This window comes from Nostoc cf. commune SO-36 (assembly GCF_023734775.1).
Lineage (GTDB): Bacteria > Cyanobacteriota > Cyanobacteriia > Cyanobacteriales > Nostocaceae > Nostoc > Nostoc commune_A.
The window spans coordinates 5,786,868-5,902,210 of record NZ_AP025732.1 but is presented as its reverse complement, the minus strand read 5'-3'; the positions used below and the strand labels follow the sequence as shown (position 1 = coordinate 5,902,210).

The window sequence follows — 115,343 nt, the reverse complement described above, 5'->3', positions numbered from 1 at the left end:
TTTGTTTTATTTCAGGATGCTTTTGGCGAATGTTTGCTTCTAAACTTTCTACAGTTAAAGCTATTTCTTCACCTGTAAGATTGTGAAAAAATTGAAGTTCCAAGTTGAGCAATACTTCTTTAGGAGCAAGCTGCATTGTTAGCACTCGGATAACTTCTTTCACTCCTGGTTCTGTTTTTGACAAAGAACGGATATTAGCTATGGTTTGAGGATCGGCACTTTCACCAACTAATAGTCCTTTACTTTCTCTTGCTAGTACCACTGCTACTATAGCTAAGATAATGCCAATGATAATTGAGGCGATTCCGTCAAAATAAACATTATTAAATAGATGACCTAAAAATATTCCGATTAAGGCAACGAGTAAACCTGAAATGGCAGCAGTATCCTCAAATAAGATTGTAATTACTGTAGGATCTTTACTATTTTTGATAGCTTGCCAAAAATTTTGTTTGCCCTTGGTCGGCAAAAACTCTTTTAAAGCTACAGTCCAAGAATAACCCTCCAATAGTATTGCCATACCTAACACAATATAATTCCACATTGGGTTTTCTAAAGGACTGGGGTTAATTAAATGAGTAATTCCCTCATAAATTGACATTCCGCCACCGATAGCAAAGATGAGGATAGCAACGATAAAAGTCCAGAAATAAAGTTCTTGGCCGTAACCAAAAGGATGACTATCATCTGCTGGTTTTTGGCTCCTGCTAATTCCCAGCAAAAGTAATAGTTGATCGCCAGTATCTACGACTGAATGAATACCTTCAGATATCATAGCCGAACTGCCGGTAATAGAGGCGGCGATAAATTTAGTAATAGCGATCGCTAAATTCGACCCCATCGCCACAAAGATTGTTTTTTTAGATGAATCAGTTGCCATGAATTTTAACCATTCTCTGTAAACCCTGGATACAAGGTCATACCACCATCTACAAACAGTGTTGTACCGTTAACATAATCAGAGTCATCAGAAGCCAACCAAACTGCTGCTTTGGCGATATCTTCTACATCACCTACTCGTTTTGCTGGAATCAATTTTAGTAACTTTGCCTCTGCTTCTGGAGTATCCCAAGCTGATTTATTAATTGGAGTTTTGATTGCACCAGGGGCAATGCTATTAACACGAATTTTGTGAGGGGCAAGTTCTTGAGCAATACTTTGCATCATCATATTGATACCGCCTTTACTAGCAGCATAATTGACATGGCCTGCCCAAGGAATTACCTGATGCACAGAACTCATACAAATAATCTTACCTGCCGCACAAGAAATATCAGGCTTCACACCTCGACGCAAGAATTCCTTTGCGGCTTCTCTAGCACACAAAAATTGTCCCGTTAGATTTATCCCAATCACTGCATTCCATTGATCGAGGGTCATATCTATAAATGCTGAGTCTTTTTGAATGCCTGCATTACTTACTAAAATATCAATAGTGCCAAATTCTTGAAGTGTTTTGCTGAACATTGCCTTTACTTGGTCTTCTTTGCTGACATCAGCTTGAATAGCGAATGCTTCTCCATTAGCAGCTTTGATATCATCAACAATTTTGTGGGCTTCTTCAGCTTCCGAATGGTAATTAATAGCTACTGCTGCACCTGATGCAGCCAAATAGCGAGCTATAGCTTCACCAATCCCAGAACTAGCACCTGTCACAAGTGCTTTTTGACCTTTAAGCAGGTAAGGGGAATAACTCATAATACTTTTTCAGAATTTTTGCTACGTATTTTCATTTGCAAAGTTTGAGGATAGCTGATATGGAAAACTTATGATTGAATCCAAATTGAAGCAAGCTGTCCTACGTTGAAATTTTTATACTAATTACACATTTTGCTTATGTGTTTAATTTTTGACAGCTATTTTTGTAATTCTGGCATTACTTTAGAGGTTTGCAAGAATTAATGCTTCTAGCCATTGGGATAATAAATATCTCTACCGAAAGAACTATAAAAATTTCATCACGATTTCATTATTGGATGAAATCTTTAAAGGATCAAGTCAATGAAGAGGAAAAGGAGCAGGGGGCAGGGGGAAAACCCCATAAATAAATTTATTAAAATTGGAAACTGGAGGAATTTAGCTAACAGTAAATCATAATTTATTTTTGTTGGATAAGTCATCCCTAAGATAGTAGATTTTTGCTCTATCTTTTAGGTATTGATTGTTAGGAATTCTAAATCTTGTCAGCATCTGCAAAATTAGAAATCCCCAAACAGTCAATACTGAATCCTATTTTTTACAAAATATCTAAGTAATCATAACGACTAATACACCAAGGAAAAAGCGATGTCTGCCTTACCTCTCAATAGCCAGAATCTACCTTACCCCGATCCTTTGCACCCGATCGTTGTTCACTTTGTGATTGCGATGGTGTTTTTTTCTTTCTTCTGTGATGTGGTGGGGTATTTTACTCGCAACGTGCGTTTATTTGAGGTGAGTTTTTGGAATATGTTTGTTGCTGCGATCGCAATTTTCATCGCAATTATCTTCGGTCAATTTGAAGCAGGGCTAGCCCAAGCCCAGGAAGCAGCCCAATCAACACTGAATTATCATACCGTCTTGGGTTGGTCACTGGCGGCGATTGTTGCAGCGATCGCAGCTTGGCGTTTTGTGATTCGCAACCGCAGCCCCCGAAGAGTACCGCCTGCTTATTTGGGGGCTGCAACATTGTTAGTGTGTCTAGTATTTGTACAAGTGTATTTGGGGAGTAAACTGTTTTGGGTATATGGGTTGCACGTCGAACCTGTAGTTCAAGCCATGAAACAGGGAGTTTCACCATGAACCCACAACTGATTGAGCAGTTGAGATTACGGTTGGGCGCTAACGGATTACCTTATGAGATTCCTTTACATCCTCAATTCGTGCATCTAACGCTGGGTTTGTTTATCATTGCCATCATTTTTGATATAGCAGGAGTGCTGTTTTCTTTAGAAAAACCTATTTTCAGATTTTTGGGATTGGCCACCATCCGTTCCAGCTTTTTTGATGTCGGCTGGTACAACCTGATAGCAGCAGCAGCAATCACGTTTTTCACGGTTGCAGCTGGTTTTTTTGAGCTACTTTTGGCAAATCCACCACTCGATCAAAAGAGTGCTTGGGGGTTGAGTGCTGGTTTGACGATGCTTTTACATGGTTTGGGTGGCGTTTTGTTGTTGGGGATTATTGTCGCCATGACTGTATGGAGAGGTTTGCAACGCTATCGCTGGCGGAAGGATGCTTCCAGACAGGTGCAGTGGGCTTACTTGTTAGCAGGGATTGCAATGCTGGGGATATTATTCGTTCACGGAACATTGGGGGCGCAATTGGGAGAGGAATTTGGGATTCATGTTACTGCTGCTAATACAATTTCTAAAAATGTTTACAGCAAATAATTAAACGAGAATTTATTGAATTTTATGTTTAGTGTTTTTGAATATGTATTAATAGCGGTTTATATAGCAGTGCTGCTCGTCGTCAGTCGGTGGATTGGACAGCAGGCGTTTTCTTGGATGCCTCCCCAAGCTACAGTAGAAGCACAACGGGTAGATGATTTATTTAGCTTCTTAGTCTCAATTGGAGCATTTACCTTGCTTGGGCTAATTGGCGTTATGGTGTATGCGATCGCATTCCATCGCGCCCCACCAGAAGACTATAGTGAGGGACACCCTTCTAGAGGTGATGCAAGGCTAGAAATATTGTGGACAGCAACCCCAACTTTATTAGTAGTGTGGATTGCTTTGCAAAGCTTCAATATTTATCAGCAGTTAGATATTTTAGGTTTAAAGCAAATCGTCCATTTGCACACACCCATAGAATCTGCCTCCGCCGCAACCGTTAGCGATGTCCCTAAACCTGCATCTGAGACTATTGATGTTTTCGTTAAGCAGTGGGATTGGTCTTTTCGTTATCCAAATAATGTTACTAGCAATCAACTGCATCTGCCGATCAATCTCAGCACTCGCTTAAATCTGCAAGCGCAAGATGTAATCCACGGTTTCTATGTCCCTGAGTTTCGCTTAAAACAGGATATTGTTCCAGGGCGCGACATTGATATTGTGCTAACACCGATTCGCAAAGGCAAATATCGGTTGAAAGATTCTCAATTTAGCGGTACTTACTTTGCCTTAATGGAAACAGATGTATACGTTGAATCCCTAGATCAATATAATCAGTGGCTCACGCAAACTGCTAATAGCGAACAAACCCCTGTAAATCAAGCAGTTGCCGAAAATATCCAACCACCAAAAACATTGTTTAATAGCGGCTGGTATACCGTAACACCTGCTCAACCTGGTATTGCCAATAAAAGGAAGCAAAATAATGACACATGACTTTAGTCAAGAGATTACTGGGGATCGAGAATCGCAGAACCAGCAGGGTAATACTTGGCGGGAATACTTCAGCTTTAACACCGATCATAAGGTGATTGGAATTCAGTACATGGTGATGGCCTTCATTTTCTTCCTGATTGGCGGGTTATTGGCGATGCTGATTCGGGCTGAGTTACTTACCCCAGAATCAAATCTGGTCGATCGCCCGCTTTATAACGGTTTGTTCACCATGCACGGGACAATCATGATTTTCCTGTGGATTATTCCCTTCAATGCAGGGCTTTCTAACTACTTAGTGCCGCTAATGATTGGTGCGCGGGATATGGCTTTTCCCTTGCTTAACGCCATCTCTTTTTGGATGTTGCCACCCGCAGGTCTTTTACTACTATCTAGCTTTTTCCTGCCAAACGGGACTGCACAAGCTGGATGGTGGTCTTATCCGCCAGTTAGTCTGCAAGTACCAGGGGATCAGTTTATCAACGGTGAATTTATTTGGATAGTCAGCCTAGTTTTGATAGGCATCTCTTCCATCATGGGGGCTGTCAATTTTGTGACAACCATCTTTTGGATGCGCGCCCCAGGGATGACATTTTTTCGGATGCCTGTGTTTGTTTGGTCGGTTTTCAGCGCTCAGTTATTGCAACTGATTAATTTACCTGCCTTGACAGCTGCATTGGTACTATTGTTGCTTGACCTATCCGTTGGTACACAATTCTTTAAACCAGATGGGAATGGCGATCCGATCATTTACCAGCATCTATTTTGGTTTTACTCTCACCCAGCAGTTTATATTATGGCACTACCAGCCTTCGGTATTTTTGCTGAGGTTTTGCCTGCATTTTCTCGCAATCCCCTATTTGGTTATCGGTCAGTTGCGATCGCCACATTAGGTATTGCTGCGATTAGCATCTTCGTTTGGGCACATCACATGTTCACCAGTGCTACCCCCGGTTGGATGCGGATGACCTTCATGGCTACCTCAATGTTAGTTGCCATACCCACTGGTATTAAAGCATTCGCTTGGACAGCCACCATCTGGAGAAGCAAACTACATCTAGAGACACCAATGCTGTTTGCAATGGGAGGTGCAGCAATGTTTATTTTTGGTGGTGTTACTGGTGTAATGCTTGCTGCCACGCCATTTGATATCCACGTTAATAATACTTACTTTGTTGTGGGACACTTCCACTACATCGTTTTTAACACGATTACAATGGCAATCTTCGCGGCAATTTACTACTGGTTTCCCAAAATAACTGGAAGAATGTATGCTGAAGGTTGGGGCAAGTTACATTTTTGGCTGACCTTTATACCTGCCAATATTACCTTCTTCTCCATGCACCCATTAGGTTTACAAGGGATGCTACGCCGAGTTTCTTCCTACGATCCACAGTATCAAGGATGGAACGTCATCGCTAGCCTAGCATCATTCTTATTAGGAGCATCCACGCTGCCTTTTATTGCTAACATAGTAGGCTCTTGGCTCTACGGGCCCAGAGCAGTTGATAATCCCTGGCACGCTACTGGATTAGAATGGACAACCTCTTCACCACCTCCGCGAGATAACTTTGAGGAAATTCCAACCGTGACAAGACCTCCTTACGACTACGGCAATCCAAAGTATTCAGTAATGGTAAATTCCGATAACAGGGAGTGAAGACACTAGGGACTGGGGACAAGAGGACAAGGGGGAATATTGAATAAGTCTCTCCCTCTTCCTTGTCTACCTTGTCTCTTCTTCATGCCCAATACCCAATACCCAATTCCCAATGCCCCAATTGAATTATGCAACGTCGTCATATAGATGAAAGTCCAATCCGTTTTGATTTGTGGCGGCGACGCTTGCCAAATTGGTTACAGCGCTTCCTACCAACTGGTGGCGGTAGTCATGAAGATCATCATGGTAAAGGAATGTTCGGATTTACCGTTTTCCTACTCTCAGAAAGCATCATATTTCTGAGTTTTATCTTTACTTATGTAGCTCTGCGACTGACTACTAAAAATTGGCTGCCACCCGGTGTATCGGGGCCAGAATTGTCCACACTCGTGATTATTAATACGGTAGTATTACTTTCTAGCAGCTTTGTTATTCAACCAGCAGAAAATGCCCTCAAACATAATCAACTGAATAAATTTCGTTGGCTATGGTTAATAACGATCGCAATGGGAAGTTACTTCTTAGTTGGTCTATTAATTGAGTGGAAAAATCTCGATTTCAAGATTACTACAGGGTTAGTTGGTTCGACATTTTACTTACTAACAGGTTTTCACGGTCTACACGTCCTGGCTGGTGTCGTACTTCAGATAATTATGCTGATTCGCTCATTCATTCCAGGCAACTATAATAAAACTCACTTCGGGACAAGTGCGACTACTTTATTTTGGCACTTTGTTGATGTAGTTTGGGTCTTTCTTTTCTCGCTTCTCTACCTTTGGCGGGCATAAAAACATTTAGAAACCACAGTTCTTTAAGGAGTAATTTGATGAATTTATACTTGCAAGATATACCAGCTTCAGAACTCGCTCCAAAAGCAATTCAAGAAACTCCGGCACCAGGTCAAGACCCACTAATTGCACGCGGATTACAAAAAGAGCAATACGCTGGCATTATTGGGCTAGCGATCGCTCTCATTGCTGCTGTCGGATTTTTTAGTCAGAGAGTTGAATATGCTATTGCATTTGCTGTGTTCCTCAGCGCTATTTTGATAGCTTTGTTTTTATTCATCTAATAAAGCTTTCATTATCTGATTTAACAAGAATTGCGAGGAATTTTATGAACAGCCCAGTTTATCAAACTGTGATTATAGGTGGTGGTTTTGCGGGACTATTTACAGCTTTACATTTAGCTCACGAACATTATCCTCGCTCTGTCATCTTGATTGATAAAGATGAGCGATTTTGCTTTAAGCCATTACTTTATGAGTATTTCGATGGCGAAATGGATAGCTTTCAAGTCGTACCACGTTTTTCGGAATTGCTTAAAGGTAGTGGTGTTATTTTTGTGCAAGATGCAGTGCAATCGATAGACTTGCATCAACGGGAAGTTAAATTAGCTTCGGGAAACTCCTACAATTACAGCAATTTAGTATTAGCTTTGGGCAGTGTTACTGGCTATCATCAAGTTGAAGGTGCTAAAGAATACGCCTTTCCTTTCTGGACGCAAGCAGATGCGATCGCTCTTGATCGGCATTTACGTGACTGTTTACACAAAGCTGTCCAAACGGCAGATGTAGAACAACGCCGAAAACTATTAACAGTAGTCATCGTTGGTGGTGGTGCAAGTGGTGTGGAAATGGCAGCAACTCTAGCTGATCTCCTCCCACATTGGTATAGCGCTTTAGGAGGCAATTCGAGTGAAATTCGCGTGGTATTGCTCAATCATGGTCAAAAAATCCTTGATGGTGATATTAACGATCCACTACGCCCAATTGCTGAGAAAGAATTACAAAAACGCACTATACCAATTGAAATTCTCATGGGAGCAGAAGCCACTGCTATTCACCCTAACACAATTGAATATAAGAGCAATAATCAACTTAACACACTCCCAACATACACCACAATTTGGACTGCTGGTACTTCCACTCATCCACTAATTCAAGACTTACCAATTCCCAAAGAGCATCGGGATCATCATAACCGTCCCCTAGTCACTCCTACTATGCAACTGCTCGACTTTCCAGAAGTTTTTGCCGGCGGTGATTGTGCAGCAGTTCAGGATGGTTCACTACCACCTACAGCCCAAGTTGCTTATCAACAAGGAGCTAATATTGCTCACAATTTGAAAGAGATCGCTCTAGAAGAAGAACTCAAGCCAGCAAAGGTAAATATACGCGGAACTCTCTTAAAATTGGGGTTAAATGATGCTGCTGCTAACCTTTTCAATGTTTTTGAAGTTGCAGGAGAACCTGGGCATTTAATCCGTCAAGGCACTTATTTAACGCTATTGCCAACACCAATTCATGACTTTAAAGCAACAACGGAATGGGTAGATGAAGAGATTTTCCATCTCCACCTTGATCCTCATGATGTAGGTAAAAAAGTCGTGCAAGCAGTGGAAGTAGTTGGTGCAGGATTTTTAGGTGTTTTAGCTGCCAGAAAATTATTAAAAATGTTGGGAGACGAGGAGAAAAGTAAATAAGGAGTGAGGAGTGCTAAAAAGCTTTTTCCCTTAACATAATCTCCTTTAACAGACGTTAATTATAAGTACAGAGAGCTGTTGAATATGTCTAGTAAAACCGATGTACAAGTACAAAGAATTACAGCTATTGGCTTAACGGTGACAAATTGCGTAGGCGTAACCCGTCGTAGACATCGCTCTTTAGATTTCTATACACAAGCACTCTTGTTTGAACTTGTTTCTGACATTACTGTTGAAGGACAGGATTATAGCGACTTAGAAGGCGTACCTGGGGCAAAAATTCGCATTGTCACTTTGCGACTAGGTGACGAACTTATTAAGTTGATGGAGTATCTCAACATTCAGGGTAAACCCATCCCCAACGATTCACAAAGTAACGATCTGTGGTTTCAACATCTGGCAATTGTGGTGAGTGATATGGATCGCGCTTATGCTCACTTGCGTTCATTTCACATTGAACCTATTTCCGTTTCGCCGCAGACAATACCACCTGAAAATGAAGCATCTGGTGGTGTCCGCGCTTTCAAGTTTAAAGATCCTGATGGTCATGATTTAGAGTTAATTTGGTTTCCGCCTGATAAAGGAAAAGATAAATGGCATCAGAAAAACCATCACTTGTTTCTGGGAATCGATCATAGTGCGATCGCTATTTCCGATACCGAGCAAAGTCTACACTTTTACCGCGACCTTCTGGGAATGCAAATTGATAGCCGCAGTCTCAACTGGCGTGCAACTCAATCTCGCTTGGATAATTTAGCAGGAGCCGAAGTCAAAATTACAGCCTTGCGACCTGTTCAAGATGGTGTGGGAATTGAACTCTTAGACTACATTTTGCCTGGAAAAGGTCGCCCTATACCGAGTGACTGGAAAATTTGCGATATTGCACATATCCAAATTGAGCTAGTTGTAAATAATCTTGAGCAGTTAGTGGATAAGCTACGGCGTAACGGAGTTCAGTTTGTACCGTCGCGGATTGTACAGTTTAGCGATCGCTCTTTTCCTTATCAGCAAGGTTGTCTAGTTAAAGATCCTGACGGACACGCAATATTGCTAATTGCAGAATGGGCGTTGCTGAATTAAAGTATGAATCTGGATGTAGAGACGTAGCAGTGCTACGTCTCTACAAGGGTTTTGGTATTATGCAAAATCATTTTCATTAAAAGCGGCGGGAAACTCCATCCCCAGGTGTCTGTAGAGGGATAGCTGCCCCGCCACTTGGGGCACTGGGCATTGGGCATTAGAGACTCTTCCCCATGCCCCATGCCCCATGCCCCATGCCCCATTCCCCATGCCCAAAAACTCCATCCCGCAAGTGGCGTGGAGTTTTTCATACATGGAATCAGCAAAGCCGCAGAATGATGTGAGCAAAATTATCGCTGTCCCTATTACAGCAGTTTTCGATCAAACCCACTACAAAATAAATCCTAAAACAAACCCCAGTATTGCTTTCAGTACTTTTATCTGTGGCACGTTTGATTGCAATTTGCTGTAAATTCTGGGAAATTCCAGCCGATGACGATTATGCATACATAGATGAAATTATTATGAAATGCTGATCTTTCATAAGTAATAAATACTATCCATTCCTATTGGTAGACGCATTTGTATCTTTACATTTATAAGGTAAGGCTAAAGGCAATTATGTCTGCAATGTAACAAATAGAGAGGTAAAAATCTTGGCTATACAACAACTGACCTTGAATCAAGTTAACCAAGAAATGCAGCAGTGCATTCAGAACTGCTTGGATTGCCATAGCATCTGCTTGAATACTGTGGGTTACTGCTTACAAAAAGGCGGTAATCATGCAGAACAAGCCCATATTCGGCTACTGCTTGATTGCACTGAAATTTGTGAAACCAGTGCTAATTTTATGCTCCGAACTTCTGAACTGCACACCCGTACCTGCGGTGTTTGTGCAGAAATATGTGAGCGGTGCGCTCAAGAGTGCGATCGCATGGGTGACGATGCTCAGATGAAAGCTTGCGCTGATATGTGCCGTCGCTGTGCTGAATCTTGTCGGCAAATGTCAATGGCCAGAGCGTAAGTCATTCAAATAACTTTTCTGACTTATGTCAAGTTCAAACTGACAATTTTCCCTTATTAAGAAAGGCAGAGGATAGGAGGCAGAAGGCTTTTATGGAATTCTGATTCCAGTACTGAAGCCCATACCCGTAGGAAACAAGGGTTTAAGACCCCTACCAAATTAAAAATTTGGTGGCTCCTATTCAAGAGGGGTCTGAATCTAGGCTGTTGACTCTGTGCCTTTTTGGAGAGTAAAAGTTAATGCTGTTTCTGTGTCATTAATTTGGGTTGAAAATAAAGTTTTTCTCTTTGAGAGCCGTGCTAATCTAGGAACTGGGCTTTTAAACTCTTGCATTTACTTTGACTTCTCTCCACTTTAACAACATCATTATTGCATGAAATAATTTTGCCTTAAAACCAACAAAGTCAACAGCCTAGGTCAGAAGTCCACCGATTACGCCGAAAATAGTCAGATAATAGTCCAAGAAATAGAACGATCGCACCGATCGCTGTGATTAAAATATTGAGTTCATCCAAGGGTCACTAACCTATTTTGAGACTGAGTTTCTCAGTAAATTGTCAATTTATAATAAATATATGTAGCTGGTAACTATCCCACGCAGCATCCATCTATAGGAGAAGATTATATTTATCTCCTTAGTTGCAATCCAGTTTTTATAATTACCGATTTACCGTCCAAAAATCAAAGCATCTAGCGAATAAGCACCAGGGCCTAAAACTGCGATCGCAATCAGCATAACGCAATACATAAACGCCTTTTCCCAACTTGGGGGTTCACCTTGTCCTAAAGCACCCTGATACTGTTCTTGAGGAATTAAGTATGGATCTTGGGCTACAAAAGGCTTACTTCCAGTGATGTGTAAATATATCGCAAAAATCATTGAGCAGAGAATGGGCAAAGTTGCTAAAAGTGTGAGGAATCCAATAATCAGAAAAATTCCCCCACCTAACATCGATGCAGCTGATAAAAAGCAAAGAAAGACAGGCGTTTTTAGAGACTCAGCCCACTGTCGAAGATGCGTTATCTTGGGATAGCCATGTAGTATAAACAACCAGCCAAGGCTAACTCTGAGCAGTAAAAGTGCCAATCCTGAAAATCCGTCAGGATACACAGGAGAAAGTGAACTTAACAAGTGTGGACTTAACTGTGGGAAATTAAATGCAGCTAGGAAAAAAGCGATCGCTACACCCAACCCAAATTGATAAATCATAGTTGTACACCACGGGTATTAAGGTCGATAACATATAACGAATGACCGGCTGTGATAAATAGGCGTTCACGAAGTGTCCCTGAAAGGGAATCGCTTTCCTTACCACCGAAAGTCAGGTTAGCGGATGTCTCCGGTACAAAAATTTTTCCTAAGCGAGTTCCATCGGGGGCGTATATCTGCACGCTGTCTTGAGAACTAGTAAAAACATTGCCATATTCGTCAACCCGCAGTCCATCCGGTTGTCCTGGTTCAATGACTGCAAATACACGCCCATTCTTTACATAGCCATCGCCCACAACCTCATAGACACGAATATGATGAGGCCCCCCTGGAATATTAAACGCAGCCGTATCTGAAACATATAAAAGGCTTTCGTCTGGACTGAAAGCCAACCCATTAGGGCGCACCATGTCTGTTACTACAGGATAAATCTCACCTGTTGCCGAGTCAAAGCGATAGACGTAACTTCCGGGTTGTTCCTGTTCGCCGCCGTAACCTTGGTTTGGCTCGGTAATCCCATAAGGCGGATCGGTGAACCAAATCATGCCGTCACTTTTGACTACTAAATCATTTGGACTGTTCAGGCGTTTGCCTTGGTAGCGATCGACTAAAACCTTCCATTCACCATCATGTTCGCGTCGGATAATAGCACGCAGACCAGAGGAACACGCAACTAAACGACCTTCTAAATCGCGGTAATTGCCGCTTTGATAATCAGATGGATCTCGTAGGACAGTCACATTGTCAGTGAGACTCCACCGCAACAGGCGGTTGCCGTGAGCGTCACTCCACACAACACTGTTATCTTCATGGAAGTAAACAGGCCCCTCGCTATGGACTGCACCGTTGGCAAGCTTTTGAAGTGAGGCTCCTGGGCGTAGAATAGCACGCAGGCGATCGTCATAAATCTCAATGGCTTCAGGCATAGAAATCTCCTGTTATTTAACTTGGCTACTGACGATAAATAGCAGGTCTAAATTAATACTAAAATACTGTAGATGTATATTTAATATCGTCCAACAAACTGAGTGTAAAATTTATAGCTATTTTCATCAGTTACTAAATACAATATTGAAGCTAATTCTTACTTTATTCATTTCCATTAACATTGAACCATAGATATAGATTGCACAAAAAGACTATTTATGTTCAAGATTAAATATTTTTTAACAGAATCGAATTAATAGCTCTATCAAAAATGCAACGCAAAATTTATTTACTGTTTTTATAAAGAGATTACATGGCTAATTCAGACAATAGAAATCAAAAATGAAATTAAAATGAAATACTAACCTGTCTTTAGGCATAAATAAATATTAATCCATTAGAGAGAAGCAATATTGTAATGAAAGCTTTAGTCTAAGCATAAGAATCTGTCTTTAGAGCTATTTAAATTTTGATAAAACTTTTGAAGAAGAATTCAGAAGTCAGAATTCAGGAGTCAGAATCACTTTCGTTGGGGATTCAGACCCCAACCAATTGTAGACACCGTGCAGACGATAGCGAAGCGTTAGCGAGTCAGACGCTCCTGCGTCGCTAACGCTGCGCTATCGAGCGTCTGGGGTTTTAAACCCGTTTATTCATCCACCAGTCGCACAGAATTCAATTCTGTTAGCGATAGCGGGGCGTTTAGCCCATTCTGGCTCCTGACTCCTGAATTCTGTTTGATAAAGTAACTTAAGCTATTGCCGAATTAATTTGTGGCATCAAAGAAATTAAGCCGTAATTAATATGAAATTACCAATTATGCATTATGACTAGCATCAAAGAACATTACGACATCATTATTATCGGTACAGGAGCAGGTGGAGGTACATTAGCCCACCGCCTTGCACCCACAGGTAAAAAAATTCTAGTACTCGAAAGAGGCGACTTTTTACCGAGAGAGAAAGCTAACTGGAATCCAGAGGAAGTTTATCAAAAACACCGCTACCATACAGATGAGCAATGGTATAACAAAGAAGGTAAAGCCTTTCAACCTCAGACAGGCTACTGGGTTGGTGGCAATACCAAACTCTACGGTGCAGCCTTAATTCGATTCCGGGAGCGAGATTTTGAAAGGGTAATTCATAAAGTAGGAATTTCTCCAGAATGGCCGTTGAAGTATCAAGACTTTGAGCCATACTACACCCAAGCAGAAAAGCTATATGACGTGCATGGACAGGAAGGAGAAGACCCCACTGAACCACCTCGCAGCGAACCATATCCTTATCCGCCAGTGAGTCATGAGCCAGATATGCAGTCTCTTGCTGATGGCATTCGGGAACTGGGTTATTATCCATTTCACCTACCACTAGGATTAAAGCTTAATGAAAGCGATCGCACCAAAAGTCCCTGCATTCGCTGCGATACTTTTGATGGATACCCCTGTTTAGTACAAGCAAAAGCCGATGCTGATGTCAACGCCATTCGTCCGGCTCGTGAAAAGTATACCAATGTTACTCTTTTAACTAATGTCAAAGTCTTGCGGCTGCATACCAGTGAGTCGGGGCGAGAAGTGACGAAGGTAGAAACTGAAATTGCAGGAGAGAAACACTGGTTCACAAGCGATATTGTGGTTGTTGCCTGTGGTTCTGTTAACTCAGCTGCTTTGCTATTGCGCTCTGCAAATGACAAACATCCTAATGGATTAGCAAATAGTTCCGATCAGGTGGGGCGGAATTTTATGAAGCAACTGGAAACAGCTATAGTTTCCATACATTTAGAAGTGAATCGCGCCAACTTTCAAAAAACAATTGCTGTCAATGATTTTTACTGGGGAGAGCCAGATTTTCCTTATCCGATGGGTATGGTGCAGAATACAGGTAATGTACTTGCCGATATGATTCCTGGAGAAGCACCGCCACTGATGGCTCCATTTGTCAAGCTGATTCCTCATTTTGAGCGCCATTTACTTGCCGAGCGATCGGTTGGCTGGTGGTTGCAAACAGAGGATTTACCAGACCCCAATAATCGGATTCGGGTTGTGGGCGACAAGATTCATGTTGACTATACACTGAATAATATTGAAGCAAGCGATCGCTTAATTCACCGATGGACATCTGTACTCAAGTCAATCCCTCACTCTGCTAAACACGTCTTGCCATTTAGCATTTATCCTCGCACTCATATACCTGAACAAGCAGTTGCCCATCAATGCGGTAGTTGTCGATTTGGCACAGATCCCAAAAGCTCAGTTCTGGATCTCAATTGCCGTACCCATGATGTCAAGAATCTTTATGTTGTAGATAGTAGTTTTTTCCCTTCAAATTCCGGTGCTAACCCAACGCTGACAATTATGGCAAATGCTTTGCGCGTTGGCAGTTATCTAGCTGAACGATTGAAGTAGAAAGCTATGAGAAAAGAGCCATCACAAGATTCATTGATTAATTTAATATTGCCCCTAGCCCTCATATTCGGGCTAGTTCTGCTTTTGAGTTTGAATGTGGAAGCCAGAGGGCAGGTCAGGGAAACTACTCCTTTAGAGATATGGCTAAAAGTTATTGTTGGTTATTTAGCAGCAGGGACAGAAATTGCCGCAGCAATTGTGATTGGCGCAGCAGTGATCCGAGGCATTGCTGCTTATTTGCGATTGTTATTCTCTCGCTCCAAGCAACATTTTGATGCCACAGAAGGAATTCGTCTGCAATTGGGGCGAGTGCTGGCATTAGGGTTGGAATTTACTGTCGCCAGCGATATTTTGCGGACGGCAGTAGCACCAACCCGCCAGGATATTTTGAATTTAGGAGCGATCGTTTTGCTGCGAACCTTGCTGAATTATTTCTTAGAGCGAGAGATTCAGCAAGGAGAACAACGCCGTTCATCAGAGCCGGAACTAGATAGGAGTATACGATGAAATCCCATCGTTCCAGCTTAAAACCTTTGGGAAGTAAGAATCGATCGCTGCGTAGCCGCCTCAGTTGGAAGGGTGAGTTGGTATTAGCCACTGCCCCAACAGTAGTTATATTAAGTATGTTTGCCTTAGTGGAGGTACTAACCCGCCAGCGTTTGTTGTTTGCGTCCCTCGCTTCTAGTGCCTTTCTCATTTATCTCGATCCCCAGCACGGTACAAATACGGTGCGAACTCTAGCCATTTCCCAGATGATGGCAGCTGGAATCGGTTTTATAACTTATGTGCTGGCTGTTAGGTTCGGGTTATCTGTCTGGGGGAACCGCAATGATCGTCACCATTGTGCTGATGATCTTGTTAGATGTAATGCATCCTCCAGCCGTTTCTACATCCTTAAGCTTTGCCTTAAAAGCTGGCAATGAAAACAACTTAATTTTGTTTGGTCTAGCTGTGGGCATCACTGCCCTGTTGGTTGGACTAGAACGTTTTGCTCTGTGGCTTCTGGTACGCCTGAGCCAGCAGTAGTTTCATGCTGATTATAGTTTCAAGGAGAAACAGATTATGAACGAAGAACACTCTACTTCTAATCAAGAAAATGAAAATCAAACGCCCCCAAATACTCATCCTATTGCAACAGGATTGGGAGCAGCCGGAGGCGGAATTGCAGGAGCCGCACTAGGCCACTCAATTGGTGGTAAGGTTGGTGCTGCAATTGGTGGCGTTGCAGGTGCGATCGCACTTGGAGTTGCAGCCAATGAACTGGCAGGATACACCGAGCAATTCATTGAAGAACTCCAGCCGACAGTAGGCTTAGGATTAGGAGCAGATCACAAACCAATTGAACTACCTAGTCACTATAGTTGGGAAGAACTACAAGCACTATCAAAACCTCAAGGTGAAGAAATGCAAGCTAAAGAAGGCTTTTAGCACTGTGTTGACCAGTTTTAATTAAAAATTAAAGATTAAAAATTGAAAGAAATAATAATTTTTAATTAATTAATTTTGGGTACAAGCCCCCACCCTCCGGGAATTAAAAATGCAAAATTAAAAATGTAAAATTAAAATTTGATTCTTCAATTTTTAATTAATAATTTTTAATTTTTAATTGGAGCGAAGCGACTTGACTATGCGGCTGATATTAGTTGAGGATGAAACAGATTTAGGTGCAGCAATCAAACAAGTCCTAAGCCATGAGGCGTATATAGTTGACTGGTTTCTAGATGGTACTCAGGCATGGCAATATTTAGAAAACTGGTTGGACTGAGTACACACTTGCGATTTTTGATTGGATGCTGCCTGGAGTATCGGGGATAGAGTTGTGTAAATGGTTGCGATCACGCCAATTAACTCTGCCTGTATTAATGCTAACGGCTAAAGACCGAATGGAGGAAAAGATTATTGGTCTAGATAGCGGTGCAGATGATTATTTAGTTAAACCCTTTGATATGGCAGAACTGCTGGCAAGATTGCGAGCATTACAACGGCGCTCCTCTTACGTAGGAGCAACGCTGACACCTCAAGTCCAACCCCGACGTTTACAAGTAGGTTGCCTGACGCTCAATTACAGCACTCATCAACTTACTCGTCAGTATTATCGTGGAGAAAATCAAGTATTCTCTTTAACTGTCAAGGAATTTCAATTGCTGGAATATTTCATGAGACATCCTAAACAAGTCATTAATTTAGAACCAGAATTTATTAAAAAGCAAGATGGTCATCAAAAACAAGATTGTGAAAATGCGGCTGTTAAAAGATGGTTAAATAAGAATCCAAAAAATCGGTATACATTTTTGGCTTTCCCATAAAGAAGTTGACGTACTTCTTCTGGAAAAATTTCATGTTCGACTGCTAAAGCACAACGTTGGGGCTTCTCTTGTAGGGTAGCAATAGCATTCATCAATTCTCGAAACCAACGATCAGCAAATTCAGGATTCCGCTCTCGATACCAGCGATAAGCTTGCTCAATCTGAGTTTCCGCGATTGTGGTAATCTCAACCTGAAATGCCATACTTTTGTTGCATTTCTTGGACAAAATCCTCAATTGGGCGAGTTTTACCAGCGTTGAGTTCCTCGAAACCTTGTCCAATACCAGCAATTGTCTCCAATTGATCAATCAGTTGGCGTAATTTCGTGGGGTCGATTTTCGCAGTGTCTAGAAAGGTGACGCCCTTTGGGGAAGCAAGCTACGCGTAGCGTCTATCTACGACACGCTGCACGAACGCAGAGAAGGTAGCCCTTTGTTTTCAATACATACACAATCAAAATTTTTAAAAGTGAGAAATAGTTGACTAGCCTCTTAACATGCTGTAAGTTGATGTCTTGTAAGCTAATTTGTGAATTAAAGCAAGAAATCAACAAGCAAGACTCTCAACATTGCTAGAGTTTTGATGAGTTTTTTTGTAATTTCAGCATTGACGATAAATAAAATATTTAAATTCGGAGAGTTGCGTTGACTACAGCATCTAAGTTTGCGTTAGGTAGTTGTTTGCTTCCCCTCACACTCAGTGCTACCCTCTTGCCTATCATAGGCAAGGCCCAAACTCCTCCTCCACCGGAGGCTGGGAGTGGTCGAGTTGAGCGCGAAGCTGTTCGCACAAATAAGTCTGTGGTAGTAGCTGCAAATCCACTAGCATCAGCAGCCGGACGCGATGTTCTACGTCGCGGAGGTAGTGCTATAGATGCTGCTATTGCAGTCCAAATGGTACTGACGTTGGTAGAGCCACAATCTTCAGGTATTGGTGGTGGTGCTTTCCTTGTTTACTACGATGCCAAAACGAAGAAGTTGCTCACTTATGATGGTCGAGAAACTGCACCGGCTGCGGCTAAACCAGATCGCTTTCTTGATGCCAATGGCAAACCCTTACAGTTTTATGATGCTGTTGTCGGAGGTAAATCTGTAGGTGTGCCTGGGGTAGTACGAATGCTAGAGTTGGCACACAAAAAATATGGCAAGTTACCTTGGTCTCAACTGTTTCAAGGAGCTATCCAACTTTCTGAACAAGGTTTTCCACTTTCACCACGTTTGTACACTCTGCTAAGTAAGGATCTATATCTATCTCGCAACGAGCCAGCTAAGAGCTATTTCTATCAACCCGATGGTACACCCAAGCCAATTGGTACAAGATTGGTCAATCAGCCTTTGGCAGAGGTATTGCGTCAGATTGCTAAAGGAGGCGCTAATGCCTTTTATCAAGGAAATATTGCTCAAGACATAGTAGCTAAGGTGAGGCAAGCTGCTGTACCAGGTGACTTAACCACCACCGATCTAGTGCAATATCAAGCTAAAGTGCGAGAGCCAGTTTGTGGCGCTTATCGAATTTACAAAGTTTGCGGCATGGGGCCTCCAAGTTCTGGTGGTTTAACCGTACTGCAAATTCTAGGTATTCTTCAACAATTTAATCTGGCAGCTTTAAAGCCAGCTTCTTTAGAAGCAGTCCATTTATTTTCTGAAGCTGGACGTTTAGCCTATGCTGATAGAAATTTATATATAGCTGACACAGATTTTGTCCCAGTACCAGTCAAAGAATTAATTAATCCTAACTACCTGAGGTTACGGGCAGCGAAAATCAATCCTGAACGTTCAATGGGTCAAGCCCAAGCAGGCAATCCATTGTTACAGCAAGCAAGTCGCTGGGGTAAAGATCAATCTAAGGATTTGCCATCTACTACTCATGTTTCAATTGTCGATGCGGCAGGTAACGCTATTTCAATGACTAGCAGCATTGAAGATGCCTTTGGCTCAAGATTAATGGTACGAGGCTTCTTACTTAACAACCAACTGACAGATTTCTCTTTTTTACCGACATCAGAAGGAAAGCCTGTTGCTAATCGCATAGAAGCCAAGAAACGCCCTAGAAGCTCAATGGCTCCCATGATGGTCTTTGATCGCAATGGCAAGCTAGTAATGGTAGTTGGTTCAGCTGGTGGGGCGCAAATTATTAATTATGTCGCTAAGGCAATAGTAGGCCATCTAGACTGGGGATTGGACATTCAGCGATCGCTAGCTTTGCCAAATTTTGGTAGCCGTAATGGGCCAACTGAACTAGAAGCAGATACAGATGTTGCCAACCTGAAACCTGCTTTAGAAGCCAAGGGTCATACAGTCAGCGTTATCCAATTAACCAGTGGTTCCACCGGAATTGTACTAACTAATCAGGGGCTAGTTAGTGGTGCTGACCCACGTCGTGAAGGAGCGCCTTTGGGTGAGTAAAAGCTAGTGCCGCAAGGCGGAAGTCAAAAGTTAAAAGTCAAAAACCTTGTGTTGTCAGCTTTTCCCTGATTGTGAATGGCATCTCTATTTATACCGTGCTGTACTAAGTTGATTAGAACAATTAGTATAGCTAGTTTTGAGCAAGTATTTTCTCTTTTTCACTATCAAAAATTCTTCAACAATTCTCTGGCATAAAACTATGAGATGGTTCTCAAAAATAGCATTTACAACTACTCTTAGTATTTTCAGCTTGCTAGGAAGCTCAGTTAAGCAAGTGCAAGCTGCATCTCTGGACTACGCCTTTACACAATCAGGCTGGGAAGGTGGAGGTATCTTATCTGGTTCATTTTCTGGTGTGGATCAAAATAATGATGGTTTGATTTACACAAGTGAGTTAAATACCTTTGATTTGATATTTTCTGGTAACTCCAAAGTCCCGCAAGAAGAATGGTCAGGTGTATCTAGTTTAAGTTCTTTTGGATTTAACTCTAGTAATTCTAAATTAGCTTTCTCAACTTCTGAAAATTTAGAGAGTATACTGCTAATATTGTTGGTTTACCTTATCTAAATTATATTGGCAAGCCTTTTCTTGCCAACTATATTACCTCTTCTGAAATTCAACCACTTGTACTTGCAAAATCTATTCCCGAACCTACCGTTGGATTTGCTAGTTTAGCTGTCTTGAGTGTTGGCCTATTACTTAAATTGGGCAAGTCCCGATGATGGTTAATATCTGTTACTGTGCGATATATCGTCAGTATTTACGCAAAAATTGCCAAAAAGCTGAATTTATCGAACGCCTTCTCTGTAAAATGTTTCTAAAACGACGTGCTGCTTGATTATGGCAAAAGTGAGCGCTTTTATGTCCAGTCTTCTGTGCGTAAACCCACAATTTGTCCAAAATCAGAGGAATTACGAGTCAATAGAATGGCTTGATTTACTAGGGCGATCGCAGCAATTTTCAAATCCATTGTGCCGAGTCTTGGATACACCTTTTTTAGACGTTGGAATTCTTGATCTGCTTGTTCATCAAATTCTAGAATTGGGATAGCACAGTAATTAGTTAGTTGCCTATTTAACTGTTTGTAGGCTGCAACTTGTCCCTCAACAGTTTGAGCTTTTTTGATCTAACTCAACCACCCTCGCATTTGCTCCTCGTAGCTAATGATTGTTGCTACAACCTCATTCGGATTGACATTTGCCAACCGCATGAAAAGACCTTGTGCCCCTGCTCCTCTACGTTCCAAAACGCTGAGATGATCGGTATCAAAAACGTACATTTATATCTCGTGTGGTTCTACAGAATTTGAGCGCAGGGATTCACGATATTCGCGCCCTAGTTGCATAGCTTCATCATAAGCTGAGTTATCAGTAAATGTTCCAGCAATCTTTTCCCACCAAGGTATTGTTGGTGAGGAAACAACCTCTAATTTACTTTTGAGGCGTGCAACTTCTGCCTCTAGAATCGCTACTCTTTCTTCTAATTTTCCCGATATTGTTGACATAACTTACTTATCTTCGAGATATTTCACAACTAACTATTGCTATGCTCGCATCTTGTTCATTGGCAGCCAAGTTTTTGAGTTTAGCGATCGCTTGTTCAAGTAGCTCAGTCCCCGGATTTCTCACAAAGGTTTAAACGATTAGCCCAAAACGCTTATGACACTTAGACTTTAGATAAAATACCTTGTTCACATACTGCTGTGATTCATGCAGTGTCTAAAACGCTCAAAATCTAAGCCTGATAAAGGTTTGGTAATAGCGATCGCATAGCTGGTGAGAAATACGGGAGTCATAGCTATTAATTGTTATGAAGATCATACCAATTCAATTAATGATTGCAACACATCTTTGGGTAAAGACGCGATTCATCGCGTCTCTACAAATGGTCTATTTGTCGCATTCTTTTTCCCAATTGGCATCACTCTGGTTATCCTCTGTAGATTTGGTTCTTAATTGATAAAAACTTGAGCAAAACTTATCAAACAATAGCCGCCTCTGGAATCGCACCCTGCATTCTCCCAAAAGCATCAATCAAATTTTGCAATTGTTGATCTGCTTTAAAAACTCCTAACCCGCGCACCGTCACTTTTCCTGGAGAATAGACAAAGCGGGTCTTGAGATTGTCTGGTAAATTTGCCGCCAATAAATTCCAAGCCGGTTCCTCCATTGGTGTTTCTAAAACAACGTGCTGCTTTTGTTCTGGCTTAATGCGGCTAAATCCGAGTTTTTTCGCTAGCTGTTTGAGTTCCATGACTCGCAAAAGTTGATTTGCCGGGACTGGTAAAGTACCATAGCGATCGCTCCACTCGGCTGCAATCTGTTTTAATTCTGATTTAGATTTAGCTGTAGCCACCGCCCGGTATGCACTCATCTTTTGATCCAAATCGGTGATATAATCTGCCGGAATAAACGCCGTGAGGTTAAGGTCAATCTGGGTATCCTCCACTTGCGGAATTTCTTGTCCTCGGATTTCCCGAATTGCTTCTTCTAGCATTTCCATGTATAAATCAAAACCGATGGCATCCATTTGACCGGATTGTTCTGCACCTAGCAAGTTACCCACACCTCTGATTTCCATGTCGCGCATCGCTAGCTGATAACCAGAACCTAGCTGAGTAAATTCCTGAATCGCTCGTAATCGTTGCCGTGCTGCATCAGATAATTGCCGTTGCTTTGGATAAAATAACCAAGCATGAGCTTGGATACCTGCACGCCCCACACGACCGCGTAATTGATACAGTTGTGCCAAACCAAAGCGGTGAGCATCTTCAATCAAAATGGTGTTGACTCGTGGAATATCTAAGCCAGATTCAATAATTGTCGTACAAACGAGAATATCTGCATCGCCATTACTGAAAGTGAGCATGGTTGATTCTAACTCGCTTTCATCCATTTGACCGTGAGCGATCGCAAATCTAGCTCCCGGTATCACTTCTCGTAAATTGGCTGTTGTCTCTTCAATTCCATCCACTCGTGGAACTACATAAAATACCTGTCCCCCTCTGTCTAATTCTTGACGAATTGCAGTGCGGATAGCTTCGGAATTTATTGGTGACAGATGGGTTTTAATCGCTCGTCTGGTTGGGGGTGGTGTGGTAATCAAACTCATTTCCCGAATTCCCGACAAAGACATATACAAAGTCCGGGGAATGGGAGTAGCGGAGAGGGTTAGCACATCCACTTGAGTTTTTAGACTTTTAATTTTCTCTTTCTGGTTTACCCCAAAACGCTGTTCTTCGTCCACCACCAACAGCCCTAAATCCCGGAACATCACGCCTTTACCCAAAAGTTGCTGTGTACCAACAACTACATCTAGTTCACCAGTTGCTAATCGCTTTGAATATCGCGGCGTTCTTCAGCAGACCGAAAACGGTTGAGTAAGCCGACATTCACGGGGTAAGGTGCAAAACGTTCTTTGAGTGTATGGTAATGCTGCTGTGTTAAAATTGTCGTTGGCGCAAGGAGTGCCACTTGTTTACCGGCGATGACTGCTTTGAAAATAGCACGAATCGCCACTTCCGTCTTTCCGAAACCGACATCGCCACAAACTAAGCGATCCATTGGGCGATCGCTCTCCATGTCGCGTTTTACATCTTGAACAGCTTTGAGTTGATCCGTTGTGGGTTGGTAGGGGAAAGAATCTTCCAATTCTTCCTGCCAAGGCATATCACTGGGAAAGCTAAAACCTTGTTGTTGCGATCGCGCTGCATACAGTTTCAACAAGTCCACCGCCAGTTTTTTGATGGCTTTGCGGACTTTATTTTTGGTATTTTCCCAAGCCTTACCAGTCATCCGATTGAGTTCTGGTGCTTTATCACCTCCGGCGCGGAACCGCGATAAAGCACCTACTTGATCGGCTGCGACTCTTAATAACCCATCAGCATACTGCACCACCAAATAATCACGGGTTTCATTATTAATCGCCAAACTTTCCAGCTTGACAAATTTGCCAACACCATGATTTCTGTGAACGACATAATCGCCTGGACGCAGCTTATTGGGATCAACTTGTTTAGAAGTAGCTTTGTGGCGCTTGCGGATATAGCCGGGAGTCGCCAAAGAATGCTGCCCAAAAAATTCCCGATCTGTAACGATTACCAAACGGTAAGTAGGCAGGATAAAACCTTCTAATTCCGCAAGACCAGAATATTTTAAGGCTATGGGAGTATGGTTAATTTGCAGCTTATCTATCGCTTGATAGTCGCGGGGATTGGGGATAAACTGAGCCGGACAATCATGTTCTTGCAACAGCGACACAGAACGCGAAGGTTGAGCAGAAAGCAGCCAGATCGAGAAATTGCGATCGCGTTCTTGGCGGATGGTTTCAGCCAGTTTAGCAAACTGGTGCGGCATGACTGGAACAGGACGGCAGGCAAGATTGATCCCAGTATTTTCCTCTGAAAGTTCCGACAAATATAATGTCTTAAATTTGGCAACATCAAGCAGACAGTCATCAAACGAACGGTGGATTTTCGGCAATGTTACGGAAGTAGACGTAGATTCTTCCCCATTCCCCATTCCCCATTCCCTATTCCCTACTCCCCATTGTTCTTGGGCATTTTCTACCCAGCGATCGCTATGAGCATGACACTGTTCTGGCTCATCAATGGCAATCAGGGTATTTTCTGCTAAGTAGTTTAGCAAAGATGCTGGTTGCTCAAAAGCCAACCCCAAAAAGCGACGACTACCCTCCAAAAGAGACGAGTTATTAGTGCTAAATTCTGAGTCAGAATTTAACTCAGCACTCAGCACTTGGAACTGGGCACTATTTTTCAGTGCAGCCATCACGACGGGAGTAAAGCTAGTAGGTGTAAGAATTAACTGGTCAACTTTGTCGAGGGCTGAACGTTGAGTTGCTGGGTCGAATTCGCGCATTTGCTCGATTTCATCGCCAAACCATTCCAACCGGACTGGTAACTCAGAGGAAACCGGAAACACATCAACAATATCGCCCCGCCGACTCCATTGCCCTTCCATTTCCACCAAAGGAACTCTTTCGTACCCCAAAATAGTTATTTTCTCACTGAAGGCATTCAAATCTAATTCCATCCCTTTTTTCAGGGTAAGACAGAATTGCTCAAAAGCTTCTGGTGGAGGCAAATGAGGTTGCAGCGCCCCTTGAGTAGCCACAATCGCCATCTTGGGTAATTGAGAATTGGATAAAATCTGGTTTTCTTCCCCATGCCCCATGCCCAATGCCCCATGCCCCATTCCCAAATCCGCCAATACCTGCATTTGCCCCCAACTCATCTCAGTTTCTGGGTCAAAAGGTTCGTAGGGAGAAGCCTCGGAGGTGGGGTAAAAATGTACTGTTTGCCATCCCATTGCCTCTAGTTGTGCGTAAACGCGTCCAGCTTCCTCCAGAGTGGCGCAAACTACGAACAAATTTTTGCCCTGAGCCTGTGCTAATGCTGAAGCAACCAGAGCCTTGGGCAGCCTGGGAATGCCATTTAACCGCAATTCTTGTTGTCGATTCAGCTTAGAAATAAATTCAGTAGTGAGCGACGATCGGCCTAAGGCACGCACAATAGAAGAAAATGACATAAGTACTACTATGGGAGTCTTTGTGGGTCAGGAAATTTTGAGGCAGTTTATGTCAACCATTTTAAAAGTGTTAACAGCTTTCTTATCCCTTCGGTGGAAGAATAATACACAGCGCCTAATAAACTTAAGAACTATAACTATTACTTTGTGTATAGTCAAAGCATTTATCTAAACACCTTTAATACTAGATACTAGGGATTGAGCTACGTTCGCTCTGATAAGCGGCAATTTTAAACATGTCCTCCATAACTTTTGAAATTTTAATCATTTTGGTGCTAATTATTGCCAACGGCGTGTTTTCCATGTCTGAGATGGCAATTGTCTCGGCGCGGAAAGTTAGGCTACAACAGCTTGCCAATCAAGGAGATGTCAAGGCAAAGGCAGCACTCAAACTAGCTGAGTCTCCAAATCATTTTCTGTCAACCGTCCAAGTGGGTATTTCGCTGATTGGTATCCTAACCGGTGCTTTTGGAGGAGCAACAATTGCCAACCGACTGGCAGTCTATGTAAAACTTGTGCCTTTGTTAGCACCTTATAGTGAACCAATATCTTTTGGAATAGTGGTTTTGATTATTACCTATTTGTCACTCATTGTTGGCGAATTAGTACCAAAGCGTCTGGCATTAAACAATCCAGAAAGAATTGCCTCGACTGTCGCTATTCCAATGCGTGCCTTATCGGCGATCGCTTCGCCAATGGTATATCTTTTAAGTGCTTCTACAGATTTGATCCTGCGATTACTAGGAATTACAGCTTCTACCGAGCCGCAAGTCACCGAAGAAGAAATTAAAATCTTAATAGAGCAAGGGACTGAGGCGGGAACCTTTGAGGAAGCTGAACAGGATATGGTAGAGCGAGTCTTTCGTTTAGGCGATCGCCCTGTCAGCTATTTAATGACACCCCGTCCTGATATTGTTTGGCTAGACTTAGACGACTCTGCCGAAGAAAATCGCCAAAAAATGGTTGATAGTGCCTATTCTCGGTATCCAGTTTGTCAGGGGGGACTTGACAATGTATTGGGTGTTATCCCTGTCACCGACTTATTAGCCAGGAGTTTCCGAGGGGAACCCTTGGATTTAACGATCGGATTGCGACAGCCCGTATTTGTACCAGAAAGCACTCGTGGCTTAAAAGTTTTGGAATTGTTTAAGCAAACCATTACTCACATGGCGCTAGTAGTGGATGAATACGGTGTGATTCAAGGATTAGTCACTCTCAACGACATCATGAGTGAAATCGTGGGTGACGTTCCTTCAACGGATGGACAGGATCAACCACAAGCTGTGCAACGCGAAGATGGTTCGTGGCTTTTGGATGGGATGTTGCCTGTAGAGGAGTTTTTGGAACTTTTTGGTATGGAAGACTGGGAATCTGAGGAACGCGGCAGTTATCAAACATTAGGCGGTTTTGTCATCACCCATTTAGGTCGTATTCCTGCCGCAGCAGACCACTTTGAATGGCAAAGTATGCGAATTGAAGTGATGGATATGGATGGTAATCGCGTTGATAAGGTGCTAGTCATACCGAAGGCAGTTAAATCAGCAGATACGGCAAAATCTGATTAGTATTGGGAATGGGGCATTGGGCATTGGGCATTGGGAATTGATAATTATTGTTTATATTTTCCATGCACTTTGCCCAATGTTAGATGGTGTGTTAGCTTAAACCCGTAATGTACCCTACCAGCTTGTCGGTTGGACATCTTATATCGTCCGCCCCCATCAACATCAAACAATTTAATTATGAATGACTATCTTAAAGAAAGAATCAAGGAAAATCTTAAAATTTCAATTAGAAAATTTTTTAACAATAAAAAAGTAAAAAATTACCAAGTATTAGATGATATTTTTCCTAATGAAAGACGAATACGTTCTTTAATAGGTGGATTAGAAACAAGTTTAGGAACAACTTTTTGGGAACCTATATCTAAAACATTAGCTGAAATCAATGGATTTCAAATCATCAAAGAGAAAATATTAGTTCCAACTCCGTTTCCTCAAGCTTTGCAGAATGAATTGGATAAAGTAGTTTATGAACGTGAGAATAAGCCTAATAACAGGAGAGTTTCAACAAAAGAATGCATAGATAGCCTAAGAAACGCTGCGGAAAAAACTAATCCCGAAGACATTGCCACCTACATTTACGTATCTCCTCCATCAGGAACTGGAGTTGATATTCATTTGTTTAAGGATGGAATTGAATATCTTTTTGATATAAAAACTGCACAGCCAAATCAAGGTGATTTTCAAAAATTTAACAAGCAAATGCTACAGTGGTACGCCTATAGACTTGCTAAAAATACAAATGCTAAGTTAGAGGCTCGTATTGCTATTCCTTTTAATCCTTTTCAAAAATCTTGGTATGAAATGCAAAAAACTAAGTTATTTAGTTCTCCTCTAGATATCGCTCAAGATATATGGGTTGAAAATGAATTTTGGGATTTTTGTTCTGGAACTGAAAATACATTTGAGCAATTAAAAGCGCTTTTTATTGAGTTAGGAGAAGAAAATTTTGCCGCCGAATTTAATGATATTTTTTACCAAAATTAGTTTAAATATCAAGAATACTTAGCAACTCTTTCGCTACATATTCAACAACAGGAACAGGAACAGCATTACCAAACTGTTTTTTGGCAATATCATCTTTTTCGTGATATTCAAAATTTCTAGGAAAACCTTGTAATTTACAAGCGTGTTTAGCCGTGATTGGGATGAACTTTTTCTGGTTATAAATTTTTTCTAAGAAAATATTTTTATATTCCTGTGGATGACTAGCATGAATTGATACTGTTGCTATATAGTCTTTAGCGCCAGTAGCAGTTAAAGTTGGCATAATATCAGCAGTAGGCAAAATAATTCTATAAATATCATTAATACCTGTCATATTTTTAGAATTAATAAATTCATACTTATGATCAGCAGTGAATCGGAATATTCCTTTTTGGACTAGTTCATTTAATTCATTTATCTCTAGGTCAGATATTATCTGTTTAAAATTATCAAAAGATAAGGGATTACCATCTTTCTCTCCATATTTTTTACTTCTCCTATGTTTTAGAAGAGTTAAGCAAATCATTTTTTCTCTATCACTAGTTTCTATAATATCCCAAGAGTGAATTGTTGTGTGTCCATTTCTTAAATCAGAAAAAATGAAAAAATCATTTAATTCATCATCTTTTTGAAATCTAGTTCTTGATGGTGGAATCATACCTTTAAATAAGGTATGTCGATCTAACTTGACTTTTTCAATAATTTTTGCAGGTTTAATATCATCTAATATATCGAAAACTTTTGGATGAATGTTCAAAGGAATAGGAAATTTATACTCTTGGCATTTTTCCAGATCATTTCTAATTCCAACGATAAAAACTCTCTCTCTATTTTGAGGTAAACCAAAATCATAAGCATTGAGGACTTTCCATTTAACACAATATCCGATGCTTTCCAATTCATGTACAATCAGTTCTAAGTTATCTATATTTTTCGGGCTTGCTAATCCACTGACATTTTCAAATATAAAGCCTTTAGGTTTATTTTTATTGACTAGTCTAATTACATCAAACCATAACTTTCCTCTTGGATCTTCAAATCCCTTTAAACGACCTGCGACTGACCAAGGTTGACACGGAACACCACCAACCACTATGTCAACATGAGAAGGAAGTTCAGTAATTTTTGTTATGTCTCCTAATTCAACTTCATCTTTGTTTAAGTAGCTGATAAAATTTTGTTGATAAACTTTTATAGCTTGTTTGTCTATTTCAGAATAGCCTAAACATTGACCACCGAGTTTTTGTAAAGCAATTCTAAATCCACCAATCCCAGCAAAGAGATCGATGAAAGCAAATTTATTTTGATAAGTTACTAACTGTAGAGGTAATTCTATTTGTTTTGAATGTTGTGAAAATACAGATTTCATTTTTGTTAGCCAACTTGATTAACTAACTATTGATATGTAGTCACTTAGTATATCATTAAATATACTAAGTTTCTAATCCTCAACTTTGAGACAATCGTTTCACCTCTTCACCCGCTAACATCTGATGAGCTTGTTTCAGGAGTTGGGGGATTTTATCGGCGTAGGGATTGCGGGTAAGAGATTTCCCTAAATCTAATTCATCTAGCCGGTCGGCTTTGTTGCCGGGGAACCAGTGGCCGCCATTACCAAGCAGGTTGTAGCGCATTTTGGCATAGTCTACCAGATCGTAAGCGATCGCTAAATTCCACAGCCACAAAATCACCCGAATATTTACCTCACCAGGGGTTTCGTCAAAGGTTGGTAGATTTGTTTCCCAGGATTTTACCCAATCTTCTCCCAAAGTAGCGATCGCTTCTGATTCCAACCTTGCTAAAATTGGTGGCAAAATTTCTGATGCCCGATCTATTAATTCTAAAGTCTTCAGATGTTCATCAAAATCTTGTGGTTTTGCTGCTCCCAAGCTCAGGGTATGTACCTCTTGATGACTTAGACAAAACAAATCATTAAACACCATTGGACTCAACGGGGCACAAAGATTTACTAATTTTTGTGGAGGTTCATACAACAAACCTCCTTTATTAGATGGACTAATGATAAACACCCCCATATCATGGCGTTTAGCTGCTTCAATTGCCGCCCAATTCCATTGATTAATGTAGTACCAATGCAAATTCACGTAATCAAATTGATTGGTATTAATTGTCTGCACAATTGACTCTGTTGATCCGTGTGTAGAAAACCCAATAAATCTAACTTTTCCCTCAGCTTGCAACTGCTGTGCTACTTCCAAACAGCCACCAGAACGGATACTATAATCTAATGATTCAGGATGATTGATACCATGCAATCCTAAAAGGTCAACATAATCTAGCTGGAGATTTTTTAATGATTGTTCAAATGTATCACGGAATTCTTTCGCATCTGCCGTTGGGCTGACTTTGGTTTGAACAATCAACTTTTCGCGGGGAAACTTGGGCAATATTCTCCCCAATTGCATTTCGGATGTGCCATAACCACGAGCAGTTTCGATATGATTAATCCCAGCTTCCAGCGCACTTCTAATTGTCGCTTCCAAATTCGCCTGGTTATCAGCAGGAATTTCATTATTAGGAACATCCTGCCATTTAAACTGATATCTCATGCCACCGCACGAAAACACTGGCATCTGTAATTCTGTGCGCCCAAATCGTCTATATAGCATCAGTAGATTGTGAATTGCTTACCAACTTAAAGTCTAATAACAAAAGTCATTCAAGCTTTTAATGCCACAAGAATTAACTCTGTTCAATTTGTAGCACTATCCGATTCTTAATGTCTTCTCTGCGAGACGCTACCCGTTGGCGTAAGTCGACGCAGCAAAAGGCGGTTCGATAAATTAAGCTTAATTTGCAACTTTTGCGTAAGTCTTTTGCGTAAGTATTGAATTAATTAAATTTGACCACGGTTTTCATCCAAGCAAAGAAAAACTAAAATTGGACTTCAAAGCCTCCCCACCTGCGGAAGAGAGGTAAGTAAAAAGCCATGCCGAAAAACGAGAAGTTAAGACTTAACTCTCTAATATTAACTCAGACGGTCATCTATAGAAAGCTCTAATTTTTTAGCAACTAACCGGATGCTAGGTTCTTGGAAAATACTAGTGTGATCTCCAGGAATTTCATGTATCTCCAATCCTCCACCGGCCAACTTAGTCCAACCTAGTTTAGGCTCATCCTGAAAACGCCTATCACTAGCCATGAAAAGATTTATACGGCCCAAGTAAGGTTGCGGTATGTACTTTGCTGCATATTCTTTTACAAGTTTTATGTATGCTGCTCGACTAACTAAATATTGGAGTTTTTTAATTCTAATAAATTTATTTTTCAGAGCGAAATTACCATATTTTTCTGACAACCGTTCGATACCATATTTTAGAAGATAGGCAGGCCCAATTTTTAAAAGTTGATTCAAGTTGTATGATAGGCTCTTCGATACAGGCGGTTTTTTAATTGTACTTGGTACATAAGAATCAAACAAAGCTAGTAAAGCTATGTGCTGACCTTGTGATGACAATTGTTGAGCCATTTCAAATGCTATAACTCCTCCAAAAGAATGACCTCCCAAAAGATAAGGGCCTTCAGGTTGGAGAGTTCTTATTTCATTGATGTAGCGCGATGCTAATTCCTCTATCCCATTGAATCTAATTGGCATTCCCTGTCCATCCTCTGATATTAGGGCATAAACAGGTTGCTCTGAATCTAAATAAGAAACTAGAGATTCATATAAGCTAAAACCTTGACATAAAAATAAAGGTGGTTTAGAACCATTAGCTTTAATTGGGACTAAAGACGATAAAGACGGTGAAAACTCTAATTGGCGAATAATTATGGCCAGTTGCTCAATAGTCGGATTTTGATAAAGAATAGCCAAGGGCATATCTTTTTTAAAGGCTTTCTGAACTTGTGCAAACAGGTGTATGGATAGCAACGAGTTGCCTCCTAAATCAAAGAAGTTATCCTTTATGCCAATAGGCTTGATACCTAGCACATTTTCCCAAATCCTTGCCAGTTTGAGTTCTATCTCATCGCTGGGAGGAACAAAAGTTTCTTCTGCTTGTTGTCTAGTTTGAGCAGGTTCTGGTAGAGAACGGCGATCTATCTTGCCATTAGGAGTCATTGGTAAAGCTTTCAAGATGACAAAAGCTGAAGGCATCATGTAAACAGGTAGTTTCTGCTGTAAAAAACGACGCAGTTGCTCAACTTTAACTGTCTGTTCCAGGTTTAAAGTCAGATAAGCTACAAGACGTTTGTCACCCTGAACTTCTTCTCTGCTGATAACAACAGCTTCTTTCACAGAGGGGTGTTGTCTAAGAACAGCTTCAATTTCTCCCAATTCAATTCGGAAGCCACGTATTTTTACTTGGTGATCAATACGACCAAGAAACTCGATATTACCATCGCTCAAATAACGTGCTAAGTCCCAGTTTTGTACAGGCGTGCCCCTCTTTCAGAGCTAAAAGGGTCGAAAATGAACTTCTCTCTAGTCAATTCTGGACGGTTAAGATAGCCTCGCGCTAGACCAATACCGCCAATGTACAGTTCACCTGATTCACCAACAGGCATAGGCTGCAAATTTTCATCAAGGATGTGAATCTCTGCATTGGTAATCGGACGGCCAATGGGAGCAATGCCGTAATTAGTGCCGCGTTGGCAAGTCCAAAAAGTAGTATCAATGGAAGCTTCTGTCGGGCCATAACAGTTATGTAGAACATTATCCAAATTCAGTTGGGCAAAAAAACGTTCTATAAGTTCGCCAGGTAAAGCTTCACCACCGCAGGTAATGTGCCTAATGAATCGGCAATTCTCAATTCCCTTTTCTTCCAGTAAGACACGGAGGATGGAAGGTACTAAAGCCAGGACAGTGATTTGCTGCTCAATAATTACCTTCACAAGGTAGGTTGTATCCTGATGTCCACCAGGACGAGCCATAAATAATTGCCCTCCAAAGCATAATGGCCAAAATATCTGCCACACTGAGGGGTCGAAGCTAAAGGAAATAGTTAGTAAAACTTTGTCTGCGTTAGTTAATCCAAAAGTTGTTTGCTTCCAGTGGAGTTGATTGCAAATCCCACGGTGAGGGATCATTACACCCTTGGGCTGTCCTGTAGAGCCAGATGTATAAATTACGTAGATGAGGTTATCAGCCGTAGTCTGATTTACAGGATTTTTTTGACTGTTTTGAATATTTTTTTCCCAGTCTAAGTCTAGATAAACCACTTGTGCGTGATGCGGTGGTAAATTCTTGACTAATTTTTCTTGGGTTAACAATACTGGTGTCTGGGTGTCTTCCAAGATAAAAGCCAAACGTTCTGAGGGATATGCCGGATCTAAAGGCACATAAGCGCCTCCAGCTTTGAGGATTCCCAGCAGCCCTACAATCATTTCTAAGGAGCGCTCTAGGCAAATGCCTACAAGTACTTCAGACCCAACGCCTAAAGTACGTAGGTGGTGCGCTAGTTGATTTGCCTGTTGGTTTAACTGCTGATAAGTAAGCTGTGTATTTTCGCATACTACAGCTATTGCTTGGGGCGATCGCTCCACTTGCATCTCAAACATTTGATGGATGCACAGATCCTGATGATGATCTTTTTGGGGATCATTCCATTCTTGTAGAACTTTAGTGCCGATCATTTGATTTAAGGTATTTAATGGAATATTTTGCTTATATTCTGAACTTTGGTTATTTATGTCCATTTTCTACATATCAACTCCATTAGGAAACGCAATTTTTTAATTTATTATTTATGGGTTTATAGCAAAGTTTTATGTCGTTTTACACACTAGTTTTTTTAAATATAGAAACCTAGGGCTAAAAAAACAAAAATTAGCTAGGTTTAAGACTCACTAAAGGATTACGGTTTCTGGTTGCTAATACCCAAAAAAATATATGTCTTTTCAAAAATAATTGTATTTGAAGCTCTAGCCAATAGACTTCTAAGTCTAACAAAACAAACATTCTTTATATTTATATCCAATATTTTATTTTTAAATGAAACTTGAAAATACAATGAAATTCAAAAACCTTATCACTGTATGGTTGAGTTATAGGCATAGACAATAATTCGATTTGTAGTTTTAGTGAAAAAGTAGTTTTTTTTTTTTTTAGTTAGCTCAATAGCTTGAATACCACATCTTTATAAAAAAAAACTCTATCTTTTTTTAGGGAAATTTGCTGAATGAAAAAATAATTATTACCAAATCTTTACCATGTTTCTTCAGATGTAAAAATAATGTAAAGCCATAATTATAATTTACTTAAATGTGTTATCTTGTCAACCTTCAAACCAGTTACTAGCTGAATGTTTAAAATTTACCATCGATTTTCCTTACCAATAGCGATCAAAAAATTATACGTTGACACAGTAAAGCTCTCATCAGGTGGGTTACATTCCACTATAAAGTAAGGTGTATGGGACTAAAAGCTTATACATAGACTTAATGACTCTATTAATGTAATACAAAATACAAGTAAAACTCTTTTAATTCTCAAAGAGAACACCCATTTAAGCTCTTTAGCTACAAGCAAAAACAGATAACTATAGGTTTGTTTGATGGTGAAACCACCGTGCCTAAGCCCTGAGTTTTCAATAGATAAGATTGGATCAGTCGAAAATTTAATCCAGATACAAAAATCTATCAAAATAATTGATTCTTTTTCTAAATGTGAAAATATTTATGATGCAGATATAGCAAGACTTATAGATGTCAGACATTGTTGATAATACTTTCAACTATTAAAATTTATTTTCATTAAACTGTGAGCAATTCTTTAGAGATACCTATGAAGCTGACCCAAATTCAACCACAAGCATTCAATATGTAAATTTTTATAACAATAATCAAACTTTTGATGCATTTTGTTATATCTTGTTCATGTAAGTTTTGTTAATCAGTAATTATGCCTAAATAATAAAGGAGTGTTGTAAGCAAAACTAAGTTAGTCTGGATAAATATGTTACGCGAACTCCTGAATAGATATTAAATATTTCAAACAAAAGCGTTTTTTGTATCAATCGGTTGTTGATATTACAAGCCCAAGATTAATATTATTGTCTTAGTTGCTAAATATAGCTTTTATTTGTGCTGATAGATATTCTGTAAGTATCACTATTTAATATTTATGTAAACAAAAAAAATAATTCGTTCTTCTGTTTTTATTACTTCTAATCCTCAAGATAGGAAATGAGCAGATTGTTATATTTTTCAAAAATAAAACATTAATTGTATCGTATCCGGAACAGTGAATGCTAATTCATTGAAAAACATAAACCTTAGCTAACATTAAGTCACCTTAATAAATTAGGATTAGCGAAAGTTTTTTATATGTATTAATATAATATATAATTATTGCAATTCACCTTCTATTTATTTTTCGCTTTCATTTAATTCATTAAGGCTTTTCTACTTTGTTGATTAATTAACTGCCTGCATAATGAGTAATACATACAAAGTTTTCGCATTCAGAAATCAAAACCTAAGAAAACCTTGTGATAAGTGATAAACTTATAGAAGCTAAAAAAGAATGCAATAAAAATGTATTATCTTCACCTGTTTGTTTTAATATTATGCATTCTAAGATATAAAAACTTATGATGAGCGATATACCCCAAAAAGTAAAGTTACAAAATATATGTGTATTTAGTTATAAAATACTATATGTATTAATGATTCAAAATAAGGAACTAAATTAATAATTTGAAAATGCTAGATAAGTACAGATTTCTAAGTAATTCCCTTTCAATGATAGCCAATAGGTTAGTTCAAAGCATTTCAACCTTTGTCTTAACTGCTGCTATTGCTCGTACTCTAGGAGCTGAGGCTTTAGGTCAGTATTTGCTAGCATACAGCTACTATTTTATATTTGTGGGAATTGCTTCACAGGGTCTAAAAACATTGTTTACTAGGGAACTAGCCCGTGAGCCACAAAAAACCCCAGTTTATTTAATGAGTGGTACTTGGCTTCAATTAATATTTAGTTTCTTCAGTTATGGGGCTTTGGTAATTGTAGTATTTTTACTTCCCTATGGTGCCAAAACCTCTACTCTTTGCTACATCATGGGCTTAACAATCATTCCTTTTGCCCTTTCTAACATCACGGAGGCAATTTTTCAAGCTAAAGAAAAGATGCATCTAATTGCAATTTCTACAGTCCCCATTTATATCTTACGCCTAATAATAATGATTTGGGCGATGAAGCTGAAATACGGAATTGAATATCTAGCGGTAATCCTACTTTTATCAGAAACATTAATTCTGGCAATAGAGTGGATGCTTATCATCCGCTTGGTCAAAATACAATGGCAAATTGATGGGGATTTTGTATTGAATACAATCAAAAATGCTCGGACATTTTTTGCTATTGAAGGAATAGCTGTGATTGCTGGCAGAATTCAAATCTTGATTCTTTCATTGTTAGGAAATGAGTTTCTAGTGGGTCTATTTGGTGGAATCGCACAATTACTACAACCCTTTTTAATTATTGCTAACAGTGTGACTTTAGCAATATTTCCAAGATTTTCAAAAGCGGTAGAGCAAGGACGTGACAACCAGAGACAGATAACTGAAAATATTATTGAAGTATTGTTAATGATGGCATTACCCTTGCTTCTTGGACTGTTATTATTTGGCAAAGATTTGCTAGCTTTTATTTATGATAATAGCTTTGCTGAAGCATATATAGCTCTCAGTATAACAGCCATTTCACTCATTTTCTTGCCATTCACACGTTCATTGTCCTACTTACTTGTAGCCAATGGTTTCGAGATAGTCAACCTACGTGAAGTAGTTATAACTACTTCAATAGGAAGCTTCTTAGGCGTGGCATTAGTTTCACAATATCAGTTGCTAGGTGCAGCTATAATGGCATTACTAATGAATATTATTGGTTTTAGTCAGTACATCTACTTCACCTATACTCGCCTATTTTCATTAAATTTATGGCGAATTATGCGGCGACCTTTAATAATAACCTTTTTGATGTTACCAATATTCCTACTATTGCAAAAAATTAGTTTAAATTTTATCTTAACTTTAATTATTGCAACTTGTGCTTATGGATTATCTATGATTTATCTCGGTATTCGTGCGTTTGGGGGATTCCGTTTTTTATGGGTAAAATTTTTAAGAGAGCAATAGCAATAATTTTTTCCATCTAAAATTTTAACAGTAAGCTATGCAGATTGCTTAAATTAAGTAAGTTAAAGGAAAATATAATTTTAATTATGATTAAAGTTGCTTTATTACATTTTTGCTTTGAAGACTACACTATCGAATTAGCAAATAGTTTGGTTAAGTATGTTGATTTAACGCTAATTCATCCAGAAAGAATTTCACGTATTTGTAGCAAGGCTCTTGATTCAAATATCCGTGTCATTAGCTTTAAAAAACCAAGGATGCGCGACCCAGGCAATTTCTTGTCTATGGTCAATATGATGAATATTATCAAAGACATACAGCCAGATGTTTTACATGTGCAAGAAACTAACGATCCTTGGTACGATTGGACTTTGTTGCTCAACAAGATGCCACCATTGGTGACGACTATCCATGATATATTCCCTCACCCAGGGGATAAAATGAATGCTTTTGGTTCAAAGTATACTAAACGTATTAGCTTCTACCGTTCCCAACAGTTGATTGTCCATACTCATCAACTAAAAAAGATTCTAATTGAGCAATTTCGGATACCTCAAGAGCGGGTCAATGTTTTACCTCATGGGGAACTTGGTAGTTTATATCAGCGTCGGGGTAGTCAAGATATTCAACCCCGTGAGCCATTTACCTTGCTATTTTTTGGACGTATCTTCCCCTACAAGGGATTGAAATATTTGCTTGAGGCTATGCCCTTAATTGCTGAATCTATACCTGAAGTCAAGCTGATTATTGCTGGAAGGGGAGACAACATAAAGCAGTATTTCCCTAATGGTTATGATGAGAAACGCTACGAAATTATCAATGACTTTATCCCGCTTGAAGAAGTAGGTAATTTATTTCAACGCAGCACAGTAACAATTTTGCCATATATTGAGTCTTCTCAAAGTGGTGTAGCAGCGTTATCTTATGGAATGGGAACGCTGGTTGTAGCTTCTGATGTTGGGGGATTAAGTGAAATAGTTCATGATAAAGAAGATGGGTTGTTAGTTCCACCCTGCGATGTTCGAGCGCTAGCTGATGCCATAATTTGTTTGTTAAGCGATCGCGATTTGCAACAACGTATGCAAACTGCTGCAAGAGTTCGTTGCCAGCAAGATTTAAATTGGTTAAATATTGCTGCTAAAACAGCTGAAATTTATCATAGAGAAATCAATATAAATATTAGTTAATTTATGAAAAAATTACTAATTTTTGGGGAAAATGGATTCGCGATTGTAGCTTTGCTGATGTATTCAGGGGCAATCCTAACTGTCATTCTGTCAGGAGGAGCAGGACAGAGTGATATAGTAGAATATGATAGCTCCTTAATTCGGATAATTTTTTTCTTCATCTACGCAGTTACCTTATTTCTACTAGTTTTGCGTTGGAAGAAAACTCTTTATTTTATTGTCCAAGCTAAAGATATTTGGCTTTATTCTTTGGTTATGTTGACAGTTGTTTCTATTGCTTGGTCTTTTTCCCCATCATCAACATTAAAAGATAGTTTTACCCTAATTAATTCCAGCTTATTTGGTCTGTATTTTGCATCAAGGTATACCTTAAAACAGCAATTAAATTTACTTGCTTTGAACTTTGGTATTATTATAGTTTTGAGTTTCATTTTTGCTATAGCCTTGCCTAAATACGGGATACAAAACGACATTGGTAGCGGAAAGTGGCGTGGAGTTTTCACCCACAAAAACGGTCTGGGAGCTAAAATGGTAACAAGTAGTATGGTTTTTTTTATTCTTGGTTATCAAGCTCGAAGACGTAGTTGGCTTTTCTGGGTCGGGTTTAGCTTATCAATACTACTCTTAATCCTTGCCGCTTCCACTTCATCTCTACTTAATTTATTAATTTTAATATTTGCATTTTTTACTTTCCTAATTTGGCGTTTGCCATACCAGGTTATGATACCAACTCTAATAATGATGGCAACTATCAGCCAAAGTTTATATTTTTGGTTTTCTAATAATGCTAATGTCCTGTTCAGTGCAATTGGGAAAGATTCGACACTCACGGGTCGAACAGACATCTGGCAATTAACGATCGATATGATTTGGAAACATCCTTGGCTTGGTTATGGTTATAGCGGATTCTGGCACGGATGGGATGGCGAATCTGCTTATATTTGGCGCATAGTTGGATGGCCGGTAAGCCACCCCCACAATGGTTATCTGGCTCTTTGCGTAGATTTGGGCTTTTTAGGGTTAGGGTTATTCTTTTTAGGATTTTGGCGCAGTTATGTGCGAGGATTCGCTTGCGTGCGTGGTAGTAAAACAGCATTAGATGTTTGGCCACTTATACACATGACATATATAGCTTTAGCTAGTACTACTGAATCTGCATTGCTGGAATCTAATAGTTTGAATTGGATGCTCTATGTAGCAGTCTCTCTCTCAGTGAGAATTAAGAGATGAAATTAGAATAAAACCATCAAACAGAAAATACTGAACCATAATATAGGTATTGAAAAAAGTTATGAAATCATTGGATGTATAGTGGTAATTTACACTGAACTAAAATTGATATAAACGTTTTATGATTTAGGCTAATGCCTTTTTGAAGCAAAGCCTCTAAAACTCATATTTTATGTGTTGCTTTTGATCATGGAAAAAACATTAAAATAATAAATTTGCCTTGGATTATTTCATTGGTGCATTAACTAAAGATAGCTAAATTCTGTAAAGATAGCTAAATTATGGAAAAATGTAGAATATGCATCGGACTAAAACTATCAATATTATTCTGCTAGGCCCTAGCTTACTTCAGCAGGGTGGCATTTCCAATTACGAAAAACTTTTTTTAGAATATGCTCCTTCGGAAGTCAATATACGTCATATTATTACTTACGAAGATGGAACTACAGCGATCAAAATAATAATATTTTTGAAAGCCATATGTAAATTTTTGTGGGTGTTAGCAAGCGAAGAGGTTGATATTGTTCAACTTCAAATCTCACAGCATGGCAGTGTTTTACGGCAAGGGATTATGGCGCTTTTAGCTTGGATATTTAGTAAGCCTATAATCCTACACGCTCACGGTAGCCAATTTCATCTTTTCTATGCTGGGCTTCCTAATTGGATAAAAAAATTAGTGAATTGGATATTTTGTAAGTGCCAACGCTTAATTGTATTATCCGAAAGTTGGAAAAGCTTCTACATCGAAAATCTTGGTCTTAAACCCGAGCAAGTTGTAGTTTTTTATAATCCAGTAAAAATTCCTGCTGAAGTTCCACACCGTTCAGTCTCTAAAAAAGTCAACTTACTTTTTTTAGGGCGAATTGGTCAACGTAAAGGAGCATTTGATTTAATAAAAGCTTTTTCTATTTTACCTACTGAATATAAAACTAGATCAAGTATGATCATGGCAGGAGATGGAGATATAGAACAAGCACGCAATTTAGTTACGACCTTGAATCTAGAAGATTATATAAAATTGCCTGGCTGGATAGGGTCAGATGATCGTGATATTCTTTTAACTGAAGCAGATGTTTTTGTATTGCCCTCTTACAATGAAGGTCTTCCATTATCAATGCTGGAAGCGATGGCTTGGGAGTTAGCAGTAGTAGTCACACCAGTAGGAGGCATACCTGAAATAGTTACTCAATCTGAAAATGGATTAATCGTCAATCCAGGTAATGTTGAGGAGTTAGCAGATACTGTGAAGTCTTTAATTGAAAATGAGGCTTTGAGGCTTTCTCTAGGAACTAAGGCGAGAACAAGTGTTTTTCCTCTTGATATCAAGAATCATTGGCTTTCTCTACTTGATTTGTATAATTCAATGTTAAATTCAGATGATCAATAATTTGGGTATAAACAGCTAGTAACTACAAAATGAAAGCTCTAAGGATGCAGATATGAAGTTATTTAGACCAGTTTTGTCAGATATAACCATAGTTTCCCAAAAATAAATATTTACCAAAGTTGCCGCTCAATAGCAAGTTTTAAATGGCTGCTGCATAAATGTGCCTAAATGGGAAGTAAATTTGTAACTTAGATGGTCTATACTATTGTCATATTGTAAAATCATACTAGTCTTGCTTGTCAATTGCACTGGTTTGTGATTACTCTGATAAGTCAATTTTTAGTTTGTTGCTTAAGACCTGTACTTTGGAAGATTTATGTCAGAAAAATCTATGGAATCTAGAGAATCTATTGATTTAGACCTTAATCGTTACTTATTGATATTGAAGCGGTGGTGCGTACCTGCTATCACTATATTTGTGGCTACAGTTCTTTTGAGTGCCATATCTACAAAGTTTATGAAGTCAGACTATGAAGCGGAAGGAAAGCTGTTATTCAGAATTCCTTCTTTCAAAGTAGGAGGAAATAATCTTTCGCCTGGTTCCTCTGAAGGGGGAGACTCAGGAGATTTAAAACCCTTAGTAGCAACTCAAAATCCTATAAGTAGTCAGATAGAAGTTATCTCTTCCCCTACTTTGTTGCAGCGAACAATAGATAAGCTACAACTCAAAGACAACGAAGGTAAAGCTCTGGAAGTGCGATCGCTACAAAAAGCCCTGAACCTAAAAATTATTGGTGGGACAGATGTATTGCGAATTAGCTATAGCAGCCCTGATCCAGAAGAAGCAGCGGCAGTGGTCAACACAATAATGAATTTTTATTTAGAAAATGATATTCTGACAAATCGCTCCGAGGCAGGAGCAACTCGTCAGTTTATGGCCAGACAGCTTCCTAAAACTCAAGCCGCTGTTAATAATGCGGAAGTAGCACTACGTATATTTAAACAAAAGAATCAGATTGCAGATTTATCGGAGGAAACAAGATCAGCAGTTGGGACTATTGGAAATCTAGACAATGAGATTAATACTGTTAAGGCTCAACTAGATGAGGTAAATGCCCAAACAAATGAACTGCGCCAAAAAGTAGAGCTAAATTCTCAGCAAGCGATCGCTGTGAGTGCGCTCAGTCAGTCACCCCCAGTACAGGCAGTTCTAACACAACTTCAAGACACTGAACGGCAGTTAGCCGTTGAGCGTAGCCGTTTTCTAGATGATAACCCCGTAATTATTAACCTAGAAGCAAAAAAAACTAATTTAAAATCTCTCCTACAACAGCAAATTGGTCAGACTGTTGGCAATCAAAGACAACTTCCTCAAAGTCTATTGCAGATTGGAGAACTCAGACAAAGCCTGATACAAAGTTTTCTGCAATCAGAAATACAGCGCTTTGGCTTAACTCAAAAACTCTCCTCTTTATATAATTCTCGTTCTAGCTACGAACAGCGGGTGAAACTCATACCCCAATTAGCACAAAATCAGCGGGAGTTAGAACGAAAAGTTGAAGTTGCAGAATCTACTTATCAAACTCTATTGAAAAAGGTTCAAGAACTACAGTTAGTTGAAAATACAAATACAGCTAGTTCTCGGATTATTGCTCAGGCTTTAGTACCTAAAGATCCAGTAATAGGCAAAAAAATAATTGTTTTAGTCCTAGGAGTAATGTTCGGTTTATTTTTTGCCACTACAACTGTCCTCTTCTTATCTATGAGAGATAGATCTCTTAAAACACTTAAAGAAGTAAGAGATGTATTGGGATATCCTTTGTTGGGAATTGTGCCTTTATCTGTTAAAAAGGTTCGTTCCCGTTATTCAAACGCAGAATCAACTCTTCAACAAATTGCTGTCAGAGATACTCCTCACTCTTTGACGAGTGAAATGTATCGGATGATTCAAGCTAATCTGAAATTCCTGAGTTCAGACAAAGTACTCAAAACTATCGTTGTAACTAGTGCAGTTCCAAAAGAGGGCAAGTCTACAGTTTCAGCTAATTTGGCTGCGGCGATCGCTCAACTAGGACGCCAAGTTTTATTAATTGATGCAGATATGCGAGTTCCTTCTCAGCATCATTTGTGGCAATTAACAAATTCAGTTGGTTTAAGCGAAGTTATTGTAGGTCAGGCTGAATTTGACATTACTGTATCTAAGGTAATGGACAACCTTGATGTTTTAACAGCTGGAGTTAGACCTCCTAACCCGCTTGCTTTGCTTGACTCAAAACGGATGGCATCACTAATTGAAAATTTATCATCTCAATATAACTATGATTTTGTAATTATTGATGCTCCTCCCCTCCTTTTAGCAGCTGATGCTTTGACTTTAAGCCAAATGACTGATGGGATTTTGTTAGTAGCCCGACCTGGGGTAATTGATTCTAACAGTGCAGCTGCCGCTCGAGAAATGCTCGAGAGATCCAGTCACAACGTTTTAGGTTTAGTTGTTAATGGCATCATTGATAAAAATGAATCTAATAGTTATTTCAACCATGCTAAAGAATACTTTACTTACCAAGATTTGACAAAAGAAGTTAAGCAACAAAAACGTATTCCGGATAAAAGCTCTGTATAAACTGGTATTTTGTCTCACAAGTGAACTGAACACCATAACTGGACATATCATGCTTGTTTAATTAGCCACAAAAAAATAAGCCTGCTAAGGGCAGGCTTATTTTTTTGTGGAAGGGTAGACTTCAGTCTGACGAAACTATGGGCAGATAGCAGGACATAATATTACAGTTACTTCTATTGGTATGCCCCAATAGTAAACTTATTAGCAGGACGAGGCTTTCCGGCATGATCAGTTTTCACATCCTTCCAATAGTAACCCTTATTGATTGCCGCACTTTTTGATCTGAGTCTAAAGTCACCAGCTGAGGGATTTATGAACTGTGGATCTCCAACAACATCGTGAATTCCCCCCACAACACTCACGGCACCTTTGGGGTAAAGATTGTAGTCATAAATAACATTCTTATTTCTCATGTTTTTGTTCACCTGTTGACCAGGAAAACCATGGATAATGTTATTGTAAATTTTGACATCATTTGAATAACCAGCAGCTAGTTGCACTTTTGAAAGCTCTGGGCTTTGCCCGTTCCCATATACCGTGTTGTTGACAATATCTACATGGTTACTCTCATGAGCAATAATACCCTGACCCCCATTGTTGTAGCTAATGTTGTTTGCAATTAAAGTCCGTCCCTTGTATCCACCATTTTTACCCCCTTGTGAAGAATCGACAATAATGCCACCACCGTCTGAGATTCTTTTGGATGAAAGAGTGCGAATGTACTGGCGGTTATTGTAGACTCTGTTGTTTGTTATGAAGTGCTTGTATCCCCGGTTATTGTCATAATCTGCATTCAGAAAGAACGAAATGCCGCTATTACCATAGGGACTATACCAGGAGGTATTAAACACTGTGTTATTATCCGCCTTCACATAATCAGCCGCAACTACTGCGATGCCTCCTCCTGGACAGTTATGCACTTTGTTGTTCAGAATATTTATGTGATGAACAGTACGTTTGCGTCCGTCAATGAGTATGCAGTTTCCGTTTGTAAGTGGATTTGATAGCTTATACTGCTGACTTAATGCATAAGCACGGGTTACACTTGCAGTGTTCCCTATTACCTCCAGCCCGTTGATCTCAATATATGAAACTCCATCTGCCAAAGAGATACCACTCCATGTATTGTGCTTAATTTTTGGAGAATGCCCAGGATATGCTTGAAATTTAATCCATGCTTTGGCAGTTCCAGAACGTTTAATACCTAGTACAGTCCCACGATCGGGTTCATTCTTGTATTCCCCGTTCATAATCATTACCGTGTCACCAGGTTTGGTAAGGTCTGCTGCCCTTTGAATTGTCTTAAAGGCTGATGAGGTAGTGCGTCCGCCATTTCTGTCGTTTCCGGTAGCACTAACATAGTATGTTGTCGCAGTTGAAACCTGACTGATCAGCTTGCGGTTAGGTAGTTGCATTTTCTGATCAGTGGATGATCGGCGAACGTCTTTAAATAAAGACTCTGTTATTGCCTTTCCTTGAACCAGACCTGTTAATGCCCAAGGAAGCACAAGAGATGCGCTCAAACTGAGAAAACCGAAACCATGAATCATCATAGGGAAAAATAGGGTATGTTGCAAAACTCAATCATCGACAGTGACTAACTCTAGCCTTAGTTAGTAACTCAGTATTGGATACAGTCGTTTAACTGCCATTTGTAAGTTTATACACAGTTTTCTAGGTTTGCGCCTGCGAATTTTCGCGTAAATCTAGCTGAACTGCTTTTTTAGCTGGTGTTCCAATAAATGGCAAATATCTGGTAAAAGTACTGAAGGAAAATTCTCAGTATCCAGAGTTACTTCATTAATGGGCACTAAACAACAGTACAAATGGTGTAATTTCCAATTCGAAATCATTCTACTGTGTATACGCGGTATCTGTGGTCAAGATAGTATATCTGTCATCAATTAGTTAATTTACTTAAATAATTCTTATGATAATAAGAATCACTAAATGATCAAAAGTAGCTTATAATCTAGCTTTTATCGTTATAGTCTGTTAAAGCATTCTCATTATCATAATAAATTTGAGTACTTATAATAAGGTTTGCAAAAGCTTATCAATCCACATTAAGAATTTTCTGTGAGAGAACTAAAGTTTGCAAAACTTGTCAATAAGTAATATTGCTTAAAAAATATAATGATGGCGCATAAAGGGCAAGAAGTTTGTCAATATCATGACAGAAAAATCTTTGAGCAATAGTTTACTTCCTCGTGTTCCACTTCTTTCGACTCGAATTAATGACTTAAGGGACTTGCAAGAAAATAAAATACCAGCCATTCTAGAAGAGAAGAAGCGGTGAACTGTCCGCGCCTAGTTTAAATATCTAGAATGGGAATCCCTCAATTCATGCTCACCGACACCATCAAATCGACCTTTAAAGATGCAGCACAGAAACTGACTAGCAATCGCAAACGAGATTTCATGGCAAAAGTTACCGAAGATTACTTCGATAGTTCAGCACGCATTGCAGAAACCGTTATGGGATGGAATCGCCAGAGTGTGCAACTCGGCTTGCATGAAAGGCGGACGGGGATAGTCTGTGTAGAGAATTATCAGGCAAGGGGACGACACAATAGTATTGAGGTATTGCCCAACTTAGAAGCAGATATTCGTTCATTGGTGGATGCTCAAGCTCAAGCCGACCCTAAATTTCAATCGACCTTTCTGTATGCCCGCATTAGTGCCAGAGCAGTAAGAGAAGCATTAGTAAGTGTTCATGGCTATAACGAGAGCGAATTGCCATCTCGTCAAACTTGTGGAGAAATTCTCAATCGCTTAGGGTATCGCCTAAAAAAACACAAAAAACGAAACCCTTGAAAAAGATTCCGCAAACTGATGCCATTTTCGAGAATGTGTTCCGGGAGAATCAGGCATCAGATGAAAACCCCAAATCGTTGCGAGTGTCTATAGATACTAAAGCTAAGGTGAAGATTGGCAACCTTTCTAGAGGCGGTAAAGCTCGGACAATGGAGGCGAAAGCTGCTGATGACCACGATACACAGTGGTCATCAGTCTTAGTTCCCTTTGGCATTCTCAATACACATAATGACCAGCTATCGATTTACTTGGGTCAGTCGGCGGAAACCAGTGATTTTATCGTCGATTGTTTAACCGCTTGGTGGCATGAGAATCAACACAATTACCTGGAACTTGATGAGTGGGTGATTGATCTTGATGGCGGTGCCGCTACTCGCAGTAACCGCACACAATTTATCAAACGCATGGTTGAGTTGTCTTGTGCAATTAATTTAAAAATTCGACTGATTTATTATCCCCCTTACCATAGCAAGTACAATCCAATAGAGCGGTGTTGGGCTGCCTTGGAGAACTATTGGAATGGTGCGATTTTAGATTCTGTTGCCGCCGCAGCACAATGGGCCGCCAATATGACTTGGAAAGGAATTGCTCCCATTGTACATCTGGTTCAAACCACATATCACAAAGGAATCAAGGTTCTCTCGCAAGAGTTAGAACAATACCAACCCCAATGGCAGCGTTCTGAAACATTACCCAAATGGGATATTACTATTGTCCCTGTTTAGCTGGTACTTTATTTTCTTGCAAGTCCCTAATTCCCACCTAAGATGGGTCAATTCCATTGAGATTATCAAAGACTTCTACTGTATGTCTGATGAATCGATCTCTAATTTTTTCAGTGGCTGTATAACGACTCGCAGTCAAAAACTAAGAATATACTACGTTCTATTGCTCCCAAAATCTATTTTTTTTTCGAGAAAGCAATTGAAGAAGCTTTTAATAATCAATGCTTCGGACAAAATTAGGCAGCAATAACGCCGTAGGAACGTAGGTTTTGGTAGTTAGGATGGGATTTAATTACAGTCGGGGAGAGTCCTAACGTTGAAATAAAGGTGTCGAGCAAATGGTCATTGAGTGCCCGTCGCTTGACACTCGCCATTGAAAAGACAAAGGGTTTTTGGCCCACCTGCTGTCGATGAGCATCAAGCTTGGCAAGATTTAAGGCGGCAAAACTAGCATTGAAATGAAAGTCAAGCTTTTTAACATCACGGGCTTGACAATCACTCAGTCCAGTAAATTGTTTAGCATCACGGAAAATAAATTCGATTTGAAAGCGCAGTTTGTAGAAACGATAAATCTCGTCTGCCGATTGGTTGATATCTGTCGAGAATAAGACAGCATAACTCGGTTTGTTAGGCTTACGGTGGTCAAGTACATAAGCCAGGCGGATTTTGCGCTTGAGTGAAACGTGCCATACAATTGCTGTATAGAGTTTGACCCTTGATTGCAGTTCGCGTACCATAGTCAAGCGAGTAGGGTCGGCTAGATCAACTTTGCCATCATATTTGCGTTTAGCTCCCCGCGCTTTCTGTTCACCCTCGAACACATATCGCAGATTCGCGTCTCGCCGCAGTTTACTAATCACATCCAGCTTGAGCGCCCTCACCCCCGTGACAAATGGTTCCTTGGCGTATGCTCCATCCACAGCAAGGTAGCGAACTTGGGGAGGTAGTTGAGGTTGAGCAATTTCCAGGTGGTGGAGATAGTAGTCCATCCGCGTCAGGTCTGGACATTCGCCTTGGAATACGGTTTGTTCGGCAAGCAGGGCATAGCCCACTTCAGTTTCTACGTCTACTACCGCCACCAAGGACACTTCTAATCCTCTCTCGACTCGATTGTGACTGCCATTATAAAATTGGTCAAGGCCAAAGGTTTTTTTCCCGCTTTTGGCAATGAATGAGCAATCCATCACGGCAATCATTGAGTGATCTTCAGACGTTGCTGCAATGATAACTTCCGCGTTGAACTGAGCAAAATCAAACTGTTTTTTAAACTGTCGGCGATAACTTCTCTCTGTTCGTTGGCTGTAACGACTCAAGTTGCTAAAGTTTACTTTGCCACAGGCAATTAGAATCGTGGCAAACAGCGTTGTCAATGCTTTGATCTGCGGTTTGTGGAAAATCCCCATTTTGCTCAGTAAGCTTTGTACAATTTCCATATGGCTATCGAATCGGTGCAAGTTTTTTCTAATCAGCACCTTAATGGCTCGATAGCTTTCTTGTCTATTCCCTCAACTAAAAATTGTCCGGAGTATTGAATAATGTGTTTTTAAAAAATATCCAAAAGAGTTTAGTTACCCACTTCAGTAGACTAAAAAACGCTATCTATATATAGCTCTTAACTATTGAGCTTTACTTTGATTCAGGGATAGTGCAATCTTAGGGACGAAGAAGATTAACCAACATCCCTAATTTGCATCTATATCTTACAATTAGAGTCCGAACAAGTTCAGAAGATTAAAGATAACACCTAAAGGGCCAGTTATAGTGTTTACGGTATCGCCAGTCTTCGCTGAACCAGATCGATTTACTACTACAACATCATTATTACGGAGTATGGGATTGGTTTGCTCATTAATCCCAGCCGAGAAATCCACTTTTACTATACGTTTAGTGACAGATCCATTAGGGTTAAGGCGAATCAAATCAACAGCATCACTACTAGCTCTAGCATCATTAAATCCGCCAGCAGCGAGTATAGCTTGATTTAAAGAGCTATTTGGCTGAACGTCTGTTAACCCTGGGTTTTTAACTTCGCCTACTACACCAACTTGAATTCGTGTAGGAGACAAAGTAGTGGTAGCTAATTGAGTTGCTTCTGCCGGGTTGATTTCAGTCGCTGTCGGAATAACAATCGTATCTCCGTCTTGTACGATGATGTCTTGACTAGCATCACCACTCTGCAATAGTTGCCAAAGATTAATATCTATAGCTTGTTCTGAACCAGTTCTTGTAGGTCGGCGTAGCCTGAGATTACGAACATCAGCCTGTGCTGTAATTCCCCCAGCTAGTTGAATTACCCGCGTTACATTTGGTAGACCTGTGGGACTGCCAGCGCCAGTATTGGCTGCGCCTTGCTGGTTATCTGTGTTGCCTGGGGTGACAAGATACGAACCGGGACGGTTAACTTCACCAATAATTGTTACTGTGCGAGGTGTGGTTTGGCTGGCGGCAAAGTTAGCTGCAAATAAGTTGCGGGATTCTGCCACGTTGAAATTGGTTGCAGTCGGCACAACTATAGTATCTCCATCCCGCAAGGTAATATCCTGTGATAACCTGCCTGTTTGAATGAGTTCCTTCAAATTAACGGTGACGGTTTGCTCTGAAGAACGTCCTATTTTACGTCGTAATTGAACTTGAGTTACATCCGCAGCTAAAGTTACCCCTTGCGCTGTTGTTAATGCAGCTAATACAGTCGGGTATTGTACGCCTGGATTGTTTCCGGCTCCTCCGCTCAAGCTCAGAGTATAAGCTCCTGGACGTGTCACCTCGCCGGCAACGAAAATATTGATGGGACGAGGTGATAATAGATTGACTGAGATCAAGGGGCGTTTGAGGAAGCGAGCATATCTTCTAGCAATTTCGTCAGATGCCTGTTCAGCTGTTAGTCCCAGGACTGACACACTACCAATTAAAGGTAGGTTGATTGCTCCACCTGGGGGAATTTGATATTCACCTGTGTACTCAGGTACTTCAAATACATTTACACGAATGAGATCCCCGCCTCCTAATGAGTAATTCGTATCTATTTGTGTTTGCGTGGTTGGTGGTTGTGTAGTTGGTGGTAATTGTTGTCCCTGAGCTAGACTAGCAGATGACACAGCTGCATTGACAGCAGTTAACAAAGCCATACCCACAACTGGCTGAGTTAGGAATTTAGACAAACTTTTGTTAAGCATATTTACCTGAGACTCTGAAACTACGATCAATAAAGTACTGTCTAAACATTTTTATTTTGACTATACCTAAGTATTCAAGTTCCCCGACACTCTTATTTTCCTAGAAAAGTGTAATTTTCCGGAGGAAATTTGTTTATTGAATTTAAATTTTTAGTGAAGTTAACTTAAAGTTGACGCTTATTGAATAGAGGAATTATCAAAAAATATGGTTCTTCAGTACTTACAATGCTAAATTAATGGCTATAACCATAAAATAATATTCAAAATTGTATTGAAAGATTACTAAAACCAGTGCATAAATTGATTTATAAGGAATATTTATTGTTGGTTAGAAGTACAATAAGATTATTTGTTCATGGCATTTACAATCATAGTTCATAAAAATCAGAAATGTTGAATGTTAAGAAAAATCAAATAAAAATAGCCCAAAATATGGTATTTTTGGGCGAAAGATTAGAATATATTAGTTAATTTGTGATTATAAATTCATTCCCCAAAATTGTCAAAGATATTCTGAAGAAGACTGCCAAAAAACGATTATCCAGTATTGAACAGTCGTCTGTTCTTCGAGTGCTGGCTGTCCTATGCCCTGGATAACAGTTTAACCAGTATGCGAGATTTATTTAAAAGATTAAATAATACAGGATTTGAAATAGATATTTCTACTTTTTCCAAAGCCAATTCTCACCGTTCACAAAAACCCTTCCAAGAAATTTATCAGAAATTAAATGAGTTAGCTCATAATAAAATTAAGAAAAAATTACATGATAAATATGCAATTTGTCCTATTGATTCAACAATTATTACTTTAACCAGTAAATTGTTGTGGGTTTTGGGATATAATCAAGTGAAAATTTTTAGTTCTTTAAATTTAGCTACAGGTACTCAAGAAGATAATTTCATCAATTTTGGGCATGATCATGATTATAATTTTGGCTCAAAAATGATGGGTTATTTATCTCCTATAGAACTATTTCAACTAAACTATTTACAGCCTTTTTCTTTTTTGTAAATTGGCTATATCTCAAGCAGGAAGAAAGCTTTAATAGCAATGATTTAGAACTATTTCATGCTTTCCGTTTAAATGATTCAGAACATCAGTTGTTTATAGATATTTATAGTGACCTAGAGTGGCCAAAGCCATTATTACAAATAATCTTGCATTTTGCTTCTTGTTTGACACTCTTTTAAGATTTGCCGTATCTAAGAGCTTTAAGTGAGAAAAATATAGAGCAATACAGTTCAGTTAAGCAATTTTTTCCTTCTCTTTCTTCTCTCTGCGTCGCGCCAGTTGCTTCAAGTCGGGAAACCCGCCCAATGCACTGGCTTCTCTGCGCCTTCTCTACGAGACGCTACGCGTTGGCGAAAAGGCGGTAGCCTGCGGCAAGCCGAAGCGTCTACGTTAAAAAGTTGACTTTGATAACAGAGTTTTAGCCTTAACTGAACGGTATTGAAATACAGAGCGTTTATTTAATTTAAGTAGGACTTCAAATCACGAGAGTGCGTTGCTGTTTAAAAGGTTTGTTGAACTATACGGTTCGAGTGGAGAAACAACTAAATTACTTGAGGCGAGGGAAGATAGTTAGGAGTTAGGAGTGAAGAATTAGGAGTTTAAAACTTCCAACTTCTGATTTTATTTAGGGACTTGCAAAAAATAAATTATCCCGAATTATTTGTAGATTTGTAAGGGCACAAAGCTTTACGCCCTTACTACGATGGAGTATTTTTTTACTGGAAGTCTTTTAGTTAAGCGCGTGCTAGTAAGGGAGCAGCAGCTAGTAAAGTTTTGGTATAAGGGTGCTGAGGATTGGCAAAAATCTTTTTTGTCAGACCAAGTTCGACAATTTTTCCGCCATTCATCACGGCAATACGATCGCACAAAAATCGAGCTAGCCAAAGATCGTGAGTGATAAATAGATAAGTTAGCTTAAACTCTTCCTTTAATTGCAACATCAAATCTAGCACTTGCGACTGCACACTGGAGTCTAACATACTCACTGGTTCATCGCAGATTAAGAGTTTAGGGTGAGTAATCAAAGCACGAGCGATCGCTACTCGTTGTTGTTGTCCACCAGACAAATCTGACGGATAACGCTCATAATACACTTCTGGCGGTGTTAAACCAACTTTATTTAGCATCCACAAAACCTGTTCTTTTGCTTTAGCAGGATTGGCTAAATTGTGAATAAATAAAGGATCGGCGATACTTTGTCCCACTGTCATCGCTGGATTGAGACAAGCATGAGGGTCTTGAAAAACCATTTGTATTTGTCGCCGTGAAGAACGAATTTCTTGACGCGACAGTTTAGTTAAATCTTGTCCTAAAAACTCAACTTTGCCACTAGTGGGACGAATTAGTTGCAATATTGTTCGTGATAGTGTACTTTTACCACAACCTGATTCGCCGACTAAGCCGAGAATTTCTCCTGGATAAATATCTAAGTTGATTCCATCTACTGCTTTAATTGTCTGTGCTTGTGTGTTAAATAGTCGTTCGATAAAGTTAGGTTCGATGGTGTAGTGTTGATTGAGTTCTGTAACACTCAAAATTGGAGATTGCTGATTAATAATCGGTAATTGCTTTTCTCCGTCATTGGCAATTATCAATTCTCCACTATCATTTACCGCTTGAATATGTAAAGCTGCTTTTAGGAGCGATCGCGTGTATTCATGTTGAGGTTGCCTAAATACGGTTTCTGTAGCACCCATTTCGACCATCTTGCCGTTGTACATCACGCCAATGCGATCGCAATACTCAGCCACCATTGCTAAATCGTGAGAAATCAGCAACAATCCCATGTTTTCTTCACCGCACAGGCGAGTTAATTCTGTCAATATCTGCGCGGAAACGGTGACATCTAAACTGGTAGTGGGTTCATCGGCAACAATCAACTTGGGATTAAGGAGTAAAGCTAAGGCGATCGCTACCCGTTGGCGCATTCCACCGCTAAACTCATGAGGATACTGATTCCAACGACTAACGGGAATATTCACCTTTGCCAAGGTAGCAAGTGCTTTTTCTTTAGCTTCCCGCGTTGATAATTCTGGTGAGTGCGCCTGGAGGGTTTCGATACAATGCTTACCAATAGTCATCAACGGATCGAGGCGTGTCATGGGATCTTGAAAAATTAAGGCGATCGCCTCTCCCCGAAATTTCCGCAACTGGTTAGGCATTAAGTCAAACACCGACTGTCCTTGAAATGTCACCCGTCCCTCAATCCGACTAGAGGCTGGTAGTAAACGCATTACTGCCCGTCCTATAGTTGACTTACCACAACCCGACTCTCCTACCAATCCCATTCTTTCACCTGGTTGCAAGGTAAAAGATACATCATCAACCGCCCAGGTTGCTTCTTCTCCACTCCGCGCAGGATAGGCAACTCGCAAATTTTCGATACAGAATAAGGCTTCACTCATAGTTTCGTTATCAGCCCTGAGCTACCAGTTTTTATAATTTCAAATTTAGGATAGTCTATCAAATTAAGTATTAGACCTGTTTTATCTAAACAGAATTCAGGAGTCAGGAGTCAGAAAACAGGTATGAATTCTGTACGAGTGGTGGATAGCGCCGGGGGCAAGCGAGTACTCGAGCGTCTTTATTCTGACTCCTGAATTCTGACTTCTGAATTCTTCTTCAAAAAACTTACCTAAACCTAGCCAAACTTGATTTAGTGTACCCGTAGCGATCGCCATAAATCTCAAGTCTTAGCATTTGGAGACAGCTATCGATATTCTTGATAACCACTGCTAAAGTTGATACAGCACCCAACTATGATGTTATGAGTGCAAAATTTAAATCTGTAGGAATCAGAATCAAAATTAAATCAGAAAATCAGGATTTTCAAATTAATCTTATGGAGCAAAGTCAGCCACAACAGCGCCGCGCCGCCGATCAAGTGTTTCAAGAATCCCTCGAACAGTTGGAGGATATCTTACAAGAAATTTCAACCGAGGAAGAAGAGATACCCGAACTGCATACTAGTACTTTTACTGAGATCGAACTCGATCAAGACTTGACAGATATTGATTTAGAGGCTCTTGAGGACGCAGTTGCTGATATTGAAAAATATCTCGACGAAATAACAAAAACTAAATTGGGGTAAAAAGTTAAAATTTATTACTGACAAATTAGTTGCCGTTGAGCTTCGTACAACATTAAAGCGGCTGCGATCGCTACATTCAAGGATTCTACCCCAGGACTCAAAGGAATTTTTACTTGTTGGTCTGCGATCGCTGCTAATTCTGCTGACAATCCAGCACCCTCATTTCCCAGTAAAATCAGACTGGGTTTTCGCCAATCTACTTCCCAATAAGTTAAAGTCGCGCTGGGTAAGGTTGCTACTACCTGCATTCCTGCCTGCTGACTTTGTTGGACTGTTGCTTTTAAATCTTCGGTTACGGCTGTCGCTAGGCGAAACCATTGTCCTGCGGAAGCCCGGAGAACTTTCGGACTATCCAAATCTACACTATTTCCACTTACCCACAACCCCGATGCTCCGGCGGCGGCGGCAGTGCGGATCATTGTACCGAGGTTGCCGGGATCTTGCACGGTTTCTAAAGCTAGCACTAAACCAGTCGATGGTAGTTGAGTTTGCTGTTCCTTTCGTTTTGCCGTTGCCACCACACCATCCGGTTGGACTGTAGTCGCGATCGCATCCAAGATTTCTCTACTGACAATTTCGGCGCGATCGCATCGGCTACAAGCTTCATCCCACAGCGAAGGATGGGCTGCTTGCCATTCTGGAGTACAACACACTGTTTCTAGCGGGTAATTTACCGCACAAGCTTCTTCTAACAGGTGTGTTCCTTCCAGTAAAAATAATTGCTGTTTGTGCCGCTCCTTGGTGGAGTGGAGTTTGCGAATTTGCTTAACTAGGGAATTTTGTAAACTGGTCAACACGATTTTAGATTTTAGATTTTGGATTTTAGATTAATCCAAAATTGGCAATCTAAAATCTAAAATTGATATGCGGAACCCGGGACTTGAACCCGGAAGCCTTGCGGCACTAGAACCTGAATCTAGCGCGTCTGCCAATTCCGCCAGTTCCGCTGGCACTTGTACTTATCGACAATTTCCTATTATTGCGTTATGTTTTACCTTTGTCAAGTGAAAACATAATGCCTCGTTTAAGAGGCTCAAATTGTAAACGAGTTTTTCAGGGTATTAAGTAAATGGGCGTAAATAAATATAATATGTTCCGTCATTGCGAGTGAAGCGAAGCAATCCCAGAGACTTTGCGATTGCTTCGCTTCACTCGCAATGACATCTTATATTTAATCATGCCTACCTACTTAGGTCGAATCAAAATATTAACTTAACAGTACAGCATTAATTTTTAGAGAACACTTAAGTTATTTTACTGAGTATTTAATTTTGCTTAAAACCACTACCTATTCATTCTTTTTTGTTAAATCTTTTAAAAGCTCAGAAAGCTTGCTATTACTTATTTTCAGCCTTTATTTTTCATCAAAAAAGCAATTTTTTTATGCAAGACGTTGCCTTAAAACGTGGACATTTTGAATCTTTACTGTAGAATCAAAACCAACTTCAAACATATAAAATACGTATTACTTTTGGAGGTAGGCTTATCAATCCTTCTACCAGCTTACCAGATGCCAAATTTGCTCCAGAAGCAGACTCCTCAGTCTTGCAAATTTGGGGTGGGCATCCTTTGCGAGGTCATGTGAAAATTAGCGGGGCAAAAAATGCAGCACTGGTAATCATGGCTGGAGCCTTGCTGTGTCCGGGCGATTGTCGTATCCGCAATGTCCCCTTATTAGCGGATGTAGAGCGGATGAGTCAGGTGTTATCGGCTTTGGGTGTACAATTAACCCGGCAAGGTGACATTTTAGACATCAACGCCAGCGAGATTAAAACATCAAAAGCTCCCTACGAACTAGTTACCCAGCTGAGGGCGAGTTTTTTCGCCATTGGAGCTATTCTGGCAAGATTGGGAGTAGCACAGATGCCTTTACCAGGTGGTTGTGCTATTGGGGCAAGACCAGTTGACTTGCATGTGCGAGGACTGCAAGCAATGGGAGCGGAAGTACAAATTGAGCATGGCATTTGTAATGCTTATGTCCCTGGCAGCAGTCGGAGATTAAAAGGTGCGAAGATTTACTTAGACATCGCCAGTGTGGGAGCGACAGAAAACTTGATGATGGCGGCTACCCTGGCAGAGGGTGAAACGATCATCGAAAATGCTGCCAGAGAACCGGAAGTAGTTGATTTAGCTAACTTCTGTAACGCGATGGGAGCGAAGATTAAGGGCGCGGGGACTAGCAGGATTATTATCGAAGGAGTCCCCAAATTGCATTCTGTTGACTACAGCATTATTCCCGATCGCATTGAGGCCGGGACGTTTTTGCTAGCAGCAGCAATTACCCGCTCAGAACTGATCCTCTCGCCAGTGGCTCCAGAACATCTCATACCAGTGATTGCCAAGCTGCGGGATATTGGAGTAACCATAATTGATGACAAGCCTGAACACTTACATATTCTGCCAGCAGAAACCCTGAAGGCAACGGATATTGAAACTCAATACCATCCAGGTTTTCCCACAGATATGCAAGCGCCATTTATGGCTTTGCTGACATTGGCAGAAGGCGACAGTGTGATTAACGAATCCGTCTTTGAAAATCGCTTGCGTCATGCCTCAGAGTTGAATCGCTTGGGGGCAGACATTCGTGTTAAAGGCAATGCTGCCTTCGTTCGGGGAGTACCAAAATTGTCTGGCGCACCAGTTTTAGGTACAGACTTGCGAGCATGCGCAGCGTTAGTCATTGCCGGACTAGCGGCAGAAGGAAAAACCACAATTCAGGGTTTACAGCACCTCGATCGCGGCTATGATCGACTCGATGCGAAGTTGCAGCAATTGGGGGCTAAAATCCTCCGTGTGGGCGAAACATCAGCAGATGCAGAAATCGCTTCCAGCATCAGTAGTCTGTCAAGTTGAAATTGATCGGTTGAGACTGACGCAGGAAGAATGGAGATAAGGGAGACAAAGTAAAATTTTCTCCCTCATCTGTACTATCTATGCCCTGCAATCTACTAAATTATCCTGATAGATAGAAGCTTTTAAGCTTTGTTCATATCTTTTTTTGATGAATATTCAAGAAAAATCTGTGTTGGCTGTTACAATATTGTTAAGAAAAGTTGCCCGTTGCATTTTGGGAACGCGCAATTGGGTTTTAACTCTCTTGAGAAGACAACGCAAAAAAACATTTTTTAGACCAGCTGTGGGAGGCTGGTCTTTTTGTATTTAGAGCGGTTATACATTGGTTATTCGATAACTCACTACAAATACTGAGAGCAGCTATAGTTAGTAACTTCAAACCCTAGCTAAAAATGCAAAAAAAGAGAGATTTTTAAGTAATTGCGGAAATTACTCTGTTTCATTGGGTTAAATTCATTAGAGGTTTTCGTTTTCCTGCTTCTACGACCTCTTATATCTATATGAAAATATTTATAGTGTTTTGAAATATCATACTCAGCATTTTTGCTGAGTTTTATTTTTGAAGTCATACACAAAAAAAAGACGCAAATTTATGCTTTGCGTCTTTTTTAAAATTTAAAAACTTAGAAACTGAATGTGGTTCTCAATGCACCAATAACAACATCATCGTTATTGTTGTTGTGATCTGGGGATGTTAACCAAATCACTCCAGGAGTAATGGTGATATTGTCACTCAGCTTATACTGGTAGAAACGCCTCAAGATGATAGGATGTGTCAGGATCGCTATCCAATCCTGCAATATTAGAACTTGTTAATCTCGGCTCTACACCAGCAATGATACCTGCTAAGTTACCTTTTTTACCGAGGTCAGGAAAGCCGAGGGAGTAATGCGATCGCTTGGTTTAACTGTCAGCTGTGCCAGCGCACCGTAAGAACCATTAAACAAACCATTATTGGGCGTAGGATCATTAGCTGTACCACTCAAATACCCTAGACTCAGTGCCAATTTGTCACTGAACTCGTGCGTTACTCCCAGCCCCGCGCCGCCTATCTGATAATAAATTGGGTTGCGTGTACCGAATGTGGACAAAGCACCAAAAGCACCATCACCGTCAAATATGTTAACAGTGGTGGTAAGGTCATCTGCTGCACCTGCGTTGGCAATAGCGATAACCTCTGTTTTTTCGCCCAAGGGAAATCTGTAGAACAACGCATCTATAGCAGCATCAGTGGTACCATCACCAGCAAAAAATAAGTTGCCCTCTGGCGTACCAATATCAGGGCTGAGAATATTATTAGCCTGGATTCTGGTAAACAGTGTATCTTGCCCTGTGAAGCTGGTAACTAATTCTATCCGTGCCCGTACCCCTAAAGTTGTATTCTCCTCTGTAATTTCTGCACCATTGACCGTATTTCCTGACAACACATCGCTGATAACCGCGACAACTTGTCCTTGCAGTTTGGTTGTAGTTGAGAACTGATTCGCTTCTAATTCAGCAGTTCGTGCTTCTACTGCATCTACACGACCTCGCAGTGTCGTCAGTTCTGCTGAAAAATCTTCTTGCAGCTTTTGTAATGTGGCTAAATCTTGTTTGTTCACCAAATCGCCAGTGGCTGTAGCAATAAGTTCGTTAACCCGATCAAGACAAGCATTCAAACCAGCAGCAAACTCATATCGCGTTAATGCCCGATTACCGCGATAAGTGCTGTTTGGGTATCCTGCAATACAGCCATAACGCTCAACTAAAGACTGCAATGCTTGAAATGCCCAGTCGGTAGGTTGTACGTCCGAAAATTGAGACACGGAGGTAACTTGCGCCGTTATCTGATCTTCTGTTTCTGGATTAGCTAAAACTTGCGGTTGATTGATTTCAGACGTGCTGGATGTTTCTCCTGCAAATGCAGCAGTATTAACAAATAGCATGACACCGCAGACTGCTTGACTAACTAGTAGATATTTCCAGAATTTTTGCATTTTTCTCCTCACACTGATCTCCAATTCACACCCAAAGAACGTTTTTTTAATGTGGATTTTCTGAGAATATTTTTCAGTAATATTATCAGAAGTAAGCAAACCTTTTAACAAAAAAAGTCAATAAATCCTAATTATTCAGGGAAAACTAAATTGCAGAGGGCTGTACCACCTGAAAAAGTTTTCTTGTTACTCATTACACAAGAAACCGAGAATGATATTACTTGAATGAGAATGAGAATTATTATAGTATAAAATCTAGAATAGCCTTAATTGTCAATAGGAATTCTGGTAAAGGCAGAGTAAGCATACGTTTTGAAGAGAAAACATAGTGATTATGAATTTCAGAAAGCTTAGAACAGGCAGGCAAAAAAACGGCATTTTGCCCATGATTGCTGTGCTAATGTTGTCGATGGCTACTGGGTGTACCCAATCGAACCCAAATCAGGGAAAGACTTCCGAAGAGTCGCCGCAAGTGCAGGAAGCTGCCTCTACCCCATCAGCGCAGTTGGCAAAAACTAAAGTAGTAACAACATTTTTGCCAATATATTTGTTTACCAAGGCAGTAGCTGGGAATGTAGCAGATGTAGAAATTCTAGTGCCACCTGGTACGGAGGTACATGAATACCAAGCGACACCAGAAAATGTTAGAGCGATCGCTACTGCAAATGTGTTAGTAAAAAATGGTCTAGGTTTGGAGGAATTTCTAGAAGGTACTGTCAAAAATGCCCAAAATAGCAAATTAGCCGAAATTGATGCCAGTAAAGGTATTAAACCCTTAAATGAAATTTCACCTGTTGTGAAAACCGCGAAAGAGGAAAAAGGCCACAGTCACGACCATGCCCACGCCCAAGGTAATCCTCACGTTTGGTTAGATCCAGTTTTGGCAAAACAACAAGTAATAAATATTCGGGATGGATTAATTGCAGCCGACCCCGCGAACAAAGCTACTTATGAAGTAAACGCTACGACTTATATTAAAGAATTAGAAAGTTTAGACAGGGAATTTCAGCAGACTTTGCAGAAAAATCCCAGTTGCACCTTTATTACCTTTCATGATGCTTTTCCATATTTAGCTAAACGCTATAACCTCAAGCAAGTAGCTGTGGTAGAAATTCCCGAAGACCAGCTTTCACCAACGGATGTACAAAATGCAATCAATGCCGTGAAACAGTACAAAGTTAAAGCTTTGTTCAGCGAACCAGGAGTAGATAATAAACTACTAACCAGCCTCTCCAAAGACTTAAAATTAAATTTGCGTACTCTAGATTCTCTGGAAAATGGCGAAACAGATTCGCAGTATTATTTTACGGCGATGAAAGCCAATTTGCAAACTCTAGAAACGACGTGTAAATAGATTTGTCATTTGTCAGTTGTCTTTTGTCCTTTGCAAATGATCAATGACTAATGACTAATCACCAAATGAATAATGACTAATGGATAATGACATTGCTATTTTAAAAGTAGAAGGATTAACTGTTTATCAAGACAGCTATTTAGCTGTTCGAGACGTTTCCTTTGAATTGTTGCCAGGAACAGATACAGCTATTGTTGGCCCTAATGGTGCTGGCAAAAGTACCCTGGTAAAAGCGGTTTTAGATTTGATACCTCGAAGTGCTGGTACGATTGAAATATTGGGTCGTCCAATTGCCAGACTGGGGAATTTACGCCACACGTTGGGCTACATGCCACAAAATTTTATTTTTGACCGCAGCTTTCCCATTTCTGTCAGCGAATTGGTGGGACTGGGATGGACTAAAGAAGGTAAAAAAAAGGATTTATTTTTTTCCCAACTGTGGAGACAAGATCGCGAAAAATCGGCAGCACGATAAACAGAAGCTTTACGGCGAACTGATGCTTATCATTTACAGCATCAAGCTATTGGTACTCTTAGTGGCGGTCAACTCAAGCGGGTTTTATTAGCTTATTGTTTGGTAATGCCTCGGAAGCTATTGGTGCTAGATGAAGCCTTTGCTGGTGTTGATGTGCAAGGTGCAGCAGATTTTTATGCTTTGCTAAATGAATTAAAGCGCGAAGAGGGTTGGACAGTATTGCAAGTTTCTCACGATATTGATATGGTAAATCGCCATTGCGATCGCGTGCTTTGCCTGAACCAAAGCATTGTTTGTACTGGTAAGCCAGAAATTGCCCTTTCACCGCAAAACCTGTTAGCAACTTATGGCCCAGGTTTCAGCCGCTACCAGCACCAACATTAATGCCCATAAGTATGAATTTCTTCAATGATTGTCAGATAAATTGGTTAGCGATCGCCAATATTAATGACTTGGTAAGCTTATTAACATTCCCTTATATGCAGCGTGCGATCGCAGGTGCAGCCTTGATGGGAATACTTGGCGGGATGTTGGGCAGTTTTGTCACCTTGCGCCAGTTATCCTTTTTCAGCCACGCGGTTGGTCATGCAGCACTAGTAGGTGTGGCGTTAGGTGTGCTGCTACAGGTAAATCCTACTTGGATGCTATTACCTTTTACGTTAGTTTTTGGGGTTATTGTTCTTTACTTCATCGACAAAACCGACATAGCAAGCGATAGCGTACTTAGCATAGTGCTATCTGGGGCATTAGCGATCGGTTTAATTCTCACGAGCCTAATTAAAGGATATCGCGGCAACTTGATGGCTGTGCTGTTTGGGGATATTTTAGCGATCGATACCACAGATTTGATTTTGACGGTGCTAGTACTTGTGGGAGGTAGCATATTTTTACTATCAACTCTGCGGCAGCAAATTTTATTGACCCTTAACCCGGATGTTGCCCAGGTTCAAGGGGTTCCCGTCCAATTGTACCGCTACGCCTTTGTGGTCTTGCTTTCACTCGCCGTTGCTGTAGCGATAAAAGCTGTCGGCGTTTTGCTGGTGAACGCCTTTTTAGTTATTCCCGCCTCCACCGCCAAACTGATGAGTCACCACTTTAGCCGCTTTTTAGTCATGTCGGTGATAGTTGGTTTCATTAGCAGCATTGCTGGCATCATTGTGTCAGGTATTTTCAACCTTGCTTCTGGCCCAAGTATTGTTCTTGTCCAATTCCTACTATTTGTAGCCGTTTTCATTTGGTTTAAGTTGAGTTTGAAAGCTGCATAAATTATTTTTCTCCAACCCCTTGCTATATTCTTGTATCTTTGCTACATTTATTAATCGTGGCTCACATAAAGCCCCAGCCGGGATAGCTCAGTTGGTAGAGCAGAGGACTGAAAATCCTCGTGTCACCGGTTCAAGTCCGGTTCCTGGCATACAACACAGCAGTAAACCCTTGATATATCAAGGATTCAGGAAAACCACCCTAGTAACGGTAGAAAAACTAGTGGTGGTTTTTGCATTTTTTAACTTGACTTTGACTATGAATTGACTATGATAGTAGTAGAGCAGAGGTTTTCATAGTCAGGCAAGAATATGGTAATGAAGGTAGAACATAAAGCATCTAAAGGTTCAGTCGGTGTCGAATCATTTCAAGAAAGACTCAGACTACGTTTACCACGTCACCTTTACAATGGAAAGCAAAAATATCTAACTCTGGGAATGGCAGATAATCCAGAGAATCGTAAGTTAGCAGAAGCTAAAGCAAAGCAAATTGAATCAGATATTGCATTTGAACGCTTTGACCCCACATTAGCTAAATATAAACCCCAAACTCATTTAACTCTGGTTGCACCCATAACAGAAGATCAGCAACAAACAACATTGATCGAGTTATGGGATAAGTACACAGATTATAAGTCTAAGACTTTGAGTGTAACCACTATTAACAAGGATTATAAGAAAACTAAAAACCACATTGCTAGTTTACCAACGCAGAAGCTTTCAGAACCTGTAATAATCAGGGACTTCTTACTCAAGACATTAACACCTAATGCAACAAAGCGTGTCCTGACTCAATTAAAAGCTTGTTGTGATTGGGCAATAGATTCTGAGTTGATTAGTAGTAACCCCTTTGTGGGGATGTCACAGAAGGTAAAAGTAGCTATACACCATGAAACTATCAACCTATTTAACAAAAGTGAGCAAGAACAAATTATCACGGCTTTTGAGAGAAATATATACTACAGCCACTATACAAACTACGTTAGATTTTTGTTCATGACAGGTTGTAGAACTTCTGAAGCTATAGGTTTAACTTGGGGTCACATCAATAGTAATCTAACTCTAATTACCTTCTGTGAAGCTGTAGTAGAAGGGAATCGTAAAGATACCAAAACTCATAAAAGTCGCAAATTTCCTGTTAATCAATCACTTAAAGAGTTGTTAGTTTCCATTAAACCAAGTAATTCTAATGCAGATACACCAGTCTTTAAAGCACCCAAAGGTGGTTTAATTGATGCTCACAACTTCCTTAATCGAGCTTGGAAAACTGTACTATCTGAGTTAAATATTCCTTACCGTCCTCAGTACCATACACGACATACCTTTATCACAAATTGCTTAGAAGCTGGTGTCAGTGTAGTACAGGTTGCTAAATGGGTAGGTAATTCACCAGAGATAATCATGAAACACTATGCAGGGACAATAAGACAAGTACAAGTACCAGAGTTATAACTGTATTCATCATACTCGCACTACCAGCACTCATAATACATATAGTAGCAAGGGATAGTAAACACACAATACTATCCTTTTTTCTTACCTCATGTAACAGCTAATAGTTATTTCATCTAACGGCACTCTAAACATTAACTAAATTACTATAAACAAGTTACTCTAGGACAACTCAGTTTAACAACTAATTGTATTTACCTTATTTAGAATAATTTAATCAGGAATAGATAAGGAAATGTTTTAAGTAATATTTCATATAACTATCTTAAATACAGTTAGCTTAACTATGAAGAGCTACCTTAACTAATATATCTAACTTTAGTTTAGATAAAGTATTTGGTAATAGATTAATTAAAATAATCTAAATACTTTGAACTAGATTAGTAATAATCCAGATAAATATACGAACTAATTTATCATTTAATTTATTTTATAAATAAGTCATAACAGTAAGAAAAACATGGCTAACTATACTCAGTTATTTACCTTGTTTGCATCAATAACAAATCAAGGAATACAGGTATTTTAATCAATAAGTAAAATCCAAAAAATACTATATAAAATGATAAGCAAATGCAATCATTTAATTTCTAAAAAATAGAGACACACCAACTTTTTGCGTCTACAATATTCGTATGGAAGCCAAAAAAGATCACCTAACGAACCTTGAAAATTGAATAGTACCTAACCACACATTCTTAGGAAGTCTGGTTAAGTCGTGTCCATTCAAATTAATTATTAACCATAACAACAATGCCAAAAATCACAGATAAACCTCTAAGCCATATAGTTAGTACTCGATTAAATAATAAAGATTATGAGCAGTTAGTCAATATAGCAAAACTCCATAAGCTTACAAATACAAGCTTAATAAGGAAGTTAGTTATAGAATGCCTCAAGCAAAACTATGTAATTGATAACTTATGTAATTAAATTAAAAGCACTAGATTCAGCCGCCTAATGCTTTTAATTACTATGACCCATTATTTATATATCTATATTTTAATTATGACTGATTATAATCAAACAAGACAAATCATAGAAGAAAAATTTATCTCTAGATTAAGCTGGCACAAAACCAATCAAGATGTCTATCTAGATGGGGAATTATTTGATATTGCTAAATTCCGCGCTGAAGTTGCAAAAGAACACAATGTAATTTTGGATAATGATAAATACATTCATGAGCTAACCCGTCTTTGCAGTCTTAATAATCCCTTCTCTCCCATAGAAAATTATTTAAATGAATGTTTTTCTAACTATCAAGATACAAACTATAAGAACTTATTCAGATACATTAATGAACAAGTTTTGCATATCGACCCTGATTCAATTGAGGCACTATACTTACCTAAAACTTTAGTAGCAGCAGTCAAAAGAATATATGAACCTGGATGTCAACATGATTCTGTGTTGATACTTAACAGTGAAAAACAAGGATTCTACAAAACCTCTTTCTTTAGAGAATTAGCTAGTACAGATTGGTTTGAAACCATCAATTTCGCTAATTATAATAAAGATGAATTAATGGTATGTCATAGTAAATGGATTCTTGAATTAGGAGAATGTGAAGAGACAATCAAACCTTACACTATGTCTAAGCTTAAAGCATTTATCACTAAACAATCAGATTCATTTAGAAAACCTTATGCTGCAACTAATGTTACGTTACAAAGACAATTTATTCTTGTAGGTACTACTAATAAAGATAAAATTTTACACGATCCTACTGGTAATAGAAGATTTTGGATTATTGAAATTAATCAAAAAATAGATATTGATTGGATTAAGCAAAATAGAGATTTAGTTTGGGCGGCAGCAGTATTAGCATATAAAGATAACTATTCTACTTATTTGAATGAGACTGAACAAGAATTAAGTAATTCTATTAACTCCAGCAAGCATAAAGTTGAAGATATGTGGACAGATATAGTAACTAATTGGGCATTAGATCAAACAACACCTTTTACTCTATCTGATATTCTAACTATGGCTCTCAATAAAGAACCTAAAAGCTGGAAACGTTCAGATGAAAATAGAGTAAGTGAGATACTACAATCATTAGGGTTTGAAAAACCTAAGAATACTACTAGAGTCAACGGTAAAGTGGGTAAATATTATTATCCAATTATCAATAATATCTTAGATAAAGTAGCCAGCTAATAATTCAGTTACACTTAGTTACAGGCTGAGACTCTTATTATATAAGGGTTTCAGCTTTTTTGTAACCATGTAACCATGTAACCAATAATTTATAAACTTTTTCTTCAATATCTGTACTGACTCTTGATTCATCCATATCTACTAAAGAGTTTAATAAAAGTCAGTTACATCAGTTACAGTTACACATTAATTTGAAACCTAGTTATTGCAAGGTTTTCAGCCATTATTATAATTTTAGTGAGTTACATTCTAGTTACATCAGTTACAAGCACAAAAAAGAAATATGTTGACAGACACAAGTATAATAAGTAACTTTACTCAGGCATATCCTAAGTATTAACAGTTATTCTCATAATAATGAGAGTATCACGAGGATCAATTGAATATGAAATTTGCAATCTCGATGTATAAACCAGGTGAAAGAGTTTATCCAGAGCAATGTAACTTTTTTTCTTATAACGATTTAAAGTTACGTTGTCCTGTTTGCGGTGAACCTGTGCGTTTAAAAAAAGGTGGTACTAGAAAACCTCATTTTGCTCACTTTCCAGGTACAGATCCTAAACAAGTAGAAGAATGTGAACTGAGAGCATCAATTTATAGTAATAATACACAAATAAATAGTTTTATTCAAGATAGGGGACAAAGATTAGAGATATTTCAACAGCACTTCATAAGTATGATTTATGTTGGGCAAGAAAAAATTGTTGATGATGTTAAATTTAAGAACTGGATTGATGCAATCAAACGTGATAATAATCAAGCGATTAATAATATTGCCAATGATTGTATAGAATACTTTCTAACTCATCAAAAACAAATGGATGTGTACTGTGTTTTTCTCAAAAATGAACAACCTTTACTTCAACAGCAAATAGCTTTAGAGGCAATAGATTATTTGTGCGTTAAATCTAGTAATAGATTGCTGCAATACATAATATATTATTGTATATACCGATTGAACAAACAAAACTTTACAAAAAATGATATTGATTCAATTTGTCATCGTGCTATCAAAATAATTATGCTTAATCCTTGGATAAGAGCATTAGATAATAGTAAAAGTATTAACTCATTAACTATTAATATTTCTCAATTATTTGAACCTGAAATAGTAAATACCAAGTCTCCATCACCACTACAAATATTCTTGGCAGCTATTCAAGATGGTACTAAGGGTAAATCAAATAAAAACATTAATCCTCAAATATTAATGCTTCTGGTTTATTTAATGTCGAGCGCGATATACTCAAATCACCACTATATTTAAATCATATTTTCCCAGCTATTCAATATGCTAGTAGAGGTGGTGTAAAAAAGGTTATTATCAGTAGCAAAGTGGTAACTGAAATCAATACTGATGAAAATACAGCTATTCAGTTTAGTTTTATGGTTAATGAGTTTATCAAAGTTGACTCACGTATCCAAAATGCTTCAGGCAATTATGTAAAAGCTGAAATCGAAATCTGGCATCCTGCTATAGTCTACTCATTCGGTTATGACTTAATATTAAAAATTGAAACTTATTCCAACTTATTATTCCCTAAAGGTGGACATTTAGAAGAATACACATACATTACAAGACGTGATGAGCTTGCAAGTATATTTCAAGCATTGTTATCAGATGGAAAAGTCGAGTTACTGAAAACGTATAAAGATAGTAAAGGTATAGTACGTATTAACTATGCGTATGATTGTAGTGTGTTGCTACTTTACGAATTATTAGAATACTGCCATATAGGGTTACTTTCTAAATACGAACCAATCGAATTTACAACAGTTCTACAATGTATGATTAATGCTGGTAATAAGGCAGTAAAATTAGGTATTCCTCTTATCAATGGAATGCTATTACATAGCTTATTTACTGCTGCTAAGGAAGAATTAAAAGCATCTAGAAATGAAATGTTATTAAATGATAAACAGAGAGAGATAGATAACGAATTCCAAATTAACAGAAAGGTAAAACTCAATAGAATCAAACGTCAAACTCGTGCTGATAAGTATTCAAGCTACAATATGCGTAAAAGACTGTTTACTAGCTTCTAACCATTGCTTCACCACTAGATGAAGGTCTAGTGGTTTTTTTGTGGGTAGTGTTACAGAAATAAATAAAGAAATAAAAATATGGTAGAGTTTAAATAGATAACTTAATTCAGAAGTAAAAAACAAACTTTTTCTTACTCATTCCTCAATGTTGGCTAATTAGTAAATTAACCTAAAGACAAGCCGTTACCTACATTCAATTAACGTTTAAATTCTACACCATAGAAAATAGATAAACTATTAAAATAACCACCAAAGTTGATTGAATGATGGTTATTTAATTACTCAATCCAGTGTTTACAGTTATGTCCTATGCGATCGCCACTATTATTGTTTCTATATCTACCTATCTTATGATTAAGATGATAAGTTAAATATAATAATTATCGTACATTATCTACAGTAAGAAAAATAGGTTATATATCTATTAATATATGGATTAATCCATATATTATATATGCGATATTAGTTAAGCTAAGTTATAGTTGATTAGGATTAGTGTACTTGCGGCTAAATACGATTAAGTATTTTAAATTTTATTTCTCATGTTATTTCTACCTATCGAATATAAAGTTAATCTGGGAGTTATTCAATAGGAGAAATATTAAATTATAATTAAATATAATTTAATTTAGTTAGTTGAAACGCTCATTTAAATGTATTTGATGTTTGTCTCTATGTTGAGGACAATATACATCTCGTGCTGTCCAGTGTATTGTAGAATATACCTTAAGGATTGCATTACTTTCTCTTTCAGTAATTTTATTTTCCTTGACTTTCTGGGTTAATTCATCATATTTATCAGTCATTAAGCTCAAAGCATTTTTACCTTGATCAAGTTTAATACAGTATTCTTTAGCTTCTTGGATTGATTTATCTTTTCCAAAAATTTGTTGATATACAACTCTTACTGAACTATCTGCATCTTGTAAAAAGAAATTTAATTGATATTCAAACTCATTATCAGGACTATTAGTATTACTTTTAGTATCTTGGATTCTTCCATTTGAGCAAGCAGAGATAGTCAATATTAATAAGGCAACAGATGACCATATCTTCCAGTATCTTCTAATCATTATTTTTCTATTAAATTTTAAACAAATAGTTATTTTTTGTTAAATTATATCAATTTATACCCTGTAACTTTAACTTGTCTGAGTAAATCTACTTAAAATCTTCCTTTCTTCCTTTTTGTATTTGTTTCATCAAAATCAGAATTATTTAAAATAGCTCATATTAAATCGAATTCAATAATTAGTGTTCTATACTTAGGCTGCTAATTGCAACGATGTACACGATGCAAGCTAAGTCAGATAACGATTGGACACAACAGGAAAACACCATAGCTATTGCTAACGATGAAACTGGTGAATGGTTTTTTCTTACGTTTCCATTGTTGAATGATTAGCCTTGATAGCGTTTAAGCTTTAATGCCTAGCTCTACAATTCTCTATAACAAGCGATATAAGACTTAAGCTTGCATTCTACCTGAGACTGAAAATAGAGGCATTATTGGCGAATATGGCGTGAGTGTTTATGTACTCTATAGCTTGATACAGTTGTCAGATAGCTAATCAGATAGTTATTGTTCTATACTTAACCTGCTAGTTGCTACCATAGTAAACTATGTCAGATAATGTTTGGAAAGAACAGGAAACTACTATAGCTATTGCTAACGATGAAACTGGTGAATGGTTTTTTCTTACGTTTCCATCATGGGAGGAAGCTAGACAAGCCGTTAATGCAGCTAGGAGTGAAGGTAAAGCAGCAGTTTTCTATGACGGTGCTACTTTACCCGAACCTCCAGAATTACCTATGCCTCCAGAACCACCATAATATTGACTATGGTTTGACTATGAATATGAATGACTATGAATGAATATCCTTAATTAGCAAGTATTTCAGCAATCAAAACAGAGGACTGAAAATCCTCGTGTCACCGGTTCAAGTCCGGTTCCTGGCATACTTCACACACAAAAACACTTCTGACATATTGCATAAGCAAAAAAGTTGTCTGCAAGTTGTTTTTAGCTGGGGTGGAGAACGCTATTAGAATGCGTTCCTTGCCTACACCCTTAGCAAGTTTAATTTACTTATAATCAAAGAAACCGAAGCCACCCGGGCAACAGTCATGCTGTCAGAAAACCTTAAAGTCGTTGGGCTTCCAAGCACAGAGGAACTAGCCTGCTCGGACGATATACCTGTGGATAATGAGGATCAGAATTTTCTGCCCAACATTCTACTGTTCCTATTAACCTCAATTTGGGCAACGCGCACCGATTGGTTTTTCGGCGTAGACATGGCAATTTACCACACAACAGGGGCGAATGCGAGAGTCCCCATAGTACCAGATGGGTTTCTGAGTTTGGGAGTCGATCGCAAAAAAGGTGGTAAATCGCGTAGAAGTTACGCTGTCTGGGAAGAAAATGAGGTAGTACCGATAGTAACATTGGAGATGGTATCCCATTCTCCAGGAACCGAATACGACGAAAAGTTAGAAATTTATCGGAAACTTGGCGTACTGTACTACATTATTTACAACCCCGAATATTGGCAACGCGATCGACACCAACCATTTGAAATTTACAAATTGGTAGATAAAAATTATCAATTACAAATTGGCGAACCCTATTGGATGCCAGAAGTTGGTTTAGGAATTGGACGACATCAAGGTGTTATTGGTGGGATTGGTCAGGAATTTCTATCTTGGTATGACGAACAAGGAAATCGGTATTTAACAGCAGAAGAAAAAGCAGAAAAGTTTGCACAGCATTTACGTTTTCTTGGTATCGACCCCGATAATTTACCTAGGAATCCGTAAATTAGCTTTTCCTGAAGCTAAGAAGTGGGAGGTTGTCAAGTAGTTGAAATCTTGTTAGCTTTTATGCTTAAAATTGCACAAGAGGTTTATTTAGCATGAACCTATCCCACTAATAAAATTTGTGCTATGAAGCTTAAGCTGATTGAAAACTATAAACGAAAAATCAAGGTTTTCAAGCACATTTTCCGACAAGAAGTAGAGATTTTTAGAATAGTGGGATAGGTTCATCTACCAAGAGCTAAAGTTGACCCTTTGCAGGACTCCCTCAAGCAATGCTGACTGAAATTTTGCCTTTCCGTTTTGAATTAGACACGATCGCGATCGCAGGTGCGAGTTTGTGGTCATTGGCCCTATATCTAGGTTTTGCCAGAATCAATGAATGGGTAATCGAGCAACTCAATCGCTGGTTTAACTTTGCCGAGCGATCGCTTTATACCAGCCAATCCGAATTTGAAAAGACTCGTAAAGCCAGAGAATCCCAAAACGCTTTCTACGCCTCACTGTTCAGCATCGTGCCTTTTTTAGTAGTTGGCGCTTTATTTAACTGGATTCTGAAAATTAGTTTAGGTGAAAGTTGGGGAATTAGTACAGGTATATTAGCCTGTATGGGTGCTGGCATTTATGAACTTGGGCGCAGGGATGGAGAATCTTCGGATTAAAGGAAGTGACGAGAATAAGGTACATGAGGGAGAAATTTTTTACTTCCTCTTCGTCTTTCCTACTCCCCTGCTCCCCCTACTTCCCAATTTCCTCACCAACAATCTGTGCAATCTTCTGGGCTGCACCGCTTTCACCACGAATTTTACGGAGTTTAGCGCGAATATCGTCCAATTTTTCTGGATGGGCTAATAAGTCTATAACCATTTCTCCAATTTCTTGCGGTTGAAGTTTACCCATAAGTTCTGGCACTATCTCTTCCTGTGCCCAGATATTTGGCCATGCTAATAAACCTTTGCGTCTTACAAATCTTAGGAATAACCAATTAATTACCTTCGTAAAGGGCGTACCTACACCTGGTAGATTTGCCAACAATCCAGGTAAACCATCCCAAGCACGCATGGCATCAAGTTGCTGTGTTGGCAGCAAAACAATCATTGGTACTCCTAAAGCACCGAGTTCGGCAGTGTTTGCCCCCACCGTAGTTAAGCAGATGCAGCACCGGGACAATAAGTGATATGCAGGGTTTTCTTGCCACAGTTCCACAGTTAAGCCTGTTGTTGTTTTGAGCAATGCCTTGCTGTTAGAGTTCTCTGGGACAACTAAAGAAGCGCCGCCAAAGCCAAATATTTCAGCAATAGGGTTCTTTTGGGGATCGGCAAAACTAGCTAAAGTTTGTAAATCTAAAGTTGGGGCTAGAGGAATCACAAATTTAGTTTGAGGTCTTTTTGCATGAACGTATTCAGCAATGCCTAAACTTAATGGTACTCCTTGGGCTAATTTTGCCGCTTTTGAACCAGGGAGTAGACCAATCAATTCAGTTTTGAGTGATGGAGTAATAGGCACAGGGGAATTTGAATTTAGGTTCTCCCCTGCTGCTTCTACCATCAAATCACCTACAACGGTAAATTTGTGAGCATATTTCTGAGGAACACGGGACGCAACTTGGGATTTCATGATTCCGAAGCGATCAATCCAGTTATGCCAACGAGCTTCCCATTCGGCGTAAACAACTGTGCGATATCCTAATTTTTTGCCTATAATCACTGGGAAAATTTGATCGCCACCCAGAAAAACAACTACACCGTGACTTCTCCAATCCCAATTCTCAAATGTTTTACCCCAAAGCAAAAATTGCCAAAAATGCTCTGCTGGCTGTACTCTATCTACTTCTGGGTAAGAAAGAGCGATCGCTGCTTCTTTACCACTAGCATTTGAGCAAGGTGATAATACCACAGAAATCCTTACTACAGAAGAGTCATCCCCTAGTTGTTGCCGCAACGCCTTCACTACTGGACGTACCCAGGTTGTTACCTCACCGGGGCCATTTGATAGGATGAGAATATCTAATTGAGTCATTAGTTAATGGTCAGGAGTTAGGGGTCATTAGTCAAGAGGCAAATATTGTTACAGCTACATTGACAACTGAGAGGAGTAGTACTGATACCACGCACAAAAATATTTACACAGGTTTCGATATAGTCCTCACAGCTATAGCTACCTTGATTAAATTTTGCACTGCGGACTAGCATTCCAGATAACAGCATTCCTGTAAACATATCGACTGCTGCAAATGGATCAAGGTCTACTCTGACAGTGCCTTGTCTCTGGCTGGATTGCAGATAAGCTACCAGTTTTTCGCCTAAAGGCTTGGCAGCTTCTTGAATCACTTGTCTGGCTGCCTCTGGATGACGTTTGGCTTCTCCAATGAAAGTACGAATTAAGTCTTCCTGTGCCTCTAGCATACTATTGTAAAGATAGGCATACTGTCTTAAATCAATTTTTAGATCCTGCGTCCACACTTTGGGATGTGCCAGGGCTTCTGTCTGGAGTGCAAAAGCATTTTCGATTACTGCTCCCAAAAGCTGTTCTTTGCTAGCAAAGTGGCGAAATAAAGTCACCTCATTCACACCAGCAACACGAGCTATTTCACGGGTAGTCGCTCCTTGAACACCTAAACTCGCAAATATCTGCGAGGCCGCTTCTATCAAACGTGTACGGGTGAGAGTTGATGAACGGATGCTTTTATTCATTTATGCTGGCAAGTACTTACTTACATCATAGATTATGTAAAAAACTTGCGTTAGCACACCATCCCATAGGGAAGGAAAGCTGTCGCCATCGTAGCAGTCAGCAGTAGGGTAGATGTAGTGGAGATTTTTTTAATTGGAAGTCCCTAATGTTTTACTCATTTTAGTAACTGGAACAACCACCCCATTTCTTAAATAATGAGGTGCTTTTTGAATGGCGGTAAATCCCAGTCGTAAATAAAACCCTTCAGCATAAAGGCTAGCAGTTGTAATTACCTTATCTATACCTTGATTAGTTGCTTCATCGCAAAAATGTTGAACTAAAGCACGGCCAATTCCTTTACCTTGATATTTAGGATGAACATACAGCCCGATCAGTTCATCAACAATAAAACTAGCAAAACCTATAACAAAATCTCCCTTGATGGCAACCCAGAAAGTTTCCACTTTCATACTTTTTAAAATATTTGAACCATCAGGTTTATCGCGGTAATTACGCCAAGCTAAAAGTTCTTTTTCAGTATAAAAAGTTGCAGGTAGAGTTTTGATAGCAGCAATATGAATTGCACTCAGCACCCAGGCATCTGTTTCTTGGGCAGGTCTAAGAGATATTTCGTTAGCACTCATAGATTCAGGGTTGGCATTCAGATTGTACTATCTCATAGATTCAGGGTTGGCATTCAGATTGTACTATTTCGGATTTGCTTTGGATTCTTTGAACACGCCGGCGTTAGTCCGCGATTGAAGCAATTATTTGTGGACTACGTTAACAAACACGCAAAGGTAGTTGTACCTGCTAGCTGATCTTAAGGTGTTAGTGATTTCTAATTGTTATGTCTTTAGGACTTACGCACGAGTTATGGAATAACGTAGACGCTTCTCTACGAGACGCTACGCGTAGCTTCCCGAAGGGTACGGCTTGCCGCAGGCTACCGCAGAGGCACAGAGGGCACGGAGAAATCAGAGTTTGAGAGATATTTTGCGTAAGTCCTAGTCTTAACAGACTAGATGGTTGCTATACAAATCATTAAATTAAAAACTGCTCTTGCTGAGAAGACAAGAGCAGTTTTAATAGCAAAGCCCCAAATAAAAATTTAGACATCTTCAAGTTCAAATTGAGCCACCGTAACGGCGTTCAAAGCGAAAGCTAAAACTAATGGCATTGGCGACTGAAACCAAAAGGTAAAAAGAACAGCTAGGATTGTGCCAACTACTGCGGACATCGACCACAATCGCTCTTCAAAAGTCAGTCCATTTTCGGCTTTAATCAATCTAAGAGCATGAACTGGGATTGGTTCTGGCATTACCCCACCCGGAGGAAAAGCCCAAAAATTGTTACGTCGCTCTACAAACAAATCTGTCCAGCCATTTTCTTGGCACCATGCCTCAATCCATTGAAGTGAGTAATGATTCATCATCGGGGTTCGGAGTTTGGTTTGTGGAAGTTGTTTACTTAGTGAATATAATCTGTTCAAGATTCCTGAAGAACTAAAATAATCGCTATAAATAAAATTAATGTTAATTATCCAAGTATTAAGCTTTGTTAAACACTTGATACGTATTTAATTGCGCTCGAACTTTACTTTCATTAATTTCAACATTAACAGTTTATCAAGGCTATTTTCTTGAAAATACAACAAACTTTACTTGAAAAATCGAACGTCAAGAATTGTAAATAAGTCAGTAAGTATTACTGCTCAATAAAACTCTTTATATCCTGAAATTCAAATATAGAAACGAACAATTGTGAACAAATCAACAAATATCGCCGATAGGGAATCTTGGCTGCAATACACTACTCAAAAGCTCCTTACAGTCGATCATAGACATTAGTTTATCGAGTTAAACTATTATTTTAGAGTTAAAAGTTTTAAGTTTTATCTTTATCAAAAGGGATAAGTTATGCTACGTCCGCTTGAATTCATAAATGACTCCTACTTAATTATTTGCATCAGTCTTGGGTAATAATTTTCCTGATCTAGCAATTTTAAATTCACTACATAGGTTTTTACATTTTCTCCATCTAAGTTGTCGCCTATTTATTTCTCTAGAATGAATACGTAATGAGACGTTAGGAATAAAAACTTAGAATTTCCAACTAAGGAGTTATAAACTTTATCTACTATAAAAAATAAAATAGGCAAGGCTTAGGGGCATTCCTCTATTTATCGCAACCGTGATGTCTTTTGTAGTGGCTAATTGCATACTTGCTAGTAGAGTTAGCCATTATATGTTAAGTGAGGTAAAAATACCCTACCTGGCAAACTATCTGTGACAATTACGATAGAAGCCGTAGAATTGCTACTCTTAACACTGTATTATTTTTGAATATTTTCTGAAGATTTTTCCGAGACGGTAGCAATGACCATTCGCCATGCGACTGAAACTGACTTGCCTGCAATTGTGGCAATTTACAACACTGCAATTCCTAGCCGCATGGCAACCGCTGACTTAGAACCAGTATCTGTGGAAAGTCGCCTTGCTTGGTTCAAAGGGCGATCGCCTTCACAACGACCACTTTGGGTAATCGAAGTAGACGGAATAATTGCTGGATGGCTTAGTTTCCAATCCTTTTATGGACGACCCGCCTATAATAAGACTGCCGAAATTAGTATTTACATAGCCCCTAGCTTTCATCGGTGCGGTTTGGGACGACAACTCTTAGCACAAGCAATTAGTGAAAGTCCTAGTTTGGGTATAAAAAGCCTAGTATGCTTCATTTTTGCCCACAATCAGCCCAGTTTAAAACTCTTTGAAACATTTGGTTTTCAACGCTGGGGACATTTGCCTAAAATTGCCGAACTTGACAGTCTTGAACAAGATTTAGTGATCATGGGACTGCGAATTAGTAAATCTGTTGTTTAAGGCGATCGCTATTTTCTCTTGTAGTAAAGTACGGAGAGCTTCTAACTGGGCTTGGGCTTGTTCAGCTCGTTGTGTTTCTTGCTGTCGTTGTTGATCTAGTTCCAAAAAGGTGAGAAAGCGATCGCCATGAGGACGATAAATTTGCAGTTCTTCCTCAGTTGACGGTGACACAATATACTGGAGGCGACGACTAAGTTATCATCCAGAACTTTCTGGAATAACAATAAAACTGCTTAAGTTACAATCCGGGAAATGTCCTTGGTGTAGCGACTACTTTAAGCATGGAGACAAATGGGAACATTAACACTTGTGATACTGAAACGAAGTAGTTATAGTGAAAGTCAAAAATGAAACGTTCAAATCGCCTTGCTTGGATGGGAGCGATCGCACTCGCTGCGATCGTTTTACTTAGTTTGTTCGTGGCTCCTAATAATACTAAAATTAACACTGGCTCTACTTACAACCGCGCCTCTGATGGTTATGGTGCTTGGTATGCTTTTATGCAACAGCAGGGAATTTCTATCAAGCGCTGGCAAAAGCCTTTTAGTGATATTCAGCCAGAAAATACCTCAGTTACCTTCTTACAAATAAGCGGCGATACAAGGCAGACGACACTGGATAGTCAAGAGCGTGAGTGGGTAGAAAAAGGGAATACTTTAGTAATTTTGGGTGCAGGGGCGCGGGTTACAGAAGTGGAATTTAGCACTATGCAGAAATCTTCCCAAGGTGATATTAAAGTTGATACACGTAGACGATATGAAAAAGCTAACTCCCAGCAAGTTGATTTAGGCGATCGCTTTGGTGCTGTTGTCTGGGAAGAAAGTTATAAACAAGGAAAGGTGATTTTTTCTACCACTCCTTATTTAGCCGCTAACGCTTACCAAGATTATTTAAATAATTTCAAGTATCTAGCTAGTTTGGTTACTGAAAAAGGTAACACCATATTTGTCGATGAATACATCCACGGTTATAAAGATGCCGATGTCAGGGAGAAAGAAAGCGAAGGAGATTTATTTAGTTTTTTTGCTAAAACTCCTATATTTCCAATATTGGTGCAGGTAGGTATTTTGTTATTGGTGCTAATTTGGGCGCAGAATCGCCGCTTTGGTAAGCCAGTAGCTTTAGATATACCAGTTGTAGATAACAGCGAGGCATACATCCAAGCGTTAGCGGGAGTGTTGCAGAAAGCTGATACCACCGACTTTGTTGTTGAGATGGTGGGTAAACAAGAACAACTACAACTCCAAAAAGCCTTGGGGTTAGGGCAAGTACTTTTAGAACGTGAAGCCTTGATCAACTTCTGGATACAAAAAACAGGCGCAAGTGCAGCAGAACTAGATACAGTTTTAAAGCTACAATCTCGCAAACAACCCATCAGTGAACAAGACCTGTTAAGCTGGTTGAGAAAATGGCAAAACATTAGATTAATTCGTAATTTGTAATTAATTTTTGCAATTATGCATAATATTTCTGCGTTAGTTATTTATCAATAAAAAAATATGAGCGAAACTCATCCTATCTTAATTCGTCTTGGTCAAGGTTTGAATCAAGTAATTGTTGGACAATCGAGTTTAATACAACAACTTTTAGTAGCACTGCTAGCGGGTGGACACGTAATTTTAGAAGGAGTACCGGGAACTGGTAAAACCCTACTAGTAAAAGTTTTGGCGCAGTTAATTCAAGGAGAGTTTCGCCGGATTCAACTAACACCAGATGTCTTACCTTCAGATATTACTGGTACAAATATTTTTGACTTGAATAGCCGCAATTTCACTTTGAAAAAAGGGCCAATATTTACCGAAGTGCTGTTAGCAGACGAAATCAACCGTACTCCTCCCAAGACACAAGCGGCGCTACTAGAAGCAATGGAAGAGATGCAGGTAACATTGGATGGTGAAAGTTTGCCCTTACCAGATTTATTTTGGGTGATTGCAACGCAAAATCCTCTGGAATTTGAGGGGACTTATCCCTTACCAGAGGCGCAGTTGGACAGATTTTTATTTAAGCTGGTGGTAGATTACCCAGATCAAGCTGCGGAAAAGCAAATGTTACTGAATCGTCAGGCTGGGTTTTCAGCACGGCGCTTGGATATCAGCCGTTTGAAACCAATCGCAACAGTAGCCGACATTTTGCAAGCGCGACAAGCAGTCAAAGAGGTTAAAGTATCAGAAGCGATCGTTGATTATTTGTTGGCGTTGGTGAGAACATCTCGTCAATATCCCGATTTAACTTTGGGTGCATCGCCTCGCGCCGCCGGTGCTTGGTTGCAGACATCTCAAGCATTAGCGTGGTTAGCTGGCAGAGATTTTGTCACGCCAGATGATGTTAAAGCAGTTGCATCGCCTCTGCTACGTCATCGCCTTATTTTGAAACCAGAAGCAATGCTGGATGGTTTACAAATGGATGCGGTAATTGCGTCGGTAATTAACCAAGTACCAGTTCCAAGGTGAAAATCCTTGTAGAGGTGCGAAATTTCGCATCTCTACAAGAAAATTCTTTCTCTCTCTGTGTTCTCTGCGTCTCTGTGGTAGCCTGCGGCAAGCCGTACCCTTCGGGAAGCAAGCTACGCGTAGCGTCTCGTAGAGAAGCATCTACGTTTATTTGGATAATTTATTTCTTGGAAATCCCTTAGGTGTTCCAAAAAATAAATGATCCAAAACCCGTCATTGCGAGCGAAGCGAAGCAATCGCAAGGGCTGGGATTGCTTCGCTTCGCTCGCAATGACAATTGAGCATTTTTTTTCAAACACCTTTTACATTCGTTTTTGCCAGATGTCTATTAGGCACTAAATAGTTAAATTAAGAACAGCCCTCAACATATTTGACTTCTGGCAATTTACCTGCTCTGAACTCAGTCACAAGCTTACCATCAGTCTCGAAGACAACACGATAGTTGCGATCAGCACGATCTTTTGGGATGAAAGTTAGGTAATGTCCGTTTTGGACGTATTTATGAGGTGTGACTTGAATTTGTCCTGGGTAAAGAGATTTGATTTGCGCTTCGGTGTCGCCAATCTTTGCACCTTTGAGGGTAGTAATTTGATTATTTTGTCGCACATCTACTCTAGAAATACGACCTCCTGTCACCATGAAGGAAAGATTTTTGGGTTCGTTTTGTGGCTTAACATAATAGCAATTGTTATTTGGTGAATCACCCACTAGTTGAATACCAGCAGCCTTTTCCGCTTGGCGAACAGTCATGCCAACTTGTACTGCGCCGATGCCGTTGATAAACAGTTTTGACTGATTTGTTAGTTTCGCCTTTGCTATAACTGTACTGACGGTAACAGAAGAAATTGCCAGCGTTGCCGTAACAAAAGTCAAAAACCTAGTTTTGCTATTCATAATGTACAAATTAATAATTATGTGTTATTAAGGCACTAATAAATCTATATAGTTATTGTATCGTTAGCCCAATGCAACTACCGAAATAGCAAATGCGTAGGCGTAGCCAGCCATAGGCATCACCAATGTAACAAATGCGTAGGCGTAAGCCAGCCATAGGCATCGCCAATGTAGTAAATGCGATCGCCGATGTAGTTAATGCAATCGCTAATGTAGTAAATGCGATCGCCAATGTAGTAAATGCGATCGCCAATTTAGCTAATGCGATTGCCAATGTAGCAAATGCGATCGCCGATGTAGTAAATGCGATCGCCAATGTAGCTAATGCAATCGCCAATGTAGCTAATGCAATCGCCAATGTAGCTAATACAACCGCCAATGTAAAATGTAGCAAATGCGATCGCCCTTATACTTAACTCCTAACTCCTCGCTCTAAAAAATGGTTCCTTCCAGACGGATTTATTTATTATTAGTTTTGGGTATAGCACTCGCCCCGCTCCTATCCTTATTGCTCACCATTAGAACAACCATCGTCATCACTGTAATATTTGATGCCATCGTTCTCGGACTAATGGTTGTAGATGGTTTACGGGTGCGGCGTTCTCGTGTGCAAATTATCCGCGAATTACCATCACGATTATCCATTGGGCGGGATAATCCTGTGGTGCTGAAGGTGACATCACGAAATACCAACGCCCAAATTGAAATCAGCGACTATTGCCCAACAGGGTTTGGCGTGTCTGCACCTACACTGAGCGCCATTGTTCCCAGTAACAGCACTGAAGAATTAATGTATACCGTCCACCCGACACAACGGGGAGAGTTTCCTTGGGGAAACATTCAAGTACGACAGTTGGGACTTTGGGGATTAGCTTGGGATGATTGGCAAATTCCCCAAAGTTTACCAGTGAAAGTTTATCCTGATTTAGTGGGATTGCGATCGCTCACAATTCGTCTGACACTGCAATCATCAGGATCAATGCGCCAATCTCGCCAAACTGGTATCGGTACAGAGTTTGCCGAACTACGAAACTATCGCACTGGTGATGATTTGCGGTTTATTGATTGGAAAGCTACCGCCCGTCGGGTTGGCGCTTATGGTAATGCAACGCCACTGGTGAGAGTTCTAGAACCAGAACAGGAACAAACATTACTGATTTTACTTGATCGTGGACGGTTGATGACAGCAAAAGTGCAGGGTTTGCAGCGATTCGACTGGGGTTTGAATGCAACTTTATCCTTAGCATTGGCAGGTTTACATCGAGGCGATCGCGTGGGTGTTGGTGTATTTGACCGTCAGATACATACGTGGATTCCCCCAGAACGCGGTCAACACCATTTGAATCAGCTAATTGATCGCCTGACTCCAATTCAACCAGTATTATTGGAATCTGATTATTTGGGTGCGGTGACAAATGTTGTGCAGCGACAAACTCGGAGAGCGCTTGTAGTAGTAATTACCGATTTAATTGACGTTACTGCCTCTACAGAACTCCTAGCTGCACTCTCCAAACTAGCACCCCGCTATCTCCCGTTTTGCGTAACTCTGCGAGATCCGCAAGTTGATCGTCTCGCAAACACCTTTACAGATGATGTTCCAGGTGCTTATACCCGTGCAGTGGCACTAGATTTATTAATGCAACGACAAGTAGCTTATGCCCAACTGAAACAAAAAGGTGTATTAGTACTAGATGCACCAGCAAATCAAATTGCAGATCAGTTGGTTGAGCGATATTTACAACTCAAAGCGCGAAATCAACTTTAGATTGTAACTGAGACAGTGAGTAGGTAGTGAAACTTCTCTTCTACGAGGAGGGGTTCTCGCTCTCCCGTATTATTTTTGATAATGTTTAGAAGCTGTAAGTATTGATTTTGTGTTATTTCAAGGTTTTCTCAACTTAAACAAACCATTTGGCTGGACTTCCCACGACTGCGTAGCACGGGTGCGAAAATTATTGCGCCTCAAGCGTGTAGGACATGCGGGAACCTTAGATCCAGCAGCTACGGGGGTCTTACCGATCGCACTTGGTAAGGCTACAAGATTATTACAATATCTGCCAGAAAACAAAGCTTACAAGGCTACGATTCGCTTGGGTGTGCGTACCACAACGGATGATTTAGAAGGTGAAATTATTCATTCTCAAGCGTGTCCTGGATTGAGTTTGGCACAGGTGAAAACTGCGCTGGCACAATTTGCAGGTAAGATTGAGCAAATACCACCGAGTTACAGTGCAATTCAAGTGGATGGTAAACGCCTCTATGACTTAGCACGCAAAGGTGAAATAGTGGAAGTTCCAGTACGGACAGTGGAAATTTTTCACACAGAAGTTTTGGACTGGAGAGAAGGGGATTTTCCAGAATTGGATGTGGCGATCGCCTGTGGTTCTGGTACATATATTAGAGCGATCGCTCGTGACTTAGGTGCAATTTTAGAAACTGGTGGCACTCTTGCGGCTTTGATTCGCACCCAAAGTAGTGGCTTCAATTTAACAGATAGTCTCACTTTGAGCGACTTAGAAACTAAACTCGAAGGCGGGACATTTCAACCTACTATCTCTGATATCGCCTTACAACATTTGTCATCTGTGACTTTACCAGCAACATCTGCTCAAAAATGGTGTCAAGGTCAGCGAGTTTCTCTCAATTGTGATATTGCTGGGATAGTGCGAGTTTATGAAGAAGAGACTCGCTTTTTGGGTATTGGACAATTACAAGATGAAGTGTTAGTTCCTCAAATGGTTTTTGAACCGATTTCTTAGGGTAAAGGGTAAAGAAATGGAATTTTCCCTTTCCCTTTAACCTTTCCTCGGGGTTAAATCCGGGAAGCATCCCAAATGTGCAAAAACCTTGATAGCCCTCATCCCCTAACCCCTTCTCCCAAAGATGCTACGGTGTACACACAAGTCGTGAAATTCCACCTGACACTTGGTTTCGTCCTCTAGCAGTAGGATTGTGCGATCGCTCTGAAAGTCTGTCATGGCGAACGCGAGTGCGTCTCGTAGACAAGCAATCGCAAAAACTCACGGGATTATGTGATTACTTCTCTACGAGACGCTGACGCGAACGCTCCGTTATCACTGCGCTCGTAATGACAATTTAAGGGGACTATAACGCCTGAAACCCTTTCAGATAGTACTTGTGTGTACACCGTAGCCCAAAGATGGGAGAAGGGGAACTAGAATTATGTCTCCCCTCTCCCAAAAATGGGAGAGGGGCTGGGGGTGAGGGAAAAGATTTAAGCTTGCATTGGGATGTTCCCTAAATCCCCGTTACAAAACGCCACCGATACTCACACCAAATAACTCGTATTAGGTACGATCGCAAAGAAAGCATACTCATACCAAGCAGTCCATAAGAAACTGCGAATCCATCGCTGACGCTTTTCGGGACTCAATTCATATTCAAACGCCCCACGAGATACATCAATGGAAGATAGATGAGAGTTGCAACCACAGCCGTGCTGATAAGTAAAACCGTATTTGGAAGCAATACTTTGTACCTTCATTTGAATAGCAAACACCTTACCTGCATGGAGTATGGCATCCCAAGAACGCTTATGTTCGATATCGCGCTGATCGAATCGCAAGGCGCGTTCTTCAAAAACATGATCGCGGTAAATTGGTGCTAGATGCACATGATAGAAACTTGCTGGTAGTTCATAACCAAACTCATCGAACAAATCTATGCCAATACGGGCTACTTTTACTTCGTTAGCATACTCTGTCCCTTTTGACTCCAAATCACGGAGAATTTCTGCAAAGTTCGGATAGCTGTGTTTGAGAAAGTCTTGCCCAAAAAACTCTAGGGTTTCCCATGCCAGTTGTGTAAATAGCTGGGAGAATGATGGTATCAAGTGGGCTAGTTGGGGGCGATCGCTAAATAAGTCAACATCACCGTGTTCTAATTTGTATAAGAACAACTGTGCCATCTCAACATAGTTTTGGGGATGGGAAAGTCCGACACTCGTGGTTCCTCTAGCAATATCTTGCCATGTAGAAGGTAATTGAGAAACATGAACCGCATTTTCTCCAGCAATGACTGCAACAGGAGGACATTCGAGAAGTTGCATCGACAATCTCCTTTAAGACTTTAATGTGTAATTTACCTTAAGCAATCACTGTATCTGTCTTCTCAACACAATTAAAAATGTTTGACAGACTGTCTTTTGACAATGAGCGCAATTTTAAGAATAAAATTTGAGCTATCAGGCATTATGAGGATGTTTGAAAATATTTGGCTGTGATTTTAACCACCTGAAATTTTCTTATATATTTTCTCACCTTTGACTATCTCCTCATAATACGGCTCATAAGGGGTAAACCTGATAGATTCTTGTCGTCCTAAACCCAAGATACCAAAGTTACAGAGGCTATTATAGAACAGTTCGTGTACCCGCTTTTGAAGTATCTGATTAAAATATATAAGGACGTTACGACAAAGGATGACATTAAACTCATTAAAAGAGCTATCAGTGGCTAAATTATGCTGGGCAAAAACAATATTTTCTCTTAGGGATGCTCGAAAGATCGCATGATCGTAAGCTGCTGTATAATATTCTGAGAAAGACTTTTTACCGCCAGCTTTTAAATAAAGCTGAGTATATTCCTGCATCAGTTTCAAAGAGAAAATTCCACTTTTAGCATTTTGTAATACCTTCTCATTTGTATCAGTGGCATATATACGGCAACGATGGTAAAGTCCTTCTTCTTGCAATAAAATTGCCATTGAATAAACTTCTTCACCAGTCGAGCATCCCGCGTGCCAAATGCGAATAAATGGATAGGTTTGCAAAATGGGAATAACTTGATTTCTGAAGTTATTATAAAAGCTGGGATCACGAAACATTGATGTTACATTCACTGTCAGAGCAAGCAAAAACCGTTCCAAATAAGCACGGTTGTGAAGTAACCGCTCTTGCAATGCCGAAACATTTGTTAACCCCTCTAATTGCATGAAGCTTTGAATGCGGCGCTTGAGGGAGGAAAGAGCATAATTGCGAAAGTCATAACCATAGTACTGATACACACCTTCCAACAGCAGATTTATTTCTATATCCTCCAGGGTGGGCTTGGGTAATGTCATAGCACGAATTAGCATATATTATGTTGAGCCAGTGAGCTAAATGCGCTGGCAATACAACGAGTTAAACTACTTGGAATTAGCCAAACAAATATTTCCCAAAACAGATGATGGAGAAAAAATGATTTAGATTATAGACAGAAAGATTTTTATAACCCAAGTGAATCTTACGCCAAAAATAGCTTGCTATATCTATTAGATTTGATAACCGTGCTACTTAACTTATGGGTTTCAGTTTAACCTAGTAGCTGTTATTCCTAAAGCAGCGATCGCTATTATTGAAATTCCAGCTAGCAATCTGACTTGGGAGCGCAGATTTTTAACCTCTAGGCTCAGATTTTCTCTCTGTGGTATGGGATATGGTTGAAGTTCTGCAACTTGTTCAAGTTCTGCAACTTCAATAGGTATTTGGGTAATTTTAAAAGTTACCTGTGTAAGTAGCCAATTAGTAATCAGTTGAGGACAGTTTTTCTTAAACCAATTGAAAGCCAAAGTTCTAAAAACTGGTTTGGACATTCGCGCGATTAATTTCATTACCCTATTTAAGGGCTTCAAACGAATCTTTTGGTTAATTAAATTGACTGAACCAACATCATAAAGACAATTCAAAATTAGTTTCACAGTGGCTTCTTCACTGTTAATCAAGTTTTGCAGTAAAAGTAGAACATCGTGCATACGCTCCGCTTCAATAACTTTTTCTGCCGAGGTTTCTGGAGAACTTGGTGAAGGATTTACGGTTGTATTGAGGGCATTTCGTCTTACTATCGTCATATAAGTAACATAACAGTCATAATAATGTAAGTATACCTGTCTACCGGAGAAAGATTTTTTATCTAGAGAAAGAACCTAAAAGCCAAAGTTTTTTCGTGAGACACATGATTATATCGTGCTTGTAAAAAAGTTATGAGTATAGTTTCCATGAAACTTTTATCTACTTCTGAATAATTTAAGTAGAACCTGCTAGATTCAATGGGAACATCCATTTTAGAAAACATATCTTCATTTTTTATTTAGATGCTAACACGTCAATTTGTGCCACAACCCGTTCTAATTCGTCAATGATTATAGTGGTTCCAGTCTTCCTAAAAGCATCCACAAGCGCCCGATAATACCAAAGAGTTCCTTCTTTACGCCCGTGAAAACGTTCCCAAACTGATTCGCCCAAAAGGCGATAGTCTTTGAGAATAGACTGGGCGTTGTAAAGTTTATCTGCTAACGACACAAGCAGAACTGATGGAGAAGCGGTAGGAATATGAGCAATATATGCCTCCTTGCGTTCTCGCCAAGGGGGTTTTGGAGTTGTATCAGCATCAGTACAACCATCTACAATTGCCGTTACATTGTCACCAAAGCGGCGGCGAATTTCCTCGCGTGTTGCAGCGCCACCTTGATCTTCGATCGCATCGTGTAATAGGGCTGCGATCGCTTCATCTTCATTTGCACCGTATTCTAAAGCAATACTGGTGACACCTAATAGATGGGCAATGTAGGGCACACCCGAACCTTTACGAACTTGATTGGCGTGCAGTTGGGTGGCGTAGGTGAGGGCTGTGGTAAAACGTTCTGATAGCATTGTATAAAATAATTGAGGAGTCAGAATAACTCCACAAAATAAACGGTTTGTGTCAATTTTATAACAAGCTGCCATAGGCGCAGAACATATTACCTTTAAAAAAATTATTATAAAAGCGATGCTTAAGGCTGGTTACACTGACGCACTTTATACCAATTTGATCTGACAATGCACCAAACCAAAATTCGATTCTAAAATAGGCTATAAATTTTTTTTATTAACGATTAGCAAAAATTGATATTGGATTTCGCCAACCTACGTAGGTTAAGGTTTTTATTGCTAACCCAAGTGGATTGTAATATACAGCACTTCCGGCAGCTATGAGGTACATCCTCAAAGCTAAAAGCTATGTTAGGAGAGAGGCAATAAGAAAAACTGTATTGCATAATAGCGGGAAGCGCTGTAACTACTAAATTTTATATATTAAATCTTTCTTTTGAGTGATATCTGGGAACAAGCTATTGTGCCTTTACGCATTAAATAAACTTAGATACGAAAACAAAACTTTTGATTACTATAAATAATCTATTTCTACTTTTAGACAGACGAAAGCTAAGTTTACATTACCTCGTCAGATAGATAAAAATATGATGATAATTTCTTAAACTAATTTGGAGAATATGCTATTTATAGGAGTTAATTTAATAATGCCAGAAAGCCCTGGGTTAGGAGAACAGGCGCTGAACAAAGCGGCAGAAGTAGGATTATCTAGCCAGTTAGATGAAGTAGAAAATTTAGATGTAAATATCAAAACAGATCCCTTAAAACTGGTTCAGGGAGAAGTGGATGCAGTGACTATTCAGGGTGAAGGTTTGGTAATGCAAAAAGACCTCCGTATGGAGGAATTACAAATGCAAATGACTAGTGTGGCAATTAATCCCCTGAATGTGGCTTTTGGCAAAATTGAACTCACTAAACCTACTGAAGCTCAGGCACAGGTTGTATTAACCGAAGCTGATATCAATCGTGCCTTCAATTCTGAATATGTGCGTTTGCAACTGCAAAGCCAAAAAATACATATTAACGGGCAACTCAGAACTATTGAGACTCAATATGTAGACTTCCGGCTACCTGGTAATGGGAAAGTGGCACTAAATGCCAGCATGAAATTAGTAGAAACTGGTGAAAATCAGCAAGTTGCTTTTTCCGCAGTCCCCAAAGTCAGCAGCAATGGAAAAACTGTTGCTCTGGAAAATATCGAGTATGGCGAAAGTGAGGAGATATCGCCAGAGTTGACAAAAGCTTTAATAGATGAAACTAGCGAAATTCTAAATTTGAGTAACTTTGATTTAGAAGGAATGAGTTTGCAAGTTAACCAACTAAAAGTAGAAGTAGGCAAATTAACCCTACAAGCTGAAGCTTATATTGAAAAGATTCCTTCAGCTTAAAGATAAATAGCACACTAATAAATTCAGGATACTAATAATGGAAACTACAGACACAACCGAAACAAGTTCAACGCCTTTCCCCAATATTCCACCAGTTATTGAAAGTAACGACAGTGAGTATCGTGATACTGGTGTACCTAGTACAGTTGCGATCGCCGGACATCCCCTACATCCCCTGACTGTAATCTTTCCCATCGCCTTTTTAGCCGCCGCCTTGGGAAGCGATATCGGTTATTGGTTAACTCGTGATTTCTTTTGGGCTAGAGCTTCATTCTGGTTAATCGGACTCGGATTAGGTTTAGGCTTAATCGCAGCAGCAACCGGTCTGAGCGACTTTTTGAAAATTGAACGAGTTCGCAAGCGTACCGCAGGTTGGGTACATTTGATACTTAACGTTTCTATCCTGTCTTTATCACTTATTAACTTTCTCCTGCGTTTGGGCGACGTTGAGTCCCGAATAGTACCTTGGGGACTGTTAATTTCGCTCGTTGTTGGGACACTGACTAGTGCTTCCGGCTGGTTTGGTGCTGAACTCTCTTATCGCCATAAAATTGGTGTAGTGGGTGCTGGTAGCAGAAGATACCCATAACTAAATAATTCGTAATTAAACAAGAATTCAGGAGCGGATCTGCGCTATCAACTAGTCACACAGAATTCAATTCTAAATTCTGACTCCTGAATTCTTTATTGTCAACATTCAATATTACGAATTATTGAGAAACAGGTATGCAGAGGCTAAAATTTTGCTTAGTCTCTAAACTTTCAGAAAATGCGTCGAAACCCTAACCAGACAATATTTATTATTCTTTCTGCGCTCGTCGTGATACCGATGGGCTTTTTGTTTAAGTATTACAATGGCCCTGCCCATCACTGGTTTAATGACTACGGGGCAGCTGTATTTTATGAAATATTTTGGTGTCTGTTCGCATTTTGGTTTTTCAGAAGTCGGGCGGCGGTAGTTCAAATTCCTATATGGGTTTTTGTTATCACCTGTATACTAGAATTTTTGCAACTTTGGCATCCGCCACTATTAGAGCAAATTCGCGCCACCTTAATAGGTAAATTGTTACTTGGTACTACCTTTGTTTGGTGGGATTTTCCTCATTATGTATTGGGTTGTATTTTAGGCTGGTTGTGGCTGCGACAATTACAAAGAATAGGTTATGCACAAAAAAGTCAAGGTTAAACCTAATTCAAAACAGCAAAAGATTGAAGAACAATCTGATGGCAGCTTAATTGTGTATTTAAAATCGCCGCCAGTTGATGGGAAAGCTAATGAAGAGTTAATTAAACTACTAGCAGAGAAATTTGATGTACCCAAATCTCATATTAGAATTAAATCAGGTTTGTCTTCTCGCCAAAAGCTAATAGAAATTGATATAGATACTTAGTTGCTGCTTATTAGCACCTTTCTGACAGAGGCTGTATGCCACCCAGTACATCTTCTACTAAAGCCAAAAAACAGACAGAGAAACTCATAAAGCCAAATTTTATGCTTGCGTAATACTTATATAACTTGGTTGAGATTTGACTCTTTCTATCCAAGCTTGAATAGCAGGAAATTGTGTCAAATCGAACCCACCTTCATCAGCTACATGAGTGTAAGCGAACAAGGCGATATCAGCAATCGTGTAACGCTCTCCCACAAAAAAAATGTGAGACATTAAATGTTTTTCCATCAAGTTAAGTGCTGCATAACCAGGTTCACGTTTTTCCTTGATAGTTTCGCTATATTCTTCAGTTTTACCTAAAATAGAAATCAAAAATCTTGATTTGGCAATAAAAGGCTCATGACTATATTGTTCAAAACATAACCATTGCAGCACCTGCGCTCGTAAAAAGCGATCGTAAGGGAAGAACTCTGTACCCTCACTCAGATAAACTAATATGGCATTTGATTCTGCCAAATATTTTCCTGGCTCGATTTCCAAAACAGGTATTTTACCGTTGGGATTTTTACTTAAAAATTCTGGTGTTCGAGTCTCGCCTTTCAAGATGTTAAGCTCTATTCTTTCAAAAGGCATACCTAGTTGTGTTAATAAAAGACGTATCTTATAACCATTGCCAGAAGGTAAAAAATCGTACAAATGTAGTAGTTCCATGTTAAAATACAGTTAGGAATATGTTGATAGGTGAAGGTTCAAAATACAATATTTTACCAAAAAAAAATCACAAAACCGGATATTTTTTATATATTTAGTATCTGACAGACTACAGAAAATTATCTGAGAAAATAAAAAAATATTTTTTTATTTCTAGATTGAGATATTTTATTTAGTCAGGGGTCGAAAATAAAAGTATGTGTGGAAGATTTACTTTAAACCAGTCGGCAGAAGCATTATCTCAAGTTTTTCATGTCGAATCGGTTCCAGATATAGCCGCCCAACATAACATTGCACCTACTCAAATGGTGGTAACAGTGTTACAAAATCCCGAAAATAAAAAGCGTGAATTAAAGCAGTTGCATTGGGGCTTAATTCCGTCATGGGCAAAAGATGCAGGGATGGGGGCAAAACTGATTAACGCTAGGGCAGAAACTGTTTCTGAAAAACCCTCTTTTCGTTCGGCTTTTAAGCATCGGCGCTGTTTAGTAGTAGCTGATGGCTTTTATGAGTGGCAACGGCAACAAGGCAAAAAGCAACCGTTTTATTTTCGCCTTCAAGATGAGCAACCCTTCGGCTTTGCAGGGTTGTGGGAAAAATGGCGATCGCCTAGCAACGAAGAAATAATTTCTTGTACAATTTTGACAACGGCAGCTAACGAATTACTCCAACCTATCCACGAGCGGATGCCAGTGATTCTGGAGCCACAAGATTACGATTTATGGCTAGATTCCCAAGTGGAAACGCCCCAAACCCTACAGCAGCTATTGCGTCCATATCCAGCGTCAGCAATGACTGCTTATCCAGTTAGTACTCTGGTAAATAACTCTCGGCATAATAGTTTGGAATGTATCATCCCCCTCAGTGAGAAGAATGCCCCCGTAAATCAGTTAAATTAGCTATTGAGTGAATTAGATGTGGGGATGAGGGAGCAGGGGAAGCAGAGGGAGCAAGGGAAGAAAAACTATTAATTATTGTCAACTAATCCCCAGTCCCCAGTCCCCAATCCCCAGTCCCCAATCCCCAATACCTAGAGACAACTATGCCAAGAACGCAAAAAAACGATAATTTTATTGACAAGTCCTTTACAGTAATGGCGGATATTATCTTAAAGATCCTGCCAACCAACAAAAAAGCTAAAGAAGCGTTTGTTTATTATCGAGATGGTATGTCAGCCCAAGCAGATGGGGAATATGCTGAAGCATTAGAATACTATGAAGAAGCGTTAACTTTAGAGGAAGATACCAACGATCGCGGCTATATCCTCTACAATATGGGGCTAATCTATGCCAGCAACGGCGACCATGATAAGGCTTTAGAACTATATCATCAGTCAGTTGAGTTAAACCCACGCCTACCCCAAGCCTTGAACAACATCGCCGTGATTTACCACTACCAAGGCGAAAAGGAAAAAGAAGCTGGAGATAACGAGGCTGGTGAAGCACTTTTTGACCAAGCAGCAGATTATTGGATTCGAGCTATTCGCATGGCTCCCAACAACTACATCGAAGCCCAAAACTGGTTGAAAAATACCGGGCGATCGCAAATTGACGTATTCTTCTAAAAGTGAAGAGTTAGGAATTGTGATTTATCACTCCTAACTCTGACTCCTGTACAGACGCGATTAATCGCCTTTCTCCTAACTCTTAACTAAAAAAGTATGATTGACCAAGAACAAGTTCATAAAGTAGCTAATCTTGCTCGTTTAGAATTGACTCCAGAAGAAGAGAAACAATTTACTACCCAGTTGGGAAGTATTCTGGACTATATCGAACAGCTGAATGAACTTGATGTCAGTAATGTACCCCCAACAACACGGGCAATTGATGTCAGCAATATCACACGAGAAGATGAATTGCAACCCTATCCTGACCGACAAAGCATTCTCAACGGTGCGCCTGAACAGGAAGGTGAATTTTTCAAAGTACCAAAAATCCTTAATGCTGAATAGTTAAAAGCCAGTCCCTTAGTAATATATAATTCTTCTCAAGAGTTAAGGGTGTTTGTCAAGTATTAAACTACTTGCTGGTACTGCCAAAGTTATGTTGTATGTCTACATCTGCAATCACTATTACCGTTAAGTTGTTCGCTGCTTATCAAGAAGCCTTTAGGGTTTCAGAACTGGTACTAGAATTTCCCAATAGTATGCCAGTCAAAGCAGTATGCGATCGCCTCATAGCTGAACACCCTGAACTCTCTCAATGGCGTGATCTTACCCGTTTTGGGATTAATTTAATATTTGTCGAACCAGATACCCTACTACAAGATGGGGATGAAGTCGTGCTGATTCCACCAGTTAGCGGCGGCTAGGAGAACAGTTAGGAGTTAGGAGTTAGAGATTGAAAACTTACTTCTAACCCCTAAGAGTGGACAACTGGGTAAAGGGCTTCTACTTTGCAGTAGGCAGAATAATTATATGTATCTTTATAAAGAATTGGTATTAGCAGTTAGCTTAATTAAGTTATCTAACTCTTGCTGCATCTGACTAACAACTAATTCATAACATTCATTGATATAGTAGCGATCGCTGGCTGCCTCTCGACCGTAGCGTTCAAATACAATTGGTGGACAAACCCGTGTGTATATGGGCACTGGTAATGGAATGTTGGGTAACGGCCCAATTGCTAATCCCCAAGGCAGTCCGAGATAGATCGGAAAAACTTCTGGATCAATCCCAAACAGCCAAGGCATCCCCCACTCGTGGAGTTGATGCACGATTTTGTAGCAGTCAGCGAGTACAATCAGCGTATCGTGAGCGCCCCAGGAAATCACAGGCACAATCGGCACATTTTCTCGTAACGCTAGCTTGATAAATCCTTGCCGTCCCGCAAGGTATATTTTATTACGTAAATAATTTGGTCGAAAGACATCTTCGGCTCCACCGGGATAAACTAGTACACTCGCTCCAGAGCGCAAGGCAGTATAAGCCATTCTTGGATGAGCGATGATTGCTCCAGCCTTGGCGGCCAATTGTGCTATGGGCTGGCTAACCTGCCAAGCTTTGGGATGCATCAAACCATAAATGGGTTTCTCTACACCAAATCGTCGGAACCAGTCGTACATCATCATTACCATATCAGGCGCTGCGAGTCCCCCATTATGCGAACCGACAAATAAGACTTTTTGTTGGGGTGGAATATTATCCCAGCCAGTAGTTTGAACTTGGAAATAGTACTGATACAAAAAGCCAAATAGGGGCATTAGAGATTCTATGAACTTTGGATCTCGCTCATCCAAAGACCAACCGAGTTTTTTGTTTAAGAAATGTTGCTTTTTTGACATCGATGTATTCTAACCAGGATTGATAAAGTTCAAAACAATCCTTTGTTATGGCAATCTGATTTGATTTCTGAACGTTATTTGTGTAGACGGGGAGTAGAGCAGTAGAAAATCAGCCATTTTCGAGTTGATACGGTGTTCTTTCACCCAATCAAATAGACATTTCGCAGAAATTAAATATGCGTTATCTAGAACCCTTTGTAGATAAATAGCAGTACTACGTTTCTACATTCTTTTTCACTCATATTTGTATTGTCACATCGCAGCGATTAATTTGGTGATGTCTATGGAGTAGTCACTGGTTTTGAACGCTGCTGCTGGTAAAAACCGACAACTTTTTGAAGATATGTAGCAGTAAATCCGCTGTCGCACCCTGTATAGCTGCCAGTCATCCACCAACAACCGACACCACGCACAGAGGCGGTTTCATTATTACTGGTGGCGAGAAATTGCTTGTTTAACTCACGGCGTGTAATGCACGATATAACTTGGCGTGCCGTTGCAGGGCTGTTTTCAAACTGCGTTGGTGTTAGTTCTTTTTTGAGACAATGTTTCGACCAGCCTTTTAAGGTTTCTGGTTTAACTTGCCATGCACTATAAAGTCCATCATTTGCGATGCCGGTCTGCGGTGCAGCTAATCGCAGCGCCTCTACCATTGCCGCGACTTGAGCATCAGAAACCTGTTGTTGTGCTTGAGCTACCAATGATGACAGTCCGAAGCTGACAATTACTCCGCTAAGTAGTAATGCTATGGGGTTTCTGCTCATGATTGTGGGCTTATTTTTGAATACCAATATGTAGGATACTACGTTTTTACACTTAGTATAAAGAAAATGAGAAAGCAGGGGAGGCAGGGGGAAAATTCTTCTCTTACCTTTCCTTTTACCCAGTCCCCAATTCCCAATCCCAATCAAATTGTTATGCTGGGTTCCAAGTGCCGTGAAAGCTGTGGGGAATCACGCTAGGTAATCCTAATTTGCAAACGGGTTCTGCATCCAGGCGATCGCTATCAAATACCCAAACTTCGCTAGTATGAGAATTACCATCGTATACAACGGTTAACACCCAGCCTTGCTCAGAGTTGTGGACATCTTGCGCGTGGATGGGTTCTGAACCATAGCGGTTTTCTCCTAAGTCTGCTTCGGTGAGGGTTTCGGTTTTGTAGTCGAAGCGAGCGATCGCACCAAACGGTTCTTTGTCTACATCCCCTCTTTGGGGCATTAATGATATATAAGTATAGCGCCAAGGTTGTCCAACTTGCGATCGCTGCACTACAGGAAATTCACACTTGCGGTTGACAAATTCTTGCATTGCTGTAACTTTGCCAGTTTGAGGATTGAGGCGCACTTGCCACAATGCTCCTCTAGAAACTGTGTGCGTCTCACCACTTGCAAATTCTCTCAGATACTCATTAGTTTGGTGAAAATCTGCATATCGCACCACATCCAGAATCACGGAACCGTCTTCATCTTCATAACCATTGCCAAAATGCCAATTAAACCAAGGATCGGTTTCACCACGACTAACTAAAGATAAGTTTTCCCGGTCAAAAATTAACACCTGGGTTCCTAGCTGAGGTTCCCACAACAGAGATTCACTAAAGGTAGCCACACCAAGCAGAACTGACAGCATTTTCATCCGTGTCGGTGGCATGAAAAACACCAAATATCTTTGAGTTAAAACAAAATCATGCATTATGGAATAGCGATCTAGCTTAAAAGCAGTTTTTTGGATAATTTTGCCAGTCGCATCGCTTTTGTAAAGATTCAACTGTACAGAACTTCCGATACTGATTCCAAAGTTAAAAATCTCGCCTGTTGCTGAATCACGCTTGTAATGAGCAGAATAAGGTAATCCGTTATCCAAAGCACCTAAATCATCCAATCCCTTCGTTTCTAAAGTTTGCAAATCAAGGGCATAAGGATTAGTTGCTTCCCATAAAGCCAACAGTTTATCAGGTAAAGCCAAGACAGAGGTATTCGCTGCATTCTTGATCTGTTGACCCCAGCGCTTCCAGATGGGCCCTGCCGGATGCGTGCCATAGACACCATAAAGAAACTTATCCGCTTGAGTTTCAGCTTGATATTCTGCTGTTTGCACATAGCGATAGACTCCGCTAACTCCTGCATCTGTGAAATGGACGCCAAGAATTGCCCCATCTCCATCAAACCAGTGTCCCACGCGCTCACCACCACGTTCGAGCCGTGCGGGGCCATTGCGGTAAAGTGTGCCACGCAAGCCATCTGGAACTTTTCCAGAAATAATTGACAGTTGGGTAAGGGCAAATTCTTTTGCCGGTTCTGCGATCGCACTCGCCCAAGACTTATTTATTGACTTTTCGGTAATAGTCTGCATATTAAAATTCCTTGAAATATTGGTAATTGCATTCTTACATTGTTGCAATTTTTTAAAGACGCAAAAAATGAAGGGGCGCACTGGTTTGCGCCCCTACGTACCCTGCAAGTGTCCCGCAGGGATGGGATGTTTTTTCACTGGAAGTCCCTTTACCAAGAAAAGAAAGCCTATTTTCCCCCTGCCCCCTGCCCCTTATTCCTCCTTTATACTCTGGTAAAAAATGCCGAAACTATTAAGATTAGAAGCATCTGCCTACTAAATACTTACTAATCTTTCCCAGCCATGCCTCTGTCACGCATAGTAACGCTGATTGTTGGTCTGATCGTCATTTTGGGGCTAGCCCTATGGCTGATTGATTCCCTATCACGCCTCTATTGGCAATTATCCTATTCGCCGTTGCTAGGCAATTTGTTGCTATTATTGCTAATTTTCCTCATTGGAGCCTTAGTTGCAGCTTTTGTCTATTATGTATTGGTGATTCAATCTGGGGAAAAGCGATCGCGCCGCAACCCAAAGCGAGTAACTGCGGCACAAATTCCGGCTGCTAAATCTGACGCTGCTTCTACAACTCTCCAGGCTGTACGGCAACAAGTAGGGCAAATTCAAGATGAAGTAGCACGCCAAGCTTTATTAAGTCGATCGCGGGAGATTGAAGCAAACTTAGCACGGGGTGAAATTCAAGTAGTGGTATTTGGTACGGGGAGTGCTGGTAAAACTTCCCTGGTAAATGCAATTATGGGACGCATGGTCGGTCAAGTGGATGCACCAATGGGTACAACCCAGGTTGGGGAAACTTATTGTCTGCGGTTGAAGGGATTACAACGCAAGATTTTAATTACAGATACGCCGGGGATTTTAGAAGCAGGGGTGGCGGGAACGGAACGCGAACAAATGGCGCGAGAACTGGCAACAGAAGCAGATTTACTGTTGTTTGTAGTAGATAATGATTTACGGCGCTCAGAATATGAGCCGCTACGGGGCTTGGCAGAAATTGGCAAGCGATCGCTCCTAGTTCTCAACAAAACTGATTTATATACAGATGAAGATAAAGAATCCATCCTTGCGAGGTTGCGTCAACGGGTACGGGGATTTATTGCTACTAATGATGTAGTAGCGATCGCTGCGAATCCTCAACCTGCACAATTAGAAACTGGCGAAAACTTCCAACCAGAACCAGATATTGTTCCCTTGCTGCGGCGCACAGCTGCTGTTTTACGCGCCGAAGGTGAAGATTTGGTGGCGGATAATATTCTTTTGCAATCTCTGCGATTAGGAGACGAAGCACGAAAACTTATTGATGGGCAGCGTCGCCGTCAAGCTGACAAAATTGTAGAACGGTTTCAATGGATTGGTGCTGGTGTGGTGTCAGTTACGCCTATACCAGTTGTAGATTTACTGGCGACAGCCGCCGTCAACGCTCAAATGGTTGTGGAAATTGGTAGAGTGTACGGCTGTGAATTGAATATGGAACGGGGAAGAGAGTTAGCCCTTTCTTTAGCGAAAACTATCGCTAGTTTGGGCATTGTTAAGGGAGCAATTCAATTATTATCTACAGCTTTGCAGCTTAATGTTGCCACCTTTATTGTTGGTAAGGCGATTCAAGGCGTAACAGCAGCTTATTTAACACGAATTGCTGGTAAGAGTTTTATTGAATATTTTCGTCACGATCAAGATTGGGGTGATGGGGGAATGACGGAAGTTGTACAGCGACAGTTTCAAATTAACCGCAGAGATGAGTTTATTAAAGCTTTTATTCAAGAAGCAATCGCCAGAGTAGTTAAGCCATTACAAGATAAATCTGAGGTGGTTGAACATGATGAAGAAGTCAATAGTTAAATAATTGAAAATTCAAAAATAAATGTGCTTACTGTTAAGCAGTCCTAAATCATTTAGCGATGCCGGCGGCGGGCGTAGTCATCGCACGCAACACCTGCCCAACTTCTTATATTTCATATATAGCAAGCTTTTGCTGTTTTCTAACCATCTAACTCACATTAAATTACGCTCCTGTGCTTTAGTCAAAAAAACGAACGTTTTCTTAACTGTTTCAGCAGACAGTTAAACATACCTCTACACCTGATTACTTGATGTGTAATACCCAGTCATATTAATTGGAAGAAATACGGAATTTTGCAGTCTAATTCACCTAATGGTGGTAGTATTTTCATTAATCACAGTGTAATTGCCTATTTTGGCATCTTTTATCAGTCTAATCATCCGAATTAGCGGTATCAGACTGATAAAACCAGTCTCGTAAATAGTTTGCCTACTACAAAATCTGACTGGTGGGAAATCCTATATTTATCCCTGCCAGAACAGCACTTTGTTGCAACTGATAGCTGACAGCAGCCGAGAGAGCTAACCGCTTCACGTAGCGGTTGTGCTTGCTTAAGCTTGTCTTTAAGCTTTTGTGTCATGCCCCAAAGCGGGGAAATCTCAATTTTTAGTTGTTAGAGCGAGGTAAGGAAAATGCAAAATAAATCTACTCAAATGAGGAATATTTTCAAGGTACTGGCGGTAATTCTGGTCATACTTGGTATCTACACTGCTCAGTCTGCTATGGCCTATAGCGCTCAGACTTTCACAAAGACCAGTCTTCAGGGAAATTATGCCTACGTCAACAACAGTGCTAATGTTGCCAGCTTAGGGCCGATAACCTTCGATGGAAAAGGTGGACTAACTGTAGACCTCATAGCGAACTTACCGTGTGGCAATCCGATTCCTAATTGTTCTAGAAACATTAACGATCTTCCCCCGGTGGCGAATGGAACTTATTCGGTGGCAACAAATGGTACAGGTGTTGCTACAATCCCTTTCTCTACTGGCACGGTTACATATAATTTTATAATCTCCAAGACTAGGAAAAAAGGAAGAATACTCCTAGCAACTCAGGTTTTTGCGATTGGTCAAAAAGGAGGATTGGCTGGGCAGTTAATCGCTCCCACATGGAGTCGAATATCAGACTAAGGATGGAGCAAGCATAGCCGAGTAGGAGGTGGATAAGACTGAAGCCTTGTCCACTCTAATGGTTTTTGTGACACTGATATATCCTCTTGTTACTGTGCTGTTAGCCGTTGATTTTTTCTTTTGCCTGAGTTTCAACACGTGTTTCTGATGACGGATTGTTGTCGTCCTCTAGCCAAGAAGAAATTTAAATTTACAGTTTTTCTAAAAATTCATTACTAGTTACTTTAAGGTATTTTTTCTACAAGGCAGCTATTATAAACATCAATCTCCCAGTTAAGAATGTAGCATCGCCAATACTTTGCAAAAAGATACGAAGTATTTTTTCTTCTAAAAAACAGATTTTTACTACGCAAAAATACTTAAAAAAATTAGCTTGTATTTAGAGTATCAAAATTCTGGTTATTTATTTCTAAAGTATTCCGGAAACAGGAGGGAATGTCAGAAAAACTAAATAAAAGGACTTACTGAGTAACCAGGTCATGACCAACCACATAATCGGTAAATTACTACAAGGGCGTTACAAAATTGTCCAAAGCCTCAGTGCAGGGCTGTTTGGCCAAACATACATTGCTGTAGACGTAGATTATCCAGAGAACCCCAAATGCGTTGTTAAACAGATTAAAGTTAGCAGTTCCGAATGCAGCGACTTGAATCTGTTGAGGTTACTGTTTCAGACTGAAACCCAAACCCTCAAGCATTTGGGAAGCCATCAGCAAATTCCTAAGTTCATCGCCTGCTTTGAAGAAAACGAGCGATTTTATTTAGTGCAAGAGTGTATTGAAGGACATGCGCTAACTGCGGAATTGCCTATTGATCAACAATGGGGCTGTCTATGGAGTGAAAGGGAAGTTGTAGAATTTCTGATAGATGTCTTAGGTATTCTAGAATTTGTTCACTCTCAAGGTGTGATCCATTTGCGATATTAAACCGGAAAACTTGATTAGACGTACTAGCGATGCCTACGGTAACGTTGAAGCCCTACACAAGTTAGTTTTAATTGATTTTGGCTCAATTCAGTCTATTGATTTTGGGATATGTGCGGAATTGCCCATTTATCGAATTCCCGTCACTTCATTGGGCTACATACCGCCAGAACAATTTATTGGTCAAACACAGCCCAACAGTGATATTTATGCTTTGGGTATGATTGCTATCCAGGCTTTAACTGGGTTAGAACCACTACAATTAAAAACTGATCCTCATACTAAAGAAATTTTTTGGCGTTTTGAAAACACGCCAGTTAATGATTATCTAGCTGCTGTTCTCAGCCAAATGATCCGCTACAATTACCAAGACCGTTTTCAGTCTGCGAGTGAGGTATTGCGGGTACTCAAACAAATGGTATGGGAAACTCAGCCATCACAAATATTAGAAGCAGATTTTCAATTTCCCTTAGAAGTAGCGAAAAATCCTACATCTGGAAATTCATCCCCATTATTAACAGGAATGAAAGTAGGACTAGCAGCTAATTCTTTAGTGATGGGATTTGGTGTATATTCTTTAGTTAATACTGCACCTGCATACTCAGAAACAGATACTTTATATAAAGCGACAAAAGAATATCAAGCAGGGGATTTAGAAGAAGCGATCGCACTAGTTAAATCAATATCTTCCCACAGTAATGTTTATCCAGAAGCGCAAGCAAAAATTGAAGAATGGCAAGAGCAATGGCAAGTAGCTGCACAGCAATACCAAATAGCTGAAACAGCTTTTGCTGATAGTAAATGGTCAGATGTTCTTGATGCTGCTGCTAAAGTTCCCAAGATTTCATATTGGCAATCTAAAACAGATAAACTAGTTCAGCAAGCATCAGTTAATATTGAAGCACAGACGCAATATTTATTAGCAAAAGCTTACGAAAGTGCCGAGATCAGAGATTTTTCTACTGCATTACAATATCTGCGTCAAATTCCTAAAGAAAGTCATGCTGGTGCTTTAGTTCAAAATAAGTTGGCTGAGTACAATCGAAAGCGGCAGATCAGAGCAGCTTATTTTTTACAGAAAGCCTATAAAAAAGCATCTATTGGTGATTTTAATCGAGCTGTAAAATTTCTCCGAAACATTCCCAGTGATACTTTAGTTTATGCTCAAGCTCAAGTAAAATTGAATGAATATACTCAAAAACAACGCCTCCTACCTGACAATCAAAAGGTAGCTTTTGCAAGAAGAACAAATTCATTTGTCCCTAAGAACTTAGCTACTAAAGTTGAATATCTTCAGGGAGAAAATTCCCTGCAAGAGGTAAATATTCGATAGTTACAGCAATTTTTAGACTTAAGGAAGTGTTACAGATAATAGTTTTAAAATGCAACTAAGTAGACACAATTAAATATAAGATGTAATTGTGAGCAGAACGAAGTGAAGCGTGGTAATCTCAGTCATTGCGATTGCTTCACTTCATTCGCAATGACGAACTATCTTATCTTTATTTAGGGGATTTTTAAAAAGTTCTCTTGTCGGTATCAAAAATTTTAGATCCCCCTAAATCCCCCTTTTTAAGGGGGACTTTGATTCCGGTTCTCCCCTTTTTAAGGAAGGTTAGGGGGGATCTAAAAGTACCTAAAGTCACAGCGAAACACTTTTCAAACAACCTCTTAGATTATTGGTCAATACGGTTCACTTAAGAAAAACTGACCTGAATGGCACTAAGAAAAGATACAGCCCTTGCTCTGACTGGTTCCCTGCCTCTAGGCAAGGAACACATTCTGGGAGGCTCCGCCTCCAGTAGCTTGACAAGAGGCAGAAGCCCACTTTAAATACATTCCCAGCCTTCCCAGCCTGGAGGCTGTGAACAAGACGACACAAGCCTTTGGGCTTTTCTTAGTGCCATTGGATACTGACATATTTATCACGGTGTAGTATATATAACAACCGTTACTAATAGCGATCGCTATCACCAATCCCAAAAAATTAAATAATCTTTTATTGATCGCAGGTAGATAACAGTCTCTCTTATTACTTCTACCTTCTATCGTTAAACAGTAATATTTTACTTATTAAAATTTTTGTTGAAAATTGCAAGCTAAAATAACGAAAAATTATCAGCAATGCTAATCAAAGCATACTGAGTTACTTTGGAACAGAATTTATCCCAGGATACTTCACCCATAAACATAGATTATGGATTATGTTCAGGTTGAAACAACTGCGCCACTGACTCTGGAATTTCCCCAGATTGCCTCGCCTCCACCACCAATCTCTCCAAACTCTCGAATTCCCAAGGATATTATTCGCACTAGTTTAAAAGCTTCCACTGCGGATTCTGTCTTAGCAGCAGTTTATTCCCTTGGAACTGGCGGAATTTTACTCTGCAATTTCTTGGTGGAATTGGGCGCTAGTCCAGTGGTATTTGGGATGCTGTCGTCTATCCCCATGTTGGTCAATCTTATTCAGCCGTTAGGTGCTTACTTGTCTGAACGCTGCACCAGCCGCTTTCAATATTCGCTTCGGACACATGGAATTGGTCGGCTACTTTGGCTGGTTTTAGTAATTGGCATTGCTAGCGTCAGTTGGGGAGTAATTAATACTCATCAATTAGTGATATTAACACTCTTGATTGTTCTATTCAGCAATCTTTTGGGAGGACTAGGAAGTGCATCGTGGCTAAGTTGGGTGGCAATGATCGTTCCCCGGCGATTACGAGGCAGGTATTTTGGAACACGCAATAGTGCCGCTAGTCTAACTAATTTGGTTTGCGTACCAATGGCCGGCCTATTTGTATCACATTGGTATGGGGGATCTCTACAAGGTTATGGGGTAGTTCTACTAGTAGGCATTGTGTTTGGGATTGTGGGATTGGGATGTCAGTATTTCCAGGTGGATATGAATCCGCAATTGCAAAATACTTATTATGGCAAGTCATCTCAAATAAGCGAGATTCAATCAGAGGTTGCAAAAGATGAAGCTTCTGAAGTATTTCAATCAATTCATCCGCCACAAGACCAGGTAACTAACAGCATTTGCAAAAACTCTAACTTTTTGATATTTCTGCTGTATTTCAGTTTCTGGGCGCTTGCTGTTAACCTCAGCGCTCCTTTTTTTAACCTCTATATGCTGGACACTCTGGATTTGGATGTGAGCTATGTGACTATCTACAACAGCCTTCAGGCGGGGGCAAATTTGCTGATGCTTATCCTGTGGGGAAAATTAGCAGATAAGATAGGTAATCGTCCCATCCTCATCTATATTGGGATTTTGGTTGCAGTCACACCACTACTGTGGCTGGGGATTAGTGTTAATCGCCTTGGCATTTGGTTGTGGTTGCCACTGTTGCACATCTTGATTGGAGGTACTTGGGCGGCAATTGACTTGTGCAGCAACAATATACAATTAAGCATTGCACCAATTAAAAATCAGTCTATCTATTTTGCGATCGCAGCTGCCGTTGCTGGAGGGAGTGGTGCTTTAGGCACAATTATAGGCAGCTTCATCGTCCAATTTGCTCAATTCGGAGGCTTGCTAGGCTTATTTGCCCTATCTGGTATATTCCGGCTAGTAGCCCTTGTTCCACTCATGTTTCTCCAAGAGCCGAGCAGAGGATGAGAGAGATAAGAAGGATGAGGTAGTATTATTCTCCCCTGCTCCCCCTGCTCCCCCTGCTTTATTCTGCAGCGGTAGAAGTTAAAGACATTGTTTCCCACAAGACCATGTGAGGTGTTGTTAGCACAGGCTGGTGTAGGGCAATCAGCTGGGCTAGGGTATTCTTTAATTGAGTACGGGGTACGATATCATCAACAAAACCGTGCTGGAGCAAATCTTCAGCAGTTTGAAAATTTTCGGGTAGTTTTTCCCGTAGGGTTTGCTCAATCACTCGCCGACCTGCAAAACCAATGGTTGCCTTGGGTTCTGCTAAGATGATGTCGCCCAACATTGCAAAACTAGCAGTAACGCCGCCCGTTGTGGGATTGGTCAAAACGGGAATATATAATAGTCGCGCATCTTGATGGCGCTGTAGGGCTGCGGAGATTTTCGCCATTTGCATCAAAGAAAGCATTCCTTCTTGCATCCTAGCGCCACCAGAGGTACAGACGATAACTACAGGATATCGCCGTTGAGTGGCTTGCTCAATCATGCGGGTGAGTCTTTCTCCCACGACTGAACCCATGCTACCACCCATAAAGCGGAAATCCATAACCCCAAGGGCAACGGGCAAACCATTAATTTGGCCTAAACCAGTTTTAACCGCGTCTATTAAGCCAATTGTCTCTTGCATTTCCCGCAAGCGATCGCTGTAGAGTTTGCGATCGCGAAATTCTAGGGGATCGCTTGGACGCAAATGCTCGTCTAGCGGTTTCCAAGTATTGTTATCTATCAATTGACGGATGCGCTCATCGCTATCTACCCGATTGTGATGACCACATTCGGCACAAACCATCTGATTGGCTTTCAGGTCTTTTGTATATGTCAACACACTGCACTTGGAACATTTATGCCATAGCCCATCAGCAATTTCACGTTCTTGGCGTTCGAGGCTGGTAGATCCTGATTTCCGTCGATTTGCAAACCAATCAAATAGAAACTTTAAACCACGCGATTCTTCGTTATTAGCCATTTTTTATTTTATTTTAGGTGGGTATGAGGTCGAAAACATATCAATCCGTATTGGGTTGTCTTTAGCCATTAATCATTTGTCTTTACTAACGATCCCTTTGGGTGACGCTTGTTCGTGTAGCGCCTCCGATAGAAAAAGACTCGTTAACGCTAGTTAGTTATAGGGGAAACCCCTTGGCGCTAGCCTCTCCCTTTGAGAGAAGACCGTACTAGCTCATTAATGACTACATTGTCAAACTACGTTTTTAAGCTATTCAGACCTTAATTTTCATCTTTGGTTGCCAGCTTAACGAAAATACTTATACCAATACAAGTCTCTTGCTCTTTTTTTTCAGCAGACTTAATTATATAGACGTACTGACAAAGCCATGAGAATACCAACCTCCAAATAAGATGCTTTCCCCCTCCTACCCCAATCAATTATTTGTATTGCTGGGTTCTGAACAATCAGCATCTGTTGCATTAGTTGCGCTTGCCAACGGTTAATCGTCGTTAAGAGGGTAATACAAGTCACAAGCTGAATATTAGCAAAATGTGAAGGGCAGATGGGGTAATGTTGGTTACAGTCACGAATTATAAATATTTTTTATGTAAGGGGATTGGGCATGGGTTATTCTCCTTGTCCCTTTGCCCCTTATTTCTCACTGTAATTCAAGATGTTGGAAAAAATAACCGCAAATAGTTAGATAAGATGGCTTCCCCACTAAATAGGGTAACAACAGATCCTAAAGCCAGGAAAGGGCCAAAAGGCATCTTTTGTCCTAATGTTTGTCGTGATGCTGCTTGCCTTGCGGCTTCTCTACGAGTATGCACAATAACGCCGCTACCAATTAACGCTCCCAGCGCACAGGCGATAAAAGTAGCTAAGAGCAAATATTTCCAGCCTAACCAGGCTCCCATCATGGCTGCTAACTTTGCATCACCTGCACCCATTGCAGCTTTACCAAAGGCAATTGAACCTAATAGGGCGATCGCATCAAACAGCCATAAGCCTAATACTGCGCTGGCGATCGCCATCATCAGGTGATTTACCAATGCCACGGAACTAGCCTCTGGTAAAAAACCAACCACCATTTGAAACAAAATCCCCACCACTAAACCCGATTGAGTAAGTGGATTGGGTAAAGTCATTGTATCTAGGTCGATAAGCGATAGCGCCAATAACCAACTACAAAAAGCCCAATAGCCTATCGTTAAAGTCGAAACTTGAAATACCAAAAAAACCAGTAAAAAAATTATGCCCGTTACCCCTTCTACCACAGGATAACGGACAGAAATTTTGCTTTTGCAATATCGACACCGCCCTTTTAAGGCAATCCAGCCGAACACTGGTACATTGTCGTAAGCTTTTAGCTGGTTTAAGCATTTAGGACAACGAGAAGGTGGCCAAAGAATTGACAACCTAGCAGGTAGCCGATAAACAATAACGTTGATAAAACTGCCAACAGATGCACCCAAAGCAAAGACCATTACACTCGCCGGAACGGCGAACAAAATGTCCATACAGTAAATTTGTCCTTTGTCATTTTGTCCTGTGTCATTTGTCGTTTATCTTTTGTCCATTTGTCGAGAACTAATACTTCGGCTTCTCTGCAAGATGCTACGCGTAGCTTGCTTCTCCGTAGGAGTACGCTTGGCACAAGTTGCTCAGTACAAGTGACCAATGACCAATGACCAATGACCAATGACCAATGACCAATGACCAATGACCAATGACTAATGACCAATGACTAATGACCAATGACCAATGACTAATGACCAATGACTAATGACTAATACATGTGCGATTCAATTTGACTTAAGGGCACAAAACACTCTTGAGGTAAAAGAACTGGTTGGTTAGTAAAAATAACCTTACCTCGATGAGTCACACGATTAATTGCTACACCGGAAGATTTCCCAGCTATTTCGGGATGTACTTCACAGTGAATATAATATATCTGCCCGGCGGCTCTGATTAGGGCGGGATCAATCAAAGGCGATTGGTTCTTTGGGGCTGTAAAATTTGCTTGACCTTGTCGTAATGCGTACACTATCGACTGTTATTAGATTGCTAGATTTCCCTTTAGTCTACCCGAAACTTCTAGCAAAGGTTGCCAAATTGCCTAAGTTGCATTTTAATTATTTTTTTTCAAGAGCTAAAATCAGTGCATCGCCCATAGCGCGGCAACCTAAAAGGTTTTTTCCTGGAGAAATTATATCCCCGGTGCGATCGCCTTGTTCTAAAACTTGCAATACGGCTTGTTCGATGTTATCTGCTGCTTTTGGTTGGTCTAAACCGTAGCGCAACATCATCGCCGCACTCAAAACCTGGGCGAGAGGGTTAGCTTTATCAAGTCCGGCAATATCTGGGGCGGAACCATGAACCGGTTCAAACACACCAGGCCCAGAAGCACCCAAACTAGCTGAGGGTAACATTCCAATACTACCTGTGAGCATGGCAGCAGCATCAGAGAGAATATCACCAAACAAATTGCCTGTGACGATAGTATCGAATTGCTTGGGAGCGCGTACTAACTGCATAGCAGCATTATCTACATATAAATGAGAGAGTTCGATATCTGGATATTCCGCAGAAAGTTGGGTGATGCGATCGCGCCACAGCTGAGATACTTCTAATACGTTGGCTTTATCCACCGAACAAAGTTTTCCACCGCGTTTACGTGCCGCTTCAAACGCCACCCGCCCAATGCGTTCGATTTCCGATTCGGTGTAAACCATTGTATTTACACCACGTTTTTCACCACTTTCTGTGGCAAAAATTCCTTTGGGTTTACCGAAGTAAATCCCACCAGTGAGTTCACGCACCACCATAATATCCACGCCTTCCACAACTTCGCGTTTCAAAGTCGAGGCGTCGATTAGCTGGGGTAAAATTTTCGCTGGGCGCAAATTGGCAAATAATCCCAAACCTGCACGTAGCCCTAACAAACCTGCTTCTGGGCGTGAATTGGATGGCAGGGAATCCCACTTGTAACCACCAATGGCAGCGAGTAAGACAGCATCACTGTTACGGCAACTATCTAGAGTGGCAGATGGTAGAGGTTCGCCTGTGGCATCAATTGCTGCACCACCGATGGGGGCTTCTTGGAATTCAAACTTTAGATCAAATTGCTTCCCTACGACTTTCAGCACGTCTACCGCCACTGCCATAATTTCAGGGCCAATGCCATCGCCGGGAAGTAGAGTAATGCGGTAGTTTTGGGTCATAGCTGGTGATTACTGGGTAAATGCTTGCAGATTAAATATCATACCTAGCAAAATGTACCGATGGAGTTTTTAATTTATTTAGATGTATGTTGTCTGAATCGCCCTTTTGATGACCAGACACAAGAACGGATTTTTTTAGAAGCCGAGGCAGTGCTTCGCATTTTAGCTATTATTCAAATGGGTGATTGGCGGCTGCAAGGAAACGAAACCTTTGATGATGAGCTTCGGAATACTCCTGAAGGAGCAAGAAAACGGCAGATGCAGATTTGGGCTGCTTTAGCAATAAGTAAAGTGAACATAACTCAACAAATCGCGTTTCGTGGTGGGGAACTTGCCCAAATGGGCTTTAAAGATTACGATGCATTGCATATTGCTTGTGCAGAAGCTAGCAATGCCGATGTTTTGCTCACAACTGATGACAGAATGTTACGTTTGGCTGTAAGGCACAAAGACTTGCTACAAGTGAGAGTAGAGAACCCCCTTCAGTGGCTCAGAGAGGTTGCAAATGATCGATGTGAGTAAGTTGACTCAGACTGAAATTCAGCAATTAGGCATAGATACGCTGAGTTTAGCTCTTGGCCCAGCAGGAATGGGGCTATTTATGCATCAATTCGATTTAGGAAGCGGTGATTACACGCGAGATAAAGATGAAATATTAGGAAATCCTACTATTGAGCAAATAGTTGCCCGAATCAAAGAAAGGCGGATCTCGCAGGTTGAAAGTTCAAATGTTCTGCCCAAAGTTACAAATATGAAAATGCTAGATGTAACTCAACTTACTCAAGCTGGGATTAGGCAACTAGGAATAGAAGCGCTAACTAAAACCCTTGGGCATGCTGGCATGGCGCGATTTATACAGCAATTTGAAATAGGTAGTGGAGATTACACACGAGACAGGGATCAAATCTTGGGAAATCCGACTATCGATGAAATCTTTGCTCGCATTGAGGAGCAACGAAAACAGCAGGAGAACGGCGAAAAGTAGAAAAGTTTTATCTGGTAGCGATCGCCTAGACTTGATAATTTAGATAATCGCTACGTTATATTACCTTATGATCTGTTCCAAACCTTGATGAAGGCAATCACTGAATGTCCACAAGCATTCATCATTACTCCATTTACCGTACCACCGATCGCAGACCCGATAAAAGGCATAATTGTGGCTACGTTGACTAAAGTTTTTTCGCCTGCTTTGGAGATTAACTTAATTCCCAAAGCTTTGTTTATCTCAGCAAAAGTTTTACCAGGAATGGACATTAAAGTTTTTTGAATAGCTTGTGATCCTACTTGAGTTCCTAATTGATTAGCCAGTTCAGATACACTCACTCCAGCCGCAGCAGCTAAAACTGGTACTCGTGCAGATTCGCTTCTTGTATCAATGCCATAAAGAGCAAAAAGAGCTGATGCTAGTTTTATATTGGAATATAAAGTAATCGTAATATCAGTGGGTATTCCAGCTAGTCCTATGAATCCACTGAAAATACCGTTGCCTACTGACCAAGCGGTTGACTCTAATATCATTAGGTTGGCAATATTATCTCTATTACCTACCCAATAAAAATTGTTGGCAAAAGATTGTCCCCATTGTCTACCATCTTCAATAGCATAAGCAATAGCTTGCGCGATCGCAGGCATATTCATAATCGATTCAAAATCCATACAGCTTTTACCTGATTATCTGAGAAGACATAGAGATTTACAGTTTTAGTATTCCCAATAGCAAAAAATAAATATTAGTATTATTTAAAGCTTTGATGAAGTTGTGTAAGTAATACCCATTACACAAAGTAGCTTTATATAAAGCCACTTTCAATTTCGGAAACCAGACTTAAAAAAAAGTTGTATAAAAAGATTAGATCATACCAATTTAATGTGAGGTTGCACATATTTTGATCCCCCTAAATCCCCCTTAGAAAGGGGGACTTTGATAAATGTTTTTCCGGTTCATCCCTTATTAAGAAGGGCTAGGGGGGATCGAATTCTATGCAGTTTCATAAAAAATTGGTATCAACTGTTAATTAATCATAAGCCGCACCCCAGCAGCGATGGTAAAGTAATTAGTAACTTGGATTATTATTTGACTAAATAATCTGTTATGTTTTATTAGCAAAACTATCACTACAATCTAAAAATCATGTTAAATATCCCTAATCAAGACTTACGTTACACAGCTATTCAGTTTTTAGAACAAAGTCCCTCACAGCGTCTACAAATTCTTAAGCAATTGGGCATAGCTCGTTATGATTTTTTAACTAAAATAAGATTAAATGAAGCAAATATCATTTGTATGATGCGATTTTTTCAATATCCAAGTCAGCTAAAGTTTCCTAATCTTATAGGAGCAGATTTATCTGGGTTGATTTTAGATGGTGTAAACTTCATCCGAGGAAACTTATCAGGGGCAAATCTGCAAAATAGTAGTTTAGTCAATGCAGACTTATTATTTGCAAATTTTACAAAAGCTGACTTGAGAAATGCTGATTTACGAGGCACAACTCTTAACGAGACTATTTGGGTAGAGACTCTAGTTGATAAGTGTCAGCTTGGCGAAGGTACTGGTCTAAATGAACTGCAACGTCAAGATTTACAACTACGCGAGGCTAGATTTAATTCTTGAAAAAATGGTAATGAAAACACAAAAAATTATAAGATGATTAAATTGAAATTGACTGGATAAGTTAATGAGTATTAAGTTGCCCCAAAAATTGATGTTGCTGGGTTCAGGAGAACTAGGCAAAGAATTTGCGATCGCTGCTCAACGTCTTGGTAATTATGTGATTGCCGTTGATCGCTACGCCAATGCTCCAGCTATGCAAGTTGCTGATGCTTATGAAGTTATTTCTATGCTCAGTGTTGATGATTTAGAAGCTGTAGTGACAAAACATCAGCCAAATGTAATTATACCAGAAATTGAAGCAATCAGAACAGAAAAACTAATCGAATTTGAGCAGCGAGGAATTACAGTTATACCGACTGCGGCTGCTACTAACTATACAATGAACCGCGACAGAATTCGGGAACTGGCACATCAAGAATTGGGCATCAGAACAGCTAAATATGGTTATGCAACAACTCTAGATGAATTGATTGCAGTTTCTGATGAAATTGGGTTTAGTAATGTTGTTAAACCTGTGATGTCATCCTCTGGTAAAGGTCAGTCTGTAGTGCAGGATAAGAGTGAAGTTGAGAGGGCTTGGAATTATGCGATCGCTAATTCTAGAGGAGACAGTCAAAAGGTCATCGTCGAGGAATTTATTAATTTTGAAATCGAAATAACTTTACTAACAATTAAACAGTGGAATGCACCGACAATTTTCTGTTCTCCTATTGGTCATCGTCAAGAGAGAGGCGATTATCAGGAGTCGTGGCAACCCGCAGAAATTTCTGAAGATAAAATATTAAAAGCTCAAGAAATAGCTATAAAAGTCACCGATGCTTTAGGAGGAGCCGGAATTTTTGGTGTTGAATTTTTCATTACCAAAGATGAAGTGATTTTTTCGGAACTTTCTCCCAGACCTCACGATACGGGAATGGTGACATTAATCTCACAAAACTTAAATGAATTTGAATTACATTTAAGAGCTATTTTAGGCTTGCCAATTCCTCATATAGAACAGCTAGGATCATCAGCCAGTGCGGTAATTTTAGCTTCTGAAAAATCCGATTCTATTGCTTTTGGTGGTGTAGCCGATGCTTTGTCAGAAAAAGAAGTAGATATTAGATTATTTGGTAAACCTAATGCTCATCCATATCGGCGAATGGGTGTAGTCTTTGGCGAAGGGTGTGAATGTTCAAGAAGCTAGGAAAAACGCTACTAAAAGCTGCAAGTAAAATCACAATTATCTAATTACTCTAGGGGCTTATAGCGGTTCCCATTCAGATGCGGTACAAAATAATATCGCAAGGTGTAGGGAACATACCGTGCCCCTACGGATGTACCTTACGTAAGCGAGAAACACTATAGCGATCGCAGCATTAGCTTTGACAGTGGAGCCAAACAGGAGCAAACTTAAGAAACTAAGTAGAAACCAGCTAAATTTTACAATGTTTTCTTTAGCTGTGAGTAGCATCAGCGATCGCGTTGTCTGTGTAAGGAAGATTCTTGAAAAACAAAAACCGCCCGCCATTAAAGCACAATTGTAAAAAGTTTTGTAAATTATATGCTTACACGAAAAAGCATCTGTTACAACAAGTGTTTAATTTAACCAGTGTATGAGGATTGCGTGATACTCTATGGTTAGTAAGTAGTATCTTTTAAACTTCCATCATACAGAAGAAAATAATTTAATTAGGACGCATTTGGCTTTTTAATTATTTCCATACAGATGATTTAATTCTGCTAAATAAGTATTAACTTTGTTTGGGTACAGGTAAATATGTCTATGAGAGTTTCCCCTATTCACAAATTCACCAGATGGAAATTTTGTATATTAGCCTGTACTATCAGTTTCACTATTAGCGGTTGTACGCCTGAAAAGAGAGCAATCCTGCGAGTACTGCTGAGAATTTTCGCGATCAAGCAGCTGATTGCTATTGCATCGGTAAAGGAAATTTATCAACTGAATAATATACCTATAGATGATGATTTAGTTGTTGATCAATTACTAACTGATGCCAGTATTGAATTCGGAACTATTAAAGAAGTAAATAGAATTATCACCGGAGAAAGCCAGCTAAATACCCAGTCATCAGATGTTGATCAAACACTCGACACTTTAAAAGCAGAATATGATACAGCCGTTGAAGTATTTAACAAGCTGGAAATAATTGATTATGAAAGTAAAAAGATAGTTGCTAAAACTGCCCAGCCAGCAAGATGTCTAACAGTAAAAATGCTACTTTTAGCCAAAAGAATTCAAGAAAGACCACCAAGACCAATGGATTGGCAACGGGTAATCATCAGTTCCAGACTAAAACATCTTAGTGAAGAGTATAGAAAATTAAATATATCCTCACAACCAGAAGCACAAGAAATTAAGCGTCAAGTTGCTGAACAAATAGATGATTGGCGAAAAGTTAACTTTTCGGAACAACAAAGTTTGAATGAATCGATTTATAAGCTTTTGGCAGCAGCTGACACTGGACGAAAACTCTCACAACTTATTGATGATTACCCTAATCTTAATTTTGAAGTTATTGCTGCTAGGGTTACTCAGATTCTTGGGGTAGCTACAAGTTTCACTGGTAAGGATTACAATTCAACGCTTGCAAGGATTAACACTATTGAAAGAGAAATTAACACAGATGAAGTGCTGAGGGAATTCATGAAAGAAATATCTCTTAGAAATAGGCAGATACAACCACCAAATTCTAACTTATGTCAATAATGTTTAGGGTGCAACTAGGAATGGATAATGTTAACAACTTAAGTGAATATGTAAAAATCTACTTGAGTTAAGACTTAATTCTTTGCCAAGGTATTTTTTTGACGACTGCAAAGGAAGAGAAGGAAGAAATGCTGAAATGAGCTGTTATTAGAATATATACATCATGGCCACGGATAAAATTTTAGATACTTTTGCAGAAATAATTTCTCAGCTTAAAGAAGTTCCTGACAATAAAATCGATTTAGAACACCTCAATAATACAGAAGAAAAATTACAAGATATTCTGTCTCAGCTTCAATTTGAACTTTTAAACGCGCAACATCAAAAAAACTGGGAAAAATCAAAAAATTTAAGTTAGGAGTTAGCGAATGCCAACTTACTCTCAATAAGATAAGAGCAGCAATTATAAATGTTAGTATCATCGGCATAAATCAAAATAATCTGGCACAGATGCAGAAAATATTAGAGGAAATCGAGACTGCACGTAAAACTCAGGTAAACATAGATTTGGCTATCCGTTTACTAGGTTTTTTGCGTCGGCTGTTCCTATAATCACAATCCTAAATCTACGGCAATACGGTGGGCGCAAGCAAACCCAGAAAAAGCGACTGCATTCAACCCTTGACCAGGAAAGGTACTATCTCCTACACAATAAAGTCCTGGAATAGCTGTGCGATTAAAGGGCATCTTTAATAACCCCCACAACTTACGCCGAGGAATTGGCCCATAAGTGCCATCTTCACGACCCAAAAAGCGGCGATGGGTGCGCGGTGTCCCTACTTCTAAATAATCCAACGCGGCGTCTAAACCGGGAAAAATTTTCTCTAGGCGGTCAATAATTCGCCAAGCCGCCTCTTCTTTCTTCGCTTCGTACTCACTTGGAGAAAGTTTTTGCCAATCATCAATCCAGTGAGGCGTGAAGGCATGAATAATGTGATACCCACTTGGTGCTAAATCTGGGTCAAGTAATGTGGGAATCGAAACAAAAACTGTACCTTCTGCTGCTGTCATCTTTTGCCAATCTTCTAGCAAAATATGGTGGCACTCTGTCCCCGCAGGTAAAACTGACTCCTTTACGCCGATGTGCAAACTCAAGAAGCTGGGAGATTTTTGATAATTTTGTTGCCACTTCCTCTCATTATGTGGCATTTCTCTTGCTGGTAATAATCGTTCAAATGTATCCCAGCGTGTAGCATTAGAAACTATGCGTTTACCCCGATACACTTTACCATTAGCCAGTTGCACACCTACCGCTTTTCCCTGTTCTGTGAGAATTTTGCTTACTCTAGCTTGATACTGAATCTTACCTCCAGCCTTCTCTAGACCTTCCACCAGTTTTTGGGCAATTTGTCCCACTCCGCCTTTAGGATAGTTAACTCCGCCATAATGTCTGTCAGAAAAGACCATCCCAGCATTAATCATTGGTGTCATATCTGATGGAACTACCGACCAGCAATAACATTCCATATCGATAAATTTCATTAATTGCGGGTCTTTGATGTAGCGCCGTGCCACATCCCCGGCATTTTGAGGCAGATACTTAGCCAAACCGAGACACGCCAAAGGATGCTGGAAAAATACCCGCAGTAGATACCGAGGTTCTTCCAGCGACAACAAATCCATGCTGTTGAGGCACTTGAATACTTTTTGGCATTCGTCATAAAAGCGACGAATCCCCTGTTCTTCATGGGGAAAATGAGCAATAAGATTTTGCAAAAATTTCTCATAAACCCGGTCAACCTTCAGGTCTAAACCTTGGGGTAAATGATAGTGAATCTGTACCGGATCTGCGATCGCTTCTTGGCTGACATTTACAGCTGATAATGCGCGTGTGAGTAAATTAGTAGTGCCGTTTTGTCCCAGTCCAAAAATCATTGATGCCCCAACATCAAATCGATAGCCTTGGCGTTCAAAATAACCAGCACTACCACCTGGAATCAAATAACGTTCCAGTACCAACACTTTTGCTCCCTTCGCCGCTAACTGGGTCGCTGTTACTAATCCACCAATCCCAGACCCAATTACGATCGCATCAATTGTCATTTGTCATTTGTCCTTTGTACTGAGCGTATCGCTAAAGCGTAGCGTCTCGTAGAGAAGTATTTGTCCTTTATCTGGGAGCATCCCAATTTTGCAAATTTACCAAATTAGAACTAGTCATTGCGAATGGAGCAAAGCGGAATGAAGCAATCGCAAAGTCTAGCGGCTGCGATTGCTTCTCTTCTCTGCGAGAGGCTACGCCAACGAGACGCTCCGCGAACGCTTCATTTCATTACGCTCGCAATGACAAAATATGTTTTTACAGATTTGGGATGCTCCCCTTTGTCTAGAGTCAATATTTAATTTAACTAATGACAAATGACCAATGACTAATGATTAATCAAAAAAAAAGAGGGACGAGCCTGCTACTGCTGGCTAATCCCGTCTGCCGATCCTTAAAAGAGAGGAGAACACTTTATAAGAATATAGCCTTGATTGAGAATTAATGTCAACTATTAATGAAAAACTTTATCAATAAATTTGAGACTACTAATTTTTTAGCTATCAGCCGGATACAGGAAAGAGTATTATGGTGTTTCAGTTCTTGTACAATAAAAAGGCGCCTATTTCTGGCTATGACGCTACAATTGCGCGTTTACGTTCCACCCCATCCCCTAATCAAACACTGGCTGGCAGTTGCCCGTGATGCTGGCACACCTTCAGTATTATTCCGTAGTGCCATGACTGAGTTGGGAAGATGGCTGACTTATGAAGCTGCACGAGACTGGTTGCCGACCCAAGAAATAGTGGTGCAAAGTCCTTTAGATACTTGTCCAGCAACGGTGATTGATCCGCAAGTGCCTGTGGCAGTAGTACCAATACTGCGGGCTGGATTAGGATTACTTGAGGGAGCGCAGACGTTACTGCACCTGTTAGCATACGATTTACCACCTTGGCTATGGCGTCGAGTACGAAGAGACACTACACCTGCATTGTTATCTGACAAGTCCTAGTAACCACAAAGTGTGACCAGTCGCCCAAACACGAGTGTTAAGTACGCGATCCATGTTAGCAACAGGAGGGTCATCTATGGCAGGCAATGCAGAAGTGAGC

Annotated in this window: 96 protein-coding genes, 3 tRNA genes and 9 pseudogenes (2 of these 108 cut by a window edge); 66 read left to right on the top strand and 42 right to left on the bottom strand. The window is 39.9% G+C overall.

The genetic code is table 11. The features are described from left to right. Positions 1-880: the 5' portion of a cation diffusion facilitator family transporter gene (locus ANSO36C_RS26890; protein WP_251957217.1), read on the bottom strand. The gene continues 59 nt to the left of window position 1, outside the view; the window shows 880 of its 939 coding nt (coding positions 1-880); it begins with the start codon at positions 878-880; its stop codon lies off the left edge, out of view. 5 nt (positions 881-885) lie between these two features. Beyond that, positions 886-1,698, bottom strand: coding sequence for an SDR family oxidoreductase (locus ANSO36C_RS26885; protein WP_251957215.1), 813 nt, complete (start codon positions 1,696-1,698; stop codon positions 886-888). A 588-nt stretch (positions 1,699-2,286) separates the two neighbouring features. Between ANSO36C_RS26885 and ANSO36C_RS26880 the strand changes: the two genes are divergently transcribed. From ANSO36C_RS26880 to ANSO36C_RS26845, 8 genes are all read left to right on the top strand, one after another. After that, positions 2,287-2,781: a DUF2231 domain-containing protein gene (locus tag ANSO36C_RS26880; RefSeq protein WP_251957213.1), complete on the top strand. Its 495-nt coding sequence runs from the start codon at positions 2,287-2,289 to the stop codon at positions 2,779-2,781. After that, on the top strand, positions 2,778-3,371 hold the full coding sequence (locus ANSO36C_RS26875) for a DUF2231 domain-containing protein (protein WP_251957211.1): 594 nt from the start codon (positions 2,778-2,780) through the stop codon (positions 3,369-3,371). The genes ANSO36C_RS26880 and ANSO36C_RS26875 overlap by 4 nt, the downstream gene beginning before the upstream one ends. Positions 3,372-3,395: 24 nt before the next feature. Next, complete coding sequence (locus ANSO36C_RS26870) at positions 3,396-4,310, top strand: cytochrome c oxidase subunit II (protein WP_251957210.1); 915 nt, start codon at positions 3,396-3,398, stop codon at positions 4,308-4,310. Continuing rightward, the gene (locus ANSO36C_RS26865) at positions 4,300-5,967 is read left to right on the top strand and encodes a cytochrome c oxidase subunit I (RefSeq protein WP_251957208.1); all 1,668 of its coding nucleotides are present in this window, start codon (positions 4,300-4,302) and stop codon (positions 5,965-5,967) included. The genes ANSO36C_RS26870 and ANSO36C_RS26865 overlap by 11 nt, the downstream gene beginning before the upstream one ends. Before the next feature lie 128 nt (positions 5,968-6,095). Then, on the top strand, positions 6,096-6,755 hold the full coding sequence (locus ANSO36C_RS26860; RefSeq protein ID WP_251957206.1) for a cytochrome c oxidase subunit 3: 660 nt from the start codon (positions 6,096-6,098) through the stop codon (positions 6,753-6,755). A 38-nt stretch (positions 6,756-6,793) separates the two neighbouring features. Beyond that, on the top strand, positions 6,794-7,039 hold the full coding sequence (locus ANSO36C_RS26855; protein ID WP_251957205.1) for a hypothetical protein: 246 nt from the start codon (positions 6,794-6,796) through the stop codon (positions 7,037-7,039). Between the two features lie 44 nt (positions 7,040-7,083). Further along, positions 7,084-8,451 carry an NAD(P)/FAD-dependent oxidoreductase gene (locus tag ANSO36C_RS26850; RefSeq protein ID WP_251957203.1) on the top strand — a complete coding sequence of 456 codons (1,368 nt, stop codon included), beginning with the start codon at positions 7,084-7,086 and terminating at the stop codon, positions 8,449-8,451. Positions 8,452-8,535: 84 nt separating this feature from the next. Next, entirely contained in the window at positions 8,536-9,531 is a 996-nt protein-coding gene (locus tag ANSO36C_RS26845; RefSeq protein ID WP_251957201.1) for a VOC family protein, read from the top strand. 57 nt (positions 9,532-9,588) lie between these two features. On the opposite strand, the gene ANSO36C_RS26840 is transcribed toward ANSO36C_RS26845, so the two are convergent. Next, positions 9,589-9,819, bottom strand: a complete 231-nt coding sequence (locus ANSO36C_RS26840) for a hypothetical protein (protein WP_251957199.1) — start codon at positions 9,817-9,819, stop codon at positions 9,589-9,591. A gap of 308 nt (positions 9,820-10,127) precedes the next feature. On the opposite strand from ANSO36C_RS26840, the gene ANSO36C_RS26835 reads away from it, so the two are divergent. After that, positions 10,128-10,496 (top strand): four-helix bundle copper-binding protein, encoded by a 369-nt coding sequence (locus ANSO36C_RS26835; protein ID WP_251957197.1) that lies wholly within the window; start codon positions 10,128-10,130, stop codon positions 10,494-10,496. Positions 10,497-11,163: 667 nt separating this feature from the next. Here ANSO36C_RS26835 and ANSO36C_RS26830 read toward each other — a convergent pair. Together ANSO36C_RS26830 and ANSO36C_RS26825 are read right to left on the bottom strand one after the other, a co-directional pair. Further along, complete coding sequence (locus ANSO36C_RS26830; RefSeq protein WP_251957196.1) at positions 11,164-11,706, bottom strand: DoxX family protein; 543 nt, start codon at positions 11,704-11,706, stop codon at positions 11,164-11,166. Further along, positions 11,703-12,632, bottom strand: coding sequence for an SMP-30/gluconolactonase/LRE family protein (locus ANSO36C_RS26825; RefSeq protein WP_251957194.1), 930 nt, complete (start codon positions 12,630-12,632; stop codon positions 11,703-11,705). Before ANSO36C_RS26825 ends, ANSO36C_RS26830 begins: the two co-directional genes overlap by 4 nt. 827 nt (positions 12,633-13,459) lie before the next feature. Here ANSO36C_RS26825 and ANSO36C_RS26820 point away from each other — a divergent pair. The 8 genes and pseudogenes from ANSO36C_RS26820 (at position 13,460) to ANSO36C_RS26785 (ending at position 20,313) form a co-directional block, all read left to right on the top strand. Next, positions 13,460-15,034, top strand: coding sequence for a GMC oxidoreductase (locus ANSO36C_RS26820; RefSeq protein ID WP_251957192.1), 1,575 nt, complete (start codon positions 13,460-13,462; stop codon positions 15,032-15,034). Between the two features lie 6 nt (positions 15,035-15,040). Further along, positions 15,041-15,541, top strand: coding sequence for a DUF1622 domain-containing protein (locus ANSO36C_RS26815; protein ID WP_251957190.1), 501 nt, complete (start codon positions 15,041-15,043; stop codon positions 15,539-15,541). Beyond that, the gene (locus ANSO36C_RS26810; protein WP_251960494.1) at positions 15,538-15,957 is read left to right on the top strand and encodes a hypothetical protein; all 420 of its coding nucleotides are present in this window, start codon (positions 15,538-15,540) and stop codon (positions 15,955-15,957) included. Before ANSO36C_RS26815 ends, ANSO36C_RS26810 begins: the two co-directional genes overlap by 4 nt. Further along, positions 15,863-16,060, top strand: a complete 198-nt coding sequence (locus ANSO36C_RS26805) for a hypothetical protein (protein ID WP_323374618.1) — start codon at positions 15,863-15,865, stop codon at positions 16,058-16,060. Before ANSO36C_RS26810 ends, ANSO36C_RS26805 begins: the two co-directional genes overlap by 95 nt. 36 nt (positions 16,061-16,096) lie before the next feature. Then, positions 16,097-16,462, top strand: a complete 366-nt coding sequence (locus ANSO36C_RS26800) for a hypothetical protein (RefSeq protein ID WP_251957188.1) — start codon at positions 16,097-16,099, stop codon at positions 16,460-16,462. 199 nt (positions 16,463-16,661) lie between these two features. Continuing rightward, positions 16,662-17,217 (top strand): annotated as a pseudogene (rppA, locus tag ANSO36C_RS26795) (two-component system response regulator RppA); the annotation flags it as partial. A gap of 767 nt (positions 17,218-17,984) precedes the next feature. Continuing rightward, positions 17,985-19,745 carry a gamma-glutamyltransferase gene (ggt, locus tag ANSO36C_RS26790; protein ID WP_251957186.1) on the top strand — a complete coding sequence of 587 codons (1,761 nt, stop codon included), beginning with the start codon at positions 17,985-17,987 and terminating at the stop codon, positions 19,743-19,745. A gap of 136 nt (positions 19,746-19,881) precedes the next feature. Beyond that, entirely contained in the window at positions 19,882-20,313 is a 432-nt protein-coding gene (locus tag ANSO36C_RS26785) for a hypothetical protein (RefSeq protein ID WP_251957184.1), read from the top strand. A 292-nt stretch (positions 20,314-20,605) separates the two neighbouring features. On the opposite strand, the gene ANSO36C_RS34535 is transcribed toward ANSO36C_RS26785, so the two are convergent. The 4 genes and pseudogenes from ANSO36C_RS34535 to mfd all read right to left on the bottom strand — a co-directional run bounded on the left by ANSO36C_RS34535 (position 20,606) and on the right by mfd (position 25,292). Then, positions 20,606-20,788: a type II toxin-antitoxin system VapC family toxin gene (locus tag ANSO36C_RS34535; protein ID WP_323374617.1), complete on the bottom strand. Its 183-nt coding sequence runs from the start codon at positions 20,786-20,788 to the stop codon at positions 20,606-20,608. An 84-nt stretch (positions 20,789-20,872) separates the two neighbouring features. Further along, the gene (locus ANSO36C_RS26780; RefSeq protein ID WP_251957183.1) at positions 20,873-21,025 is read right to left on the bottom strand and encodes a hypothetical protein; all 153 of its coding nucleotides are present in this window, start codon (positions 21,023-21,025) and stop codon (positions 20,873-20,875) included. Further along, positions 21,026-21,250, bottom strand: a complete 225-nt coding sequence (locus ANSO36C_RS26775) for a hypothetical protein (RefSeq protein ID WP_251957181.1) — start codon at positions 21,248-21,250, stop codon at positions 21,026-21,028. It abuts the gene before it with no gap. Positions 21,251-21,726: 476 nt separating this feature from the next. Next, a pseudogene (gene mfd, locus ANSO36C_RS26770) lies at positions 21,727-25,292 on the bottom strand (transcription-repair coupling factor). Between the two features lie 236 nt (positions 25,293-25,528). On the opposite strand from mfd, the gene ANSO36C_RS26765 reads away from it, so the two are divergent. Continuing rightward, entirely contained in the window at positions 25,529-26,857 is a 1,329-nt protein-coding gene (locus ANSO36C_RS26765; RefSeq protein WP_251957179.1) for a hemolysin family protein, read from the top strand. A 177-nt stretch (positions 26,858-27,034) separates the two neighbouring features. After that, complete coding sequence (locus tag ANSO36C_RS26760; protein WP_251957177.1) at positions 27,035-27,841, top strand: TdeIII family type II restriction endonuclease; 807 nt, start codon at positions 27,035-27,037, stop codon at positions 27,839-27,841. A gap of 1 nt (position 27,842) precedes the next feature. Here the strand turns inward: ANSO36C_RS26760 and ANSO36C_RS26755 are convergent, their stop codons facing one another. The 4 genes from ANSO36C_RS26755 to ANSO36C_RS26740 all read right to left on the bottom strand — a co-directional run bounded on the left by ANSO36C_RS26755 (position 27,843) and on the right by ANSO36C_RS26740 (position 33,499). After that, positions 27,843-29,210 carry a DNA cytosine methyltransferase gene (locus tag ANSO36C_RS26755; RefSeq protein ID WP_251957175.1) on the bottom strand — a complete coding sequence of 456 codons (1,368 nt, stop codon included), beginning with the start codon at positions 29,208-29,210 and terminating at the stop codon, positions 27,843-27,845. Between the two features lie 79 nt (positions 29,211-29,289). Beyond that, complete coding sequence (locus tag ANSO36C_RS26750) at positions 29,290-30,471, bottom strand: aldo/keto reductase (RefSeq protein WP_251957173.1); 1,182 nt, start codon at positions 30,469-30,471, stop codon at positions 29,290-29,292. A 359-nt stretch (positions 30,472-30,830) separates the two neighbouring features. Continuing rightward, on the bottom strand, positions 30,831-32,210 hold the full coding sequence (locus ANSO36C_RS26745; RefSeq protein ID WP_251957171.1) for a thioesterase domain-containing protein: 1,380 nt from the start codon (positions 32,208-32,210) through the stop codon (positions 30,831-30,833). Between the two features lie 8 nt (positions 32,211-32,218). Next, on the bottom strand, positions 32,219-33,499 hold the full coding sequence (locus ANSO36C_RS26740) for a non-ribosomal peptide synthetase (protein ID WP_251957169.1): 1,281 nt from the start codon (positions 33,497-33,499) through the stop codon (positions 32,219-32,221). Positions 33,500-35,506: 2,007 nt separating this feature from the next. Between ANSO36C_RS26740 and ANSO36C_RS26735 the strand changes: the two genes are divergently transcribed. The 5 genes from ANSO36C_RS26735 to ANSO36C_RS26715 all read left to right on the top strand — a co-directional run bounded on the left by ANSO36C_RS26735 (position 35,507) and on the right by ANSO36C_RS26715 (position 43,307). Next, positions 35,507-36,940 carry an oligosaccharide flippase family protein gene (locus tag ANSO36C_RS26735; RefSeq protein ID WP_251957167.1) on the top strand — a complete coding sequence of 478 codons (1,434 nt, stop codon included), beginning with the start codon at positions 35,507-35,509 and terminating at the stop codon, positions 36,938-36,940. A gap of 86 nt (positions 36,941-37,026) precedes the next feature. After that, positions 37,027-38,127 (top strand): glycosyltransferase family 4 protein, encoded by a 1,101-nt coding sequence (locus ANSO36C_RS26730; protein WP_251957165.1) that lies wholly within the window; start codon positions 37,027-37,029, stop codon positions 38,125-38,127. Between the two features lie 3 nt (positions 38,128-38,130). Then, positions 38,131-39,357: an O-antigen ligase family protein gene (locus ANSO36C_RS26725; RefSeq protein WP_251957164.1), complete on the top strand. Its 1,227-nt coding sequence runs from the start codon at positions 38,131-38,133 to the stop codon at positions 39,355-39,357. A gap of 298 nt (positions 39,358-39,655) precedes the next feature. Next, a complete protein-coding gene (locus tag ANSO36C_RS26720; protein WP_251957162.1) occupies positions 39,656-40,744 on the top strand; it encodes a glycosyltransferase family 4 protein in 1,089 nt (362 codons plus the stop codon). Between the two features lie 316 nt (positions 40,745-41,060). Next, positions 41,061-43,307: a GumC family protein gene (locus ANSO36C_RS26715; protein ID WP_251957161.1), complete on the top strand. Its 2,247-nt coding sequence runs from the start codon at positions 41,061-41,063 to the stop codon at positions 43,305-43,307. Positions 43,308-43,480: 173 nt separating this feature from the next. Here the strand turns inward: ANSO36C_RS26715 and ANSO36C_RS26710 are convergent, their stop codons facing one another. Further along, a complete protein-coding gene (locus ANSO36C_RS26710) occupies positions 43,481-44,860 on the bottom strand; it encodes a right-handed parallel beta-helix repeat-containing protein (RefSeq protein ID WP_251957158.1) in 1,380 nt (459 codons plus the stop codon). 620 nt (positions 44,861-45,480) lie between these two features. On the opposite strand from ANSO36C_RS26710, the gene ANSO36C_RS33980 reads away from it, so the two are divergent. Both ANSO36C_RS33980 and ANSO36C_RS35130 read left to right on the top strand, forming a co-directional pair. After that, on the top strand, positions 45,481-45,606 hold the full coding sequence (locus tag ANSO36C_RS33980) for a hypothetical protein (RefSeq protein WP_267145336.1): 126 nt from the start codon (positions 45,481-45,483) through the stop codon (positions 45,604-45,606). Positions 45,607-45,635: 29 nt separating this feature from the next. Next, positions 45,636-46,849, top strand: a pseudogene (locus ANSO36C_RS35130) (ISAzo13 family transposase). 236 nt (positions 46,850-47,085) lie between these two features. Here the strand turns inward: ANSO36C_RS35130 and ANSO36C_RS26695 are convergent. After that, positions 47,086-48,018, bottom strand: a complete 933-nt coding sequence (locus ANSO36C_RS26695; protein WP_251960448.1) for a transposase — start codon at positions 48,016-48,018, stop codon at positions 47,086-47,088. A gap of 537 nt (positions 48,019-48,555) precedes the next feature. Beyond that, on the bottom strand, positions 48,556-50,022 hold the full coding sequence (locus tag ANSO36C_RS26690; RefSeq protein ID WP_251957156.1) for an SLBB domain-containing protein: 1,467 nt from the start codon (positions 50,020-50,022) through the stop codon (positions 48,556-48,558). A gap of 474 nt (positions 50,023-50,496) precedes the next feature. Here ANSO36C_RS26690 and ANSO36C_RS26685 point away from each other — a divergent pair. After that, positions 50,497-50,980, top strand: a pseudogene (locus tag ANSO36C_RS26685) (IS4 family transposase); the annotation flags it as partial. Between the two features lie 788 nt (positions 50,981-51,768). Here the strand turns inward: ANSO36C_RS26685 and ANSO36C_RS26680 are convergent. After that, complete coding sequence (locus ANSO36C_RS26680) at positions 51,769-53,439, bottom strand: dipeptide ABC transporter ATP-binding protein (RefSeq protein WP_251957154.1); 1,671 nt, start codon at positions 53,437-53,439, stop codon at positions 51,769-51,771. A 362-nt stretch (positions 53,440-53,801) separates the two neighbouring features. Between ANSO36C_RS26680 and ANSO36C_RS26675 the strand changes: the two genes are divergently transcribed. Beyond that, a complete protein-coding gene (locus tag ANSO36C_RS26675; RefSeq protein ID WP_323374518.1) occupies positions 53,802-54,125 on the top strand; it encodes a hypothetical protein in 324 nt (107 codons plus the stop codon). Between the two features lie 14 nt (positions 54,126-54,139). Here ANSO36C_RS26675 and ANSO36C_RS26670 read toward each other — a convergent pair whose 3' ends face one another. Both ANSO36C_RS26670 and ANSO36C_RS26665 read right to left on the bottom strand, forming a co-directional pair. Then, positions 54,140-54,922 carry a TrmH family RNA methyltransferase gene (locus ANSO36C_RS26670; RefSeq protein WP_251957152.1) on the bottom strand — a complete coding sequence of 261 codons (783 nt, stop codon included), beginning with the start codon at positions 54,920-54,922 and terminating at the stop codon, positions 54,140-54,142. A gap of 68 nt (positions 54,923-54,990) precedes the next feature. Beyond that, positions 54,991-55,072, bottom strand: a tRNA-Leu gene (locus ANSO36C_RS26665). A gap of 538 nt (positions 55,073-55,610) precedes the next feature. On the opposite strand from ANSO36C_RS26665, the gene murA reads away from it, so the two are divergent. Continuing rightward, the gene (gene murA / locus ANSO36C_RS26660; protein ID WP_251960446.1) at positions 55,611-56,978 is read left to right on the top strand and encodes a UDP-N-acetylglucosamine 1-carboxyvinyltransferase; all 1,368 of its coding nucleotides are present in this window, start codon (positions 55,611-55,613) and stop codon (positions 56,976-56,978) included. A 623-nt stretch (positions 56,979-57,601) separates the two neighbouring features. Here murA and ANSO36C_RS26655 read toward each other — a convergent pair. Further along, a pseudogene (locus tag ANSO36C_RS26655) lies at positions 57,602-58,954 on the bottom strand (iron uptake porin). Positions 58,955-59,354: 400 nt separating this feature from the next. On the opposite strand from ANSO36C_RS26655, the gene ANSO36C_RS26650 reads away from it, so the two are divergent. From ANSO36C_RS26650 to ANSO36C_RS26615, 8 genes and pseudogenes are all read left to right on the top strand, one after another. Further along, positions 59,355-60,308, top strand: a complete 954-nt coding sequence (locus ANSO36C_RS26650; RefSeq protein ID WP_410174729.1) for a metal ABC transporter substrate-binding protein — start codon at positions 59,355-59,357, stop codon at positions 60,306-60,308. A gap of 79 nt (positions 60,309-60,387) precedes the next feature. After that, positions 60,388-61,167: pseudogene (locus ANSO36C_RS26645) on the top strand (metal ABC transporter ATP-binding protein). Positions 61,168-61,178: 11 nt separating this feature from the next. Further along, entirely contained in the window at positions 61,179-62,048 is an 870-nt protein-coding gene (locus tag ANSO36C_RS26640) for a metal ABC transporter permease (protein ID WP_251960445.1), read from the top strand. Between the two features lie 76 nt (positions 62,049-62,124). Beyond that, positions 62,125-62,197, top strand: a tRNA-Phe gene (locus ANSO36C_RS26635). A gap of 166 nt (positions 62,198-62,363) precedes the next feature. Further along, the gene (locus ANSO36C_RS26630) at positions 62,364-63,497 is read left to right on the top strand and encodes a site-specific integrase (RefSeq protein WP_251957148.1); all 1,134 of its coding nucleotides are present in this window, start codon (positions 62,364-62,366) and stop codon (positions 63,495-63,497) included. 1,008 nt (positions 63,498-64,505) lie between these two features. Beyond that, positions 64,506-65,660, top strand: a complete 1,155-nt coding sequence (locus tag ANSO36C_RS26625) for a virulence-associated E family protein (RefSeq protein ID WP_251957146.1) — start codon at positions 64,506-64,508, stop codon at positions 65,658-65,660. A 385-nt stretch (positions 65,661-66,045) separates the two neighbouring features. Next, positions 66,046-66,927, top strand: coding sequence for a competence protein CoiA family protein (locus tag ANSO36C_RS26620; RefSeq protein ID WP_251957145.1), 882 nt, complete (start codon positions 66,046-66,048; stop codon positions 66,925-66,927). A gap of 68 nt (positions 66,928-66,995) precedes the next feature. Beyond that, positions 66,996-67,706 carry a hypothetical protein gene (locus tag ANSO36C_RS26615; protein ID WP_251957143.1) on the top strand — a complete coding sequence of 237 codons (711 nt, stop codon included), beginning with the start codon at positions 66,996-66,998 and terminating at the stop codon, positions 67,704-67,706. Positions 67,707-68,338: 632 nt separating this feature from the next. Here the strand turns inward: ANSO36C_RS26615 and ANSO36C_RS26610 are convergent. Further along, positions 68,339-68,731, bottom strand: coding sequence for a hypothetical protein (locus tag ANSO36C_RS26610; protein ID WP_251957142.1), 393 nt, complete (start codon positions 68,729-68,731; stop codon positions 68,339-68,341). 598 nt (positions 68,732-69,329) lie between these two features. Between ANSO36C_RS26610 and ANSO36C_RS26605 the strand changes: the two genes are divergently transcribed. From ANSO36C_RS26605 to ANSO36C_RS26590, 4 genes are all read left to right on the top strand, one after another. Next, complete coding sequence (locus tag ANSO36C_RS26605) at positions 69,330-69,539, top strand: hypothetical protein (protein WP_251957140.1); 210 nt, start codon at positions 69,330-69,332, stop codon at positions 69,537-69,539. Between the two features lie 56 nt (positions 69,540-69,595). Continuing rightward, positions 69,596-69,666: transfer RNA gene (locus ANSO36C_RS26600), tRNA-Phe, on the top strand. A 168-nt stretch (positions 69,667-69,834) separates the two neighbouring features. After that, positions 69,835-70,524 carry a Uma2 family endonuclease gene (locus ANSO36C_RS26595; RefSeq protein ID WP_251957138.1) on the top strand — a complete coding sequence of 230 codons (690 nt, stop codon included), beginning with the start codon at positions 69,835-69,837 and terminating at the stop codon, positions 70,522-70,524. 272 nt (positions 70,525-70,796) lie between these two features. Continuing rightward, a complete protein-coding gene (locus ANSO36C_RS26590) occupies positions 70,797-71,183 on the top strand; it encodes a hypothetical protein (RefSeq protein ID WP_251957136.1) in 387 nt (128 codons plus the stop codon). 76 nt (positions 71,184-71,259) lie between these two features. Here ANSO36C_RS26590 and ANSO36C_RS26585 read toward each other — a convergent pair whose 3' ends face one another. The 4 genes from ANSO36C_RS26585 to ANSO36C_RS26570 all read right to left on the bottom strand — a co-directional run bounded on the left by ANSO36C_RS26585 (position 71,260) and on the right by ANSO36C_RS26570 (position 74,629). Next, positions 71,260-72,540 carry a glycosyltransferase family protein gene (locus ANSO36C_RS26585; RefSeq protein ID WP_251957135.1) on the bottom strand — a complete coding sequence of 427 codons (1,281 nt, stop codon included), beginning with the start codon at positions 72,538-72,540 and terminating at the stop codon, positions 71,260-71,262. Between the two features lie 17 nt (positions 72,541-72,557). Then, entirely contained in the window at positions 72,558-73,214 is a 657-nt protein-coding gene (locus ANSO36C_RS26580) for a TetR/AcrR family transcriptional regulator (protein WP_251957133.1), read from the bottom strand. A 129-nt stretch (positions 73,215-73,343) separates the two neighbouring features. Next, positions 73,344-73,838 (bottom strand): GNAT family N-acetyltransferase, encoded by a 495-nt coding sequence (locus ANSO36C_RS26575; protein ID WP_251957131.1) that lies wholly within the window; start codon positions 73,836-73,838, stop codon positions 73,344-73,346. A 467-nt stretch (positions 73,839-74,305) separates the two neighbouring features. Continuing rightward, positions 74,306-74,629 (bottom strand): slr1957 family protein, encoded by a 324-nt coding sequence (locus ANSO36C_RS26570; protein WP_251957129.1) that lies wholly within the window; start codon positions 74,627-74,629, stop codon positions 74,306-74,308. A 943-nt stretch (positions 74,630-75,572) separates the two neighbouring features. Between ANSO36C_RS26570 and ANSO36C_RS26565 the strand changes: the two genes are divergently transcribed. Beyond that, the gene (locus ANSO36C_RS26565; RefSeq protein ID WP_251957127.1) at positions 75,573-76,076 is read left to right on the top strand and encodes a GNAT family N-acetyltransferase; all 504 of its coding nucleotides are present in this window, start codon (positions 75,573-75,575) and stop codon (positions 76,074-76,076) included. Here the strand turns inward: ANSO36C_RS26565 and ANSO36C_RS26560 are convergent. Continuing rightward, positions 76,035-76,247 carry a hypothetical protein gene (locus ANSO36C_RS26560; protein WP_251957125.1) on the bottom strand — a complete coding sequence of 71 codons (213 nt, stop codon included), beginning with the start codon at positions 76,245-76,247 and terminating at the stop codon, positions 76,035-76,037. The genes ANSO36C_RS26565 and ANSO36C_RS26560 overlap by 42 nt on opposite strands. Before the next feature lie 176 nt (positions 76,248-76,423). Here ANSO36C_RS26560 and ANSO36C_RS26555 point away from each other — a divergent pair, with 176 nt between their 5' ends. Together ANSO36C_RS26555 and ANSO36C_RS26550 are read left to right on the top strand one after the other, a co-directional pair. After that, positions 76,424-77,518: a DUF4350 domain-containing protein gene (locus ANSO36C_RS26555; RefSeq protein WP_251957124.1), complete on the top strand. Its 1,095-nt coding sequence runs from the start codon at positions 76,424-76,426 to the stop codon at positions 77,516-77,518. A gap of 57 nt (positions 77,519-77,575) precedes the next feature. Beyond that, positions 77,576-78,526, top strand: coding sequence for an AAA family ATPase (locus ANSO36C_RS26550; protein ID WP_251957123.1), 951 nt, complete (start codon positions 77,576-77,578; stop codon positions 78,524-78,526). 348 nt (positions 78,527-78,874) lie between these two features. Here ANSO36C_RS26550 and ANSO36C_RS26545 read toward each other — a convergent pair whose 3' ends face one another. Further along, complete coding sequence (locus ANSO36C_RS26545) at positions 78,875-79,420, bottom strand: hypothetical protein (RefSeq protein ID WP_251957122.1); 546 nt, start codon at positions 79,418-79,420, stop codon at positions 78,875-78,877. Between the two features lie 134 nt (positions 79,421-79,554). Between ANSO36C_RS26545 and ANSO36C_RS26540 the strand changes: the two genes are divergently transcribed. The 3 genes from ANSO36C_RS26540 to truB all read left to right on the top strand — a co-directional run bounded on the left by ANSO36C_RS26540 (position 79,555) and on the right by truB (position 82,179). After that, complete coding sequence (locus ANSO36C_RS26540; protein ID WP_251957121.1) at positions 79,555-79,836, top strand: hypothetical protein; 282 nt, start codon at positions 79,555-79,557, stop codon at positions 79,834-79,836. A gap of 23 nt (positions 79,837-79,859) precedes the next feature. Beyond that, positions 79,860-81,185 (top strand): DUF58 domain-containing protein, encoded by a 1,326-nt coding sequence (locus ANSO36C_RS26535; protein WP_251957120.1) that lies wholly within the window; start codon positions 79,860-79,862, stop codon positions 81,183-81,185. A 109-nt stretch (positions 81,186-81,294) separates the two neighbouring features. Beyond that, on the top strand, positions 81,295-82,179 hold the full coding sequence (gene truB, locus ANSO36C_RS26530) for a tRNA pseudouridine(55) synthase TruB (protein ID WP_251957119.1): 885 nt from the start codon (positions 81,295-81,297) through the stop codon (positions 82,177-82,179). Positions 82,180-82,306: 127 nt separating this feature from the next. Here truB and ANSO36C_RS26525 read toward each other — a convergent pair whose 3' ends face one another. From ANSO36C_RS26525 to ANSO36C_RS26505, 5 genes are all read right to left on the bottom strand, one after another. After that, positions 82,307-82,444, bottom strand: a complete 138-nt coding sequence (locus ANSO36C_RS26525) for a hypothetical protein (RefSeq protein WP_251957118.1) — start codon at positions 82,442-82,444, stop codon at positions 82,307-82,309. A 265-nt stretch (positions 82,445-82,709) separates the two neighbouring features. Beyond that, positions 82,710-83,489, bottom strand: a complete 780-nt coding sequence (locus tag ANSO36C_RS26520) for a hypothetical protein (RefSeq protein ID WP_251957117.1) — start codon at positions 83,487-83,489, stop codon at positions 82,710-82,712. A 176-nt stretch (positions 83,490-83,665) separates the two neighbouring features. After that, a complete protein-coding gene (locus tag ANSO36C_RS26515) occupies positions 83,666-84,502 on the bottom strand; it encodes a CheR family methyltransferase (protein ID WP_251960444.1) in 837 nt (278 codons plus the stop codon). A gap of 228 nt (positions 84,503-84,730) precedes the next feature. Then, the gene (locus tag ANSO36C_RS26510) at positions 84,731-85,270 is read right to left on the bottom strand and encodes a hypothetical protein (RefSeq protein ID WP_251957116.1); all 540 of its coding nucleotides are present in this window, start codon (positions 85,268-85,270) and stop codon (positions 84,731-84,733) included. Positions 85,271-85,505: 235 nt separating this feature from the next. Continuing rightward, on the bottom strand, positions 85,506-86,072 hold the full coding sequence (locus ANSO36C_RS26505) for an HD domain-containing protein (RefSeq protein WP_251957114.1): 567 nt from the start codon (positions 86,070-86,072) through the stop codon (positions 85,506-85,508). A 647-nt stretch (positions 86,073-86,719) separates the two neighbouring features. On the opposite strand from ANSO36C_RS26505, the gene ANSO36C_RS26500 reads away from it, so the two are divergent. The 4 genes from ANSO36C_RS26500 (at position 86,720) to ANSO36C_RS26485 (ending at position 88,851) form a co-directional block, all read left to right on the top strand. Beyond that, positions 86,720-87,460 (top strand): LmeA family phospholipid-binding protein, encoded by a 741-nt coding sequence (locus ANSO36C_RS26500; RefSeq protein WP_251957112.1) that lies wholly within the window; start codon positions 86,720-86,722, stop codon positions 87,458-87,460. 37 nt (positions 87,461-87,497) lie between these two features. Then, entirely contained in the window at positions 87,498-88,049 is a 552-nt protein-coding gene (locus tag ANSO36C_RS26495) for a DUF2231 domain-containing protein (protein ID WP_251957110.1), read from the top strand. Positions 88,050-88,229: 180 nt separating this feature from the next. Continuing rightward, positions 88,230-88,646 carry a ribosomal maturation YjgA family protein gene (locus ANSO36C_RS26490; protein ID WP_251957109.1) on the top strand — a complete coding sequence of 139 codons (417 nt, stop codon included), beginning with the start codon at positions 88,230-88,232 and terminating at the stop codon, positions 88,644-88,646. Beyond that, on the top strand, positions 88,624-88,851 hold the full coding sequence (locus ANSO36C_RS26485) for a DUF167 domain-containing protein (protein ID WP_251957107.1): 228 nt from the start codon (positions 88,624-88,626) through the stop codon (positions 88,849-88,851). The genes ANSO36C_RS26490 and ANSO36C_RS26485 overlap by 23 nt, the downstream gene beginning before the upstream one ends. Positions 88,852-88,950: 99 nt before the next feature. Here ANSO36C_RS26485 and ANSO36C_RS26480 read toward each other — a convergent pair whose 3' ends face one another. Then, positions 88,951-89,562 carry a glutathione S-transferase family protein gene (locus tag ANSO36C_RS26480; RefSeq protein WP_251957105.1) on the bottom strand — a complete coding sequence of 204 codons (612 nt, stop codon included), beginning with the start codon at positions 89,560-89,562 and terminating at the stop codon, positions 88,951-88,953. Positions 89,563-89,759: 197 nt separating this feature from the next. Here ANSO36C_RS26480 and ANSO36C_RS26475 point away from each other — a divergent pair, with 197 nt between their 5' ends. From ANSO36C_RS26475 to ANSO36C_RS26460, 4 genes are all read left to right on the top strand, one after another. Beyond that, positions 89,760-90,461 carry an SOS response-associated peptidase gene (locus ANSO36C_RS26475; protein WP_251957104.1) on the top strand — a complete coding sequence of 234 codons (702 nt, stop codon included), beginning with the start codon at positions 89,760-89,762 and terminating at the stop codon, positions 90,459-90,461. Positions 90,462-90,604: 143 nt separating this feature from the next. Then, on the top strand, positions 90,605-91,126 hold the full coding sequence (locus tag ANSO36C_RS26470; RefSeq protein ID WP_251957103.1) for a photosystem I assembly protein Ycf3: 522 nt from the start codon (positions 90,605-90,607) through the stop codon (positions 91,124-91,126). 96 nt (positions 91,127-91,222) lie between these two features. Next, positions 91,223-91,513 (top strand): Asp-tRNA(Asn)/Glu-tRNA(Gln) amidotransferase subunit GatC, encoded by a 291-nt coding sequence (gene gatC / locus ANSO36C_RS26465; protein WP_251957102.1) that lies wholly within the window; start codon positions 91,223-91,225, stop codon positions 91,511-91,513. A gap of 98 nt (positions 91,514-91,611) precedes the next feature. Beyond that, positions 91,612-91,872, top strand: a complete 261-nt coding sequence (locus tag ANSO36C_RS26460; protein WP_251957101.1) for a MoaD/ThiS family protein — start codon at positions 91,612-91,614, stop codon at positions 91,870-91,872. A 114-nt stretch (positions 91,873-91,986) separates the two neighbouring features. Here the strand turns inward: ANSO36C_RS26460 and ANSO36C_RS26455 are convergent, their stop codons facing one another. The 3 genes from ANSO36C_RS26455 to ANSO36C_RS26445 all read right to left on the bottom strand — a co-directional run bounded on the left by ANSO36C_RS26455 (position 91,987) and on the right by ANSO36C_RS26445 (position 95,196). Continuing rightward, entirely contained in the window at positions 91,987-92,844 is an 858-nt protein-coding gene (locus tag ANSO36C_RS26455; RefSeq protein ID WP_251957100.1) for a lysophospholipid acyltransferase family protein, read from the bottom strand. A gap of 281 nt (positions 92,845-93,125) precedes the next feature. After that, positions 93,126-93,608 carry a hypothetical protein gene (locus tag ANSO36C_RS26450; protein ID WP_251957099.1) on the bottom strand — a complete coding sequence of 161 codons (483 nt, stop codon included), beginning with the start codon at positions 93,606-93,608 and terminating at the stop codon, positions 93,126-93,128. 151 nt (positions 93,609-93,759) lie between these two features. Beyond that, positions 93,760-95,196, bottom strand: coding sequence for a carotenoid oxygenase family protein (locus ANSO36C_RS26445; protein ID WP_251957098.1), 1,437 nt, complete (start codon positions 95,194-95,196; stop codon positions 93,760-93,762). Between the two features lie 282 nt (positions 95,197-95,478). Here ANSO36C_RS26445 and ANSO36C_RS26440 point away from each other — a divergent pair, with 282 nt between their 5' ends. From ANSO36C_RS26440 to ANSO36C_RS26425, 4 genes and pseudogenes are all read left to right on the top strand, one after another. After that, positions 95,479-97,032 carry a YcjF family protein gene (locus ANSO36C_RS26440; RefSeq protein ID WP_251957097.1) on the top strand — a complete coding sequence of 518 codons (1,554 nt, stop codon included), beginning with the start codon at positions 95,479-95,481 and terminating at the stop codon, positions 97,030-97,032. Between the two features lie 633 nt (positions 97,033-97,665). Further along, positions 97,666-98,163 carry a hypothetical protein gene (locus ANSO36C_RS26435; RefSeq protein ID WP_251957096.1) on the top strand — a complete coding sequence of 166 codons (498 nt, stop codon included), beginning with the start codon at positions 97,666-97,668 and terminating at the stop codon, positions 98,161-98,163. A 479-nt stretch (positions 98,164-98,642) separates the two neighbouring features. Next, positions 98,643-100,419, top strand: a pseudogene (locus tag ANSO36C_RS26430) (protein kinase domain-containing protein). 864 nt (positions 100,420-101,283) lie between these two features. Continuing rightward, a complete protein-coding gene (locus ANSO36C_RS26425) occupies positions 101,284-102,705 on the top strand; it encodes an MFS transporter (protein WP_251957095.1) in 1,422 nt (473 codons plus the stop codon). Positions 102,706-102,763: 58 nt separating this feature from the next. On the opposite strand, the gene accD is transcribed toward ANSO36C_RS26425, so the two are convergent. The 4 genes from accD to leuB all read right to left on the bottom strand — a co-directional run bounded on the left by accD (position 102,764) and on the right by leuB (position 106,923). Beyond that, the gene (accD, locus tag ANSO36C_RS26420) at positions 102,764-103,714 is read right to left on the bottom strand and encodes an acetyl-CoA carboxylase, carboxyltransferase subunit beta (RefSeq protein WP_251957094.1); all 951 of its coding nucleotides are present in this window, start codon (positions 103,712-103,714) and stop codon (positions 102,764-102,766) included. A gap of 650 nt (positions 103,715-104,364) precedes the next feature. Continuing rightward, the gene (locus ANSO36C_RS26415) at positions 104,365-105,216 is read right to left on the bottom strand and encodes a prepilin peptidase (protein ID WP_251957093.1); all 852 of its coding nucleotides are present in this window, start codon (positions 105,214-105,216) and stop codon (positions 104,365-104,367) included. Between the two features lie 269 nt (positions 105,217-105,485). Beyond that, positions 105,486-105,746, bottom strand: a complete 261-nt coding sequence (locus ANSO36C_RS26410) for a hypothetical protein (RefSeq protein WP_251957092.1) — start codon at positions 105,744-105,746, stop codon at positions 105,486-105,488. An 88-nt stretch (positions 105,747-105,834) separates the two neighbouring features. After that, entirely contained in the window at positions 105,835-106,923 is a 1,089-nt protein-coding gene (gene leuB, locus ANSO36C_RS26405; protein ID WP_251957091.1) for a 3-isopropylmalate dehydrogenase, read from the bottom strand. A 60-nt stretch (positions 106,924-106,983) separates the two neighbouring features. Here leuB and ANSO36C_RS26400 point away from each other — a divergent pair, with 60 nt between their 5' ends. Beyond that, entirely contained in the window at positions 106,984-107,445 is a 462-nt protein-coding gene (locus tag ANSO36C_RS26400; protein WP_251957090.1) for a PIN domain-containing protein, read from the top strand. After that, entirely contained in the window at positions 107,429-107,908 is a 480-nt protein-coding gene (locus ANSO36C_RS26395) for a hypothetical protein (RefSeq protein WP_251957089.1), read from the top strand. The genes ANSO36C_RS26400 and ANSO36C_RS26395 overlap by 17 nt, the downstream gene beginning before the upstream one ends. Positions 107,909-107,973: 65 nt before the next feature. On the opposite strand, the gene ANSO36C_RS26390 is transcribed toward ANSO36C_RS26395, so the two are convergent. Further along, positions 107,974-108,582, bottom strand: coding sequence for a hypothetical protein (locus tag ANSO36C_RS26390; RefSeq protein ID WP_251957087.1), 609 nt, complete (start codon positions 108,580-108,582; stop codon positions 107,974-107,976). A 475-nt stretch (positions 108,583-109,057) separates the two neighbouring features. On the opposite strand from ANSO36C_RS26390, the gene ANSO36C_RS26385 reads away from it, so the two are divergent. From ANSO36C_RS26385 to ANSO36C_RS26370, 4 genes and pseudogenes are all read left to right on the top strand, one after another. Beyond that, positions 109,058-109,540: a pentapeptide repeat-containing protein gene (locus tag ANSO36C_RS26385; protein WP_251957085.1), complete on the top strand. Its 483-nt coding sequence runs from the start codon at positions 109,058-109,060 to the stop codon at positions 109,538-109,540. Between the two features lie 64 nt (positions 109,541-109,604). After that, positions 109,605-110,770, top strand: a pseudogene (purT, locus tag ANSO36C_RS26380) (formate-dependent phosphoribosylglycinamide formyltransferase). 535 nt (positions 110,771-111,305) lie between these two features. Beyond that, complete coding sequence (locus ANSO36C_RS26375; protein WP_251957081.1) at positions 111,306-112,250, top strand: hypothetical protein; 945 nt, start codon at positions 111,306-111,308, stop codon at positions 112,248-112,250. A gap of 163 nt (positions 112,251-112,413) precedes the next feature. After that, positions 112,414-112,608 (top strand): hypothetical protein, encoded by a 195-nt coding sequence (locus tag ANSO36C_RS26370; protein ID WP_251957079.1) that lies wholly within the window; start codon positions 112,414-112,416, stop codon positions 112,606-112,608. 194 nt (positions 112,609-112,802) lie between these two features. Here the strand turns inward: ANSO36C_RS26370 and crtH are convergent, their stop codons facing one another. Beyond that, on the bottom strand, positions 112,803-114,293 hold the full coding sequence (crtH, locus tag ANSO36C_RS26365; RefSeq protein ID WP_251957077.1) for a carotenoid isomerase: 1,491 nt from the start codon (positions 114,291-114,293) through the stop codon (positions 112,803-112,805). Positions 114,294-114,865: 572 nt separating this feature from the next. Here crtH and upp point away from each other — a divergent pair. Continuing rightward, positions 114,866-115,343 (top strand): annotated as a pseudogene (gene upp / locus ANSO36C_RS26360) (uracil phosphoribosyltransferase) (it continues 227 nt past the right edge of the window).

Bases quoted from the DNA above. Each gene is read 5' to 3' on its own strand.
- ANSO36C_RS26845 (WP_251957201.1), top strand. From the start codon at position 8,536: ATGTCTAGTAAAACCGATGTACAAGTACAAAGAATTACAGCTATTGGC.
- ANSO36C_RS26470 (WP_251957103.1), top strand. From the start codon at position 90,605: ATGCCAAGAACGCAAAAAAACGATAATTTTATTGACAAGTCCTTTACA.
- ANSO36C_RS26415 (WP_251957093.1), bottom strand. From the start codon at position 105,216: ATGGACATTTTGTTCGCCGTTCCGGCGAGTGTAATGGTCTTTGCTTTG.
- ANSO36C_RS26855 (WP_251957205.1), top strand. From the start codon at position 6,794: ATGAATTTATACTTGCAAGATATACCAGCTTCAGAACTCGCTCCAAAA.
- ANSO36C_RS26480 (WP_251957105.1), bottom strand. From the start codon at position 89,562: ATGGAACTACTACATTTGTACGATTTTTTACCTTCTGGCAATGGTTAT.
- ANSO36C_RS26495 (WP_251957110.1), top strand. From the start codon at position 87,498: ATGGAAACTACAGACACAACCGAAACAAGTTCAACGCCTTTCCCCAAT.
- ANSO36C_RS26590 (WP_251957136.1), top strand. From the start codon at position 70,797: ATGCTGACTGAAATTTTGCCTTTCCGTTTTGAATTAGACACGATCGCG.
- ANSO36C_RS26375 (WP_251957081.1), top strand. From the start codon at position 111,306: ATGAGAGTTTCCCCTATTCACAAATTCACCAGATGGAAATTTTGTATA.
- ANSO36C_RS26370 (WP_251957079.1), top strand. From the start codon at position 112,414: ATGGCCACGGATAAAATTTTAGATACTTTTGCAGAAATAATTTCTCAG.
- ANSO36C_RS26815 (WP_251957190.1), top strand. From the start codon at position 15,041: ATGAGAAAAGAGCCATCACAAGATTCATTGATTAATTTAATATTGCCC.
- ANSO36C_RS26565 (WP_251957127.1), top strand. From the start codon at position 75,573: ATGACCATTCGCCATGCGACTGAAACTGACTTGCCTGCAATTGTGGCA.
- ANSO36C_RS26545 (WP_251957122.1), bottom strand. From the start codon at position 79,420: ATGAATAGCAAAACTAGGTTTTTGACTTTTGTTACGGCAACGCTGGCA.
- ANSO36C_RS26595 (WP_251957138.1), top strand. From the start codon at position 69,835: ATGCTGTCAGAAAACCTTAAAGTCGTTGGGCTTCCAAGCACAGAGGAA.
- ANSO36C_RS26515 (WP_251960444.1), bottom strand. From the start codon at position 84,502: ATGACATTACCCAAGCCCACCCTGGAGGATATAGAAATAAATCTGCTG.
- ANSO36C_RS26620 (WP_251957145.1), top strand. From the start codon at position 66,046: ATGAAATTTGCAATCTCGATGTATAAACCAGGTGAAAGAGTTTATCCA.
- ANSO36C_RS26865 (WP_251957208.1), top strand. From the start codon at position 4,300: ATGACACATGACTTTAGTCAAGAGATTACTGGGGATCGAGAATCGCAG.
- accD (WP_251957094.1), bottom strand. From the start codon at position 103,714: ATGGCTAATAACGAAGAATCGCGTGGTTTAAAGTTTCTATTTGATTGG.
- gatC (WP_251957102.1), top strand. From the start codon at position 91,223: ATGATTGACCAAGAACAAGTTCATAAAGTAGCTAATCTTGCTCGTTTA.
- ANSO36C_RS26625 (WP_251957146.1), top strand. From the start codon at position 64,506: ATGACTGATTATAATCAAACAAGACAAATCATAGAAGAAAAATTTATC.
- ANSO36C_RS26735 (WP_251957167.1), top strand. From the start codon at position 35,507: ATGCTAGATAAGTACAGATTTCTAAGTAATTCCCTTTCAATGATAGCC.
- ANSO36C_RS26640 (WP_251960445.1), top strand. From the start codon at position 61,179: ATGAATTTCTTCAATGATTGTCAGATAAATTGGTTAGCGATCGCCAAT.
- ANSO36C_RS26490 (WP_251957109.1), top strand. From the start codon at position 88,230: ATGCGTCGAAACCCTAACCAGACAATATTTATTATTCTTTCTGCGCTC.
- ANSO36C_RS26395 (WP_251957089.1), top strand. From the start codon at position 107,429: ATGATCGATGTGAGTAAGTTGACTCAGACTGAAATTCAGCAATTAGGC.
- ANSO36C_RS26630 (WP_251957148.1), top strand. From the start codon at position 62,364: ATGAAGGTAGAACATAAAGCATCTAAAGGTTCAGTCGGTGTCGAATCA.
- ANSO36C_RS26675 (WP_323374518.1), top strand. From the start codon at position 53,802: ATGAGTGCAAAATTTAAATCTGTAGGAATCAGAATCAAAATTAAATCA.
- ANSO36C_RS26605 (WP_251957140.1), top strand. From the start codon at position 69,330: ATGTCAGATAATGTTTGGAAAGAACAGGAAACTACTATAGCTATTGCT.
- ANSO36C_RS26510 (WP_251957116.1), bottom strand. From the start codon at position 85,270: ATGACGATAGTAAGACGAAATGCCCTCAATACAACCGTAAATCCTTCA.
- ANSO36C_RS26875 (WP_251957211.1), top strand. From the start codon at position 2,778: ATGAACCCACAACTGATTGAGCAGTTGAGATTACGGTTGGGCGCTAAC.
- ANSO36C_RS26500 (WP_251957112.1), top strand. From the start codon at position 86,720: ATGCCAGAAAGCCCTGGGTTAGGAGAACAGGCGCTGAACAAAGCGGCA.
- leuB (WP_251957091.1), bottom strand. From the start codon at position 106,923: ATGACCCAAAACTACCGCATTACTCTACTTCCCGGCGATGGCATTGGC.
- ANSO36C_RS26775 (WP_251957181.1), bottom strand. From the start codon at position 21,250: ATGTCAACAATATCGGGAAAATTAGAAGAAAGAGTAGCGATTCTAGAG.
- ANSO36C_RS26435 (WP_251957096.1), top strand. From the start codon at position 97,666: ATGCAAAATAAATCTACTCAAATGAGGAATATTTTCAAGGTACTGGCG.
- ANSO36C_RS26820 (WP_251957192.1), top strand. From the start codon at position 13,460: ATGACTAGCATCAAAGAACATTACGACATCATTATTATCGGTACAGGA.
- ANSO36C_RS26555 (WP_251957124.1), top strand. From the start codon at position 76,424: ATGAAACGTTCAAATCGCCTTGCTTGGATGGGAGCGATCGCACTCGCT.
- ANSO36C_RS26885 (WP_251957215.1), bottom strand. From the start codon at position 1,698: ATGAGTTATTCCCCTTACCTGCTTAAAGGTCAAAAAGCACTTGTGACA.
- ANSO36C_RS26570 (WP_251957129.1), bottom strand. From the start codon at position 74,629: ATGATGAATCATTACTCACTTCAATGGATTGAGGCATGGTGCCAAGAA.
- ANSO36C_RS26740 (WP_251957169.1), bottom strand. From the start codon at position 33,499: ATGGACATAAATAACCAAAGTTCAGAATATAAGCAAAATATTCCATTA.
- ANSO36C_RS26390 (WP_251957087.1), bottom strand. From the start codon at position 108,582: ATGGATTTTGAATCGATTATGAATATGCCTGCGATCGCGCAAGCTATT.
- ANSO36C_RS26445 (WP_251957098.1), bottom strand. From the start codon at position 95,196: ATGCAGACTATTACCGAAAAGTCAATAAATAAGTCTTGGGCGAGTGCG.
- ANSO36C_RS26585 (WP_251957135.1), bottom strand. From the start codon at position 72,540: ATGACTCAATTAGATATTCTCATCCTATCAAATGGCCCCGGTGAGGTA.
- ANSO36C_RS26760 (WP_251957177.1), top strand. From the start codon at position 27,035: ATGAATGACTATCTTAAAGAAAGAATCAAGGAAAATCTTAAAATTTCA.
- ANSO36C_RS26780 (WP_251957183.1), bottom strand. From the start codon at position 21,025: ATGTACGTTTTTGATACCGATCATCTCAGCGTTTTGGAACGTAGAGGA.
- ANSO36C_RS26830 (WP_251957196.1), bottom strand. From the start codon at position 11,706: ATGATTTATCAATTTGGGTTGGGTGTAGCGATCGCTTTTTTCCTAGCT.
- ANSO36C_RS26540 (WP_251957121.1), top strand. From the start codon at position 79,555: ATGCGTAGGCGTAAGCCAGCCATAGGCATCGCCAATGTAGTAAATGCG.
- ANSO36C_RS26825 (WP_251957194.1), bottom strand. From the start codon at position 12,632: ATGCCTGAAGCCATTGAGATTTATGACGATCGCCTGCGTGCTATTCTA.
- ANSO36C_RS26680 (WP_251957154.1), bottom strand. From the start codon at position 53,439: ATGAGTGAAGCCTTATTCTGTATCGAAAATTTGCGAGTTGCCTATCCT.
- ANSO36C_RS26550 (WP_251957123.1), top strand. From the start codon at position 77,576: ATGAGCGAAACTCATCCTATCTTAATTCGTCTTGGTCAAGGTTTGAAT.
- ANSO36C_RS26850 (WP_251957203.1), top strand. From the start codon at position 7,084: ATGAACAGCCCAGTTTATCAAACTGTGATTATAGGTGGTGGTTTTGCG.
- ANSO36C_RS26475 (WP_251957104.1), top strand. From the start codon at position 89,760: ATGTGTGGAAGATTTACTTTAAACCAGTCGGCAGAAGCATTATCTCAA.
- ANSO36C_RS26725 (WP_251957164.1), top strand. From the start codon at position 38,131: ATGAAAAAATTACTAATTTTTGGGGAAAATGGATTCGCGATTGTAGCT.
- ANSO36C_RS26870 (WP_251957210.1), top strand. From the start codon at position 3,396: ATGTTTAGTGTTTTTGAATATGTATTAATAGCGGTTTATATAGCAGTG.
- ANSO36C_RS26690 (WP_251957156.1), bottom strand. From the start codon at position 50,022: ATGCTTAACAAAAGTTTGTCTAAATTCCTAACTCAGCCAGTTGTGGGT.
- ANSO36C_RS26460 (WP_251957101.1), top strand. From the start codon at position 91,612: ATGTCTACATCTGCAATCACTATTACCGTTAAGTTGTTCGCTGCTTAT.
- ANSO36C_RS26400 (WP_251957090.1), top strand. From the start codon at position 106,984: ATGGAGTTTTTAATTTATTTAGATGTATGTTGTCTGAATCGCCCTTTT.
- ANSO36C_RS26810 (WP_251960494.1), top strand. From the start codon at position 15,538: ATGAAATCCCATCGTTCCAGCTTAAAACCTTTGGGAAGTAAGAATCGA.
- ANSO36C_RS26860 (WP_251957206.1), top strand. From the start codon at position 6,096: ATGCAACGTCGTCATATAGATGAAAGTCCAATCCGTTTTGATTTGTGG.
- ANSO36C_RS26425 (WP_251957095.1), top strand. From the start codon at position 101,284: ATGGATTATGTTCAGGTTGAAACAACTGCGCCACTGACTCTGGAATTT.
- ANSO36C_RS33980 (WP_267145336.1), top strand. From the start codon at position 45,481: ATGACAGAAAAATCTTTGAGCAATAGTTTACTTCCTCGTGTTCCACTT.
- ANSO36C_RS26805 (WP_323374618.1), top strand. From the start codon at position 15,863: ATGATCGTCACCATTGTGCTGATGATCTTGTTAGATGTAATGCATCCT.
- ANSO36C_RS26880 (WP_251957213.1), top strand. From the start codon at position 2,287: ATGTCTGCCTTACCTCTCAATAGCCAGAATCTACCTTACCCCGATCCT.
- ANSO36C_RS26715 (WP_251957161.1), top strand. From the start codon at position 41,061: ATGTCAGAAAAATCTATGGAATCTAGAGAATCTATTGATTTAGACCTT.
- ANSO36C_RS26750 (WP_251957173.1), bottom strand. From the start codon at position 30,471: ATGCTATATAGACGATTTGGGCGCACAGAATTACAGATGCCAGTGTTT.
- ANSO36C_RS26755 (WP_251957175.1), bottom strand. From the start codon at position 29,210: ATGAAATCTGTATTTTCACAACATTCAAAACAAATAGAATTACCTCTA.
- ANSO36C_RS26650 (WP_410174729.1), top strand. From the start codon at position 59,355: ATGTTGTCGATGGCTACTGGGTGTACCCAATCGAACCCAAATCAGGGA.
- ANSO36C_RS26450 (WP_251957099.1), bottom strand. From the start codon at position 93,608: ATGAGCAGAAACCCCATAGCATTACTACTTAGCGGAGTAATTGTCAGC.
- ANSO36C_RS26520 (WP_251957117.1), bottom strand. From the start codon at position 83,489: ATGCAACTTCTCGAATGTCCTCCTGTTGCAGTCATTGCTGGAGAAAAT.
- ANSO36C_RS26800 (WP_251957188.1), top strand. From the start codon at position 16,097: ATGAACGAAGAACACTCTACTTCTAATCAAGAAAATGAAAATCAAACG.
- crtH (WP_251957077.1), bottom strand. From the start codon at position 114,293: ATGACAATTGATGCGATCGTAATTGGGTCTGGGATTGGTGGATTAGTA.
- ANSO36C_RS26440 (WP_251957097.1), top strand. From the start codon at position 95,479: ATGCCTCTGTCACGCATAGTAACGCTGATTGTTGGTCTGATCGTCATT.
- ANSO36C_RS26720 (WP_251957162.1), top strand. From the start codon at position 39,656: ATGCATCGGACTAAAACTATCAATATTATTCTGCTAGGCCCTAGCTTA.
- ANSO36C_RS26730 (WP_251957165.1), top strand. From the start codon at position 37,027: ATGATTAAAGTTGCTTTATTACATTTTTGCTTTGAAGACTACACTATC.
- ANSO36C_RS26505 (WP_251957114.1), bottom strand. From the start codon at position 86,072: ATGCTATCAGAACGTTTTACCACAGCCCTCACCTACGCCACCCAACTG.
- ANSO36C_RS26580 (WP_251957133.1), bottom strand. From the start codon at position 73,214: ATGAATAAAAGCATCCGTTCATCAACTCTCACCCGTACACGTTTGATA.
- ANSO36C_RS26575 (WP_251957131.1), bottom strand. From the start codon at position 73,838: ATGAGTGCTAACGAAATATCTCTTAGACCTGCCCAAGAAACAGATGCC.
- ANSO36C_RS26765 (WP_251957179.1), top strand. From the start codon at position 25,529: ATGTCCTCCATAACTTTTGAAATTTTAATCATTTTGGTGCTAATTATT.
- ANSO36C_RS26535 (WP_251957120.1), top strand. From the start codon at position 79,860: ATGGTTCCTTCCAGACGGATTTATTTATTATTAGTTTTGGGTATAGCA.
- ANSO36C_RS26455 (WP_251957100.1), bottom strand. From the start codon at position 92,844: ATGTCAAAAAAGCAACATTTCTTAAACAAAAAACTCGGTTGGTCTTTG.
- ANSO36C_RS26710 (WP_251957158.1), bottom strand. From the start codon at position 44,860: ATGATGATTCATGGTTTCGGTTTTCTCAGTTTGAGCGCATCTCTTGTG.
- ANSO36C_RS26385 (WP_251957085.1), top strand. From the start codon at position 109,058: ATGTTAAATATCCCTAATCAAGACTTACGTTACACAGCTATTCAGTTT.
- ANSO36C_RS26485 (WP_251957107.1), top strand. From the start codon at position 88,624: ATGCACAAAAAAGTCAAGGTTAAACCTAATTCAAAACAGCAAAAGATT.